This is a genomic window from Chitinophaga hostae, assembly GCF_018224885.1.
GTDB classification, from domain to species: Bacteria; Bacteroidota; Bacteroidia; order Chitinophagales; family Chitinophagaceae; genus Chitinophaga; species Chitinophaga hostae.
In genome coordinates this window covers 1-115343 of the sequence record NZ_JAGTXB010000009.1, presented here as the reverse complement: position 1 = coordinate 115343, position 115343 = coordinate 1, and the positions used below count along the sequence as shown (strand labels likewise).

102 protein-coding genes and 1 tRNA gene (1 of these 103 running past the window's edge) are annotated in these 115343 nt (G+C 45.6%); 40 read left to right on the top strand and 63 right to left on the bottom strand.

The window, feature by feature from the left end; genetic code table 11:
• The 8 genes from KE626_RS18955 to KE626_RS18920 form a co-directional block, all read left to right on the top strand.
• On the top strand, positions 1-2613 hold the 3' portion of the coding sequence (locus KE626_RS18955; protein WP_211974504.1) for a T9SS-dependent choice-of-anchor J family protein. 669 nt of this gene lie to the left of the window's left edge; only the last 2613 of its 3282 coding nucleotides appear in the window; its start codon lies off the left edge, out of view; it ends in the stop codon at positions 2611-2613.
• 202 nt (positions 2614-2815) lie between these two features.
• The gene (rpsF, locus tag KE626_RS18950; RefSeq protein ID WP_249207562.1) at positions 2816-3166 is read left to right on the top strand and encodes a 30S ribosomal protein S6; all 351 of its coding nucleotides are present in this window, start codon (positions 2816-2818) and stop codon (positions 3164-3166) included.
• 4 nt (positions 3167-3170) lie between these two features.
• On the top strand, positions 3171-3443 hold the full coding sequence (rpsR, locus tag KE626_RS18945) for a 30S ribosomal protein S18 (protein ID WP_133806446.1): 273 nt from the start codon (positions 3171-3173) through the stop codon (positions 3441-3443).
• 6 nt (positions 3444-3449) lie between these two features.
• Positions 3450-3896, top strand: coding sequence for a 50S ribosomal protein L9 (gene rplI / locus KE626_RS18940; protein ID WP_079469410.1), 447 nt, complete (start codon positions 3450-3452; stop codon positions 3894-3896).
• A 180-nt stretch (positions 3897-4076) separates the two neighbouring features.
• Positions 4077-4952, top strand: coding sequence for a hypothetical protein (locus KE626_RS18935; protein ID WP_211974503.1), 876 nt, complete (start codon positions 4077-4079; stop codon positions 4950-4952).
• Between the two features lie 37 nt (positions 4953-4989).
• Positions 4990-5613, top strand: coding sequence for a rhomboid family intramembrane serine protease (locus KE626_RS18930; protein WP_211974502.1), 624 nt, complete (start codon positions 4990-4992; stop codon positions 5611-5613).
• A 53-nt stretch (positions 5614-5666) separates the two neighbouring features.
• On the top strand, positions 5667-6392 hold the full coding sequence (locus KE626_RS18925) for a hypothetical protein (RefSeq protein WP_211974501.1): 726 nt from the start codon (positions 5667-5669) through the stop codon (positions 6390-6392).
• Between the two features lie 49 nt (positions 6393-6441).
• Positions 6442-6849: a hypothetical protein gene (locus KE626_RS18920; RefSeq protein WP_211974500.1), complete on the top strand. Its 408-nt coding sequence runs from the start codon at positions 6442-6444 to the stop codon at positions 6847-6849.
• 119 nt (positions 6850-6968) lie between these two features.
• Here the strand turns inward: KE626_RS18920 and KE626_RS18915 are convergent, their stop codons facing one another.
• The 21 genes from KE626_RS18915 to KE626_RS18815 all read right to left on the bottom strand — a co-directional run bounded on the left by KE626_RS18915 (position 6969) and on the right by KE626_RS18815 (position 27663).
• A complete protein-coding gene (locus tag KE626_RS18915; RefSeq protein WP_211974499.1) occupies positions 6969-8072 on the bottom strand; it encodes a D-TA family PLP-dependent enzyme in 1104 nt (367 codons plus the stop codon).
• Positions 8073-8154: 82 nt separating this feature from the next.
• A complete protein-coding gene (locus KE626_RS18910) occupies positions 8155-9468 on the bottom strand; it encodes a gluconate:H+ symporter (protein ID WP_211974498.1) in 1314 nt (437 codons plus the stop codon).
• Between the two features lie 49 nt (positions 9469-9517).
• A complete protein-coding gene (locus KE626_RS18905; protein WP_211974497.1) occupies positions 9518-10795 on the bottom strand; it encodes an ABC transporter permease in 1278 nt (425 codons plus the stop codon).
• Positions 10796-10982: 187 nt separating this feature from the next.
• Positions 10983-12356: an NADH-quinone oxidoreductase subunit N gene (locus KE626_RS18900; RefSeq protein ID WP_211974496.1), complete on the bottom strand. Its 1374-nt coding sequence runs from the start codon at positions 12354-12356 to the stop codon at positions 10983-10985.
• A gap of 68 nt (positions 12357-12424) precedes the next feature.
• A complete protein-coding gene (locus KE626_RS18895; protein WP_211974495.1) occupies positions 12425-13861 on the bottom strand; it encodes a complex I subunit 4 family protein in 1437 nt (478 codons plus the stop codon).
• A gap of 33 nt (positions 13862-13894) precedes the next feature.
• Positions 13895-15793 (bottom strand): NADH-quinone oxidoreductase subunit L, encoded by a 1899-nt coding sequence (gene nuoL, locus KE626_RS18890; protein ID WP_211974494.1) that lies wholly within the window; start codon positions 15791-15793, stop codon positions 13895-13897.
• A 54-nt stretch (positions 15794-15847) separates the two neighbouring features.
• On the bottom strand, positions 15848-16165 hold the full coding sequence (gene nuoK / locus KE626_RS18885; protein ID WP_079469422.1) for an NADH-quinone oxidoreductase subunit NuoK: 318 nt from the start codon (positions 16163-16165) through the stop codon (positions 15848-15850).
• A 59-nt stretch (positions 16166-16224) separates the two neighbouring features.
• Entirely contained in the window at positions 16225-16725 is a 501-nt protein-coding gene (locus KE626_RS18880; RefSeq protein WP_249207561.1) for an NADH-quinone oxidoreductase subunit J family protein, read from the bottom strand.
• 54 nt (positions 16726-16779) lie between these two features.
• Positions 16780-17283, bottom strand: coding sequence for an NADH-quinone oxidoreductase subunit NuoI (gene nuoI / locus KE626_RS18875; protein WP_211974493.1), 504 nt, complete (start codon positions 17281-17283; stop codon positions 16780-16782).
• Positions 17284-17335: 52 nt separating this feature from the next.
• The gene (gene nuoH, locus KE626_RS18870) at positions 17336-18379 is read right to left on the bottom strand and encodes an NADH-quinone oxidoreductase subunit NuoH (protein ID WP_211974492.1); all 1044 of its coding nucleotides are present in this window, start codon (positions 18377-18379) and stop codon (positions 17336-17338) included.
• Between the two features lie 21 nt (positions 18380-18400).
• Positions 18401-19489 carry an NADH-quinone oxidoreductase subunit G gene (locus tag KE626_RS18865; protein WP_211974491.1) on the bottom strand — a complete coding sequence of 363 codons (1089 nt, stop codon included), beginning with the start codon at positions 19487-19489 and terminating at the stop codon, positions 18401-18403.
• 75 nt (positions 19490-19564) lie between these two features.
• Positions 19565-20929, bottom strand: a complete 1365-nt coding sequence (gene nuoF, locus KE626_RS18860) for an NADH-quinone oxidoreductase subunit NuoF (protein ID WP_211974490.1) — start codon at positions 20927-20929, stop codon at positions 19565-19567.
• 65 nt (positions 20930-20994) lie between these two features.
• A complete protein-coding gene (locus KE626_RS18855; RefSeq protein WP_211974489.1) occupies positions 20995-21183 on the bottom strand; it encodes a hypothetical protein in 189 nt (62 codons plus the stop codon).
• A gap of 23 nt (positions 21184-21206) precedes the next feature.
• Positions 21207-21710, bottom strand: coding sequence for an NADH-quinone oxidoreductase subunit NuoE family protein (locus KE626_RS18850; protein WP_249207560.1), 504 nt, complete (start codon positions 21708-21710; stop codon positions 21207-21209).
• Between the two features lie 47 nt (positions 21711-21757).
• Complete coding sequence (locus KE626_RS18845; protein ID WP_211974487.1) at positions 21758-22978, bottom strand: NADH-quinone oxidoreductase subunit D; 1221 nt, start codon at positions 22976-22978, stop codon at positions 21758-21760.
• Positions 22979-22990: 12 nt separating this feature from the next.
• Entirely contained in the window at positions 22991-23506 is a 516-nt protein-coding gene (locus KE626_RS18840) for an NADH-quinone oxidoreductase subunit C (RefSeq protein ID WP_211974486.1), read from the bottom strand.
• A 43-nt stretch (positions 23507-23549) separates the two neighbouring features.
• Complete coding sequence (locus KE626_RS18835) at positions 23550-24113, bottom strand: NADH-quinone oxidoreductase subunit B (protein ID WP_211974485.1); 564 nt, start codon at positions 24111-24113, stop codon at positions 23550-23552.
• 24 nt (positions 24114-24137) lie between these two features.
• Positions 24138-24533 (bottom strand): NADH-quinone oxidoreductase subunit A, encoded by a 396-nt coding sequence (locus KE626_RS18830; protein ID WP_211974484.1) that lies wholly within the window; start codon positions 24531-24533, stop codon positions 24138-24140.
• Positions 24534-24695: 162 nt separating this feature from the next.
• Positions 24696-26459, bottom strand: coding sequence for a tetratricopeptide repeat protein (locus KE626_RS18825; RefSeq protein WP_211974483.1), 1764 nt, complete (start codon positions 26457-26459; stop codon positions 24696-24698).
• 35 nt (positions 26460-26494) lie between these two features.
• On the bottom strand, positions 26495-27409 hold the full coding sequence (locus tag KE626_RS18820) for a substrate-binding domain-containing protein (RefSeq protein ID WP_211974482.1): 915 nt from the start codon (positions 27407-27409) through the stop codon (positions 26495-26497).
• Positions 27410-27420: 11 nt separating this feature from the next.
• Complete coding sequence (locus tag KE626_RS18815) at positions 27421-27663, bottom strand: hypothetical protein (protein WP_211974481.1); 243 nt, start codon at positions 27661-27663, stop codon at positions 27421-27423.
• Positions 27664-27975: 312 nt separating this feature from the next.
• Here KE626_RS18815 and KE626_RS18810 point away from each other — a divergent pair, with 312 nt between their 5' ends.
• Positions 27976-28413, top strand: coding sequence for a low molecular weight protein-tyrosine-phosphatase (locus tag KE626_RS18810; RefSeq protein WP_249207559.1), 438 nt, complete (start codon positions 27976-27978; stop codon positions 28411-28413).
• Positions 28414-28434: 21 nt separating this feature from the next.
• Entirely contained in the window at positions 28435-29784 is a 1350-nt protein-coding gene (gene hisS, locus KE626_RS18805; RefSeq protein ID WP_211974480.1) for a histidine--tRNA ligase, read from the top strand.
• 72 nt (positions 29785-29856) lie between these two features.
• Here the strand turns inward: hisS and KE626_RS18800 are convergent, their stop codons facing one another.
• The 5 genes from KE626_RS18800 to KE626_RS18780 all read right to left on the bottom strand — a co-directional run bounded on the left by KE626_RS18800 (position 29857) and on the right by KE626_RS18780 (position 35860).
• Positions 29857-31860 (bottom strand): protein-disulfide reductase DsbD family protein, encoded by a 2004-nt coding sequence (locus tag KE626_RS18800; RefSeq protein ID WP_211974479.1) that lies wholly within the window; start codon positions 31858-31860, stop codon positions 29857-29859.
• 104 nt (positions 31861-31964) lie between these two features.
• A complete protein-coding gene (locus KE626_RS18795; RefSeq protein WP_211974478.1) occupies positions 31965-32420 on the bottom strand; it encodes a protein-disulfide reductase DsbD domain-containing protein in 456 nt (151 codons plus the stop codon).
• Positions 32421-32463: 43 nt separating this feature from the next.
• On the bottom strand, positions 32464-33156 hold the full coding sequence (gene purQ, locus KE626_RS18790; RefSeq protein WP_211974477.1) for a phosphoribosylformylglycinamidine synthase subunit PurQ: 693 nt from the start codon (positions 33154-33156) through the stop codon (positions 32464-32466).
• A 190-nt stretch (positions 33157-33346) separates the two neighbouring features.
• Entirely contained in the window at positions 33347-34324 is a 978-nt protein-coding gene (locus KE626_RS18785) for a hypothetical protein (RefSeq protein ID WP_211974476.1), read from the bottom strand.
• A gap of 15 nt (positions 34325-34339) precedes the next feature.
• The gene (locus tag KE626_RS18780; protein WP_211974475.1) at positions 34340-35860 is read right to left on the bottom strand and encodes a hypothetical protein; all 1521 of its coding nucleotides are present in this window, start codon (positions 35858-35860) and stop codon (positions 34340-34342) included.
• 193 nt (positions 35861-36053) lie between these two features.
• Between KE626_RS18780 and KE626_RS18775 the strand changes: the two genes are divergently transcribed.
• Positions 36054-36968, top strand: coding sequence for a TIGR01777 family oxidoreductase (locus KE626_RS18775; RefSeq protein WP_211974474.1), 915 nt, complete (start codon positions 36054-36056; stop codon positions 36966-36968).
• On the opposite strand, the gene KE626_RS18770 is transcribed toward KE626_RS18775, so the two are convergent.
• The 7 genes from KE626_RS18770 to KE626_RS18740 all read right to left on the bottom strand — a co-directional run bounded on the left by KE626_RS18770 (position 36958) and on the right by KE626_RS18740 (position 47619).
• On the bottom strand, positions 36958-38202 hold the full coding sequence (locus KE626_RS18770) for an anthranilate synthase component I family protein (protein WP_211974473.1): 1245 nt from the start codon (positions 38200-38202) through the stop codon (positions 36958-36960). The two genes, KE626_RS18775 and KE626_RS18770, sit on opposite strands and share 11 nt — an antisense overlap.
• 73 nt (positions 38203-38275) lie before the next feature.
• Positions 38276-38731 carry a hypothetical protein gene (locus KE626_RS18765; protein ID WP_211974472.1) on the bottom strand — a complete coding sequence of 152 codons (456 nt, stop codon included), beginning with the start codon at positions 38729-38731 and terminating at the stop codon, positions 38276-38278.
• 93 nt (positions 38732-38824) lie between these two features.
• The gene (locus KE626_RS18760) at positions 38825-40096 is read right to left on the bottom strand and encodes an adenylosuccinate synthase (protein ID WP_211974471.1); all 1272 of its coding nucleotides are present in this window, start codon (positions 40094-40096) and stop codon (positions 38825-38827) included.
• A gap of 228 nt (positions 40097-40324) precedes the next feature.
• Positions 40325-42571, bottom strand: a complete 2247-nt coding sequence (locus KE626_RS18755) for a RelA/SpoT family protein (RefSeq protein WP_211974470.1) — start codon at positions 42569-42571, stop codon at positions 40325-40327.
• Positions 42572-42715: 144 nt separating this feature from the next.
• The gene (locus tag KE626_RS18750) at positions 42716-43456 is read right to left on the bottom strand and encodes a response regulator transcription factor (protein ID WP_211974469.1); all 741 of its coding nucleotides are present in this window, start codon (positions 43454-43456) and stop codon (positions 42716-42718) included.
• Between the two features lie 141 nt (positions 43457-43597).
• Positions 43598-45037: an alpha-L-fucosidase gene (locus KE626_RS18745; RefSeq protein ID WP_211974468.1), complete on the bottom strand. Its 1440-nt coding sequence runs from the start codon at positions 45035-45037 to the stop codon at positions 43598-43600.
• A gap of 2 nt (positions 45038-45039) precedes the next feature.
• Complete coding sequence (locus KE626_RS18740) at positions 45040-47619, bottom strand: beta-mannosidase (RefSeq protein ID WP_249207557.1); 2580 nt, start codon at positions 47617-47619, stop codon at positions 45040-45042.
• A 54-nt stretch (positions 47620-47673) separates the two neighbouring features.
• Here KE626_RS18740 and KE626_RS35080 point away from each other — a divergent pair, with 54 nt between their 5' ends.
• On the top strand, positions 47674-47844 hold the full coding sequence (locus tag KE626_RS35080) for a DUF6728 family protein (protein ID WP_346344427.1): 171 nt from the start codon (positions 47674-47676) through the stop codon (positions 47842-47844).
• A 6-nt stretch (positions 47845-47850) separates the two neighbouring features.
• Here KE626_RS35080 and lpxB read toward each other — a convergent pair whose 3' ends face one another.
• From lpxB to metG, 8 genes are all read right to left on the bottom strand, one after another.
• Positions 47851-48954 carry a lipid-A-disaccharide synthase gene (lpxB, locus tag KE626_RS18735; RefSeq protein WP_211974467.1) on the bottom strand — a complete coding sequence of 368 codons (1104 nt, stop codon included), beginning with the start codon at positions 48952-48954 and terminating at the stop codon, positions 47851-47853.
• A gap of 18 nt (positions 48955-48972) precedes the next feature.
• Entirely contained in the window at positions 48973-49278 is a 306-nt protein-coding gene (locus KE626_RS18730) for a hypothetical protein (protein WP_211974466.1), read from the bottom strand.
• Between the two features lie 80 nt (positions 49279-49358).
• Complete coding sequence (surE, locus tag KE626_RS18725; RefSeq protein WP_211974465.1) at positions 49359-50150, bottom strand: 5'/3'-nucleotidase SurE; 792 nt, start codon at positions 50148-50150, stop codon at positions 49359-49361.
• Between the two features lie 84 nt (positions 50151-50234).
• Positions 50235-51017: an ABC transporter permease gene (locus tag KE626_RS18720; RefSeq protein ID WP_211974464.1), complete on the bottom strand. Its 783-nt coding sequence runs from the start codon at positions 51015-51017 to the stop codon at positions 50235-50237.
• Positions 51014-51907: an ABC transporter ATP-binding protein gene (locus tag KE626_RS18715; RefSeq protein ID WP_211974463.1), complete on the bottom strand. Its 894-nt coding sequence runs from the start codon at positions 51905-51907 to the stop codon at positions 51014-51016. The genes KE626_RS18720 and KE626_RS18715 overlap by 4 nt, the downstream gene beginning before the upstream one ends.
• Positions 51908-52005: 98 nt before the next feature.
• Positions 52006-54408, bottom strand: a complete 2403-nt coding sequence (locus KE626_RS18710; protein WP_211974462.1) for a 3-hydroxyacyl-CoA dehydrogenase/enoyl-CoA hydratase family protein — start codon at positions 54406-54408, stop codon at positions 52006-52008.
• Positions 54409-54434: 26 nt separating this feature from the next.
• A complete protein-coding gene (locus KE626_RS18705) occupies positions 54435-54812 on the bottom strand; it encodes a four helix bundle protein (protein ID WP_211974461.1) in 378 nt (125 codons plus the stop codon).
• Between the two features lie 187 nt (positions 54813-54999).
• Positions 55000-57138, bottom strand: a complete 2139-nt coding sequence (gene metG / locus KE626_RS18700; RefSeq protein WP_211974460.1) for a methionine--tRNA ligase — start codon at positions 57136-57138, stop codon at positions 55000-55002.
• A gap of 157 nt (positions 57139-57295) precedes the next feature.
• Between metG and KE626_RS18695 the strand changes: the two genes are divergently transcribed.
• Positions 57296-58180: a S66 peptidase family protein gene (locus tag KE626_RS18695; protein ID WP_249207555.1), complete on the top strand. Its 885-nt coding sequence runs from the start codon at positions 57296-57298 to the stop codon at positions 58178-58180.
• 230 nt (positions 58181-58410) lie between these two features.
• On the opposite strand, the gene KE626_RS18690 is transcribed toward KE626_RS18695, so the two are convergent.
• Together KE626_RS18690 and KE626_RS18685 are read right to left on the bottom strand one after the other, a co-directional pair.
• Positions 58411-59223: a HesA/MoeB/ThiF family protein gene (locus KE626_RS18690; protein WP_211974458.1), complete on the bottom strand. Its 813-nt coding sequence runs from the start codon at positions 59221-59223 to the stop codon at positions 58411-58413.
• A gap of 16 nt (positions 59224-59239) precedes the next feature.
• Positions 59240-60604 carry a sensor histidine kinase gene (locus tag KE626_RS18685; RefSeq protein WP_249207553.1) on the bottom strand — a complete coding sequence of 455 codons (1365 nt, stop codon included), beginning with the start codon at positions 60602-60604 and terminating at the stop codon, positions 59240-59242.
• A 444-nt stretch (positions 60605-61048) separates the two neighbouring features.
• Between KE626_RS18685 and KE626_RS18680 the strand changes: the two genes are divergently transcribed.
• Positions 61049-61600: a YqgE/AlgH family protein gene (locus tag KE626_RS18680; protein WP_211974457.1), complete on the top strand. Its 552-nt coding sequence runs from the start codon at positions 61049-61051 to the stop codon at positions 61598-61600.
• 504 nt (positions 61601-62104) lie between these two features.
• Here KE626_RS18680 and atpC read toward each other — a convergent pair.
• Together atpC and atpD are read right to left on the bottom strand one after the other, a co-directional pair.
• The gene (gene atpC / locus KE626_RS18675; protein WP_211974456.1) at positions 62105-62362 is read right to left on the bottom strand and encodes an ATP synthase F1 subunit epsilon; all 258 of its coding nucleotides are present in this window, start codon (positions 62360-62362) and stop codon (positions 62105-62107) included.
• A 59-nt stretch (positions 62363-62421) separates the two neighbouring features.
• Complete coding sequence (gene atpD / locus KE626_RS18670) at positions 62422-63924, bottom strand: F0F1 ATP synthase subunit beta (RefSeq protein WP_211974455.1); 1503 nt, start codon at positions 63922-63924, stop codon at positions 62422-62424.
• Between the two features lie 342 nt (positions 63925-64266).
• Here atpD and KE626_RS18665 point away from each other — a divergent pair, with 342 nt between their 5' ends.
• Positions 64267-65493, top strand: a complete 1227-nt coding sequence (locus tag KE626_RS18665) for a purple acid phosphatase family protein (RefSeq protein WP_211974454.1) — start codon at positions 64267-64269, stop codon at positions 65491-65493.
• 34 nt (positions 65494-65527) lie between these two features.
• Here the strand turns inward: KE626_RS18665 and KE626_RS18660 are convergent, their stop codons facing one another.
• Positions 65528-66397 carry a DUF4349 domain-containing protein gene (locus tag KE626_RS18660; RefSeq protein WP_211974453.1) on the bottom strand — a complete coding sequence of 290 codons (870 nt, stop codon included), beginning with the start codon at positions 66395-66397 and terminating at the stop codon, positions 65528-65530.
• 39 nt (positions 66398-66436) lie between these two features.
• Positions 66437-67087 (bottom strand): nicotinamide riboside transporter PnuC, encoded by a 651-nt coding sequence (gene pnuC, locus KE626_RS18655; protein WP_211974452.1) that lies wholly within the window; start codon positions 67085-67087, stop codon positions 66437-66439.
• A 328-nt stretch (positions 67088-67415) separates the two neighbouring features.
• Between pnuC and KE626_RS18650 the strand changes: the two genes are divergently transcribed.
• Positions 67416-68993 carry a DUF6600 domain-containing protein gene (locus KE626_RS18650; protein ID WP_211974451.1) on the top strand — a complete coding sequence of 526 codons (1578 nt, stop codon included), beginning with the start codon at positions 67416-67418 and terminating at the stop codon, positions 68991-68993.
• Between the two features lie 134 nt (positions 68994-69127).
• Here the strand turns inward: KE626_RS18650 and KE626_RS18645 are convergent, their stop codons facing one another.
• Positions 69128-69637, bottom strand: coding sequence for a GNAT family N-acetyltransferase (locus KE626_RS18645; protein ID WP_211974450.1), 510 nt, complete (start codon positions 69635-69637; stop codon positions 69128-69130).
• 9 nt (positions 69638-69646) lie between these two features.
• On the bottom strand, positions 69647-70264 hold the full coding sequence (locus KE626_RS18640) for a hypothetical protein (protein WP_211974449.1): 618 nt from the start codon (positions 70262-70264) through the stop codon (positions 69647-69649).
• A 63-nt stretch (positions 70265-70327) separates the two neighbouring features.
• On the opposite strand from KE626_RS18640, the gene KE626_RS18635 reads away from it, so the two are divergent.
• The 11 genes from KE626_RS18635 (at position 70328) to KE626_RS18585 (ending at position 82201) form a co-directional block, all read left to right on the top strand.
• Positions 70328-71494, top strand: coding sequence for a hypothetical protein (locus KE626_RS18635; protein ID WP_211974448.1), 1167 nt, complete (start codon positions 70328-70330; stop codon positions 71492-71494).
• A gap of 425 nt (positions 71495-71919) precedes the next feature.
• On the top strand, positions 71920-74037 hold the full coding sequence (locus tag KE626_RS18630) for a M48 family metallopeptidase (RefSeq protein WP_211974447.1): 2118 nt from the start codon (positions 71920-71922) through the stop codon (positions 74035-74037).
• Between the two features lie 89 nt (positions 74038-74126).
• Positions 74127-76103, top strand: a complete 1977-nt coding sequence (locus KE626_RS18625) for a DNA polymerase III subunit gamma/tau (RefSeq protein WP_211974446.1) — start codon at positions 74127-74129, stop codon at positions 76101-76103.
• A gap of 118 nt (positions 76104-76221) precedes the next feature.
• Positions 76222-77886, top strand: coding sequence for a pyruvate dehydrogenase complex dihydrolipoamide acetyltransferase (locus KE626_RS18620; protein ID WP_211974445.1), 1665 nt, complete (start codon positions 76222-76224; stop codon positions 77884-77886).
• Between the two features lie 188 nt (positions 77887-78074).
• Entirely contained in the window at positions 78075-78581 is a 507-nt protein-coding gene (locus tag KE626_RS18615) for a GbsR/MarR family transcriptional regulator (protein ID WP_211974444.1), read from the top strand.
• Between the two features lie 58 nt (positions 78582-78639).
• Positions 78640-79044, top strand: a complete 405-nt coding sequence (locus KE626_RS18610) for a hypothetical protein (RefSeq protein WP_211974443.1) — start codon at positions 78640-78642, stop codon at positions 79042-79044.
• Positions 79045-79095: 51 nt separating this feature from the next.
• Positions 79096-80085 carry a TIGR01777 family oxidoreductase gene (locus KE626_RS18605; protein WP_249207551.1) on the top strand — a complete coding sequence of 330 codons (990 nt, stop codon included), beginning with the start codon at positions 79096-79098 and terminating at the stop codon, positions 80083-80085.
• An 18-nt stretch (positions 80086-80103) separates the two neighbouring features.
• Positions 80104-80481 carry a CoA-binding protein gene (locus tag KE626_RS18600; protein ID WP_211974442.1) on the top strand — a complete coding sequence of 126 codons (378 nt, stop codon included), beginning with the start codon at positions 80104-80106 and terminating at the stop codon, positions 80479-80481.
• A gap of 207 nt (positions 80482-80688) precedes the next feature.
• Positions 80689-81162 (top strand): ribonuclease H-like YkuK family protein, encoded by a 474-nt coding sequence (locus KE626_RS18595; RefSeq protein ID WP_168761809.1) that lies wholly within the window; start codon positions 80689-80691, stop codon positions 81160-81162.
• A 151-nt stretch (positions 81163-81313) separates the two neighbouring features.
• Positions 81314-81799, top strand: coding sequence for a hypothetical protein (locus tag KE626_RS18590; protein WP_211974441.1), 486 nt, complete (start codon positions 81314-81316; stop codon positions 81797-81799).
• A 12-nt stretch (positions 81800-81811) separates the two neighbouring features.
• Positions 81812-82201 (top strand): hypothetical protein, encoded by a 390-nt coding sequence (locus tag KE626_RS18585; protein ID WP_211974440.1) that lies wholly within the window; start codon positions 81812-81814, stop codon positions 82199-82201.
• Between the two features lie 68 nt (positions 82202-82269).
• Here KE626_RS18585 and KE626_RS18580 read toward each other — a convergent pair whose 3' ends face one another.
• The 5 genes from KE626_RS18580 to yihA form a co-directional block, all read right to left on the bottom strand.
• Positions 82270-83829 carry a SusD/RagB family nutrient-binding outer membrane lipoprotein gene (locus KE626_RS18580; protein ID WP_211974439.1) on the bottom strand — a complete coding sequence of 520 codons (1560 nt, stop codon included), beginning with the start codon at positions 83827-83829 and terminating at the stop codon, positions 82270-82272.
• A gap of 24 nt (positions 83830-83853) precedes the next feature.
• Entirely contained in the window at positions 83854-87204 is a 3351-nt protein-coding gene (locus tag KE626_RS18575; RefSeq protein ID WP_211974438.1) for a SusC/RagA family TonB-linked outer membrane protein, read from the bottom strand.
• Positions 87205-87223: 19 nt separating this feature from the next.
• Complete coding sequence (locus KE626_RS18570; protein WP_211974437.1) at positions 87224-88213, bottom strand: FecR family protein; 990 nt, start codon at positions 88211-88213, stop codon at positions 87224-87226.
• 70 nt (positions 88214-88283) lie between these two features.
• The gene (locus KE626_RS18565) at positions 88284-88874 is read right to left on the bottom strand and encodes an RNA polymerase sigma-70 factor (protein ID WP_211974436.1); all 591 of its coding nucleotides are present in this window, start codon (positions 88872-88874) and stop codon (positions 88284-88286) included.
• Positions 88875-88970: 96 nt separating this feature from the next.
• On the bottom strand, positions 88971-89579 hold the full coding sequence (gene yihA / locus KE626_RS18560) for a ribosome biogenesis GTP-binding protein YihA/YsxC (protein WP_211974435.1): 609 nt from the start codon (positions 89577-89579) through the stop codon (positions 88971-88973).
• A gap of 76 nt (positions 89580-89655) precedes the next feature.
• Between yihA and ubiE the strand changes: the two genes are divergently transcribed.
• From ubiE to KE626_RS18545, 3 genes are all read left to right on the top strand, one after another.
• On the top strand, positions 89656-90402 hold the full coding sequence (ubiE, locus tag KE626_RS18555) for a bifunctional demethylmenaquinone methyltransferase/2-methoxy-6-polyprenyl-1,4-benzoquinol methylase UbiE (protein WP_211974434.1): 747 nt from the start codon (positions 89656-89658) through the stop codon (positions 90400-90402).
• Complete coding sequence (gene porT / locus KE626_RS18550) at positions 90375-91076, top strand: type IX secretion/gliding motility protein PorT/SprT (protein ID WP_211974433.1); 702 nt, start codon at positions 90375-90377, stop codon at positions 91074-91076. Before ubiE ends, porT begins: the two co-directional genes overlap by 28 nt.
• Positions 91077-91398: 322 nt before the next feature.
• Entirely contained in the window at positions 91399-92742 is a 1344-nt protein-coding gene (locus tag KE626_RS18545; protein WP_211974432.1) for a dihydroorotase, read from the top strand.
• Here KE626_RS18545 and KE626_RS18540 read toward each other — a convergent pair.
• The gene (locus tag KE626_RS18540; protein WP_211974431.1) at positions 92739-92918 is read right to left on the bottom strand and encodes a hypothetical protein; all 180 of its coding nucleotides are present in this window, start codon (positions 92916-92918) and stop codon (positions 92739-92741) included. The genes KE626_RS18545 and KE626_RS18540 overlap by 4 nt on opposite strands.
• Here KE626_RS18540 and KE626_RS18535 point away from each other — a divergent pair.
• Both KE626_RS18535 and KE626_RS18530 read left to right on the top strand, forming a co-directional pair.
• Positions 92917-94245 carry a MutS-related protein gene (locus tag KE626_RS18535; RefSeq protein ID WP_211974430.1) on the top strand — a complete coding sequence of 443 codons (1329 nt, stop codon included), beginning with the start codon at positions 92917-92919 and terminating at the stop codon, positions 94243-94245. The two genes, KE626_RS18540 and KE626_RS18535, sit on opposite strands and share 2 nt — an antisense overlap.
• Before the next feature lie 147 nt (positions 94246-94392).
• On the top strand, positions 94393-95931 hold the full coding sequence (locus tag KE626_RS18530) for a YifB family Mg chelatase-like AAA ATPase (RefSeq protein WP_211974429.1): 1539 nt from the start codon (positions 94393-94395) through the stop codon (positions 95929-95931).
• 1 nt (position 95932) lies between these two features.
• On the opposite strand, the gene KE626_RS18525 is transcribed toward KE626_RS18530, so the two are convergent.
• Positions 95933-98059 (bottom strand): elongation factor G, encoded by a 2127-nt coding sequence (locus KE626_RS18525; RefSeq protein WP_211974428.1) that lies wholly within the window; start codon positions 98057-98059, stop codon positions 95933-95935.
• A 148-nt stretch (positions 98060-98207) separates the two neighbouring features.
• On the opposite strand from KE626_RS18525, the gene KE626_RS18520 reads away from it, so the two are divergent.
• The 3 genes from KE626_RS18520 (at position 98208) to KE626_RS18510 (ending at position 101577) form a co-directional block, all read left to right on the top strand.
• A complete protein-coding gene (locus KE626_RS18520; protein WP_211974427.1) occupies positions 98208-99986 on the top strand; it encodes an ABC transporter ATP-binding protein in 1779 nt (592 codons plus the stop codon).
• Positions 99987-100227: 241 nt separating this feature from the next.
• On the top strand, positions 100228-100665 hold the full coding sequence (locus tag KE626_RS18515; protein ID WP_211974426.1) for a DUF983 domain-containing protein: 438 nt from the start codon (positions 100228-100230) through the stop codon (positions 100663-100665).
• 435 nt (positions 100666-101100) lie between these two features.
• Positions 101101-101577, top strand: coding sequence for a hypothetical protein (locus KE626_RS18510; protein ID WP_211974425.1), 477 nt, complete (start codon positions 101101-101103; stop codon positions 101575-101577).
• Positions 101578-101607: 30 nt separating this feature from the next.
• On the opposite strand, the gene KE626_RS18505 is transcribed toward KE626_RS18510, so the two are convergent.
• From KE626_RS18505 to KE626_RS18490, 4 genes are all read right to left on the bottom strand, one after another.
• A complete protein-coding gene (locus KE626_RS18505; protein WP_211974424.1) occupies positions 101608-104064 on the bottom strand; it encodes a TonB-dependent receptor in 2457 nt (818 codons plus the stop codon).
• A 92-nt stretch (positions 104065-104156) separates the two neighbouring features.
• On the bottom strand, positions 104157-104489 hold the full coding sequence (locus KE626_RS18500; RefSeq protein ID WP_211974423.1) for a hypothetical protein: 333 nt from the start codon (positions 104487-104489) through the stop codon (positions 104157-104159).
• 67 nt (positions 104490-104556) lie between these two features.
• Entirely contained in the window at positions 104557-106140 is a 1584-nt protein-coding gene (locus KE626_RS18495; protein ID WP_211974422.1) for a DUF1501 domain-containing protein, read from the bottom strand.
• 18 nt (positions 106141-106158) lie between these two features.
• A complete protein-coding gene (locus KE626_RS18490) occupies positions 106159-107793 on the bottom strand; it encodes a DUF1800 domain-containing protein (protein WP_211974421.1) in 1635 nt (544 codons plus the stop codon).
• A 643-nt stretch (positions 107794-108436) separates the two neighbouring features.
• Between KE626_RS18490 and KE626_RS18485 the strand changes: the two genes are divergently transcribed.
• Positions 108437-108733, top strand: coding sequence for a helix-turn-helix domain-containing protein (locus tag KE626_RS18485; RefSeq protein WP_211974420.1), 297 nt, complete (start codon positions 108437-108439; stop codon positions 108731-108733).
• Between the two features lie 51 nt (positions 108734-108784).
• On the opposite strand, the gene KE626_RS18480 is transcribed toward KE626_RS18485, so the two are convergent.
• A complete protein-coding gene (locus tag KE626_RS18480; RefSeq protein WP_211974419.1) occupies positions 108785-109963 on the bottom strand; it encodes a thiolase family protein in 1179 nt (392 codons plus the stop codon).
• A gap of 160 nt (positions 109964-110123) precedes the next feature.
• Between KE626_RS18480 and KE626_RS18475 the strand changes: the two genes are divergently transcribed.
• Positions 110124-110197: transfer RNA gene (locus KE626_RS18475), tRNA-Lys, on the top strand.
• On the opposite strand, the gene KE626_RS18470 is transcribed toward KE626_RS18475, so the two are convergent.
• Positions 110163-111710: a recombinase family protein gene (locus KE626_RS18470; protein ID WP_211974418.1), complete on the bottom strand. Its 1548-nt coding sequence runs from the start codon at positions 111708-111710 to the stop codon at positions 110163-110165. The two genes, KE626_RS18475 and KE626_RS18470, sit on opposite strands and share 35 nt — an antisense overlap.
• A gap of 285 nt (positions 111711-111995) precedes the next feature.
• Between KE626_RS18470 and KE626_RS18465 the strand changes: the two genes are divergently transcribed.
• Positions 111996-112679 (top strand): hypothetical protein, encoded by a 684-nt coding sequence (locus tag KE626_RS18465; protein ID WP_211974417.1) that lies wholly within the window; start codon positions 111996-111998, stop codon positions 112677-112679.
• Between the two features lie 112 nt (positions 112680-112791).
• Here the strand turns inward: KE626_RS18465 and KE626_RS18460 are convergent, their stop codons facing one another.
• On the bottom strand, positions 112792-113043 hold the full coding sequence (locus tag KE626_RS18460) for a hypothetical protein (protein ID WP_211974416.1): 252 nt from the start codon (positions 113041-113043) through the stop codon (positions 112792-112794).
• Positions 113044-113448: 405 nt separating this feature from the next.
• On the opposite strand from KE626_RS18460, the gene KE626_RS18455 reads away from it, so the two are divergent.
• Both KE626_RS18455 and KE626_RS18450 read left to right on the top strand, forming a co-directional pair.
• Positions 113449-113727 (top strand): hypothetical protein, encoded by a 279-nt coding sequence (locus tag KE626_RS18455; RefSeq protein ID WP_211974415.1) that lies wholly within the window; start codon positions 113449-113451, stop codon positions 113725-113727.
• A gap of 279 nt (positions 113728-114006) precedes the next feature.
• Positions 114007-115343 (top strand): hypothetical protein (locus KE626_RS18450; RefSeq protein WP_211974414.1); only part of this gene is annotated, 1337 nt, incomplete at its 3' end.

Below are 115343 nucleotides of genomic sequence, written 5' to 3'. Positions count from 1 at the left end.
GGTTCCGGCAGAGATACTACCTTGCCTGTTATCAGCCAGCTGGTTCCGGCTAATGCTGCTGTGGGGGTTTCTCCTGTTACATCTCCCCAAATTATATTCAGTGAAAATATACAGGCGGGCAGCGGATGGATATACCTGCACAACAGCACAGGGGCAACAGATAGTTTTGCCATCGGTAATGCTGCCGTTATCATCGGCAGTAATACGCTGACGATTAAGAAAATACTCCAACCTAACCGTCATTATTATATTACAGCGGACAACGGTATTATAAAAGACCTCTCAGATAACGCCTTTGCCGGTATCAGTGATACTACACAATGGGGCTTTATCACCGGTGACCAGGAACTCAATTACAACTTCAATGACTGCAGTCCCAACGGCAGCAGCCAGCTGAGCGGCGGGTTTACACAGTATAGCATAAGCGGTGCACAGCTTTGGGGTTGTACTACTTTTGGACAAAATAACAGCAATGGCATACAGATAAACGGCTACAGCGGAGGCGCCGTTGAAAATGAAGACTGGCTGATTTCCCCGGCCTTTGACCTGACAGGTTTACATTTTCCGCTGCTGCAGTTTAGCAGTCGCACTGCCTTTGCCGGTCCGTCTCTTAGTCTGCGGGTTTCTACCGATTATAACGGCAGCGGCGATCCGCGGCTGGCGACCTGGACCACCGTCAACGGGCGTTTTCCGGATGCCGGCAGCGATGTATGGAAATTATCTTCCGGTATTAATCTGACATCCTTTAAACAGGCCAACGTGTATGTTGCCTTTGTGTATACTTCAGGTCCCGCCGTACAGGCAGCCCGCTGGACTATCGACGATTTCGGAATAAAAGATACTACCGCGGCACCGGCGCCTACGCTGAACAGCAGTCCGGCTGCACTGGATTTCGATTATGTAAAATCCGGTCAGACATCAGAGGCGCAAAGCGTTCGTTTTTGGGCCAATGATTTTAGCGGCGACCTGCAAATCAGTGCACCGGCGGGTTTCAAGGTGTCGCTCGACAGCAGCAATTACAGCAGCCAGGTGACCTTTACGCAGGCTGTTATCCAGTCGGGCCCCCGTGAAGTATATGTAAAATTTGCTCCGGCGGCGGCCAACCAGGCGTATAACGGCAATCTGACCTTTACTGCTGCCGGGTTTACGGATCATCACATTACATTATCCGGCACTTCGCTCCGGTCTTTAAAAGTGGTGAACTGGAACATAGAATGGTTTGGCAGCCCTGTGCAAAACCCGGCAAACGACAGCTTACAACAGGCAAACGTAACAACGGTGCTTAAAAAGCTGGATGCAGATATTTTTGCGCTGGCAGAAGTGGTGGATACCGCACGTTTCAGGGCAGTGGTTCAGCAATTGCCCGGCTACAGCTATGTATTATCAGATTATGGATCTTATGCCGACAGTTTACAGGATGTGGATTATGTAAGTGCTCAGAAGCTGGCATTTGTGTATAAAACTGCCGTGATCCGGAAGATCCGCACCTATGGCGTATTACGACAGGGTGGCAGCAGCAATGCCTATTACAATTGGTCATCCGGCCGTTTCCCTTACCTGATGGAGGCTACTGCCAAACTGGATAACGATTCCGCGAGGATACAGTTCATTTTGCTGCATGCCAAAGCCAACACCGGTACCAAGCCGGAAAAGATCGCTTCCTGGAACAGGCGGAGAGATGGTTTGAAGGAATTGAAAGATACACTGGATGGGCAGTATACTTACAAGAATATTATTATGTTGGGAGATTTTAATGATGACCTGTCCAAAACCATTACTACGGAACTGTTACCGGATACCACCACTTCCTATATTGACTTTATGAACGACAGCATCGACTACCGGCCGCTGACGCTTCCACTGAGTTTATCGGGACAGCGGTCCACCGTGAGCTATCCATCCGTGATTGACAACGTCATTGCCTCCAATGAAGTGGGGGTAGCCTATGTGCCTGGTTCGGCACGAGTGCAAACCCAGGTGGAAAAACTGGTAAGCAGCTATGGTTCCACTACCACAGACCATTACCCGGTATTGAGCCGTTATCGCCTGCAGGTTTTGGCTAATCCATTGCCGGTGACCGGGTTTGATGCAAAGATGGATGGTAATAAAGTGCTGGTAAGCTGGAATACGCCGTATGAGATTAACAGTAAACACTTTGTGGTAGAGCGTTCCAGGAATTTCCAAACCTTTGAGCCGGTGGATACGGTGGTAGCACATGGCAGTACTACTGATGCGTCTGCTTATATCAGCTATGATGAAAAGCCCTGGTCCGGATTTTCGTTGTACCGTTTAAAAACGGTAGGACTGGACAGTACGGTGAAATACAGCCCCGTGAAAACGGTATTTGTGATAGATAAAGATCTGTGGTTAAAGCTCTTATGGTGTATCTTTGGCCACCAGCTGCAGTATTGGATGGATTGGCCGCGAGAAGGACAGGCGAGCGTGCAGTTGATCGATGTACAGGGGCATATCCGTTACCAGGAACGCACGGTACTGATCAAGGGAAGAAACTATAAGACAATAGATATAAACCAGCTTCCAACAGGTATTTATTTCCTGCGGGTACAGTCGGGTAACCAGGTACAGGTTAGCAAAATCCTCGTTAACCACTGATCTTTTTGAAAAAACCATGCAATAAGACGCCGCTCCGGACCACCGGGGCGGTTTTTTTATGTCTTAGATCACTGATTTTCAGCAAAATATACATACGCGGTAAGATATTTGGGGAATAGGGGACTAATCGTGTGGAAATAACGAATAGTTCAGTATCTTTGCGGTCCTAATTTTTTAATTAAACCATTTAAAACAGGGAATTATGAACTACGAATTGATGGTGATCTTTACCCCTGTGCTTTCTGAGGACGACTACAAAGCCGCCCAAAAGAAGTTCGCTGATGTCATTAAAGACAACGGCGGCGAAATCACGCACGAAAATCCCTGGGGATTAAGATCACTGGCGTATCCTATCCGGAAAAAAACTACAGGAATGTATGTTGTTCTGGAGTACAATGCGCCATCCGACCTCAATGAGAAGCTGAAAATCCAGCTGAATCGCGATGAAAATGTATTACGTCACATGATTACTGCACTGGACAAGCACGCTGTTGCTTACAACGGTCGCAAAAGACATGGCGTAAATGCTGAATCTAAAACCACTGAAGCTTAAAATTATGGCAGTTAAACCGAAACAAGAAATCAAGTACTTAACGGCCGTAAAAACCGAGAAACGTCAGAAGAAATACTGCCGTTTCAAGAAGTTGGGCATCAGGTACGTAGATTACAAAGACGCGGAGTTTTTGAAGAAATTTTTGAACGATCAAGGCAAAATGTTGCCACGTCGTATTACGGGTAACTCCCTGAAATTTCAGCGTAAAGTAGCCCAGGCTATTAAGAAAGCTCGTCAAATGGCTTTATTGCCTTATGTTACTGACCTTTTAAAGTAAGAAGTTATGCAAATTATCTTAATACAAGACGTAGATAACCTGGGTCAGAAGAATGAACTGGTTAGCGTAAAAAATGGTTACGCCAGGAACTTCCTGATTCCTCAGAAATTTGCGGTGGAAGCAAGCCCTTCTAACATGAAGCAACTGCAGGAACGCCTGAAGGTGCAGAAAGTGAAAGAAGAGAAACTGCTGGCTGAAATTGCGAAAGTAGTGGAAGTTCTGAAAGCTTCTCCTGTTAAAATTGGCGCTAAAACCGGTACTTCCGGTAAAATATTCGGTAGCGTAACTGGTGTTCAGATTGCCCGTGCAATTAAAGAACAGAAAGGTTATGAAATTGACCGTCGCCGCATCCACATCCTGGATGATGTTAAAGAACTGGGTACATACAAAGCACGCCTCGATTTCGGTAAAGGCAATGAAACCGAACTGGAATTTGAAGTAGTGGCTGAGTAATATTCCAACTTGTTGGAAAAAGAAACTTCCCGGGCTTATTCAGCCCGGGATTTTTTTATGCCGGGATCATCCTGCCTGGTTTTCATGAACAAATGGCAGCTCGCAGCCCTCTTCCCATAATAAATCACCACCTGAAAACTCAGATCTTATTAGTATTTTCATACCCTATTCGCCATGGGTATGAGAAATGTAATCTATTGTTTATTTATCGTTATCACCGTTTCGGCCTGCAGTACCAATAAATACAAGGCAAACCTGCCCCGTTTAACCACTATCGGTATCCGTGGAGAAAACATCCCGCAGTATACTTTTCATTACGATGATGCCGGCAACCTCCGGGAACTGGTGCATCATGAACAGTTTAACGATACCAATGTCAGCACATTTTTTTATGACAGCTCCCATCGCATTACCGGCATGGTATTGTCTGACCGCGATACCTCCTTCAATAAGGTAAAGGAACGCGCCAAAGTAACTTCCTGGGATACTGACGGCAATGTAACGGGGATACAATATTTTGATGCGCAGGAGCACCCCTTACGCACAGCCACCATCCGATGGAAAAAGGGACTGCCGGAAGCGATGAAATATTCAGACTCCACCCAGGCTATCAGCTGGAATTACAAAGAGGGTAATCCTGAAAGAAAAGATATTTGCATTGATACCTTCGCGGGAAAAACGAAAGATACGCTTATCACCCTACGTACAGCGCACTATGAATGGGATGATTCCGTGAACCCGCTTCATCCGCTTTTAAATCAACTGGTCATTAGTCATGCGGTAGCGCCGGTGATCTATCTTACACCAACCGGCGACCTGTCAAATGCCTTTCTGCATCTCAGCAGCAATAATCCCTCCCTGGTGAAGATCTCAGAAAAGGAAAAATCCATTTACCAGCAACATTTCCAGGAATATGAACGTTCTACCACTGTTCAATATACCTATTCGTATAATGGTAACGGCTATCCCAAAGGCGCCTGGGTGCATCTGCGCAGTGAAGGATTTACCAAACTGGGCACCGACACGCAATTCATACTGGAATATCGTTACGAGTAAAGTGTGTTATTGATGATTTTTCATTAACTTTTAGGGGATGAAAATCACGGACCGACTCAAAATAATGCCGGTTACGCTGGTGCTGATTGCAATAAATACGGTAGTATTCCTGTTTACTATATTAAAGGGAATGGACATCTGGTGGGGAGATGGAACACTGCTGCTGCACACCGGTGGTAATTACTGGCCATTGACCGTATCGCAGCAGCAATACTGGCGGCTTGTAAGCAGTATGTTTTTGCATGCCGGATTATGGCACCTGCTCACTAACATGCTGGGATTATTCATCGGAGGCTTTTTCCTGGAACCGGTATTGCGCAGCATAAGATATAGTGTGGCCTATCTTTTTACAGGTCTCTTATCCGACTATGTGAGTATCTGGTATCATAAAGGCGCTATAGGAGTGGGAGCTTCGGGAGCCATTTTTGGGATTTACGGTGTGTTCCTGGCGTTGCTTACTACCTCCCTCTTCTCCTGGGAAATGCGTAAAGCTTTCCTCGCTTATATCGGTTTATTTATATCATTAAACGTAATAGCGGCAGCTATCTCACAGGGAGTAGATAATGCCGCGCACCTGGCAGGCTTTTTAAGTGGCACCGTGATGGGATATATTTTCTTCTTTACTTTAAAAAAAGCAGATGGAGAAAGACTATATCCCTGACCATCTCCCATGGTTCTAAATACTTACATTTGTACACTTAAATGCGACAAAAGATGATGAATAAGTTATGGTCCCTGCTCTGTGCCGCCACAATACTGGCGCTGGGCTGCAAAAATAAACAGACAGGCAATACGGCTAATTCCAGTAACGATTCCACCCCTCCTGCCATTAACAGCATCCCGGATGATACCGTTCAATTGGGTAATAAAACATTTCTTGTCTATTTTATTGAGAAAGCAGATTTCGACAAGTACCCGCTGCCTCCGGTTGATTCCAGCGAAGCGGATGTACTGGCAAAAGATACACTGGTAAAACGCAGCAGTAACAAACTAACTATACAACTGCAAAATGGCAAACAAAGAGTGATGGCTAACAACAGCAGTGAAGGAGAAGATTATATCGGGTATACCTACGCTGCCAACTACCCGGCTATTAACAGAAAAGGTTTCTTCGTTACTTATTATGAAGGCAGCGGCTTTGAGCTGGTAAATGCCCTCAACGGAGATTCGATGATGACCTGGTCCGCCCCTTATTTATCGCCCGACAAGAAGTATATCCTGACCGCTTCCATGGACCTCGTAGCCGCCTTTGATCCCAATGGATTTCAACTGTTTTCGGTAAATAATAACGAAATAAAAGCAGTGGGAGAAGCGAACCTCGACGACTGGGGCCCCGGCATGGTGCAGTGGATAAATAATAAAACAATCCTCTCTGAATACATTACCATCAACGACGATGGAAATACGCAGATACGGTATATAAAAATGGTGATGCAATAAACACTATTTAGTATCTTTAAACAGGCATCATCATCAATCCACGCTATACATGAAAAAGCTGATCACCTCAGGACTGTTGCTTGTATTTACCTGTTCCTATACGGCATTTGCATTTGCTGCAAACACACCCGTAAATACACTGTTACAGGCCCCTACTATGAATATAGAAGGCACCGCCAGTTCCATAGTAAGTAAGCTGGATAAATCATTGTCACTCACAGATGTGCAAAAGCCAAAGTTACTCAACATCGTTACCAACTATTTAAGACAGAAAGTAGCGATTCAGCCACTGCAGCAAAGTAACGTTAAAGCCTATACGACAAAAATGAACAGTATGCAAAACGGTCTGCATGCAAAATTAAAGCCATTGCTCACCCTTACACAATACACGTCTTTCCAGGCCCTGAAGCCGGCGTCTTACGACGAAACCAACGTTTTATCGCAACTGTTTTACTAAGCGGAAAGTGTAAGGCATAAAGCCAAAAGCTATTGAAGCGAACGATTAATGCGGAATTTTCGTGTCCGTCCTGTTCACTCGCTTCAATAGCTTTTGGCTTTATGCCTTACGCTTTCTGCTTATACAATAATTTGCCTGTCGCGGGCCACGATCCGCCAATTAGCCACTACCGCATTTTTTTCCGCGACATAAGCTTTTTCATATAACGCTACTGTAGGACAAATATGTAATGGCACACCGTAAAACACGGTACCAACAGGATATTGCGTGGCATCTGCCACTTGGAGCACCAGGTGCTCCTCACTTTGTGATACAGGCGAGGCTGCAGGCGCATTCAGAAAATGTACCCTTGGCTGCGGATTTTCGGCGGCCACCGATTTATGTCCCAGATCCAGGCAGATATGTGTATTATCAATCACGGAAATAACCCTGCTAAGTACCAGCGCAGCCCATTTAAATGGCTGCTCCGGTAAATTCTTTCCGTATCCCCAATCCCAGAAAATAAAGGTACCCGGACTGCATTGAATGGCGTCCCTCCCTGCATGAATGGGGAAAGTAGGACTTCCGCCGGCAACAATTACGGTTTGTGGCAACCCGCTATCTGCTATCTGCGCGGCCAGCGCCGCTACCGGCGCATAGGCGGCATCACATTTTTCTTTTCGTACAGCCATATCCGTATCATGGATATGACCATCGTAGACATGAAGCCCTGCCGGTTCAATTCCCGGTAATGTATGCAGGTATTGATACAATTCCAGCGCAGCTTTGCCTGGCCTTATCCCCGTGCGGTTCATTCCTACATTCAGATCCAGGTACACCGGTAAACGACGTCCCTGCGAGGAAAATGTATCACTGATAGCCAATGCTGCATCACGGCTGTCCACTGTGCAGGAGTAAACTGTTTGCGGATATTTCTGTACAAGCTCCAGTAACCGCACAATTTTAGGGCCTACCGGCTGATAAGCCATCAGTACATCAGGGGCATTTACCATACCGAGCATTTCCGCCTCCGCAATGGTGGCACACTTAAACTTCTGTATGCCCTCTGCAAGCATCAACTGTACTACCTCCGCGATCTTATTTGTTTTTACGTGGGGTCGTAACCGTTGCACATCGTCGATCATTGTTTTCAACAACGAAATATTTTCCGCTATCCTGTCTTTATAAACTATTACCGCCGGAGAATCAATCTGCGCGGCATTGGTAAGCTGATACCATTCCATGAAAAGAAATTTAGCATATTATTTTGTTGCACCTATCCTTCTCCGCTGCATTCACTAACAGCTAAAAGCTAATGCCTAAAAGCTAGACCACCATACTTAACAGCAAACAGCCGATCAGTCCCGTTACCGAAACAATTGTTTCCATCACCGACCATGTTTTTATAGTGTCCTTTACTGACAAGTTAAAGTATTCCTTGAACATCCAGAAACCACCGTCATTAACATGCGAAAACATCAGGCTGCCCGCGCCGGTAGCCAGTACCATCAGGTTGGGATTTACACCGGAAGCTGCTATCATGGGCGCTACAATACCCGCGGTTGTTAGCCCGGCTACAGTAGCAGATCCTATACAAACCCGTATGATAGCGGCAATACCCCAGGCCAGCAACAACGGGTGCAGGTGCATACCCTGCAATGTTTCCGCGATATAACTGCTCACTTTACTATCATGCAATAACTGCGTAAGCGCACCGGAACCACCTATCACCAGTATAATCACCGCCACATCGCGCACGGCGTCGTCCATGATACCCATCACTTTTTTTGCCGGCATTCCCCTTCTCAGTCCCAACAGGTACATACTGTTTAATACCGCCAGCAGCATCACTATCAAGGGTTCTCCCAGCCAGTTAGCCACCTGGTAAAGCGGATCATCTGTTTTTACGGATAATTTTACCAGCGCTGTAACTGCCAGTAAAAATACGGGGAGCAATGCGGAAAATAAACTGGTAAACATGCCCGGCAGTTCATTTTCCGGGATAGGCGCCGCTACAAACATTTTTCCCGGGGCACTGGTATAATGCCGCAGAAAACGGGAGAATACGGGCCCTGCCAATATAATGGCCGGTATCGCTACAATCACTCCAAATAACAAGGTAATCCCCATATTGGCGTGGAACTGCTGTACTAATGCAGTAGGCGACGGATGCGGCGGTAAATAACCATGTGTAACCGATAAAGAGGCCAGCATAGGAATACCCAGGTATACCACCGGCAGCTTTGTTCGGGCGGCCACCGTAAAAATGAGCGGTACCATCAACACAAACCCAATATTATAAAAGAGAGGAATGCCTACAATAAAACCGGTGAGCATCAGCGACCACTGCACATACTTTGGACCAAAAAGGTTCATTAATCCGCCAGCTATTTTTTGCCCAGCCCCGCTTTCCGCCACCAGCTTACCTAACATGCTGCCAAAAACAATCACTACGATCAGTGAACCCAGTGTTTTGCCAATACCCGTTTGAATGGATTGTGTGATGTCCGTTACATTCATATGCAACGCCAATCCCATTAGTAAAGACACGATCAGGAAAGAAAGGAAGGTGTTTAACCGCAGCCAGGTGACCAGTAGGACCAGCAAAATAATAGCTGCAATAACGATTAATAAGGGCATATCGCTTACTGTTTTACATGAACATGGAAAACAACAAGATAATAAAATATTATTCGTATCTCAACGCAATAATAGGATCAAGTTTAGAAGCCTTATAAGCAGGATAAATACCCGATACCAACCCCACCGCAGCGCAAAGGGATACGCCAATAAGGATCCACAACCAGGGTATGATAAAGGAAGATTTTAATAGTACCGATACAATATTTCCCAGCAGCATTCCCATAATCACACCTATTACGCCACCCATTACACTAATGATAATGGCTTCGTACAGGAACTGGGTACGTACTACGTGACTGGTAGCTCCCAATGCTTTGGTAACGCCTATTTCACGGGTACGCTCTGCTACCGATACCAGCATAATATTCATCAGCCCGATGGCTGATCCAAAAAGCGTAATAAACGCAATAACGATGGCAAACAAATTCACTTTACCTAAACTGGCAAACAGCATTTCAGCAATGCTGTCGCTTTTACTCAACTCAAAATTATCTTCTTCATTGATAGCCAGTCCCCGGATAATACGGAAAAGCCCCGTCGCTTCTCCCTGTGCTGCATCCATTTGTTTGATGTCCTTTACATTCACTGCAATCTGGTAGCTGGCATTAGGACGGCTAAAAACCCTGCGCGTATTATTCACCGTGGTGATGATCACGTTATCCGCACTCATCATTTTGCTGCTGCCTTTTGTGGCCATCACACCAATTACCCGGTACCTGATATCCCCTACCCTGATAGTGCTGTTCACCACATTTTTTAACTGCTTTCCAAAAAGCTTTTGCGCCACATCATTACCCAGTATGGCTACGTTCCTGCCAGACGCTACATCCAGCTGGTTAAAATCCCGTCCCTGCGCAATTTCATAATTGGAAATCTTCAGGTAGTTTTCATCTCCCCCTATTACCTGTACATTCGGGTTAGTTTTCTTTTCATCCTTGTAGATGGTGGCAATCCCGGTTGCCTGGAACGACACACTGACGATAGCCGGGAAATGATACCGGTCCCGGAAAGCAATCGCTTCCTGGTAGCGGATGATCTTATTACTGTTGGATTTCTTTACTTTCTTGATATTTTTATTGCCCTTGGAAGCCTTATCATTGTCATCCCCGATTCGTACCTGCATACCCCGGTTACGGATAGAAAAGCTGTTGGCTCCCATACTGGCAAAGCTGCTGTAGATATTGTTCTTCATACTGTCGATAGCAGTAAGAATACCTACCAGTACTGTTATTCCCAATGCAATAATGGATACAGTAAGGCCTGTGCGCAATTTATTGCCAGTTACAGAACGATAAGCCAGGGAAAAAATATCTCTTGATTGCATAATGACGGGTTACCTATAAAGTTACTGTAATATAGCTATTAAATCCATTCATTTTGGGATGAACGGCGGAAAGCGTAAAGCAGAAAGCAGAAAGCAAAAAGCTATTAAAGCGAATGACCAGAGCGGAATTAGATCTTTTGCTCTGGTCATTCGCTTTAATAGCTTTTTGCTTTCTGCTTTACGCTTTCTACAGCCAGCACAACAGCAGGTTAGGGAACAGACCTAATACCAGTACCAGTGCTATTGCCAGCACCAGGGCAGCCTTAAAGCCGCCTGAAGTTTGCTCAACTTCGGGTTCACCGGTTTTGAAATACATGGCAATGATCACGCGGAAATAGTAGTACACGCTGATGGCGGCACAAAGCACCGCAAGCACCACCAGCCATAGTAAACGGCCATTTAGTATGGCGGCAGACAATACAAAATATTTTGCAAAGAAACCGGCCGTAACAGGAATACCCGCCAGTGAAAACAGGAATACCGCTACCGCACCAGCCAGCAATGGCTCTTTACGGGCCAACCCGTTGAATCCTTCAAAAGTATAATCCTTCAGTTTCATCAGCACCGCAAACACCCCAATGGTAGCAATGCTGTATGCTGCGGAATACAGGATAATTCCCTGAGATCCCATACTGTTTAAGGATACTACTGCAAAGAGCATAAAGCCCGCCTGTGCAATACTGGAATATGCCAGCATACGTTTTACACTCTGCTGGAATACCGCGCTGAAGTTACCAAGTACCAGGGTACCGGCTGTAATAAGAGACAATATCAGTGTCCAATGGTGGCTGATGCTGCCACCAGCGAAACTGGTATGGAACATACGCAGGAAAGCTACAAATCCACCGGCTTTTACCACGGTAGACATGAAAGCGGTGAATACAGTCGGCGAGCCATCATATACATCCGGTGTCCAGAAGTGGAAAGGAACTGCCGATACTTTAAACGCCAGGGCAAATACCATCAGGATGATACCGCATAACGCTAACGGATGAACGCTTTCTGCACCTAAACCCAACGCAGCAATTTCAAAAGAACCAGCCGCACCATAAATCAGGGTAATACCCATGAGCAGGATACCTGTAGAGAAAGATCCCATGAGGAAATATTTCAGGGATGCTTCGTTGCTCTTCAGGCTTTTCTTATCTGCCCCCGCCAGGATGTACTGCGGAATAGACATGATTTCAATAGCCAGGAACAGCATCAGCAGGTTGCTGAAAGAAGCCGCCAGCGAAATACCTGCCAGGATAAAGAAGATCAGGGCGAAATAGTCCGCCACATGTTCTCCCATCTTTTCAAACTCACTGCCCGATAACAGGAAATATAACAAGGTGGTACCCAACGCCACTGCATTGAATAACACACCAAATTTGGTCACTTCAATCATGCCATACATTACATATCCGCCCAGCTGCACAGATGGATACTGTGCCAGGTTAGCAATAAATGCTATAATGATGGCCGCGATGGCAAAAAATTTAATATGCTGCTTATTGCGTACAAATAAACCAACAAACATCAGTACAACGCCCGATAAAGCAGTAGAAATTAGTGCATTCATATTTTTGCGTTACAAAACCCCGTTACAAATTATTCCCTTCTGAAATTCCGTTTTCATACTCCCGGATATCAAAATACTTTATTGAATACCTCAGTGGTGCTGCTCACCAGATCCAGCATCGGTTTGGGATATACACCCAGCACAAGGATCATGATCACTATCAGGCTCAGCGCCAGCGCTTCTCCCGGTTGCAGATCTGTAGTAGTTTCAGTTAGCTCATTGCTCTCACCGAATATTACTTTCTGGATCATACCCAGGGTATATACAGCAGAAAGAATGATTCCCAATCCGGCAAATGCCATGAACCAGTGATTATACTCAAACAATCCGCTGAGCATCAGGAACTCGCCGATGAAACCATTGGTAAGCGGCAACCCGATGTTAGCAAGACTGATAATAACGAAGAAGATAGCCATCCGCGGCGCTTTCCGGGCCATACCGCCCAACTGATCCATATTCTTTACACCAAGGCGTTGCTGAATCACATCTACGATTATCCACAGGCCAATGATATTGATACCGTGGTTAAACATCTGTATCAGTACTCCCTGCAAGCTTTGCTCATTATCTGCGAATATAGCAGCGCACATCAAACCAATGTGGGCGATGGAGGAATAGGCAATCAAACGCTTGATATCATTTTGCACCATCGCAATCGCAGATGCGTAAATAATACCGATAATACATAACACGATCGCCACATCAGACCACATACCCACTCCCTGAGGCACCAGCAGCAGGCACCAGCGAATCAATCCGAACAATCCCATTTTCACCATCAAACCAGACAGGATCATTGTTACCGGCGTGGGAGACTGCTCATAAGTATCCGGCTGCCATGTGTGAAACGGAAATACCGGCATTTTGATAGCAAATGCAACAAAGAAGAGCCAGAACAACCATTTCTGTTTTTCCGGACCCAGCGGCAGGCTACTGAAAGCTGCCCAGCTGAAGCTATGATCCTGCGTCTGGAAATAGAGGTAGATAATACCTACCATCATCAACAGAGAACCCAGGAAAGTATAAATGAAGAATTTGAAGGTAACAGCGATACGTTTCTCTCCACCCCATAATGAGCACAGAAAATATACGGGTATCAATGCCAGTTCCCAGAAGATATAAAACAGTAAGGCATCATATGCGGTAAACACGCCCATCAAACCCGCTTGTGCCAGTAACATCAAGCCATAGAAAGAGCCTGGCTTTTCATAGTCACGGCTGTAAATAGTAATGAAAATCAACAGAAAAGCTACTGCTGTAAGTAAGCAAAGCATTACTCCCATTCCATCTAACCCTACCCGGAACTGACTTCCAAGCTGTGGGATCCAATCCGCAACAAAGTCCAGACTGTCAGGAGTAGTACGAAAGGTACACCACGTTCCAATTGCTATCACCACTGTTGCCAGCGATGAAATGATGCCCAGTACCTTTGGCCCGGACCCCTTCAGACCAAATGAGATAAGGCCCGCTATGAAAGGAATCAATATTAATAAAACTGTCAACATAATTTATCTGCGCTTGTAACTTCTGCTATTGGTTTATAATAAGAATCCGATCACAAATAATACGATCATACCGATCACCATGGCAAAGATGTAGAACCCTACCTGCCCGCTTTGTAACAGCCGGACACGTTGTCCGCCCAGTTGTACACCACGGCCTATACCATTTACCAGTCTGTCGATACCTGCCTTTTCCACCGTATCACGGAAGAAACGGCCTAATTCATAGAGTGGTTTTACGATAATAGTATCATACAGTTCGTCTATATACCATTTGTTTTCGAGCACTTTTGCAAAACCGGTGCTTTCGGTACCAGCATCCTGATAGTTCGCAAATTTCTGACGTGCAAAGAGGATGAATGCGATGACCAGTGCACTGCTCACACCCATCAGTAACCATTCTGTATTATGCGACAAGTGATGCGCTACCGCAAACGGGGCAGAAGGTGCAAAAACCGGCGCCAGGTATTCTGCCAGCAGATTTTTTGTACCAAATACTTCCGGCAAACCAACATAACCACCAAAGATAGACAGGACTGCCAGTATCATCAGTGGAATGGTGATCGGAGAAGGGCTTTCGTGCAGGTGGTGTTCCTGTTCGTGCGTTCCGCGGAATTTACCGGTGAAAGTAATGTAGTATAAGCGGAACATATAAAAGGCTGTCATCAGTGCACCTGCCAGGCCCAGCACATATAGTACGGGGTTATTGGCATATGCCTGCGCCAGGATTTCATCTTTGGAGAAGAAGCCGGAGAATCCGGGAATCCCTGCAATTGCCAGACAGCCTACCAGGAATGTCCAGTTGGTAACAGGCATGAATTTTTTGAGTCCGCCCATTTTCCGGATATCCTGTTCACCACCCATGGCATGGATAACGGAACCGGAACCGAGGAACAGCAGGGCTTTGAAGAAAGCGTGTGTCATTACGTGAAACACTGCCGCTCCGTAAGCGCCCACACCCAGGGCCAGGAACATATAACCCAACTGACTCACCGTAGAATAAGCCAGTACTTTCTTGATATCGTTTTGTTTTAAAGCAATAGATGCTGCGAACAGGGCGGTAGCCAGACCAATCACTGCAACCACAGTTTGAATATGCGGCGCCAGTGTATAAAGCACATTGCTGCGCGCAATCATGTATATACCGGCTGTAACCATGGTAGCCGCGTGGATCAGGGCAGACACAGGAGTAGGACCCGCCATCGCATCCGGCAACCAGGTATATAATGGTATCTGTGCAGATTTACCCATAGCGCCTACAAACAGCAGCATGGCAATAGCCGTAATGATGCTGTTGTTCATTCCCAGCGGCGCTGCTTTTGCAAATACTTCCGGGAAAGTAACGGTGCCAAATTGGGTGATCATAAAGAAGATGGCAATCAGGAAACCCAGATCACCAATACGGTTCATCACAAATGCTTTCTTGGCGGCATTGTTGTAGCTGGTATTGTTAAACCAGAACCCAATCAGGAGGTAAGAGCAAAGTCCTACCCCTTCCCAGCCAATAAACATCATGACATAGTTGGCGCCCAGCACCAGGATCAGCATAGAGAAAACGAAGAGGTTCAGATAGGCAAAATACCTGGCGAAGCTTTCATCGCTTTCATCATGCATGTAAGAAGTAGAATAGATATGTATCAGGGTGCCTACGCCGGTGATCACCAACAGGAACAAGGCACTCAGCTGGTCTACCTGGAATGCGAAAGGAATGTGCAGGGCACCTACAGCAATAAAATCAAACAGGGTAACCACCTGTGCAGTAAATCCCGGGGTTTTAACATCCAGGAATATTAATAAGCTAATCACAAAGGACGCCAGTACAGCGCCGCTCCCAACAAATCCAACCAGGGACTTGGATAAAAATCTGCGTCCCAATCCATTCACCAGGAAACCTAATAATGGTAAAAATGGTACCAGCCAAACTAGATTAATCATTTATCAATTCTATTTACGACGTCGAAAAATTTAATAATTACAAAAACAGCATTATTAATTTTTCAGCCTGTTAAGAATGTTAATATCTACTGAGTGTGTGTTTCTGTAGACCATAGTAATTATAGCCAGCCCTACTGCTACTTCCGCAGCCGCAACCACCATAATAAAGAATACAAACAGCTGTGCCGATCCGGCATCTACCCTGCCTGCGTCTGCCCACATTTTGGAAAATGAAACCATCAACAGGTTCACCGCATTCAGCATCAGCTCTATGCACATAAAAATAATGATCGCATTTCTGCGCATCAGTACACCCATCACACCTATGCAAAACAAGGCGATACTCAGGAATATGTAATATTGAACAGGCATAAAATAAATTACGAATTACGAATTACGAGTTACGGAGAAGCCCGTACACCCGTGTATTGCTAGTCTTTTTTACCAATTACGACCGCGCCTACCATTGCGCTGAGAAACAGGATACTGCTCACCTCAAATGGCACCACATATTGTTTGAACAACAGCTGACCCAGGTTCTTGATTAACCCGATATCAGTTGGCTGTGAGCTCAGTGCCGGCATGCTGGCATCGCGTAATGCGGCCACCAATACCACCATCAAAGCACCGCCGCTGATAGCGCCGGCATATTTCAACCAGTTGCGTTTCTGCGGCTCCAGTTCAGCATTCAGATTCATCAGCATCATCACGTACAGGAACAATACCATGATAGCACCGGCATATACAATGATATGCACTACTGCCAGGAACTGGGCATTCATCATAATATAATGCCCTGCTATGGTAAAGAATGTTACGATCAGGCACAACACGCTTGTTACAGGATTCTTACTCAATACCACGCCCAACGCTGAAACCAGCGATATGACCGACAGCACCATGAAAATTATTTGTTGTATACTCATTCCCATCTCTGCTATGTTTGACTATTGTATTTTTTAGCTAAATGTGCGCTGTGAATAATATTATTTACCCTCTTTAGGATGAGGAATCAACAGATCATCTTTTCCATAGATGAAGCCTTTACGCTGATAGTTCGCCGGGGCAAAGGTTTCAGACATATATACCGCATCTTTAGGACAGGCCTCTTCACAAAAACCACAGAAAATGCAACGCAGCATATTGATTTCATATTTCGCGGCATACTTTTCTTCCCTGTACAGGTTTTCTTCTCCCGGTTTTCTTTCTGCCGCTTCCATGGTAATGGCTTCAGCAGGACAGGCTACTGCACACAATCCGCAGGCGGTACATCTTTCACGACCTTCTTCATCCCGGTTTAATACGTGTAACCCACGGAATACCGGGCTGAAATCGCGCTTTTTTTCCGGAAAACTTACTGTTGCCTTCCGTTGAAAAAGGTGTTTGAAAGTAATACCCATACCCTTTGCAATAGCAGGGATGTACAACTTCTCTGCGAAGGTCATCGGCCGGCGATCTACTGCTTTTGCCCTGTTTGTTAATGCTTGCATAATGAATGCTTTATTTAATCCACACGATCCGTGTGTATTTAATTAGATGATATTAGTGTTGACGTGCCAGTATTAAAGCTCCGGTGATCAGCATATTCGCCAATGCCAGCGGAATCATTACTTTCCAGCCCAAACGCATCAGCTGATCATAACGGAACCTTGGAACCGTCCAGCGTACCCACATAAAGAAGAATATAAAGCACAGTGTTTTAATAAACAGTGCCACAAACCCGAGGATAGTCACCACATTTGGATCCAGGCCCAGGCTATCCATGTACGGGAAAGCATAACCGCCGAAATACATGGTAGCTATCAGTGCGGAACTGATAAACATGTTGATATATTCTGCGAACAGGAAGAAACCGAGTTTCATGGAAGAATATTCCAGGTGATAACCACCATTCAGCTCATTTTCTGCTTCCGGTAAGTCGAAAGGAGCACGGTTACATTCAGCAAAGGCACATACCAGGAAGATGAAAAAGCCCAGTGGCTGATAACATACATTCCATAAGCTGTGACGTTGTTGTTCTACGATATCTTTTAAGCTCAGGGAACCGGTGAGCATCAACAGGGCTATCAGCGCGAGCCCCATCGGCAATTCGTAGGAAATGATCTGGGAGGCCGCACGTACAGAGGCCAGCAGGGAGAACTTGTTATTGGAAGCCCATCCGCCGATCATAATTCCGTATACGCCCATGCTCACTACGCCGAATATGAAGAGAATACCGATGTTTACGTCTGCTATCTGCAGGGAAACCGGCCGGCCGGCAATTACCAGGGTATCGCCCCAGGGAATAACAGCGCTGGTCATACACGCCACCATCATAGCGATGGAAGGACCGAGAATAAAGAGGAAACGGCTGGAATTGGTGGGGATAATTTCTTCTTTGAAGAAGAGCTTACCACCATCGGCCAGCGGCTGCAACAATCCCATCGGACCCGCACGGTTAGGACCCAGACGGTCCTGTATCCATGCAGCCACTTTTCTTTCCCCCCAGGTAGAATACATGGCCACTACCAATGAAAGTACCAGTACCACTGAAATCAGGAGTACTTTTTCAATTATAAAAAACCAATCTATGCTTAATAAGGTCATACTTACACGTAATTACGATTGTTACTTCTTAAAATCATCAGAGTGAGCCGGGCCGTTGATCTGCGACAGATCAATATCCGGTCTGTTTACCTGGCTTTCAGAGTGAATATTAAACACCAGTCTCGGTTGTCTTCCGTCCAATACTTCCACCAGCGGATCTTTAGGCTTTACGGTATTTACGTAGTGACCCTGTGAAATAACGCTGTTACGTTCTATTTTGCGCGGACCTTCAATGATCCAGTCTTTCGCTTCTTTTTTATCAAAACGGCAGGTATCGCAGATAAAGGCTTCCACTTCTCCGTATTTGTCTTTGCGGGCTGTTACGCGGAATACCTCATCACCGCGCATCCAGAGTACTGTTTTACCACAGCATTTAGGGTTTTCGCAGTTGCGGTGAGCGTCAACCGGTTTCAGGAACCATACACGGTTTTTGAAGCGGAATGTCTGATCTGTTAAAGCGCCTACCGGGCAAACATCGATGACGTTGCCGATAAAGTCGTTATCCAGTGACTGGGAAATGTAGGTGCTGATTTCAGAGGCATCTCCACGGCCCAGGATACCATGTTCACGTTTTTCTGTAAGCTGATCGGCGGTATATACACAGCGGTAGCAGAGGATGCAGCGCGTCATGTGCAATTTAATATGATCGCCGAGGTCTACCTTGTCAAAGGTTCTGCGTTTGAATTCGTAGCGGGTGCTGTCTGCTCCGTGTTCATAGCTCAGGTCCTGCAGATGGCATTCTCCGGCCTGATCACATACAGGGCAATCCAGCGGATGATTGAGTAATAGGAATTCTACCACACCTTTACGCGCATCCAGTACTTCCGGGGAAGTGATGTTGGCTACTTCCATACCATCCATTACGGTAGTACGGCAGCTGGCTACCAGTTTAGGCATAGGGCGCGGATCGGCGTCGGAGCCTTTGGAAACCTTTACCAGGCAGGTACGGCACTTCCCACCGCTTCCCTGCAGTTTGGAATAGTAACACATGGCCGGCGGCACTACTTCTCCTCCTATCTTCCTGGCCGCATTCAGTATGGTTGTACCGGGTTCCACCTCTACGGAGATGTTATCGATCTTAACCTTAAATAATTTTATTTCCTCCGCCATCTTAATATCTTTTGTGCTCGCGGGGAGCAACGTTTATTTATATATTGATTCTCTGTTTCAGTATATGCATGCCCGTTATACAGCAGCCGGTGCCGGCGCAGGTAACGGATCCGCGTAATGAGCCAGCCCGAAGTTGCGGGTCTGTGATTCCTGGGGATTTGCCACGTGCCATTCAAATTCATCGCGGAAGTGGCGTATAGCGGCTGCCACCGGCCATGCAGCTGCATCACCGAGCGGACAGATGGTATTTCCTTCTATTTTGCGTTGAATATCCCACAGTAAATCGATATCGCTCATTTTGCCTTTACCGTACTCTATGTTCTGCAGTACTTTTTTCATCCAGCCGGTTCCTTCACGGCAGGGGCTGCACTGACCGCAGCTTTCATGGTGGTAGAAACGGGCGAAGGTGAGGGTATTGCGTACAATACACTGGTCTTCATCCATTACAATAAACCCGCCGGAGCCCAGCATAGAACCGGTAGCGAATCCGCCATCGGCCAAACTTTCATAGGTCATCATACGGGTTTCGCCTTTCGCTGTTTTCAGCAGCAGGTTAGCAGGCAGCACCGGAACGGAAGATCCGCCGGGGATACAGGCTTTCAGGCGTTTATTATTTTTGATACCACCGCAGTATTCGTCGGAGTAAATAAATTCTTCTACAGAGATATTCATTTCGATCTCGTACACACCGGGTTTGTTGATATTACCGCAGGCAGAGATCAGTTTGGTACCGGTAGATTTACCCGTGCCGAATTTAATATATTCATCGCCGCCGATATTGATGATAGGCACCACAGCTGCGAGGGTTTCCACGTTGTTTACCACAGTTGGAGACTGCCATAATCCTTTTACTGCCGGGAATGGAGGTTTGATACGGGGATTACCGCGTTTACCTTCCAGGGATTCTATCAGGGCGGTTTCTTCGCCACAGATATAGGCGCCTGCACCGCGCTGAACGTATATTTCGAGATCAAAGCCGGTTCCCTGGATATTTTTACCCAGCCAGCCTTTATTTTTTGCCTCTGCAATGGCCTGTTCCAGGATATCCGGAATCCAGGCGTATTCACCGCGGATATAAATGTAACAACTGTTAGCTCCTAATGCAAAGCTGGAGATGAGTAATCCTTCAATGAGGAGATGAGGGATAAACTCCATCAGGTAGCGATCTTTAAACGTACCTGGTTCTGATTCATCAGCATTACAAACCAGGTAACGGGGAACGCCTTCCGGTTTAGCGATGAAACTCCATTTTAAACCGGTAGGAAAACCTGCGCCACCCCGACCTCTCAGGCCGCTCTTTTTCACTTCTTCCAGTACGCCATCCGGTCCCAGCGTTTTCAGCGCCTTTTCAGCGGCAGCATAACCGCCGTTGCTCCGGTAGGTATCATAATACCGGATGCCTTCTATATGTGCTTTATCTAACAGTAATTTGCGTCCCATTTTCTTCCTTATGGTGTAATGGTTCCGGGAATCCCGGTCCCATCTACAGATTTTGTGTATATCTTTTATGCCTTACGTATGCCGTGTTGCGAAATGCGTTCTGCCAGTCTGTAAAAGAGCAGGCCGGCGCTAACACCACAAACAAAAGAAACAAACCAGTTATCGATTCGCCATAATGCGGTGAGTAATCCCATCAGCAACAATGCCTCTACAAACTGCAGCTTGTGACGCTGATACATTTCCTTTAACCGCATAAATGTGTTGTTTTTTGGATGCATCAGTTTGCGTTTGCTTTAGCCCTGCATTCTGAAATGATTTCATCAACCTTGGCTGGTGTCAGATGCTCACGGTAGTGTTTACCAAGTTGCATCATAGGTGCGTATCCGCAAGCTCCCAGGCATTCTACCGTTTTAAGGGTAAACAACCCGTCGGCCGTTGTTTCGCCAACACCAATTCCCAGTTTATTTTTAATGTAATCAATGATCTGATCGGAACCGCTTACCATGCAGGGGCCTGTCTGGCATACCTCAAAAAGATAGGTACCTACCGGTTTCAGGTTAAACATGCTATAGAAAGTAGCCACCTCGTATACTTCAATCGGCTCCAGTTGCAGCAAAGTAGCAACGTAGTCCATTGTTTCTGCACTCAACCATCCACCAAATGCTTCCTGAGCCAGGTGCAGCACCGGTATCAAAGCACTTTTCTGCTTCCCTGCCGGGTAGCGTGCAATGATTTCTTTTACTTTATTCAGTTTCTCTTCCGAAAATTGAACCACAGCCATTATTTTATTCAGCTTTAATCTTCAAAATATTCTTTACCGGGTTTGCACTAGGCATCCAGCTCACCTGCAATCAGGTTGAGGCTACTCATACAAACGATCGCATCGCTCAGCATGCCGCCCTGCACCAGTTCTGCATAGGCCTGGTAGTAGATAAAGCAGGGACGACGGAAGTGCAGTCTGTAAGGGCTACGGCCACCATCACTGATCAGGTAAAAACCAAGTTCACCATTGGCGCCTTCCACTGCGTTGTATACTTCTCCCGGTAACATATCTGCCTCTCCCATCACAATTTTAAAGTGATAGATGAGCGCTTCCATTTTTGTGTATACCTCTTTTTTCTCAGGCAGGTAGTAAGCAGGTACATCTGCGTGATATACATCATCCGGCAGTGTTTTCAGTTTATCCATCGCCTGACGGATAATACTGATACTTTCCCACATTTCTGCGTTACGCACGAGGAAACGGTCATAGCTATCGCCGGTAGTACCTACAGGCACAGAGAAGTCGAAGTCCTGGTAAGAGCTGTAAGGATTGGCTATACGTACATCATAATCAACACCGGCTGCACGCAGGTTAGGGCCTGTGAAGCCGTAGCTGAGCGCTCTTTCCGCACTGATGCCACCTACGCCCTGTGTACGTTCCATGAAGATACGGTTGCGGGTAAGCAGGGTTTCAAATTCTTTCAGTACAGCAGGATATTCTGCGAGGAAACGTTCAATTTTGGCAAAGGCAGCGGGTGTGAAATTTCTTTCAAAACCGCCGATACGACCAATATTGGTGGTCAAACGGGAACCGCATATTTCCTCGTATATTTCGTATATGAGTTCACGGTAGGTCATCACGTATACAAAACCGGTTAATGCACCGGTATCTACCCCCATTACAGAGCTACAGATCAGGTGATCTGCAATACGTGCCAGCTCCATGATGATCACGCGCATATAGTCTACTCTTTTGGGCATTTCAAGACCCAGGAGCTTCTCTACGGTGAGTATCCAGCCCATATTATTAATAGGGGCGGAGCAATAGTTCAAACGATCTGTGAGTGGTGTAATCTGGTAGTAAGGACGACGTTCTGCGATCTTTTCAAAAGCACGGTGAATATACCCTACGGTAGAAACAGCGCTTACAATACGTTCGCCATCGATTTCCAGAATGTTCTGAAATACGCCATGCGTGGCCGGGTGAGTAGGACCCAGGTTAAGCGTCTGCGTATCTTTTTCTATAGAGCCTTCCGGCAATTTTATATGTTGCTTCTGATCTAACATAACCTGGTTGTATTAAATAGTTCCTCCCCTTCCAAACATCTCATCATCCTTATCAATACGCATGGAGTCTTCCAGCGGAAATTCCTTTCTCATAGGGAAATAGGTCATTTCATCCACATTCAGTACGCGTATCAGGTTAGGATGCCCAACAAAGTTGATCCCGAAGAAATCGTAGGTTTCGCGCTCCATCCAGTTCGCTGATTCATACAATTTGGTAGCGGTGAAAACATCCGGTTGTGCAACAGGTGCAAATACTTTCAGGCGCAGCCTGATATTGTCCTGCAGGTTGTGCAGATGATATACTACCGCCAGTTCTTCATTTTTTCTTTCGGGATAATGCACCGCAGTGATATCTGTTAAAAAACGAAAACGCAACTCCTCATCATCAAACAGGAATTGCATTACTTTCAGGTTATAATCTTTCTGTGCGGTGAAGGTTAGCAGCCCAAACGGCTCTTCAAAGCCGGTAAGCACATCTCCAAACTTCTCCGTCAGGCGTTGCTGTATGCGTTCGTTTGTTAAAGACATTAACAATTTGAAATTTACGATTTACAATTAACCATTCCCCTCCTTACTTGATACCGTAGGCCTCCATCAGCTCTTTATATCTGTCGGAGTTACGACGACGCAGGCTTTCCTGACCTACCAGGTCCTGTATTTTCATAAAGCCATCGATAATCCCTTCCGGTCTTGGAGGGCATCCGGGCACATATACATCTACCGGAATTACCTGGTCAATTCCCTGTAATACAGAATAGGTATCGAAGATACCGCCACTGCAGGCGCAGGCGCCAACAGCCATTACCCAGCGTGGTTCAGCCATTTGCAGGTATACCTGGCGTACAATAGGTCCCATTTTTTTGGAAATGGTACCCATTACCATCAGCAAATCACATTGACGGGGTGTAAAAGCCATACGTTCTGCTCCGAAACGGGCCATATCGTATGTGGCCGCCATGGTAGCCATAAATTCGATACCACAGCAGGAGGTGGCAAATGGTAAAGGCCAGATGGAGTTCTTACGTGCCAGGCCAATTACCTTGTCAAAAGATGTGGCATAAAATCCCTCTCCGGAATATCCCTCAGGGATTTCCACCGTCTTCACCTTGTTATTATATTGAACCGGACGAGCCATTTGATTTAATTTAGCGTTTTAAAATTAGTCTTCCCACTTCAGTGCGCCTTTCTTTGTGATGTAGATAAATCCACACAAAAAGAAGCCCACAAACATCAGCACAGCCACAAAGCCTTCCCATCCCAGCTCCCGGAAATTGACAGCATAAGGGTAGAAAAAGATGACTTCCACGTCAAATAACACGAAAAGAATAGCGGTCAGAAAGTATTTGATGGCCACCGGCTGCCGGGCGTTACCCTTTTGCTCGATCCCACTCTCAAAGTTAATAAGCTTATCGCTGGTTTTACGTTTGGGACCCAAAAAGTGAGTAGCTAACATCGTGATCCCTACGAAACCTAAAGCTGCAACCAGTTGCAATACAATAGGGAAATAGCTAAAAGGAGTAGTCGTTGCTGACAAAAATACAGTGTCTGTATACATAAGCTTCCCGATAAAAACATTGTCCGAATGCGCAAAAATACTGTAAGTTGACCAATAATCAAATCTATTAGCAGGTAAAATATTATCTTTTTTCACCAACCGGAAACTAAAAAACCTCCTGTGGGTACAGGAGGTTTTCTAATTATTATATATAATTAATACTTATTTCTTGTTCTGACCTTGTTTGGCAGCTGGTTTAACCGCTGGCTTGTTAGCAGCTTTTTCACGGGCAGCCATGTTTTCTGTAATTTGTTTGGCTGTTTCGTTGTTCGGGTCTAATGCAGTCAGCTTATCTGAATATACCTTCACATTGGCTTTATCTTCCTTGTAATAGTAGTACAGCATTTCATAGCTGTAAGCTTTTATCAGCGTACTCTTATTTTTACCAGGGTCACCTTCAGACATTTCTATGTATTTGTCGTAGTATGGCTTAGCTATACCAGTCTGCGCCTGCTGATCTTTCGCGTTGTTGGTATAACCTCTCCAGTAATAACCGGTACCCAGATCAGGTTTTACTTCGATTACTTTCTGGAAGGCCATATCTGCTTTATTCAGCAGGGTAGTGTCATACGGAGTCACCCCTACACCACCATAGAAATAGTTCAGACCTACGTTGAAGTAGTCAATGGCTTGCAGTTGTACTTTGTTAGCCACGGATAATTCGTTAGCTTTTTCGTACCATTCAGCCGCAGCGGTATAATTCTTAGCTCCTTTCAGCTGTTCTGCAATCTGGATAAAGGTTTCCGGATCTTTCGCTGTGATAGAATTAGCATATTTTTCCAGGTAAGCCAGTCCTTTTGTGGTGTACTGGTTCTGTGCAGCAGAATCGCTGGATTTCAGACGCATGTAAATGGTGCTCAACAGTTTGTAGTCATTGGAATCCAGTTTGGCATCACCCACTTTCGTTGCATATTCATCCATTACTTTCTTTGCGTTCAGGGAGTCACCTTTCTGGAGGTAAGCATCACCGATCAGTAAGCTCAGCTTGTTCTGATAAAACGCATCCGCGCTAGGCATGGTAGCCTGGCCTTTGCTGATAGCGGCATCATAATCTTTCTTGAAGAAAGAGATATAAGCAGCCAGGTATTCATTCTTTGTTTTATCTGCCGGGTCTGCTACTGCCATGTACTGTTCCAGGTACTTAGCAGCATTTTCCCAGGATAACTGGTCTTTCTTAGGTGTAATGTAGAAGTTAAACAGCTCATAGAAAGCAGGACCATATTTAGGGTCCATGTTGGTAGCTTTCGTGTACTCAGCCACTGCTTCCGCCTTCAGCCGGGCGTTGTAGTTCACCAGCCCTTCTTTCATTACAGCTTCAGCATTGTTTGGATCTACTTCCAGTGCTTTTTCATAAGTAGTAATGGCTTTACCACCATTTTCACCACCCAGGAAGCGGTAAGCATCACCCAGTTCAATATAGTCAGCTGCAGTAGCAGTGTATTGGTCTTTCTTTTTACGGCCTTCGTTGTTCAGGAGCTTTTCCATTACAGTGAGGGCATAAGCGCGGTCACCACCTTTAATTTCTGAGTTGGCATCAGCTATAGCGCGGGCAACATCACCATCGCGGCCCTGTGTAGCAGCGCTGGCAGCTTCAAATTTTGTTTTTGCAGCAGCAGCATCTCCTTTCAGCAAATCAATACGGCCCATACCTGCCTGCAGTAAAGCAGAAGTAGGTACCGCCTGTAAACCTTTCTGGAAGGTAGCTGTAGCACCTGCTACATCTTCCTGTCCGAGCTGTGCTATACCGAGATAATAATAGGCTTTGTCCTCCGTAGGCTTTGCCGCAATCACTTTCTCAAAATTCTGCTTGGCAGACAGATACTTACCATAATACAGGTCTTTCAATCCATCCTCCACAGATTGGGCCATTGCGCTGCTGGAGGCAACGCAAAGCAATGCTACGATTAAACTGTTCCGTTTGTTCATGCAATCTGGTTTTTTAGTTTTAGTTGTGTTTTTTTCTACTTAAGATTGGCTTCTCTGAAAACTACATTCAATCTGGCCGGGAATAAACGGAACTGCTTGATAACAAGTTGTCCTTCATAACTGCCGAGAAAGGTGGCGAATCCAGTACCCAGTCCATGATAAGGTTCTTTCAGACAATAAAAGAAACCACGCTTTAATGGATAGGTGCCGATACCAATGTACGCCTGGTATGGTTTAACAAAATCCGAACCATTGTCTGCTCTTAACCTCACTACAGATACTTGTTTTGTAAAAGCCATCGACAGGGAATCGGCGGGATCAGAGATCCAGCTTACGCCTATCACACCAATCGCGTCTTTATTTTTTGACACATAGTCCACCACTTCCGGGTTGGTTTTAGCAGCCATCGTATTCGTTGGCAGAGGCTTACCCATATTAATGGAATCCATGATATACCGCACAGTGCTTGAGTTGGCATTATCAAACACCAGTTGCCATTTCCTATCCTTGTTGGTGCCGTTCATGATGCCGCGAACCTGTTCCATATTGAGTATAGAATCAGGATTGCTTTTGTTCACCACCAGGGCGAGTGCATCCCAGGCAAGTAAAAGGCTGTTAGGCCTGATTTTAAGTTGCTTGAAATACTCCAGTTCCTGCTGGTTAAAATCGCGTGTCACGATCACCATCCTGGCGCTGTCATTTAAAAGATCTCTAAAGCAATCAGCCTCCGGTTTATATGAAGGAATGATATGCGCTTTGGGATACAGTGATTCAAAAACTTTTATTTCAGAATCTATCAGTGGCTTATAGGTTTCATCCACGCTGATGCGGATGGTGCCTTCTGTGGCTGTATCTAATTTTTTCGCATTTGGATTGGGCCCACAAGCGGTCATCACCAAAGTAGTTGCCGCTAAATATACAGCATTCATCTTTCTTAAGCTGAAAAACATATCACACCTCTTTAGTTCCTGTTAAAAAAAAGTTTCCTGACTCCATTATAAACCCTAAAGAGGCCGTAGATTAGTAATACCACACCTCCGGCAGTCATTGCTGAAGGAGAAATACGGAATTGCGCCATTCCCAGTTTTTCTGCAAAAATTGCGAACAAACCAAAGAGTATAAAAAATAACCCCCTGATCAGCTCTCCCATTGGCCGATACCTGTTTTCCTGTCGTCTGCCTGTTTGTTCTTCGTGTGTTTCCATGTTGCGAATTACAATTATACAAAAAAAAATTTTTTAATCGGGTATAGAGAATTTTAGAAGAATGTTAAAAAATTGCAACAAAACCGCATTCCATTGCTTATCCGGCCGCAATTTGAGGCATTTTTTCAACATGTTGTAATTTTTTGATTTAAAATCCCATCATTTCCTGTGTTTTATGGTTTGTATCAAATAATGCTTTATAACCGGGAAATTCCCACTTTTTGTGCTTGTTTGCATTATAAGGATGCAAATGAATGCACATTTCCATAATATCTTGTAGGTTTGCGGCCTGATATTGAAATATTCGTCTGTATGAAGATATTGATGGTTTGCCTGGGTAATATTTGCCGTTCTCCCCTGGCAGAAGGGATTATGAGACAGCTGGTCCATGCAAAAGGACTGGATTGGGAAATTGACTCCGCCGGCACCGGCAACTGGCATATCGGCCATTCGCCGGACCACCGGTCTGTAAAAGAAGCCAGGCAACATGGTGTAGATATTTCCGGTTTGCGGGGCCGGCAGTTCCAGGCAACCGACTTTGACGCATTTGACCTCATCTTCGTGATGGACAAAAGCAACTATACCGATGTACTGCGCCAAGCCCGCAATGAAGCCGACAAGGCAAAGGTACATTTCCTGCTGCCGGAACAACAGGATGTACCCGATCCCTGGTTTGATGACGCATTATTTGCTCCGGTATATAAAATGATTTATGCGGCCTGCGAACAGATCGTGGACCAACAACAATAAAACTTCTAATAATTTTTTGAGATGATAAAACCCGGTATTCCTAAAGGCACCCGTGATTTTGGCCCGGTGGTAGTAAGAAAACGTAATTACATTTTTCAAACCATCAGGGAAACTTTTGAGGTATTTGGTTTCCAGCCGCTGGAAACGCCTGCCATGGAGAATTTATCGACACTGACAGGGAAGTATGGAGAAGAAGGTGATAAACTGATGTTCAAAGTATTGAATAACGGAGATATATATACGACCGCGCAACATGCTAAAGACAACAAAGAACTGGTCGCTGCCGTAACAGAAAAAGCCCTGCGCTATGACCTTACCATTCCATTTGCACGCTATGTAGTCATGAATCAGCATGAACTGGCATTGCCATTCAAACGTTACCAGATGCAACCCGTATGGCGCGCAGACAAACCCCAAAAGGGCCGCTATCGCGAGTTTTACCAATGCGATGCGGATGTGGTGGGAAGCAATTCCTTACTGAATGAAGTAGAGTTATTGCTGATATACGATACTGTATTGACGCAATTGGGCATGCAGGGTTATGAACTACGCATCAATAACCGCAAAATCCTTTTTGGCCTTGCAGAAGTGATTGGCAAAACTGATTTACTCACAGATATCACCATTTCCATCGACAAGCTCGATAAAATAGGCGCTGACGGGGTAAGGAAAGAGCTGCAGGAGCGGGGTTTAACAGATAGCGATATTGCTACGATTGAAAAATTCCTGGCTATTGACGGCAGCAGTGATGAAAAACTGTCACAATTAAAAGACCTGTTACAATCATCCGAAACTGCATTAAAAGGGATAGAAGAATTGTCGTTTGTTATCAATTCAGGCTATACCAGCTTTAACACTGCACCAATTATCGATGTAACCCTGGCACGCGGCCTGAACTACTATACCGGGATGATCGTTGAAGTGAAAGCTCCTGCCAGCGTAAAAATGGGAAGCATCGGCGGCGGCGGGCGGTACGATGATCTGACTGGTTTGTTTGGCCTGAAAGGCATTTCGGGTGTAGGTATTTCTTTTGGTGTTGATCGCATTTATGATGTGCTGGAAGAACTGCAACTATTCCCTGAAGCGGCGCAGCAATCTACCAAAGTGCTTTTCCTTAATCTTGGAGAAGCCAGTGCCCGTACAGCTTTCGGATATATGATGCAGTTACGGGAGAAAGGCATTGCTGCAGAGATATTCCATGAAAATGCCAAGATGGATAAACAGATGAAGTATGCCGATAAAAGAAGTATTCCGTATGTTATCATTCTCGGAGAATCAGAACTGCAAGAGAATACTATGAGTATAAAGAACCTGACTAATCGCCGGCAGGATAAAATCGGCGCCGCAGAATTGCTGAATTATGATTTCTAATAACAATATTTAAATAAACAATAATGGCTGCACAAATTGTGCAGCCATTATTGTTTTAGAAAAGTTTTCTATTTACTTAACGCTTTTGTAAGCTTCTAAACCACATTTCAACCAATCGGCATATGCCTTTGGATCTGGTGTATAACCTACCGGGTGCGTCAACAGCTTTTCATCAGGGCTGATCAGCACATAGAACGGTTGCGAGTTATTAGTAAAGTTCTCTGTTTGCATAGTTGCAAACTTATCACCAATGGTCTTGATTTCCTTTTTAAAGCCATTACTGGTCGTGAAAAGGAATTGCTGATCCTCCGGTAACATTTTTCTGTCATCCACATACAGCGAAACCAATATATAGTCTTTCTCTATCAACACCTTCACCTCATCTTTTGGCCATACGTTTTCTTCCATTTTACGGCAGTTAACACATGCCCAACCAGTGAAATCGAGTAACAATGGTTTATTCTGCTCTTTGGCCAGTTTCAACGCCTTCTCATAGTCATTAAGCACATTGGGTTCTACTCCCTTGGCTGCATCCGCACCATAAATACTGTAACTCAATGGTGGCGGGAATCCGCTGATTAATGAACGATTCGCGTACCTGGTATTAGTAACCCCAGGAACCAGGTAAAGTGTAAACGCCAGGAAAACCAATGCCAGCGCAATTCTGCCTTTACTTAATTTCTTTATTGGCGAGTCGTGCGGAAAGCGGATCTTACCGAAGAGATATAAGACGATGCATATCCCGATAATAATCCAGATAGCAAAAAACACCTCACGTTTCAGAATTCCCCAATGCTTTACCAGATCCGCATTTGACAAGAATTTGATAGCCATCGCCAATTCAAGAAACCCTAATACCACTTTAACGGAAGTAAGCCAGCCGCCAGATTTTGGTAAAGAGTTAAGCCATCCCGGGAATAAGGCAAATAATGCAAAAGGTAATGCCAATGCAAATCCAAAACCAGCCATCCCAACAGTTAACTGAATAGCGCCTCCGTCTGTTGATAAGGAACCTGCCAGCAAGGACCCTAAAATAGGACCAGTACAGGAGAACGATACCAGCGCAAGCGTTAATGCCATGAAGAAAATACCCACCATGCCACCAACACTGCTTTTGGCATCTACTTTATTGGCAAGGCTACTTGGCATTTGGATTTCAAAATATCCAAAGAATGAGATAGCAAATACGATGAATATGACGAAAAATGCAAGATTTAACCAAATGTTGGTAGAAATGTTATTCAGAATTTCCGGGTTCAATGAGTCCAGGAAATGGAAGGGTAAACTTAGCAATACATATATCAGGAATATGAAAAACCCGTATATAATGGCATTCATTACACCTTTTTTCCTATCCTTCGATTGTTTCGTGAAGAAAGAGACTGTCAAAGGTATCATTGGAAATACACAAGGGGTAAACAAGGCAATAAAACCGCCTAACATCCCTAGTATAAAGAGTCCCATCAGGCTCTTCTTCGCGCCTCCCTCCTGTCCGGTACCACCGCACTCCTTTACAGGATGCTGTAAATCAATGGCAGTACGCTTAAGTGTTTGGGCATTATCGGAAGATTCCTGTAAACCCGCAGCCACATTGGTCAGATTTCCGGACGCATCTTTGTTAAATTTAAATGCTTCCTCTTCGGGACCAATCGCTTCTTCTCCTTTCAATGCCATGTAGTTGACACTGCCTTTAAAAGAAGCAGGTACAGCTCCGGTAAATTTTACAGTTGTTTCCAGGTCAACTGTATTTTCAAAATATTTGATCTCTAAATTGTCGAAGAGCGGTTCTTTACGGGTATTTAATTTACCATTCTCCTTAAGCGTTGTAATACTGGCAACAGCCGCCGAAGCGCTATCCAGCACCACCCGCGTATTAGGATCATCATTTCCCATGGTAGTGGAAAAAAGCAGCCAGCCTTTTTCTATGGTGCCCTTCAGGTGCAGCACATATTCCTGGTCATTTTTCTTTTCTGCTGAAAACTGCCATTTAACAGGCTTCGGGCTTGAGTCCTGCGCACTTGCGCTGAGCGCAAAAATGGCAAAGACAGGTATCAAAAATGAAAGCAGATGCTTCATAAAGTCAATAGGCTTTAAATAATATAGATCTGAGAAAAACAAGAAACGAGTTCCTGTTGAGAGGAACTCGTTCTACGAGTATGTTGTCAGTTACCGGATGCAAATTATTTTCCTCCAACACTCACGGCAAATTCTACTTCCTTGGGAGGTAAACACTGGTGGTCATCGCACACCATGTATTCTACGGAACCTTTTACTTTGGTAGCAGCTTTACCCTTTACCGTTACTTTCTGAACAAAATCTACTGTGCTTTCATAGAATTTCAACTCAGAGTTAAAGTTTTTGTCAAATGATTTGTGCAGCTTACCTACTTCCACCACTTTACCTGCGGGTGTAGCCAGCGGATTTTTTGCGAACTTAAAGGAGGTAGGTACAGGGCCTTCTCCTGCTTCCTGCGCATATACGTGCCAGCCGCCATCAATAGTGGCAGTAGCGTGTACTTCATAGGTAGTGGCATTCACCTTCTTGGCTGTAAAGCTCCATTTCACCGGATTCTCTATCTGAGCGCTTGCCAGAATGGGCAAGGCGAACAAAGCCAGTGCTGTTAATAATTTTTTCATGCTTTTCTTTTTAATTGGTTGGTTGGTTGATTGATTTAATCTATTAATTGTTGTTGATCAGACTCTGTAAAATCAGCTGCCCGTCTGTATTACCCAGGGCCAGGCTGGTTGCCCTTTCCGGGTGAGGCATCATACCAAAAACATTTCTGCCTTTGTTACAGATACCTGCTATGTTACGGATGGCGCCGTTATGGTTAGCAGATTCAATAATGTTGCCAAACTCATCGCAGTAGCGGAACAGTACCTGGTTGTTCTTAAACAGCTCATCCAGGGTGGCATCGTCGGCATAGTAACGGCCTTCTCCGTGTGCAATAGGGATCATCAGCGGTCGGCCAGCCACATCTTTGGTAAAGGAGGCAGTGGTATTTTCGCTTTTCAGGTATACATTTTTACAGATGAATTGCTGATGCTGGTTCTGTAATAATACGCCCGGCAACAGACCTGCTTCACATAATACCTGGAAGCCATTACAAATACCAACCACACGGCCACCTTTATTGGCAAATTCAATCACACTCTGCATCATTGGACTAAATCTCGCGATAGCGCCGCAACGCAGGTAGTCACCATAGGAAAAACCACCCGGTAATACGATACAATCTTCCGTGCTGAATGCACTCAGATCCTTATCCTTATGCCACAGTTCTATAACTTCCTGACCCAGATCGTTACGCAGGGAATCAATCATATCATGATCACAATTAGAACCGGGAAAGGTGACAACGCCAAATTTCATCTGAAAATGTTTTGTGTTTATGTGTAAATAATGCTTTTAAAAACTGTTTTTCCCCAACGTTTTTATCATCATTTTCACTGACGACAAATCTACTGGGAAAGGACAAAATTACTTCGCCGTTCGCAATTTTCCATTGCCGTTTGTCCCGATTTAACAAATTACTGGTAATCAGCCGCTTAAAATGGAGAAATCACGAGAAATATTGCATTACGATTACATATGCCAGTGTAATGAAGTGGATGATGTTGGCAAAAGTGTCGTTGGTTACCGACCAGAAAACGTTACCTGCAAACATGGAAATCGGCAAAATAGCCAATACCCAGTAAGCGGCGGTGAAGTTGACATTGAAAAAAGGTACCAGGGTGGCTACCACCACATATATGATTAATGCCGCCCATATCTTGCGGCCCTGAATTAACATTTTCTTCAGCGGACGCTGTAACAGCAACCACCCGATCACAAAAAACAGCAAACTGGCCACCATTGCTCCCCATACCTTGTAGTCCGTGATCATAGGCAACGATGCACCGATGTTCGGGATCTTCCGCAGCAACGTCATCTGCCCCGTGAGAAACAGGTAGGTTCCCATCAGGTAAAGCGGGCAAATGAGCCCCAGCAGGGCAATGATCCACTCCGCCAACCGGAAAGCCCGCATAATCAGCATACTGGCCAGCAAAAGGAAACAAAAAATCACCGACGGGAAGTAAAACAGTCCACTCACTCCCAGCGCAAACCCTATATTAAATACCACATCCCGGGCAGAAGTACGTGTATACAGCTCCGTTATACTGGTAAATACCCACAACATAATCAGGTTCACCAGCAAAGCAGGCGAAAATACGTTCCAGCTCTGCAACATGGAGGTAAATAACAGGAAACACATGGCCGGCAAATACGTAGGCCGCGGAAATAACCGGTGATGGTTAATGATACGGGTAAACAGGAGCGACTGCAGGAATAGCAACAGCACTGCCAGAGAAGTAAAGAACAGGGGACTATCGCCCGCGAAACTATGCATCCATCTCACCAGCAGGTGATACAAAAGCCCCTCCGATCCGTCTGCCATAAAGGTAGATGGATGAAGCAGATAGTAAAACTTAACGACCAGTGTATATATCAGCAGCAGCAATACCGTAAGCGGATTGCCTGAACGGAAAAATCTTATCACAGTGCAAAGGTGTGATTAAAAGTCAATTTTAGCAAAGCAAATATAATTCCTGTAGATACATGGTATCACAACAGTACGACCGCTGATTTGTTTTCCGTAACGGGGCATCCAGGTAAAACCCTTATCCAGGTTACGCAGGGTAGGCATGCGGTTCACTTTACCTCCCGGGGCAAGACTTACATCCGTCAGCATATAACTTCTTCTGTCCAGCTCATTATACAGGAAACGCAGTTCACTGCCCACGTTTACCATCAGGTAAGACAAATACAGATCGGCATTATCGTCATACTGGCTCTTATGCACAAAGTTATTCCACTGCATATTACCCTCATCATCGAAAGACAATACCACTACGTTGTCGTAGTGATAACGCAGTCCCTGGGAATTGTTCCAGTAGTAAGGGTTATAATACATGGAAGAGTAAGGCGAGTAATAATAAGGGGCATACATACCGCTATACGGGCTGCCGTACATATAGTTCCACCGGTTCCAGGGCTGGTAGCGGGAAGAAGTAGAGAACGATTCTGCTGTGAGCAGGAAGCCGCCATTAGCGGTATTAATGATTTTACGGATAAAATAGTCATTAAAGGCAGCGTTGGTGCTGGACTCTCCGCGGGCATTCACTTTCAGGTCGTCCGGAAATACCTGCGACCGCTCGTATAAGGCTTTATAATTACCATAGTCGTATTTATAGAGATATAAGCCTTCTACGTTCCCTCTTTTCTGCTTATAATAAAACGCGGTGATCAGCGCCGTATGCTTATTGTTATCAAGCTTCATTTTCACCTCATCCAGCAGCTGGGCTTTGAATCCCAGCTGGGCGGTCTCAAAGCTATCGACCAGCGAACGTTTGACCACCATACTGCCGCTCACTACATAGTCCCTGTTGGACGTACGCTCCAGCTTATTAAAAATAAAGTCGCCGGTATTAGTGAGATTGAAGTTACTCAGGAACTGTCGTTTCTGCATCGGAAGCGCCAGGCGGCTGTTATTCACCAGGCTCATAGCGCTGTCGTAGAGGAAAGTATAAAACACGTTGTTGTCTTCCCGGTCCTGGTTGATTTTATACACCATGATGCGGTTCTTATCTTCCGACACTTCAACAGAATATACTTTATTCTCTTTAGAGTACATACCGATGCGGGTAGAGTCGATCAAAAGAGGGGGTTCACTAAAGGTGGCCTCCGGCGACATGGTAGCGCAAAAGCTGTACACCGCATCTTTACGCTGGAACTGGTAGATCATGAGCACCTTATCCGGATAGGCTACAAAGTCCATACTGATGACCTTACGGGGCAGAAAGTCCAGTTTCACCCTGTTCTTCAGCTCCATCGCATTATCGTACACCGATACAACATAGTCACCCCGGTCGGTTTTATACACGAGGATATTGCCGGCCACCTTACCTATGATCTCAAACTCCGTACTCTTATAGTCATCCTTCTCGGGTTCTGAATAGGTGATTTTCTGGGCCATCGCTGCTGTGCCGGCGAAAAGCAGCAACAATACTAACTGTAGGCGGTATAGCGTATGCATGCGGTAATATAGATTTCAGAAAATATTTGATAAAGCAGATAGCACTCTTACGGGTACTATTTTCAAACTTACACTAAAATTCAGAAATTAAGTTGTCAATTTAACGCTGGTAAGTCCTGTCTCTACATAAATTCCAAAAGGCCCGATTTATTGTGTATTTTTATAAAATATTTTTAAAAGTAGCTATTTCTGAATGGAGACCGTTATTATAACCGGTGGAACAGGACTCGTTGGTACGGCATTGACGCAGCTGTTGCTGGAGCGCGGCTACAAGGTAATTATCCTTAGCAGGCGCCCTGAAGCGGGCAGCAACAAGGCAGTAACATACGCTCACTGGAACGTTGATACACAAACGATAGATAAAGAAGCTGTTCAACAGGCAGATTATATCGTACATCTTGCGGGCGCCAATGTAGGTGAAAAACGCTGGACAGCGGCCCGTAAGGAAGAAATTGCCGGCAGTCGTACCAAAAGCAGCGAACTTATTTTTACCGCGCTCCAATCCACTCCTAATAAGGTCAGAAAAGTGATCAGTGCCTCCGCTACCGGTTATTACGGAGAGTATAAGGATCATGCTTTTACAGAAACCGATCCGCCTTATACCGATTTCCTGGCTACCACTACCCTTGCCTGGGAACAAAGTATCTCAAAAGTTACATCGCTGAATAAAAAGCTGGTTATATTCCGTACCGGTATTATACTGAGCCGGGACGGCGGCGCCCTGAAGGAATTTTACAAACCGCTCCGTTTCGGGTTTGCCACTATATTGGGCTCTGGCGAACAGTATGTGCCCTGGATCCATATTCACGATATCGTAAGATTGTACTTCAACGCTATTGTCAATGATAAACTCGAAGGCGTGTATAATGCGGTAAGCCCTAATCCGGTCAACAACCGGGAGCTGGTGCTCAGTATGGCCAGAATCGCGAAAGGACGCAGTTTCATGACCACTTATGTACCTGCTTTTGCGCTGAAAATGGCAATGGGGGAAATGAGTGTGGAAGTGTTAAAAAGCGTACAAGCTTCTTCGGCAAAAATACAGCAAACGGGTTTCCTGTTTTCCTATCCCACCATTAATGAGGCCATGGAGCAGCTATTCAGCCGATAATGGTTTTTTCCATCACCGCTGCTTTCAATAAACATTCCTCCCATTCCTTTTCGGGATCACTGTAAAAAGTGATGGCTGATCCGGTTTGAAAAGAGAGGTATTGATTACCGGCATTATACAACATGCTGCGGATAACCACATTAAAATCAAAATCTCCTGCGGGGGTAATATAACCAACCGCTCCTGAATACAGCCCACGGCGGGTTTGCTCATATTGTTCTATAAGCTGCATCACTCTTATTTTCGGGGCGCCTGTCATGGAGCCCATGGGGAAGGCTGTGTGCAGCACTTCGGTAAAAGGCAGCTGTGGCGGTAGTTGCGCGGCCACGGTGGAAATCATGTGGTGTACGTTGGCAAAGGAATAGATCCCGAAAAGTTCCGTTACTTTCACGGTTCCCTGCAAAGCGGTATGTGACAGGTCGTTACGTACCAGGTCTACCACCATCACGTTCTCAGCACGCTCTTTTGCGCTGTGGAACAGCTGTTGCTGCAGCTGCCGGTCAATAGCCGGATCCGGATCTTTGCGGCTGGTGCCTTTAATTGGTTGTGAAATAACCGTATCTCCTGTTTTCTGCATAAAACGCTCGGGGCTGGAACAAGCCATATAGCGCTGATCCAGGCGGTAATATGCCGCAAATGGTGCGGGCGACAATGCATTCAGCTGTGCGAATAACGCTGGCGGATGTACGCTGATCTGCTCCATATAATTTTCCCGGCAGAAGTTAACCTCATAGCAATCTCCCTGCAAAATGTGCTGTTGTAATGCTTTTACTGCGGTAATATAGCGCTGATGATCAAGACGGCTCTGCAACGGCTGCAACGGGGAGTTGCGCACCCGGGCTACGTGAACGGGCATACGTAAGCAAGCGGTATACACTGCGAATGCATCCTGTTCGCTGAACGATTCACCACCGATATGTACCTGTCCTTTTTGCAGTTGTATCACTACGCGGGGGAGAAAGAAACACATATCAGGAAAGCCGATGCCATCGTAGTGTTGCGACTGCAGCCCCGGTACGGTCTCATTCTTGAGATCGTAGGCGAGGTGTCCAAAAAGCCAGTCCTGGTGGGTATTATGAAACGCCTGTAAGGCCGGGAAAGCGTTTCCGGCGGTTACTTCGAGGGTTTGCAAAGCGTCAGCGGCCAGTATTGCTTCGTATTGATGCCAGGGAGAATCGTAGCTATTATTGTCTAAAAAACAACAAATGTTGAACTGGTTTCCCCAATCCAACATTTGTTGTTTAAATATTTGCTGATTATCTACCGGAAAAGTGTGGAATATCCTGATAACAATCGCGTTTTAGTGCTTAAAAATCATCATCGTCATCATCAAAGCGATCATTGAACAGATCCATGTCTTTGAATTCATCATCGATGCCCAGATCGTCGTCATCGTCCGCTTTTTTACCACCGGTACTTGGACGACCGCGTTTACCTTTTGACTTAGGCATGTCAAATTCTTCAAAATCAGGATCATAATCATCATCCTCACCTTTTTCCCAGGCATCATCGACGTCTTCGCCGTCATCGTCTCCGTCATCATCGCCATCCTCATCATCGTCTTTACGTCTTGATTTAGACGCGGACTTATCTGATTTCTTTGAGGCAGATTTGGAAGGTTTCACATCTTCATCATCATCTTCCTCATCATCATCATCATCCACCTCTTTCTTAGGCTTGGCCGCAGCTTTAGGAGCGTCTTTTGCAGTCTTAGGAGAAGTAGTTTTTTTGGTCTCTTTCTCTTTATCAGATTTTGATTTCATAATAGGTTGCCTTATTTCTTTGCCGTAAAGTTTTAATAGTTTTTTTTATTCGCCAAATTTTTTTTGCCGTTTTTTTTCCTTACTTTTTTCCTTCTACTTTTCGAGGATCTGATCACGTCCCGGTCCGTTGGAAACGTATTTCACAGGCACGCCCAGGTAGCTGTCTACTACTGCAACAAATGCTTTCATTTCGGCTGGTAACTCATTGAACTGCTTGCAGGTAGATGTTTTATCACTCCAACCTTTGAACGTTTCCAGTACAGGCTTAATGTCCAGACCGGTTAACTGGAAAGGCAGTTGTTTCGTTTGCTGACCATTAATTTCGTAGGCAGTACAAGCTAACACTTCATCGAATTCATCCAATACATCGCTTTTTGTCATAACGAGCTGGGTTACACCGCTGATCATACAGGTATAGTTCAGTGCTACCAGGTCAATCCAGCCACAGCGGCGTGGACGGCCGGTAACGGCACCGAATTCATGGCCGGCAGCACGCAGGTGTTCACCGGTGGCATCGTGTAGTTCGGTAGGGAAAGGTCCGCTACCAACGCGGGTACAATAAGCTTTGGTAACACCAATCACTTCTTTGATCCACTGCGGCGCGATACCTAAACCAGTGCAAACGCCGGCAGAAATGGTATTGGAAGAAGTAACAAACGGATAGGTACCAAAGTCAACGTCCAGCATACTTCCCTGCGCACCTTCCGCCAGTACTTTTTTGCCGGCTTTCAGTTTTTCATTCAGGAAGTATTCGCCGCTTACCACGTTCATTTTCTGCAGGAAAGGAATCGCTTCGAAAAACTCTTTTTCCCAGTTGGCAATATCTTCCGTAAACTCGTTGATATCGTATTGAGACAACAGCTGCAGATGTTTATGCTTCAGTTTCTCATACAGTTGCTTAAAATCAGGGGATAATACATCGCCCACGCGTAAACCGTTTCTGCCGGTTTTATCCATATAAGCCGGCCCTATGCCTTTCAAAGTAGAACCGATCTTATCGTTTCCCTTCGCTATTTCAGACGCTTTGTCCAGCGCACGGTGCGTAGGAACGATAATATGCGTTTTTTCTGCTATAAACAGATTTTTTGTCAGATCTACACCTAATGCTGAAATATCTTCGCTTTCTTTTTTGAAAGCTACCGGATCCAGCACTACCCCGTTGCCGATAAGATTAATGGTCTTATCATGGAATACACCGGAAGGAATGGTACGCAGTACCACTTTTTGTCCGTTAACATAAAGTGTATGCCCGGCATTCGGGCCACCCTGGAAACGGGCAATCACGTCGTACCTGCCGGCAAAATAGTCCACAATCTTACCCTTGCCTTCGTCGCCCCATTGCAGGCCTAACAAAACGTCTACCATAATGATTTAATTAAATATCGGAGGTTGTTGCTTTAAAAGAAGTCGCAAAATTAAGGCGAATATTAACAAATACAAATTTTACCAGCTTTTAGCTGTTAGCCATTAGCTGTTAGCAAATGCAGAGAAGACTAACATAGCATCATCTACACAGCATTTACTAATGGCTAACAGCTAAAAGCCGGTTCGCTATATTTCCTAATAGCTAAAAGCTAATGGCTAAAAGCTTGATCACGATTCCTCGAGCCGTTGTATAGATTGAATTCCTTCCAGCTTTTTAAGCCGTTCTACGAGTTCGTCCAGTTCTTCCTTATCATGCACGTATACTTTAATTAACCCCTCAAATAAGCCTTCTTTTGACTCAATACTGAGGGCCGAGATATTTATCTTTAACTCGCCGGAAATGATATTGGTAATTTTGTGGATCACTCCCACATCGTCCATACCAATGATACGTAAGCCTGTCAGGAAAGAAATTTCGCGGTTCTTTACCCATTTGGTTTTCACCACCCTGTGGCCATAATTGGCCAGCAGCTGGGCCGCATTGGGGCAATTTGTGCGGTGTATTTTGAGTCCTTCGCTGGCGGTTATAAAACCAAATACATCGTCTCCCGGGATCGGGCGGCAACAGTTGGCCAGTTTGTAGGCAATCTTATCTGAGCTTTCTCCGAAAATTATCAGTTCCGCATCTTTTTTAGACGGCAGCTGATGCTTTACATGTTCTTCCGGTACGTGATCAGGCACTTTTACCGGTTTTGGGGGTTCCAGTTTATCACCCAGCACATTGAACTGTTTCAGCTCTTTCAGGTCGATGTTTTTCACGGCTACCTGGTAGTACAGATCCAGCGGGGAGGGCTGTTTGTAAAACTGTACCAGTTCATTCACGTTATGCTGATTAACTGAAATATTCATATGAGACAACTTACGCTCCAGCGCAGCTTTCCCATCCATGGCCACTTTCCGCTTTTCTTCCTTCAGCGCATCCTTAATCTTGGATTTGGCTTTGGCGGTAAGCACAAAATTGAGCCAGTCTTCAGACGGTTTCTGCTTGTTGGAGGTAATGATCTCTACCTGGTCGCCACTGCGCAGCTTATGGCTGAGCGGCACCAGTTTATAATTCACTTTGGCGCCAATACACTTGTTTCCCACCGCACTATGGATGGAATAGGCAAAATCAAGCGCAGTGGAGTTTACCGGCAATATTTTCAGGTCCCCTTTGGGGGTATATACATAGATTTCCTCTGTGAACAGGTTGCTTTTGAAATCGGCCAGGAAGTCGAGGGTATTGGAGTCCGGGTTGTTCAGAATTTCCCGGATCTGGGTAAACCACTGATCGAACTTGGACTCCTGCTGCGGGGAGGCATTGCTGCCTTCCTTATAGCGCCAGTGCGCCGCCACGCCTTTTTCCGCATAGTCGTTCATACGCTTGGAGCGTATCTGTACTTCCACCCATTTACCATTGGGGCCCATTACCGTTACGTGTAAGGCCTCATATCCATTGGATTTGGGGTTGCTGAGCCAGTCGCGGGTCCTTTCCGGGCTGGGGTGATAGAAGTCGGTAATGATGGAATATACCTTCCAGCAATCCGCCTTTTCCTTATCCAGGGAAGAGTCGAGGATAATACGGATGGCAAAAAGATCGTATACTTCTTCAAAGGCAACGCCTTTGGTTTTGATCTTATTGTGAATGGAATGGATCGACTTCGGCCGGCCATAGATCTCGAACTGGAAGCCTTCTTCCTGCAATACCTCTTTAATAGGCTTGATGAATTCGTTGATATAGCGGGTACGCTCACGTTTGGTTTCCTTGAGGCGCTTGGCTATTTCGCGGTAGGTTTGCTGCTCGGTATACTTCATGGCCAGGTCTTCCATCTCGGACTTGATATTATACAAACCAAGACGGTGCGCCAGCGGCGCATAAATAAACACGGTTTCTGAAGCGATCTTCAGCTGTTTTTCCCGGCTCATGCTGTCGAGGGTCCGCATGTTGTGTAAACGGTCGGCCAGCTTGATCAATATTACCCTGGGATCGTCTGCCAGGGTCAGTAATATTTTCTTGAAATTTTCAGCCTGTGCGGTACTCGTGCTGGAATCGATGACGGTTGAGATTTTTGTCAACCCATCTACGATATGCGCAATTTCGTTACCAAACTCACGGGATACATCTTCCAGGGTTACCTCGGTATCTTCTACCGTATCATGCAGCAATGCGCAGATGGCAGAGCGTACGCCCAACCCGATTTCTTCCACGCATATCTGTGCCACTGCCAGAGGATGCAGGATATAAGGCTCCCCGGATTTTCGCCGCATTTCCTTGTGTGCATCTGCTGCCATTTCAAAAGCAGTACGTACCAGCTCCCTGTCGCCTTTCTTTAAACGGGGTTTTAAGGCCCTCAATAAAGCACGGTAGTGCCGAACGATCTCTTTCTTTTCCTGCTCTTCGTCTAAATTATATTTTTGTGCTACCACTGTTTCCATTGGGAATAAAGTTACGATTTAATATAATCTAAAGAAAAGCAGCACGCGAAAAAGCGGAGGTTGGTATAAATGTCCTGCCCTTTCCGGTATCATAACCAGGAAAGGGCAGGAACGGTGATTGTTTAGGTTAGCGGCGACCCGCGGTCACGTAAGTGGAACACATATTTTAACAGGCAGTAATGTTTCAGGGACATTAAGCCGCAGGCCTACATTGTAGACCGTTTCCAGCTCCACCCGGGGTTCCAGCTTCAGCTGCTTCCGGATGCGGCCAATAAAAACGTCCATGCTGCGACTGGCATAAAAATCCTCTTTTCCCCATACCCGCAACAGCACTTCATCTTTCTGCACAATGATATTGGGCCTGCTCAGGAAATAACGCAGCATTTTGGCTTCAATCGGTGATAGCTTGCTTTTTACCAGCTTACTTTCCGTTTCATAGATCTTCAGTTTCCGGTAATGGTAGGTATAGGTACCCAGGCTATGTCCTATCAGCAACTCTGTGCGGTTGGGACGGGTCCATTTCAGGATAACACGTATCCTTTTTACCAGCTCTTCAAAACTGAATGGTTTTATCATGTAACCATCGCCTCCCAGCTGGAAACCGCTGATGCGATCCTCATCCCGGGTTTTTTCGGAGGAGAGGAAAAAAATCGGCGTCAGCATGCTGCTGTTACGGATTTCTTTCGCCAGCTCAAAGCCATTCATTTTGGGAATGACAATATCGATCAGGCAAATATCATAACGGTTTCTGAGGTAAAGGTTCCAGGCGTTAACACCGTCAAAACAGTGCTCCACCGTATAGCCGGCCTGCTCGAGGTGCTGTTTCACGATACCGCCGAAGGCCTTATCATCTTCCACCAGTAAGACTTTTGGGTTTCTGTTCATAAAACTACCATTTGTGATTATCCTGGCTATGAACGACCCAAGACGAATGGGGTCCACCTTCCGTCTATAAAACAAAAAAGAGAGCGCCGCGGGTAAGCGGCGCTCTCTTTTTTTTAATTATCAACACTAATTCACATCAATTCACAGCTTTTCCACACCCGGTATTTTTATGGCCACCGCATGCTGAAATCCTTTCTGGCGAATGGCTTCAGGCACCTGGACAGCAACACCGTCTGTCGTAGTTTTCCACACCAGCTTATTGCTGGTTCCCAACATTTGCAAGCGTGCTCCTTTAGCAGGAGTCAGACCTTTAAAAGTAATAACAGCAGGTAATTTTTCATTTTCATCCAGCAGGTAGATGGCATACACGCTACCGTCTTTCTTACGTGTAAAACATACCTTCCCATCCTTATAAGGCGCAACTGCGCGGGTACCGTAAATGGCGTCCCCGTTGACATGCATCCAAGCACCCATACTCTTCATAGTGGCATAGGCGGCTTCGTGCAATTCACCATCAGGACCCGGCGCCACATTCAGCAGGTAGTTACCGCCTTTGGCTACAATGTCCACCAGGTTATGGATCAGCGTATTCACCGATTTGTATTTATCGTCCGGAACATATGACCAGGAACTGCCCATGGTCATACAGGTTTCCCAGGGATAGCTCAGCGGCTTCGCAGGGATTTCCTGTTCCGGTGTACGGTAATTTTCATACGGACCGTGAACGCTGCGATCTACCACAATCAATCCCGGCTGATGACTGCGCGCCATGGTCGTAATTTTCCCCATATCGATATCCTGATCCTGGGGTGCTGTTTGGTTCCAGGAAAGCGATTCCTTGGTCTGCTGTTTTAACGGACGCACCCAGCCACCGTCGAGCCAGAGGATTTCCAGTTTACCGTAACCCGTCATCAGTTCTTCGATCTGGTTGTAGGTATACTGTTTGAACTGGTTCCATCTCTCCGGATATTTTTTCACGTCATAATTCACATTTCTATCCTTGGGCGGGAAATAGCTCCACCAGTAGTATTCGGTATGCCAGTCGGGCTTGGAGAAATAAGCCCCTGCATGTATGCCTTCTTCACGGAAAGCCTGGAAAACCTCCTTTGCGAGGTTGGCGCGGGGATTTTTGCTGAATGCGCCATCAGCCGTCGTGATCTTGTAGTCGGTTTGTTTGGTATCAAACATACAGAAGCCATCATGGTGCTTGGTGGTAAACACCAGGTATTTCATTCCGGCATCTTTTGCCGCTTTTGCCCATTTTTCCGGGTTGAAATGAACCGGGTTAAAGGACTTACCCAGCGCTTCATACTTTTTCAGGTAGTCATAATAGGGAATGCCTGCCGGCTTACGCTGTGTCCAGCCTTCATCTTCCGGGCAAATGCTCCAGGACTCCACCACCCCCCACTGGGAATAAGGCCCCCAGTGCATAATCATACCGAATTTCCAGTCCTGCCATTCATCCAGTTTTTTTACAACTGCCTGATCTGTTTCAGGGACATACGGCGGTTCTCCGCTTTGTGCACTGGCGGCATTGAAGCCCATCCATGCACAACCTAATACGATCCAGAATTTTTTCATTATCAATGTTTATAAGAAGATTCCAAAGTGGTTACTTTCAATGCCTGCTGAATGATTTCGGGCAACTGCCTGGTCTGCAACCTGATAGTCCGGGTTTCTCCGGGCAATAGGTCAAAATAATTCTCTTCGAAATGTTCAGTTGCCTGTGCGTTGTCGAGCGAGAGGTAAATGTTCCGGGCCAGTTTATCGGTTTTCAGCCGGATATACACCACCCCTCTGTCATTTGCAACTTTGCTGGTAGCGATGTCGAGATGCGGTACCTCCAGGTTCATTTCCTTCGCAGCAACAAAGTAAAAGATATTCCGCTCCATATCCTTATTGTCAATTCGCAGTTGCGCATAGAATATTACCGTTGCGGGGTTTTTTCCCTTCAAAATAGCCGCCGTATCAACCGAATGCACCTTAACGCTGGTATTTTGCTGCAATTTTATATCAGATAGCTCCTCCCGCCAGATCACCTTACCATTCAGATCAACCGCGGTAAGCTGTAACGCCGCTGTTCCCTGGTATTCGTCGGTAACAATATAGGTAGCCAGCTGCCCGTTTTCAATAGTACTGGATACCAACCGGGGCTTAAACGCATTTTTCACATAGTACTGCAGCGCTTTCCAGCGGCCATCGTAATCCCTTCCCGACCAGGACGCGCCTGGCCAACAGTCGTTCAGCTGCCAGTAAAGTGTACCCATACAATACGGCATAGCCCTGCGATGCGCTTCTATGGCCATCTTCATACCCTCTGCCTGCAATACCTGGCTCAAATACACAAACGAAGGAAAGTCTTTGGGCTCCCGGTAGTAATGCAGCATATAGGTTTTTATCGCTGTATTTCCTTTAGCAGGGCTCTTTTGATGCGCCTGCATCACATTGGAAAAAATGTCGTAATCGTCCTTTGTAGCAAAAGTGCGGATACTTTCCATTGATGGGAAGGACTGAAAACCATATTCACTCATAAAACGGGGGATATGTGTATTAAACGCTTCAAACCACTCCATGCCATGCCATACGCCCCAGTAGTGATTGTCGCCCTTTGTAAAATCATCCGGCTTACCCCAGTTGCTGATGGGAGAAGAGTGAAAATAGAAAGCGCCGGGTTGATAAGCTGCTACCTGTTGGGGCAGCACTTCTTTAAATAACTGGTCGTAGCCTTTCAATAAACTTTCCCATTGTTTGTTCGTATAGGCATAACCGCTTTGCCAGCCCCAGTTTTTGATAGCCACCGCTACCTCGTTATTACCACACCATAGCGCCATGGCAGGGTGATTGCGCAGACGTTTAATATTATCTGCTGCTTCCTGTTTTACGTTCTCCAGGAAGGCCGGATCAGCAGGATACAAGGTACAGGCAAACATAAAATCCTGCCAGACCAGTATCCCCTTTTCATCTGCCAGGTTGTAAAAAATATCATCTTCATAAATACCTCCGCCCCATACGCGTACCATATTAAAGTTGGATTCTACCATGTCCTGGAACAGTTTTTCCTGCCTGGCTGCAGTTACTCTTGGCAGGAAATTATCCTGTGGAATATAGTTGGCGCCTTTCATGAAAACCGGGCGCCCGTTCACTTTCACATAAAACGATTCCCCGAGGCTATCCGGTTTATTCACTACCTCAATGGTGCGTAATCCAACCCGGTTCTTTTGGGTGGCAATGGCCTTTTTTCCGCTTAGCACATTGGCCTGCAGCTCATACCTGAACTGATTGCCCATCCCGGCGGGCCACCACAGTACCGGTTTTTTAATGCCAAACGGGATCTTTATTACATTCATGCCTGCCTGCAAACTCACCGTTTGTTTGGCCAGTTCCGGCATCTTGCCGGTCACATTTTTTTCCTGCAGCTGCAGTGTATATTCGCCTGCTTGTGCCGCTTCCACTGTAACATCCGCCTGCATGACTGCTTCGACAGAATCCAGTTTCAGCTGTTGCCAGTATACATCACGGATGATCGCCCTGTTCCAGCTATGCAGGTATACCGGCCGCCAGATACCGGAAGTAACCAAACGCGGTCCCCAATCCCATCCATAGTGATAAGGCGCCTTACGGGCGTAAATACTCAAGGGAATATCACTGGCGTCGTTACCGGCAGGATAGATAATACTGTCCTGCAAAAATTTCGGCATATCTGTTTTAATCGGACTTTTAAACAGGATACGCAGTTCGTTGTCGCCCGCTACCAGCCATTCTTTCACATTTACGATCTGTGAAACAAACATGTTGGCCGATTGCAGTATTAAATGATTGTTGAGGTATACATCTGCATAAGTATCCAAACCCTTGAACTCCAGTTCCACCACATCAAAATTCAGGTCCTGTTTTTTGAGTTTCCATTTTTTGCGGTATATCCAATCCTTTTTATCGACCCACTGTACAGCCTTTTCGTTGGTGCCAACAAAAGGATCAGGGATTAATTTTAATGCCATCAGATCGGTATGTACGGTGCCCGGCACGATGGCTGGGCGCCAGATGCCTTCGTCAGCGCGGGAAAACTCCCAGCCGGTTAACATGGGATTTGGGGTATTGTCCTGTGCCTTCACCTGGAAAAAAACGGCCAGCAACATGCTCACCGTTAACAGCATATATTTCATGTTCTTATTTTTTCAGAAGAACCAAAAATAGTACTGATTTCCGATCTTTGAGAAATGAAAAGTATCTGGCAACAAATATTGAGGTATCTCTACATAGGTAAGAAGGATCCCAATGCACCAAAAACGCGCTACGTGGCTATGATGCACGGGATGAACAGAATATCGCTTTTACTTTTTTTAATCGCGGTGATTATTATGGTGATCAAACTGATCAGGAGGCATTAACCGTTATCAGGCAATTGCATATTCATAGATCACTTCTGCTGCACGGCGGGAAGCATCCTTTTCTCCCAGCTTGTGCCACAGCTCTGCATAATCTTTCATCACGCGGCTTCTGGCGTCTTCGTCTTTCAACAGGGCTGTCAGCTCTTTCAGTAAATTTTCTTCTGTAAGGTCATGCTGGATTAATTCTTTTACTACCAGCTTATCCATCACCAGGTTTACCAGGGAGATATATTTAACCTTGATCAGTTTTTTTGCGAAGAAATAGGAGATTGGATTTCCTTTATAGCATACTACTTCAGGCACGCCAAACAAAGCAGTTTCCAATGTGGCGGTACCGGATGTAACCAGCGCGGCTTTCGCCTGGCGTAGTAAATTATACGTTTGGCCTTTCACCATTGATACATTGGGATGCTGGCCGGTTAAGCCTTCGAGGAAATGGTCGTCGAGACTGGGCGCCTGTGCCACTACAAACTGGTAATCCGGAAAATGTTTGGCCATGGTGAGCATAATCGGCAATTTCACGCTTACCTCCTGTTTGCGGCTGCCTGGCAGCACGGCAATCACCGGTTTATCAGACAGCGGCGCATCTGCCGGTTGTTCCTTTGCTGCCTTGATCACTTCTACCAGGGGGTGTCCGACATACTCTACTTCATAATTCCATTTATGGTAAAACCCCTGCTCAAAAGGGAGAATACACAGCATTTTGTCCACGCTCTGCTTAATCTTTTTCACCCTGTTTTCTTTCCAGGCCCATACCTGCGGGGAAATATAGTATACTATTTTATAGCCCTGCTGCTTGCCCCATTCGGCAATGCGCATGTTAAACCCGGGATAGTCCACCAGCACTAAAACATCCGGTTTAAATCCGGTAATATCTTTTTTACAAATATCTATGTTACGTAAAATAGTCCGCAGGTTCATCAGCACTTCCACGAAACCCATAAACGCCAGTTCCTTGTAATGCTTTACCACATGGGCGCCGGCAGCTTCCATCAGATCACCGCCCCAACTGCGTATATCCGCAGACGTATCAATTTGCCTTAACTGTTTCACAAGATTACTGCCATGCAAATCACCTGACGCCTCTCCTGCAATAATGTAATATTTCAAATTTGTGAAGATTAAAAATTATCTGATCAGTTTGAGCAATAAAATGCCGATCGCATACAGCATGGTCATCAGGAAAATACCTTTAGCTGTAATATCCATCCGTTTCCTGGTATACAGGAAAAACACCAGTCCATTCAACAACAGGCAGATACTGGTAAGCTTTGGAATCATCTGCCGGTTATCTTTTAAGATACCCAGAAATTGTCCAAGCCCCACATCATTATGCTGCATTCTGATCACAAAAAAATAGTACAGAAAAAATGCGGCTACAGGAGTTAAAAACCCCAGTAAAATTCCTAATGGAAGATTGTCTTTTTTTAACATGGCGATAATAGCATTTAGCTGTTAGCTTGCAGCTTTTAGTTTGGTAATGAGAATAGCTTTTTGCTTTTTGCTTTCAGCCTTTAGTTGGAGCTTAGCCCCGTTTCTTTCCAATCCTCTTCCAGCCTCTTTTTCAGCGAATAGTTAGTCAGATCAAACTGCACCGGCACCACAGACGCATAGTTGTTTTCCAATGCCCACACATCCGTATCCTCCCCGGTATCCCTGTTTTTAAATTCGCCGGTGAGCCAGTAATATTTTTTGCCGTGCGGGTCGCGGCGTTCGTCGAATTCCTCCACCCACTTGGCATCTGCCTGCCGGCTGATTTTCAGCCCCTTAAAATCCTTCTCCTCAACAATCGGAATATTCACATTAAACAGCGCACCCGGCGGTAAATCTGATGCCAGCATACGTTTGGTTACTTCGTATGCCACTTTCTTCGGTAAAGAAAAATCTGCATCATAACTATATTCCAGGAACGAAAACCCTACGGAAGGAATACCCTCAATAGCAGCTTCCATGGCGGCCGACATAGTACCTGAATAGATCACATTGATAGAATGATTGGCGCCGTGGTTAATCCCGCTCACGCAAATGTCTGGTTTACCATGCAGGATTTTATCACGCGCCAGTTTCACGCAATCTACCGGCGTACCTGAACATTGCCATGCTTCAATTCCTTCAAAAATATCAACCTGGTTTAAGCGCAAAGGAATCCCGATCGTAATAGCATGCCCTTTGCCCGACTGGGGGCTATCCGGAGCTACCACCACCACCTTACCCAACGGTTTTACTGCCTCAATCAGTGCACGGATACCCGGTGCAGTAATTCCATCGTCGTTCGTTACCAATATTACCCGTTCCTGTTTTACCATAATTCACCATTTAGCTTTGCCCAACAAATTTAAGCTCTCTGTTAAACATTTCGCTTTAAAAGAATGTAAAATATATAGATATTTCTACAGATCCGATTTTAATACTTTTCTGAAAACCAGGTAGATACCTGCTGCAATATAAACCAGCATAGCCGTTACATACACATAAGTATCATATTGTGTATCAGTAGTTACCATTTTACCCACCAGCGGGAAAGGCAGCAGTTCATCCCCGCTCTGCAGCGGTAATAAGCCACCAATAGGCCCTACGCTTCTTTTCAGGAAAAACGACAACAGCTGATCCAGCATCATATTATAGGCTATAAACAATACAATTCCCAGTCCGGCCCGTTTTACCAGTACGCCGATCAACAGTGCAATGGTGAGCATTACATTCAGCTGCAGGAAATAATACAGCAGATACTGGTATCCTTCCAGGCTGAAGGGCTTATCCCCATATATTAATCCTATCAAGGCCCCGCTAACGGTAGCCACTATCAGGGTAAGCAGCGAAATAGTGACCAGCCAGAACAGCTTGGCATATACAAACTGACTTCTTTCCCAACCATCAATAACGTTTTGCCGGTTGGTACGGTAAGTATATTCGTTGGTAACGAGGATAATCAGCAACAGGCCGAATAACAGCGACATATAGCTGTTCATCGAGGCTACGGTGAGCCATACCTCCGGAAAACTGAATGGGTTACCAAATATTTTTCCTACCTGCTTAAAATTGTTACTGGTAGCCCTATCCGCCAACATAAAATTGCTGGCCGGAATAATGATCAGCGCCAGGATGAACATTACCCAGAAAGTGCGGTAGTTCTTTACTTTCAGCCATTCGGTATATATGATTTGTTTCATCATGCAGGGATATTAGTGATTTCCAGGAATGCGGTTTCAAGACTTTTCTTACGTACATGCAGATGGCTCAGCCAGATCCCACGCTTTGCGCAGAAACTATTGATGGCTGCCGCATCGGGGGCAACGGCAAACAACGCTTTTACAATAGTACCCTGTATTTCCGCCCCGGTACAACCCGGATATTCCAACAGCAGCGTGCGCAGTGCGTTGGTATCTTCTGCCGATACTTCTACATAATCACTCCTGCTGATCACCTCATTTACTGCGCCGGAAAGCAGCAGTTTCCCTGACCGTATAATGGCCACATGCGTACATACCTTTTCTACTTCATCCAGCAGATGACTGGCGAGGATAATTGTTTTACCCGAATCGGCCAGTTTCCGCACCAGTTCCCTTACTTCCGCGATACCGGAAGGGTCCAGGCCGTTGGTAGGTTCGTCGAGGATCAATACATCCGGATCTCCCAGCAATACGGCCGCTATGGCCAAACGCTGCTTCATCCCCAGCGAATAGGTTTTAAAAGGGGAATGCTGTCGTTGCGTAAGACCACAAATCTCCAGTACCCTGGCGATATCATCTTTTCCCCGTTGCTTGATAGCAGCGGAGATTTCCAGGTTTTTATACCCGCTGAGATAATGATAGAAGTTGGGGGTTTCCAGCAAAGTACCTATTTGACGGCGCTCCCCGGCAGTAGGTGTTCTATCAAATAACGTAAAGCTGCCGGTATCTGCTTTCAGCACGTCGGTAACAATACCCAGCAAAGTGGTTTTACCGCTGCCGTTAGGCCCCAGCACACCGAACACGCTGCCTGCGGGCACTTCAAAGGAAACGCCGGATAAGGCCTGTACAGATCCGTAGCTTTTGGAGATGTTTTGTAAGGATAGAATTGGCACAGAAAAACAATATGAATGTGGAAAATAAAAAGGGAAATGCAGCGAATGATCTTATGGCTAATCTTCACTACATTTCCCATAAATTAAAATAACAGTTTTTAGTTTCGTACCGGCTTGCCCGTTTTGATCACACTCTGTAAACGTTCCAATGTTTTGCGTTCACCACAAAGACTCAGGAAAGCTTCGCGTTCCAGGTCCAGCAGGTATTGTTCGCTTACATAGGACATCTCTGTGAGATCGCCACCGCACATCACATATGCCAGTTTATTGGCTACTTTTTGGTCGTGCTCTGAGATATAGTTGCCGAACTTCATGGCATAAACGCCTGCCAGCAAGGCTCCCAGGGCGCCGCGACCCAATACTTTAATATCTGTTCTTTCGATCGGACGGGTGTATCCTTCATCTGCCATCACAATCACGCTGCGTTTGGCATCTGCAATAAGGCGGCTCTGGTTCATGGTGATCTCATCGTGCCCTTTGCGTAAAACGCCCATATCAAATCCTTCAAAACCGGAGGTCGCTACTTTTGCGGTGGCTACCGTCATAAAGTAATCTTTCAGCGGTTCTTCCTCAATCCGTCCTTCTTTGTATTCGAGACTGGCACGGAGTGCCATTTCCTTGGTGCCGCCACCGCCGGGAATCAGCCCCACACCCAGTTCCACCAACCCAATATAGGTTTCGGCGGCCGCCTGTACCTTATCCGCATGTAAACACATTTCGCAACCACCACCCAGGGTGAGGGCATGTGGCGCCACCACCACCGGTATCGATGAATAACGTAAACGCATAGTGCTTCGCTGGAACAGCCGTACAGCCATATCCAGCTCATCAAATTCCTGTTCCGCTGCCAGCATAAAAATCATCCCCACGTTGGCGCCGGCAGAAAAGTTGGTGCCCTCATTACCCACCACCAGGCCACGGAAGTCTTTCTCCGCGCGGTCTACCGCTTTATTTAATCCCTCCAGCACTTCGCCTCCAATAGTATTCATCTTGGTTTTCCAGTCAAAACAAACCACGCCATCACCAATATCAATCAGGCTGCAGGCGCTGTTTTTCCATACCACATTATTGGAAAAGTTCTCGAGGATGATGAACTGTCCTTCACCAGGTACTGTTTTATACGCCTGAGAAGTAACATCATAATAAAACTTCTTACCATTCTCCACTTTATAGAAAGTCTTGATACCCTTTGCCAGCATATCTTTCACCCAACCGGCAACAGTCAGACCTTTTTCCTCTATCAGTTTCACGGATGCTTCCACCCCCAGCAGGTCCCAGCTTTCGAAAGGACCTATTTCCCAGCCAAAGCCGGCTTTCATGGCATCATCTACTTTATAAAGATCATCTGCTATTTCCGGAATGCGGTGCGATACATAGGAAAACAGGTAAGCATGAAACAGCTTGTAGAACTCTCCTGCCTTATCTGTGGCCGATGTCAGCATTTTAATACGTTGCTTCAGATCTTCCACAGGTTTGGCGGCATCGATGCTGCCAAACTTAGCTTTTTGCTTAGGCCCGTACTCCATGGTTTGCAGGTTCAGTGTCAGTATTTCCTTACTGCCACCTTCTCCTTTGGTTTTCTTGTAGAAACCCTGGCCGGTCTTATCTCCCAACCAGTTATTTTCCACCACCTTCTGAAGGAATGGCGGTATCTGGAAAATGCCGATAGCTTCATCCTGCGGACAATTATCCATTACGCCTTTGGCCACCTTCACCAGCGTATCAATTCCCACTACATCGGCAGTGCGGAAGGTAGCGGATTTAGGACGGCCTATTACCGGTCCGGTGAGTGCATCTATTTCATCAATGCCTAATCCCATTTCCTGCATGATGTGGAAAATAGCCATGATAGAAAACACTCCTACCCTGTTGGCGATAAACGCCGGGGTATCTTTACACAATACGGTGGTTTTACCAAGGTAAAGATCGCCGTAGTGCATCAGGAAATCTATCACTGCAGGATCGGTATGCGGAGTAGGTATTACTTCAAGCAAACGAAGATAACGGGGTGGATTAAAGAAGTGGCTACCGCAGAAATGTTTTTTAAAATCTTCACTGCGGCCTTCTGTCATCAGGTGAATAGGAATACCGGAGGTATTGGAGGTGATGAGCGTACCCGGCTTCCTGAATTGCTCCACCTGGTCAAAAACGATTTTCTTTATCGCCAGGTTTTCCACTACCACTTCGATGATCCAGTCTACCTCCGCTACAAGCTTCATATCATCTGTAAAGTTGCCCGTTTTAATGCGTTTGATTACATCCTTGGTGAAAACAGGTGATGGATTCGATTTAATAGCAGCCTGCAGTGCGTCATTCACAATCCGGTTCTTCACAGCAGGACTGTCGAGCGGCAGATTCTTCTTCTTCTCCGCATCATTCAATTCCTTGGGCGCTATATCCAGCAGCAAGACCTGTACGCCAATGCCCGCAAAAAGACAGGCAATCCTTGATCCCATTACTCCCGAGCCTAAAACGGCTACCTTTTTGATATGTGTCGTCATAGCTTTTAGCTTTTAGCTGTTAGCAGTTAGTCTTTAGCGGAGCTTACAGCGGTTGTCAGTTTACTGATCATTGAATTTAGCATTTTTTGGACTTCAATCAGCAAGGGAAGGATGATTTCTGAAATACTTTTTTGTAGCGGTGGGTAAATCTGGTGGGAGATTAATAATTGGGTTTCCATTTCAAAGGATGAACCAATGGCCACTTCGAGAAATTTTTTGAAATGAGCATCTGTAAATTTGGCGGCCCCTTCTGCTATGTTGCTGGGAATAGAAACAGCGGCCCTTCTTAGTTGGCTCACCAACCCGAACTTCTCTTCAGACGGGAATGATTTTGTCAGGTCATAGATTTTTGTACAAAGGTCGAATGACTTCTGCCACACAATCATGGTACGAAAGTTTCTCATTGGGGTTAAATTTTATTAGGTTAACATTCTACAAGATAAATATAAAAACAAAGCCGGCACAAAATGTACCGGCTCATTATAATACTTCATTAAAATAATACTTCCTTAAAATCCGTCTTCTTCAAAAACAAACTATAGCGTCCTTCTTCGCCTGCTAAAAGCTAATAGCTAATAGCTAAAAGCTATCTCAGCTTACCCCGCTGCCTGGTTTTACTGCTTCGGCAGGGTTTACAAAAATCAGTTTGCCATTGTCTTCCGCCATGAGGATCATACCCTGGCTTTCGATACCGCGCATTTTGCGGGGAGCCAGGTTGGCTACCAGGGTTACCTGTTTGCCTATAATGTCTTCGGGCGTGAAGTGCATCGCAATACCGGATACTACAGTGCGTTGCTCTGTTCCGATGTCTACCAGCAGTTTCAACAGTTTATCTGCCTTTGCTACTTTCTCCGCCTGCAGGATAGTGCCTACACGCAGGTCCAGTTTGGCGAAATCATCGTATTGTATTTCGGGTTTGGCAGGAGCCGGTATTGTTTCTTCCGCAGGAGGCGCGGCTGCCGCAGCAGCTTCCTGTGCCTGTTTTAATCCTGCATGGAGCTTCTGTACCTGTGCGGTTACCTGCTCGTCTTCTATTTTCTTGAATAACAACTCAGGCGCCCGTAATGAGTAACCAACACTCAGCAGTTTGTCGCTGCCGGCATTATCCCATTCCAGCATACGGTCTACCACCTTTAACAAGTGACAGATCTTCCTGGATGTGAAAGGCAGGAACGGGTGCGAGAAGATGGCCAGGTTAGCAGTCATCTGCAATGCAATATGCAGACTGATGTCGATACGTGCACGCAAATATTCTTCTGTTTTCCCTTTATACTTGTCATGCTTTTCGTTCCATGTTCCGTTGTTCAGGTTTTCAATGACACTAGCCAGTATCCACGGTTCATTCTGCTGCAGATAAATATTCCCCTTCCTGGAGAATTCGATCACTTCTGCCAATGCTTCCCTGAAGCGATAGTTTTCGAGACTGTTTTCTATTTTTTCTTTCGCCAGTCCGAATTCTTTCAGCATCTCGCGATCGGTATCTTCTATAAATGCTTCATGCAATGATGGTACTTTTCCTCCGCATAATTTATGCATCAGCACCATCGCCCGGTTTACAAAGTTACCGAACACCGCTACCAGCTCATTGTTATTACGATCCTGGAAATCTTTCCAGGTAAAGTCGTTGTCCTTGGTTTCGGGTGCGGTAGCGCAAAGCACGTAACGCAATACATCCTGCTGATCAGGGAAGTCTTCGATATAATCATTCACCCAAACCGCCCAATTGCGGGAGGTGGAAACTTTTTCACCTTCGATATTCAGGAATTCGTTGGCAGGCACGTTGTCGGGTAATACGAAACCGCCATGTGCCTTCAGCATGGCCGGGAAAATAATACAGTGGAATACGATGTTATCCTTACCGATAAAGTGTACCAGTTTGGTATCATCTTTACACCAGTAGTCTGCCCAGTTTTCCGTCAGCTCTTTGGTGGCGGAAATATAGCCAATGGGCGCATCAAACCATACATACAGTACTTTGCCTTCTGCATCCGGCAACGGCACTTTGATACCCCAGTTGCTGTCGCGCGTCATGGCGCGGCTTTGCAAACCGCTGTCCAGCCAGCTTTTACACTGTCCGTATACGTTGTTTTTCCACTCCTTATGACCATCAACAATGTATTCCTTCAGCCATGGTTCATAGTTCTGCAGCGGCATGTACCAGTGTTTGGTTTTCTTTTTCACCAATGGCGCATTGCTCAGGGCAGAGTGTGGGTTTATGAGTTCGTCGGGACTCAGGGTTCTGCCACAGCGTTCACACTGATCACCATAGGCTTTATCGTTACCACAGTTAGGGCAGGTGCCTACAATGTACCTGTCTGCCAGGAACATTTCTTTTTCCGGATCAAAAAACTGTTCACTTTCCTTTTCTTCAAACAGGCCGTCGTTATACATTTTCAGGAAAAAATCCTGGGAGGTCTGATGATGAATAGGTGCGCTGGTACGGGCAAATATGTCGAAGGAGATACCCATAGCGGCAAAACTATCTCCGATGATCTTATGATATTTGTCTACAACATCCTGCGGGCTTACGTTTTCCTTCATGGCTTTGATGGTAATAGGTACGCCGTGTTCATCGGTTCCGCAAACGAACTTTACATCTGCTTTTTTTGAGCGTAAATAACGCACATAAATATCCGCAGGCAGATAGCAGCCGGCAAGATGTCCTATATGCACCGGGCCATTGGCATACGGTAGTGCCGCAGTTATTAAATATCTATTAAATTTTCCCATATTCTCTTAACAAATGCTTAAATAAACTTTAAATCGGATGATTGTTTTTGGAATCACCATTACAATTTATCACCTTAGTCAGCGAATAAAGATTGAATTTACGCTAACTAATCTGCAAAGGTAAACAAAAGGTACAATGGTAAAAATTCCGCCATATTTGAAAAAAGGTGATCTGATCGGAATTACCTGCTCCAGCAGCAAAATGGACCTGCAGGCAGCAGAGTATGCAAGGGGCGTACTCACTTCCTGGGGATACCGTGTACACCTCGGTATTACGGTAGGCACCAGTTTTCATAATTTCTCTGCTCCGGACGAACTGAGACTGGAAGAACTGCAGGATATGCTGGACGATCCGGAAATAAAGGCGGTTATATTTGGCCGTGGTGGCTATGGCATGGTGTGCATCATCGACAAGCTTGATTTTACCCGTTTCCGCAAACAACCCAAATGGCTGTGCGGTTACAGCGATATTACCACCCTGCATTCCCATATCAACCGGCAATTTGGTATTGCCACGCTGCATGCTATGATGTGCAGCGGTATTACACCCGATACGCTGGACGATGAATATGTACGCAGTTTGGCTACCGCGCTGAAAGGCAAGCCATACCGCTATTCTACTGCAGCGCATCCGCTGAACCGGGAAGGCAAAACCACCGGTATACTGGTGGGCGGCAATTTATCTATGCTGGCTAATCTTTCCGGTACGCCTTCGCAGGTAAATACCAAAGGAAAGATCCTGCTCCTCGAAGATATCGGCGAATACCGGTATAACGTTGACCGCATGATGTATAACCTGAAGCGCGCCGGCTGGCTGGATAAACTGGCAGGGCTGGTAGTAGGGGCTTTTACAGACGGCAAAGAAACAGATACTCCTTTTGGTCAAACAGAATACGAAATCATCAGCAACCTTGTAAAAGACTATGATTACCCGGTATGTTTTGGTTTCCCCAGCGGGCATCAGCCGGCTAACTATGCGCTAAAACTGGGAGTGAAGCATGAATTGAAGATCGGGGCTAAAACAATTCTATCGGAAGTTTGATTTTGTCTTTGCCCAGGATTTTTTCTTGCCCAGGATTAAACTGATTTTGATGATTTACAGGATTTTTTTATTGTGGTTATAATTTGATTTTAAAAGATTAGGGAAGATGTAAGCCAATTTGCTTATATCTTCCCTAATCTTTTAAAATCAAAAAAGGAAAAATCTTGTAAATCATCAAAATCAGTTTAATCCTGGGCAAGAAAAAATCCTGGGCAAAGACAAATTCCGCACTAGTCTTCCACATCCGGAACAATCTCCAGTCCATACGCTTCTGCGGTAAGCACGCCGGCAGCCCTGGTACTTTCGATCAACGCTGTATCCGGCTGTAGTTCATGTACCTGTGTTTGGTTATGGAGATAATCGACACCATATAATTTTCCGGCGATACCGGCCGGAACGTCCATCAGGTACTTTATTACTTCGCATACGATCTGCATGCCCAATGCACCATGGGTAGCACCGATAGCACCTGCGTCGAAATTGCGGTAATCTTCCGTGAGCGGCAGCGCGCAACGGTAGGATGCCGAGGTAGAACCATCCGGCAGGGGCATGTTAAACCCGGCAAACCAGGCCATCCAGTTATGAACTTCCCCGGTAATAAACGGCTTATTATGTACCAGGCAGGCATCGTTGATAACCAGGTGGGTAGGCAGGTGTTGGGTACAGTCGATCACCAGGTCAAATCCGACCAGCATCATTCCTATTGTTTCAGGTTTTACCTGTACCAGTATCGGGTAATGTTTCGTATACGGGTTCACTGCCCAAAGCCGGCTGGCGGCCATTTTCGCCTTATGTTTACGAATGTCCTGCATCTGGTATACCGGCTGGCGATGCATATCTTCATCATTGATAACGCCATAATCGGCGATGCCCAGCACGCCTATACCACTGGCACTGAGGTATTGTATCACCGGGCTGCCCAAACCACCGGCGCCCACTACTAATACGCGGGCTTCCTTTAGCTTTTCCTGCATACCGATGCCTATCCCCGGAACGGCGATGGGGTATTTAAAATGGTGTATTTCTTTTTCACTAAGTATCATATGCTTTGTCCTTTATCTAGTCCTGTGGAAACTCCAGGGTAAATTTACTGCCTTTGCCCACGGTGCTTTCCACTTTAATTTTTCCTTTATGGGCATCTACAATCGCCTTCACATAGGTAAGTCCCAGACCGAAACCTTTTACGTTATGCACATTCCCTGTGTGGGCGCGGTAGAACTTCTCAAAGATACGCGAAATAGTGTCGCGGCTCATGCCGATACCGTTGTCGCTGATTACGATGAACAGGCTTTTGCGGGTATTATAGGTTTGTATTTTTATCTCCAGCTGGTCGTTGGAGTATTTGATGGCATTATCCATCAGGTTAAAGATGAGGTTGGAGAAGTGTACATCATCGGCCATAATCACGGGGTTGATGGCATCCAGCTGGAGATCTACCACCCCATTTTTGGCCGCCAGCTGCAGTTGCAGGTTATCGGCCGTATGTTGGATAACGTTATGCACATCGGTAGCCTGGAGTTTGAGTCCTATTTCGTCTTTCTCCAGCAGGGCCGATTGCAGGATGCTCTCCACCTGCTTGTTCATTCTTTTGTTTTCTTCCTTGATGATACCGGAGAAATACTGGATTTTTTCCGGTTTTGACATTACTTTCTCATTACGGATCGCATCAATGGCCAGGGAAATGGTAGCCAGCGGTGTTTTCAATTCATGCGTCATGTTATTGATAAAATCCGATTTTATTTCAGAGAGTTTCTTCTGGTTCAGCAGGGTGCGGATGGTGAGGGCAAAGGCCATGATGATGATCATGGTAAACAGTACGCCACCGGTGATCATTACGCCTAACTGTTTGGCCACTGTATCATCAGACGGCATAATGATGATCAGTTTCTCTCCCCTCGCATTAAAATCGTTAGGTTCTGTAAGGAATACCACGTGCACCGTATATTTTTTCCGGTCGTTGTCGGCCTCATTTTCCCGGTACATTTTTTCAAATCCCGCCGATTGCATCTTCAGTGTTCCTATTTCCGATCCCGGAGTGGTGTTGATAATGGCGAATTCAAAGCTGGTAGAATCGAGGTGATTTTTCCTCATATTGTTCTGGATACACCGTTTCACTTCCTGTACATTAAAGAAATCGCTGACAGAAAGGGGGGAATAAGCCCCGCGGGTAACATCCAGGTTAAAGCCTTTAACGGCGCCGGACGGGTCTTTTGGATTATCCAGCTTAAACATCACAGCAGCCTGGCGACGGTACATCATGTCGTTGTATACATCATTGGACATACTGACACCGCGTTGAAAAAGCTGTTCCTGCTTAATCAGCACCGCGCTTTTAATCCAGCTCACCTGGATATAGATAATGCCGAGGAGGGACAAGGTGATCAGTACAACGATAACGGGGAAAATCTTCTTCAGTGGTATCATGTATAATTTGTCAGGCTTTTAAATTCCATCAAAGATAAGCGCATAGCAATATTAAAATATGTTAAAATAGATGTTTGCTATAGCAACTATGATACAAAATTCCAGGCTGGATATTGCCTGCAGGCGTATTAACAGCAATACAACATTACTTTAACGTAATTTTAACTGGGCACTGCTGAATTTATTATTGCTTCTTTCCTTACCTTTGCTTCAGAATCTTGGTACTAAATTTGATTAGTTCAAGATCATAACAAAGTAATTAAACTTTCTACATACATCGATGTGGATTCGTTCCATAAGCGATTTAGATTTTGGTTGATAAAATGGTAAGGAGGTTTTCTAGCCTCCTTTTTTTATTTTTCCTATCTCCCGGTTCTCTTTCTTTTTTTCCTTTACTATTCAATCATTTAGTTAAATTTGAACAGGCTATAAAATTGTATGTCTATGGTAACATTGTCACCCGGCATTTTGCTGATAGCTGATCCATTTTTGAAAGATCCAAATTTTGCGCGCACGGTAGTACTTCTTTGTGAATACCAGGAAAAAGGCAGTTTTGGTTTTGTAATCAACAAGTTATTCGATCAATCGCTCAGCGACCTGGTCCCTGAAGTGCTGATTGGCAACATACCCGTATACTATGGAGGGCCCGTGCAAATGGACACGGTGCATTTTATCCACCGACAGCCGGAGCTGATTCCGGGCGGACTGGAAATATTACCCGGTCTTTACTGGGGCGGTAAATTTGAGCATGTGGTAGACGCGCTGAACAGCGGCTTGCTGGAACCGGATAAGGTTAAGTTCTTCATTGGTTATTCGGGGTGGACAGAGGGGCAGCTGGAGGAAGAGGTAAAGGATAAATCCTGGATACTCTCTCAAACAGATGCAAAGCTGGTATTTGATCCCAAAGAACAGCAAATCTGGCAGCAATCGCTGAAAAACCTTGGCAGCACCTTTGCCATGATGGCAAATTACCCAATAGATCCTTCCCTAAATTAATGGTAATATTCTGAAAAAGAGGGACATCGGTGGAGCCCGTTTTTTAATGTGAAAAATGAACAGGATGAATGCTGTTTATTTAAAACAAATTAAATATCTTGCTAAAGTAATTGCTAAAATAAACCAGTTACATAACCCGTTTTCAGGTAAGTAAAATAACCGATAAGAATACACCTATGAAGGCAAAACCTATGAAAAATATTTTGCTCCTTCCATAGAACGAAACCAGAGTTGTACCTGAATACCAAATAATTTATCATCAAAGGCATATTCATTAGGTAATATACACAACCCTTGATAAGGGTTGTTTATGAATGTACAGTATGTGACTGCGGGTATCTCGTATAGCCGTGCAGGTAACGTATTGTATGTAATGAATAGAGAGGAAATCCCGGTGAGCAATCCTGTTCCCAGCCGGGCCATCTAAGATTGGAATAGTTAGGACAAAAACGAAGGCCGGGTAATCTTACCCGGCCTGGTTATTATAATTTCTTGCTGGTATGCTTATTTTCCCACTGCTACAGCGCCTTCTACGAGTACGGTAGCCTTATTGCGCAATACTTCCACAAATCCGCCGCTGATAGTAAAAAACTCAGCATGCGTTTTATCTGTCAGTACTTTCATTTTACCATTTCCGAGGGCTGCAATTAATGGCGCATGTTTATCCAGTATCTCAAAAGAACCGTCAATGCCCGGCAGTTGTACTCCGTACACTTCTCCGGCATATAATTTTCTTTCTGGTGTTAATACTTCTAATAGCATGTTATGATCGTAAATGGTGAAGGGTAATGATCCCGGCAAAACCGGGATCATTGACTTAATTAGTTATTCGCTGCTTCCAGTAATTTTTTACCTTTTTCAATAGCTGCTTCGATGTTACCTACAAGGTTGAAAGCTGCTTCAGGATACTCATCTACTTCGCCGTCCATGATCATGTTAAAGCCACGGATAGTTTCTTCGATTGGTACGAGTACACCTTTCAGACCGGTAAACTGTTCTGCCACGTGGAAAGGCTGTGACAGGAAACGTTGTACACGACGTGCACGGGATACAGTGAGTTTATCTTCGTCGCTCAGTTCATCCAGACCGAGGATAGCGATGATATCCTGCAGTTCCTTATAGCGTTGCAGGATCATTTTCACGCGCTGTGCACAGTTATAGTGAGCTTCACCCACTACAGCCGGTGTCAGGATACGTGAAGTAGAGTCCAGCGGGCTCACAGCCGGGTAGATACCAAGATCGGAAATTTTACGATCCAATACGGTGGTAGCATCCAGGTGGGAGAAGGTAGTTGCAGGAGCCGGATCCGTCAAGTCATCCGCAGGTACGTAAACCGCCTGTACGGAAGTGATGGAACCATTTTTAGTAGAAGTGATACGTTCCTGCATCAGACCCATTTCAGTAGCCAGTGTTGGCTGGTAACCCACCGCAGAAGGCATACGACCTAACAGTGCGGATACTTCAGAACCTGCCTGGGTGAAACGGAAGATGTTATCTACGAAGAACAGGATATCACGGCCGCTGCCTGCAGAGCCATCTCCATCACGGAAATATTCTGCCAGTGTTAAACCGGACAATGCCACACGGGCACGGGCGCCAGGAGGCTCGTTCATCTGACCAAACACAAACGTAGCCTGTGATTGTTTCAGCAATTCTTTATCTACAGCGGTAACATTCCAGTCACCGTGCTCCATTGATTCTTTAAATTTATCACCGTATTTTACGATGTTTGCCTCGATCATTTCACGCATCAGATCGTTCCCTTCACGGGTACGCTCACCTACACCAGCAAATACAGACAACCCTTCGTAACCTTTCGCAATGTTATTGATCAATTCCTGAATCAATACCGTTTTACCCACACCGGCACCACCAAACAAACCAATTTTACCACCCTTTGCGTATGGCTCAATCAGGTCAATTACTTTAATACCAGTAAACAGTACTTCTGTTTCAGTAGCGAGATCCTCAAACTTAGGCGGATCACGGTGAATAGGATAACCGTTTGAAGTATCGATGTCACCCAAACCGTCAATCGCCTCACCTACCACATTGAACAAACGTCCTTTAACCTGGTCGCCAATCGGCATTTTAATAGGCGCGCCCTTATCAACTACAGCCATACCACGAACCATACCATCTGTAGAATCCATAGCTACTGTACGTACGCTGTCTTCACCCAGGTGCTGCTGTACTTCCAATACTACCTTCTGACCATTTTCGCGGGTAATTTCCAATGCGCTGTAGATTTCGGGCAATTTGTCATCAAAATGCACGTCCACCACGGGACCGATAATTTGTTTGATCTTACCTGTGTTAGGCATATTTTTAAAGAGGTTTATAAAAATACTAAAATGTTACTGTTCCAAAAACGGCAGCAATTCGTTGCGTACAGTTTCCAAAATTTGCCGCAAAGGTAAGAGTTAATGGGTGAATATCAAAACCATAACGACGAAAAAAATCCTTTTCCCGCCGCATTTTTCACCGTTTTTCTCCTTAGCAAAGTTTTATATCCCTGCAATGCAAAGCGGAGTCTATCAAATTATAAATAATCAATATTTATAAATAACCATTACAGGGAAGCTGCCATCCATATAAAAATAACTTCCTTTTCTTAATTCCTTTACTATTTTTAGGCACTATCCTGATATATATAATATTAACATATGAAGAAAACAAACAGTGAACAATCCCGGCGGTCATTCCTCGGTAACATCTCCAAAGCAGGATTATTAGGCATCACCGGTATAGTGCCCGCTATTGCCAAAGCTGGCATACAGCCCGATAACGGCAAAACTAACGCACCAGAACACGCCTTCCTTTGCAAACCCTACCTGCAATATCCCGGACCCAATACCATTTCCGTGATGTGGCTCACCGCCCGTCCTTGCTATAGCTGGGTGGAATACGGTACCGACGGAGAGCTGAACCAGAAAGCACACCGTGTGACCAACGGACTGGTAGACGCTAACAACCGCCTGCACCGTATTGAACTCGATCAGCTGAAACCCGGGAAAAAATACAGCTACAAAGTTTACTCAAAAGATATCCTGTCGTTCGAACCTTATAAACTCACCTACGGAGAAACGATCAGCAGCGAAACATACACGTTTACGGCGCCGGATCCGCAGGCAAAAGAAGTATCCTGGCTGATCATCAACGATATTCACGACCGCCCCGCCTCTATCCCACATCTCGTGGGACTGAACAAACAGGATCCCTATGATTTTGTTTTCTTTAACGGAGATGTATTCGACTACCAGGCCGATGAACAACAGATCATTGATCATATGCTGACACCCTGTGGTGATACCTTTTCCACACAAACGCCTTTTATGTACGTGCGCGGTAACCACGAAACCCGCGGTAAATATGCCAGGGAATGGCATCAATACTTTGATAACCCGGGACATAACAACTACTTCACCTTTACCATTGGTCCTGTGTCGGCCATTGTACTGGATACAGGAGAAGATAAAGAAGATGAACACCCCGTATATGCCGGCATCGTTGACTTTGACGCCTATCGCGAACAACAGGCCAGGTGGCTGGAACAACAACTGCAAAATCCGGCCTTTAAAAAAGCTAAACACAAAGTAGTGATGATGCACATTCCCCACTACCATTCCGGCGAGTGGCACGGCGTAAAGCACTGCCGTGAAATGTTTGGCGGGCTATTCAACAAACACAAAATAGATATCCTCATATGCGGACACACCCATCAGTATGGCGTATACGCACCATCAAAAGGACAGCACGAATTCCCGCTGATCATTGGTGGCGGCCCTAAAGATGGCTTCCGCACCCTGATAAAGATAAAAGCCGATCAGCAGCGACTCGTATTAACCATGCTGAAAGACGATGGCTCTAAAGTGGGTGAATACACGGTGTAAGTACCGGATGCCGGAGCAATAGCTCCGGCATTTTTTATTCTCTTTTAGCGATCAACGCATTCACCAGCAATAATACTTTCAATAATATCCAGGCGGCCGCAGCTGCCAGGAAAATACTGCCTGCCAGTACCGCATAGTACTTAATCGTCCACTCCAGCGCCACTTTTAACCGGGTAACCATTCCAATTGATCTTTCCGCAGCTCCTTCATACATGGAGAACTGTACCGTACAAAATTCATTCTCCGAATCAAAGTTGCCGAGCTCCACCCCCAGGCCCTGCAGCTCCGTTTCCACCTCGTAAATCCGGCTGTGCAAACTGATAAAATCTTCAATTTTCCCCTCCTTTGTTTTAAGCTCATTCAGCGACGCCAGCGACTTTTCCAACGACACTTTCTTCGCATTGAGTTTGCGGTACTCATTGGTCATATCCGTTTTGGTGATAGAGGTAGACTTAATCACCCCAATCTCCTGCGCAGCATGGTAAAAAGAATCAAACTTCTCCGGCATTACTCCTATCAGCAATTGTATTTCGCGGTTGCCTTTATTCCCCGACTCCTGCTGATATTGCACAATCGCATCAAACCGCTTAACAGTACCCTGCAACAGCTTTTCATCATCTGCAAAATGAGATGATTTTGATCGTACATTGGCAACTTTTTCATACTTCTGATTTCCGGAAATACCGGGTACGCCTGCATCTGACGGCGTATAGGATTTTACTTTTTCAGACGCATAATTCTTCCTTTGTTTTACGATGCCGGATAAAAAATCGCTGCCGCCTGTTTCTTCTCCCTGAACTCCCTTATAGGTATATCCATAAAGGATCCTGAAAAAATACATCACCAGGAAAAGGGCTATAAACGCAAGGGCTATACGACGGAATTTTTGCTTTACAGTAAGCATAGGTTAATGGTGTTATGTTATTTAGTGTTAAAAGCGGGGTCATTTAGCGGTAAGAGATTGCTGCTGGTATGATTTCACCCATTTAACCAGCCCCATCGCTGCAATGATCAATAAAATAAAATACTCTATTCCCAGGAACTTCACGCCTTTCTGGAAGTAAATAGCGGTGGCCACCACATCTACAATCACCCACAGCAACCAGTTCTCCCAGATCCTTTTTGCCAGCAGGATATTGGCAATAACGCTCAGTACCGCAACCAGTGAATCGGTATACGGATACGCCGCAGGATGCTCAAATACACCCGGCCACCAGGTATGTAAACGGCTGATGATAAAACCGGTGATAGCCGTAAGCACCGTTGCAGCCCCTCCGAGCAGCCATCGCTGACGGTTTTCAAGCGCATATACCGGTTCATTTTCGGGCTGCTTTCTAAACCAGAAAATCCAGCCATATACCCCTGTTGCAAAGAAGTATATCTGAAGAAACATATCTGCATACAACTGCAGTTGCCAGAAAAGAATAAAGAAACAACTCACATTTATCAACCCTACAGGCCAGGTAAAAATATGATCCCGCGCGGCCAGCCAGATACAGATGAGGCCAGTTACGGTGCCAATAAACTCCACATAACTGACGGAATATCCCATCGCGGTAAAGAAGGTGTGATGAATGCTGAAGAATGAGGTCATTTTTTAAATTAATCAACTGCTGCAATATTACAGGAATGTTTTATTATTTGCGCAACTGCTTTGTTAAACCCTGTACAACAAGCTATTACAGCCGATATCAAATTGGAACACTATTTGCCTTATAGTGTTTGTAGCGCCTGAACTGCAGCCATAGCGTTATAAAAATTTTAACACAATCCTTTAACAATTCAAAATGATTCCGCCTTCTATACATTCAAAACACCATTAAAAAATGCTTGTGACATAAAATAATTTTTACGCACAACAATACCATTTACATCTCCAGGGTCTACATACTAATACCTATCAGGACTAAAAAACAGGAGTTATGAACACACTAATGAAACACGCAGGATTATCACTGTTATTTATATCATTCTTTCTTGGCAGCTGTGCATCTACTTATGCGCCTGCCTACAATGACCAATATGGAGGTCAGTATGACGATCAATACGGATCATCATATGGCTCCGGCCCGCAGGTACAGGTGAGCGGCTCTATTTCATTTTACGATGAGCTGAGTCCTTACGGCCGCTGGGTAAGCTATCCGGGATATGACCAGGTTTGGATTCCAAATGCAGGTCGCGACTTCAGACCATACTATACAAACGGTCACTGGGTTTATACCGACTACGGATGGACCTGGATGTCGGATTATTCATGGGGTTGGGCTGCCTTCCACTATGGCCGTTGGTTATACGACGATTTCCAGGGCTGGATGTGGGTACCCGGTAATGACTGGGGACCGGCATGGGTAAGCTGGAGAACCGGCGGTGACTATTATGGATGGGCGCCAATGGGACCTCAGTATTCATATAATGCACCTTCTTCCTATTGGGCTTTTGTACCAAGACAGTACATTAACAGTCCGCATATCAACAATTACTACGTGAATAACAGCAGGAATGTTACCATCATTAACAATACCACGATTATCAACAACAGTAATAACTATCGTGGTCGCAGGGTATACACAGGCCCTGATGCCCGTGACGTGCAACGTTATTCAGGAGAAACAGTAAGGCCGGTAAGAGTGGATAACATGAGCAGACCAGGTACCGGAAGAGTGGAAGCAAACCGTGTTCAGATGTATCGCCCGGATGCTGCCGCTATAGCAAGAGGTCGTGAAGCAGATCGTAACAGAGTGGTACAACCGGTAGACAATAATCGTCCTAATCGTATAACACCCGGTGGCAATACCGGTAACAACAATGGCAACACGCCACCTAATAACAACGGAGGACGGGTTAGACCAGGCAATACAGTTCAACCTGATAACAATGGGAATTTCCCGGGCAACAACAATGGAGCCGGCAGAATCAATCCGAATCGTGGTAGCACACAGCCGGTAAATAACGGAAACAACCCTGCCAATAACAATGGCAGCTACAACAGGCCTAACAGAGTTACGAACGACAGAACAGCAGCGGAACAACAGCAACAGATACAACAGCAGCAACGTATTCAACAGCAACAACAGCAGCAGATACAGCAACAACAACGTGTCCAGCAGCAGCAACAAGAACAACAGCGTATACAAAGAGTACAACAGGAACAACAGCAAAGGCAGCAGCAACAACAAAGACAACAGGAACAACAGCAGAGACAGCAACAACAACAGGAGCAACAGCGGGTACAACGGGTACAACAGCAACAGCAGCAGCAACAACAAAGGCAACAGGAACAACAGCAGAGACAACAACAACAGGAACAGCAGCGTGTACAACAGCAGCAGCAGCAACAACAACAAAGACAGCAGGAACAACAGCAGAGACAACAACAACAGGAACAGCAACGTATACAAAGAGTACAACAACAACAACAGCAGCAACAGAGACAGGAACAACCACAACGTCAGCAGGAACAACAGCAGGGAGGATCCGGAAGGGTACAAAGAGGAGGATGATAAAATAATCAGGGCTTAATGTGACAATGTTACATTAAGCCCTTCCCGGATAAAGAAAGTACGAATGATAACCAGTAATAATGATGTTTTTGTGAGATGATATCATTTACACTCGGTGATTCATCCGTACTTTTTTATTGTTTATACACGTACCGGTACAATTGATGCCGTACATAATTAAAGTTCAGTGCCGACGGCAAGCCTTTGTACATAAGGCGCAATGCCAGCGGCGGGAATTCAGGATAATAAGATGGCTGTTGATATGTATCAGGGAAGGTAGTATAACCCAACCGTTCATAAAATTTTACTCTACGTATAGCCTGTTCCGTTATGGGCGGCTCCACTTCCAGGATAATAGTTCCCAGTTCTTTTTCCAATAATTCCATCACCCGGGTGCCGGCGCCACCTCCTCGCGCATCGGGATGGACAGCAAAATGTTCTATAAAGGCGAAGGCAGGTAATTGCCAATAAAAGACAAAGCCGGCAAAAAGTCCGTCGCGGGCGATACGCAATACCCGTAGTTCACCAGTAGCTATTAATGCCAGCTGCCAGTCCCATGGCCTTCTTTCTTCTTTGGGAAAAGCATCTTCATATAAGCGTTTTATTACTTCATCTGCGATGGAAACAGGTACCAGGTCAATCATACCGCTAAGTTAATGATTATCCTTTGCTGACGGCACGCACTCAAAGGGATCCGGGTTTCCGGCAGGAGCGGGTTTATTCACTGACCAGCAGAAATTCATCGGCTGACTGGTGATGCTCAATAGTTTTACAGTGACCTTGCTTCCTTTGCGGCTATTGGAAGCAGGAATACTACGGGTTCCTTTCTCCGGAATATTACTGATGGTATATCGTTCAGTTTTAAAGACTTCGTTATTATTGCGCATGTATGCTACCTGCACCACCACATTATCGAGTGCATATTCTGTTTGGTTGTTTACCGTTATATTCAGGTCTTTGATACCACCCAGCAGCCCCGTGCGGTATTCCCCGGCAGATGCGGCGATAAACTGCTGCCAGTTACGGCGGTAGTAGGCTCTTCGTTCAACGAATTGCCCCGCTAAGCGTTGTTGTACTTCCTGGTGATTGGTAATTTGCCGGCTTACCGCCCCGGACTCCTCAAGGCTTTTGCGCAAATCGCGGTTTTCGTTCCACAGGCGCTGGTTTTCAGACAGTACCTTTCGTACATGTCGTTGCTGCTGGCAATATCCCAGGCCAAATACGACTATCAACACCAATAGTATAACGGGATAAACGTAAGTTCTTTTCATATAGTGGCAGAGAGAAAAAATAATGCCAATGCAGTTTTTATTACATTTGTACAAATGGTCGCAATGCAACTGATTATTGTAAACGATGAACTAACAGCCCGGCAGTTTCTCGATGTACACGTAATACTGAATAAAAATGTACCAGGGTGGATAAGGCCGCTGGATAAGGATATTAACACGGTATTTGATGCGGGTCAAAACAAGGCATTCCGTCATGGTGAACTGATAAGGTGGATATTGAAAGATGAACAGGGAAAATTAATCGGCAGGATTGCCGCTTTCGTCAACAAAAAGTATAAAACCAAAGGAGATGAATGCCTGGTGGGAGGCGTTGGTTTCTTTGACTGTATAGATAACCAGGAAGCAGCCAACCTGCTTTTTGATACCAGCAAACATTGGCTGCAGGAAAGGGGTATGGGGGCGATGGATGGTCCTATCAACTTCGGAGAGCGTAATAACTGGTGGGGATTGCTCACAGAAGGTTACCATGAGCCATTATACTGTATGAACTTTAATCCGCCCTACTATATCCGGTTGTTTGAGCAGTACGGCTTTCAGCTTTTCTTTAACCAGATCTGCTATGGTATGAAAGTCAGTGATCAGCTGCAACCTAAATTCTTTGAACGCCATGCAGCGATTGAAGCGGATCCGGCCTACAAGGCTGTACACATAAAAAAGAGTGAACTCCCCAGGTTTGCTGAAGCATTCAGTATCGTATACAATAAAGCCTGGGCGCAGCACGCCGGTGGAAAGGAAATGGGGAAAACGCAGGTACTGGCGCTTTTCAAGCAAATGAAGCCTTTACTGGATGAAAAGATAGCGTGGTTTGTTTATTACAACGACGAACCCATTGCCATCTGGCTTAACCTTCCTGACCTGAATCAGTACATCAAACATATGGATGGAAAATTCGGATGGTGGCAAAAACTGAAATTCCTGTGGATGAAACAAACAGGATACTGTAAAAAAATGGTGGGGATCATTTTTGGCATTGTGCCTGAGTTCCAGGGCAAAGGGGTGGACGCATTTATGATCGTGGAAGGGGCTAAATTAATCCAGAGTGGTATGTCGCACTACACCGATTATGAAATGCAGTGGATCGGCGACTTCAATCCCAGGATGATGAACGTTGCAGAAAGCCTTGGCGCCGCTCCCTCCAGGCAGCTGACTACCTACCGTTACCTGTTTGACCGGAATATCCCTTATAAAAGACATCCGCTGGTTGGCTAATATGTCCGTATGCAGTAGTTGCTGCATACGGATTCAACAATATACACCTGGAAACTGGAAATCACCGGCCGCTGTTTATCAGTCAATTAGGTTACCCTTCCTTTACATTTCCACTGGCATCAAACTGCGTTATTGCTTTCCTGCCGGCATGCTTGTCATCGCGACAATTTTTCCCGTTCCAGACGCGTTACGACAATAACAACGTTACACATCATTTCTCCCGGAAAAATAAGTTAAGCATGTTGCGCCTGATAAATAACGATAAAAAATATGCATCCGATAAATCAGCCGGAATGTACTTCGGCAGGGAAACACAACAACTCATATAAATATCTGATTCCCTGGCGGCACTAATTAGTTACTGAATATTATATACTTTTAAATCCCTTTTGGAGTTACGATCGTATCTAACCTGATGTTTCGTTATGACCAACTTATATCCCGAGTGCCCTGAAAACGCGGATCTGGCGCTTATTCAGCCCACGTTATTATTTAGGCAACAGATAATGAAAGCCATCAGCTGCGTTGTCTTGTTCTTTATTTTTTACGTGGTATTACTACTGACAGCTGTTGCTTTTGCAATGGTGTGTATATCAGGAGGGATCATGTTATTCCGCGCTTATCCTACCTGGACTTCCGGCGCCATAGGACTTAGTCTTATATTGCTGGGCGGGATGGTATTGTTTTTTCTTGCAAAATTTCTTTTCAACAAACGTCAGGCTGCTAATCCTTACCGCATGCAGGTTTTTGCAGACCATCATCCCCGTTTATTTGATTTTATTACGCAGCTGGTAAAAGACACGCGTATCCGTTTTCCGAAAAAGGTATTTGTAGTGCCCGATATGAACGCCACCATATTTTATAATTCGAGTTTCCTGAGCCTGTTCTGGCCGGCCCGGAAAAACCTGGAAATCGGGTTAGGACTTATTAACAGCGTTAATGTCAGCGAGCTGAAAATGTTACTGGTGCATGAATTCGCTCATTTTTCCCAGCGGAGTATGAAGCTGGGCAGCTATATATATACCTTGAATAAAATGTTATATAACATGCTGTACGAAAATGAGCGATGGGAAGAACTGGAGCTGCGATGGAGCAGTGGCGGCAGCCTGTTGAGTTTCTTTGCGCATATTACCACCAGGATACTCAATGCCATGCAGCTGCTGCTGAGAAAGATATATTTCCTGATCAACCGCCAGTACCTGGAGTTAAGCAAGGAAATGGAATTTTATGCAGATACGGTAGCAGTAGGCCTTACCAGTACTGCAACAGCGGTGAGCGGTTTACGCCGGCAGGAAATGGGGAGCTATTGCCTGGATCACTGTTTTCACAAATTGCCTGACCTGGCAGACAGGACCGTGCAGTTTTCCAATATTTTCAGTGTTCAGCGCGCCCTTGTTAATTATTATGCGGGGCAGCATCACCTCACACTTGATGTAGCGGGACTACCTATCATTACCGACAATTATTTTCAAACGTTTCTTAAAAGCCGGGTTCAATTACGGGAACAGTGGACTTCTCATCTTAGCCGGGAAGCGCGGGAAGCGCACTACATAGCCGCCGACATTACCTGTAACACGATCGACCACAGTGCCTGGAAATTGTTTAATGAGCCGGAAAACCTGCAGGAGCATATGACAGCGCTCGTATACCGGTTTACTGCGCCTGCTTCAGCGCTTCCCTTTGCGGAGATGACACCAGCCGATTATATTGCAGAACTTTCCCAACGGCACCGGCTATATGAATATCCTAAAGCCTTTAATGAGTATTATGATAACCGGCCATTTAATGAGACCAATGAAGCATATACGCAGCTTTTGACAGCAGAGGAAATGATGAGCACCAGTCTTATTAAGATGTACCATCCGGATGTTATCATGAGGATGCGGTCATTTTACCGGGACCGCCAGGATGCGGAAACCCTGCAAGCCATCAGCAGCGGGCAGTTTCTTACCCGGTACTTTGAATTTGACGGACAAAGATACAGCGCCCCCCGGGCCAAACAGCTGGCGCGGATGCTGCATGCCAGGGTATCGGAAGAACAGGAATGGCTGCAAGCGCACGACCAACAGGCTTTCCGGTACCACTATACGGTTGCGTTACAGCAAAGCACAGCCGCCGCAGCTTTGCTGAAAGAAAAATACCAGCAGATATTGCAGTACCAGCAAACAGGGCAACAACTGAATGACCAGGTAATTCGGATCATACATTGTATCAGTTTACTGTTTAACAGTCATGAACAGGATATAGCATCCATGCCGGCATTGTTCGACGAGTTATCTGCCGAATGCTGGAGTTTCCGTATGATGACGGAAAACATCAGCAGTTCACCTTTATATAGTTCCTTCCCGGCGGAGATGGAAGAAAAACTGAAAAAATTCCGACAGCAGGACTGTACTTTTATACAGGATATGACACCCGACTATGTGGCCATCCAGGAGCTGCATGAAATCAGCTCTGCTATGATGGAGCATTACAACAATGGCGTCATATTATTAAAAAAGGCATACCTGGAATTTATTTTAACATTGGAACCGGGAGCATAAAAACCGCTCCGGGGCGCCGTTCCTGCCGTGCATTTTTCTCTTACTGAATTTGTGCGTATTTTCGGCGCTCGCGAAAGCGTAGCAGTCATATGGAGAATTTTATCGTTTCAGCCCGTAAATACCGTCCACAGAATTTTTCAACGGTTGTAGGACAAGCACATATTACCACCACTCTCAAAAATGCCATCCGCAACAACCAGCTGGCACATGCCTTCCTGTTTTGCGGACCTCGCGGAGTAGGAAAAACCACCTGTGCGCGTATCCTGGCTAAAACCATTAACTGCGAAAACCTGCAGCCGGATGGGGAAGCCTGTAATGAATGTCATTCCTGTAAATCCTTTAATGAAGGCAGTTCTTTCAACATTCATGAACTGGATGCCGCCTCCAACAACTCGGTGGACGATATCCGTACCCTGGTAGAGCAGGTGCGGTTTGCGCCACAGGCAGGGAAATACAAGATCTATATTATAGATGAGGTACACATGCTCAGTTCCTCGGCTTTCAATGCTTTCCTGAAAACCCTGGAAGAACCGCCATCATACGCGATCTTCATCCTGGCTACCACGGAGAAGCATAAAATACTGCCGACGATCCTGAGCCGTTGCCAGATATTCGATTTCAAACGTATTACCATACAGGATACGGTGGACCATCTGCAGGAAATATGTACCAAAGAGCATATTGAGGCGGAACCTGACGCTCTGCACCTGGTAGCGCAGAAAACGGATGGCTGTATGCGTGATTCCCTGAGTACGCTCGATAAAATTGTCAGCTTTACCAGCGGTCATCTTACCTACCAGAATACCCTGGAGCACCTCAATATCCTGGACTACGATTATTTTTTCAGGGTAATGGGCTGCGTATTGCAACAGGACATTGCCAATGCCCTGCTTTTATTTGATGAAATTTTGCAAAAAGGGTTTGAAGGGGACAACTTCCTGAACGGCTGGGCGGAATTTTTACGCAACCTGCTACTGTGCAAGGAAGAGAAAGCGCTTCACCTGGTTGAAGTGTCGGGTAACCTGAAAGAGCGGTACCGGCAGTTGTCCGGCCAGGTGAGCCCTGCTTACCTGATCACCGCCCTCCACCTGCTCAACGAAACCGAGATCAATTACCGCATGGCGCGTAATAAGCGTTTACATGTGGAAATGGCGCTCATAAAGTTATGCTACCTCCAACAGGCGGTAACACTGGTAAGTGACGACAGCACCGGAGAGGTGTCAAAAAAAAAATTAGTCCCTGATGGATCCGTACCACAAAAGCTGCGTGCACCTGCTGCCCAGCCGGTAACGGCCAAAACCATCACAGATAAGCCTGCCACCACAGAAAATATTCAAACAACGGCGCCGGCTGCCCGTTTAACGGTCGATACCGGGGCTGGCAACCCGCCAGTGCAAAGTATTCCGGCCCCACCGGTAACTGCGCCTGTGCAGGCTCCTCCCGGCTACCCGGTAGCAACACCCGCTGCTCCTGCAGTGGTAACACCGCCAGTACAAACGGCTCCTGTACAAACTGCCACAGCTGCTCCTGTTCAGCATAACATGCCGGCGGCAACGTCAACGGCTCCCGGGGCTGCTAACAGCGGTACTCCCTCCGCTACTGCACCAGCCAGCAAACTGACCGGCCTGGCTGCCATGAAAGAAGCCATGGCAGCTAAACAGCAGGGGACTGCCCCAGCACAGATCATTGCCATCACCATGGGAGCAATCCATGTGTACTGGGAAGAATTTATTGATCTGTACCGGCAGGCCAACAAAATGACCGTGGTTAGTAACTTACAGCTGGCGCAGCTAAAGCTGCTCGGGGCTACGGAAGTTGGGATTGTAAGCCGGAATATTGTGCAATTCCGGTTTATGGAAGAAGAGAAACTGGTGATTGCAGAATTCCTCAAGAAGAAATTTAACAACCCCACCATTGTACTTACCCTGCAGCTGGACGAAAGTCAGCAGGTACAGGATATCGGCCCTGCGCCTTTATCCAGCAGGGAACAATTCCAGCAGATGTCCGAAAAATATCCGTTGGTAAAAGAGCTGAAAGACAGACTTAATATGGAGCTGGATTTCTAATCCGGCGTCTGTAATTAAATATTAACGATAGATAGACATTTTTAAACAGTTTACAATTCCTTCTTTGCGTTTTTGCGCAAAAACATGTAGGTTTGAACAAAATTTTGAATAAAACACTATGGCAGAAGTTATCAGAATGCCCCTTTTGAGTGATACGATGACGGAAGGGGTGATTGCGGAATGGCATAAAAAGGTGGGCGATACAGTAAAGGCAGACGATGTAATAGCTGAAGTGGAAACGGATAAGGCGACCATGGAAGTGATGGGTTACGTAGAAGGAACCCTCCTGTATATTGGTGTGGAAAAGGGAAAAGCAGCTAAGGTTAACGGAATTATTGCCATTGTAGGTAAACCGGGAGAAGATTATACTTCTTTGCTGGAAGATAAAAAAGAGGCTACTGCTGCTCCTGCTCCAGCGGCGGCTGCACCGGCACCAGCTCCTGCTCCACAGGCCGCTCCTGCTGCAACTGCTGCACCGGCTGATGATGCTGCATTAAAAGAAGCGCTGAAAAATGCTACTGTTATCCGTATGCCGCTCCTGAGCGATACTATGACAGAAGGTAAAATCGTTGCCTGGAATAAGAAAGTAGGCGATGTTGTAAAGAACGATGATGTACTGGCTGAAGTGGAAACGGATAAAGCGACCATGGAAGTAATGGGTTATGCCGACGGTACCTTATTATATATAGGTGTGAAAGAAGGGGATGCTGCCAAAGTAAATGGTATCATTGCCATCGTTGGTAAGGCTGGCACCAGCGTAGATGCGATACTGGCTGCTGAAGGCGCTGCTCCTGCTCCACAGGCCGCCGCTGCTCCTTCGCAGAATGGTACTGCACCTGCTGCTACCCCTGCCACAGCTCCGGCTACTGCCGCTGCAACTGCTGCCGGTAACGCAGATGGTCGTATAAAGGCTTCTCCACTGGCTAAGAAAGTGGCGGAAGAAAAAGGCATCGACATCAGCCAGGTGGCTGGTTCCGGTGACGGCGGCCGTATTATCAAGAAAGACGTAGATAGCTTTGTTCCTGCTGCCAAAGCAGCTGCACCAGCTGCGGGCGCAAGCACTGCAGCACCTGCTGCTCCTGCTTTTGTACCGGCCGGCCAGGAAGGCTTTACCGATATTCCGCTGACCAAAATGCGCCAGGTTATTGCCAGACGCCTCAGCGAAAGCAAATTTACGGCTCCTCACTTCTACCTGAAAATAGATGTGAACATGGATAAGGCCATGGAAGCACGTAAATCCATCAACGAAATTTCCCCTGTAAAGATTTCCTTCAACGACATGGTGATCAAGGCTTCTGCTATGGCACTGCGTCTGCATCCTGATGTAAACAGCAGCTGGATGGGCGACTTTATCCGTCAGAACCAGCATGTACACATCGGTTCTGCGGTAGCCATTGAAGATGGATTGATTGTACCGGTGATCCGCTTTGCTGATCAGAAAACACTGAGCCAGATCGCCAGTGATGCAAAAGGCCTGTACGACAAAGCCAAGAACAAAAAACTGCAGCCACAGGAATTCAGCGGTAATACCTTCAGCATCTCCAACCTCGGTATGCTGGGTATCGACGAATTCACTGCTATCATCAACCCGCCGGATTCAGCCATCCTGGCCGTAGGTAATATCAGGGAAACTGCAGTAGTGGAAAAAGGACAGGTTAAAATTGCCAATATCATGAAATTGACCCTCAGCTGCGACCACAGAAGCGTAGACGGAGCTGTAGGCGCACGTTTCCTGGCTACCCTTAAAGGGTTCCTGGAAAACCCGGTTACCATGCTGGTATAAACTGACTATAATAGCTATACGAAAGGCGGAGTGTATGCTCCGCCTTTTTTTTTGTGTAAAAAATAAAGCTTACCGCGCTCCACCCGTCATTCAGGCGTAAAAATGTTTCATTAGCTTTTGAAAGTTCAAAAACTTGGTATACATTTGGCCATATAAATCGTTCAAACGCTATATAAATTACAACCTACATGAACTTAGTGGAAGCAAAAGCACAGTTTATCCAAACCTGGGGATCTTTAGGCGCCCAGTGGGGTATTAACCGTACAATGGCTCAGATTCATGCATTGCTGCTGGTGATGCCCGATCCGTTGAGTGCAGATGATATCATGGAGGAGCTGAATATTTCCCGCGGTAATACCAACATGAATGTACGGGAACTAATCAACTGGGGCCTGGTAGAGCGTATCCTGATCCCCGGCGAAAGAAAAGAGTTTTTTGTGGCAGAAAAAGACATCTGGAAAGTGGCCACCTATATTGCCCGTGAAAGAAAGAAACGTGAACTGGATCCGATCATGAAAGTACTGCAGCAGTTACAACAGGCAGAAGGCGATCCTAAAGATAAAGAAATGAAAGCCTTCAAGGACTCTATTTCCAATATCACCAAGTTTGCCCAGCAAACGGATAAAACCATCAGCGCCTTTATTAAATCAGAAGAAAACTGGTTTTATAGCAGCCTGCTGAAGCTGATCAAATAATTTTTTTTGTCCCGATATTTCATTTTTTTCTGAAAATTCCGAACTAACAAAAATAAAAATGAAAAGATTTATCATTGCAGATGGGATTATCCAAAGCGTGCTTGCTATTGGTATTATCACCGGGATGCTGGTTGTCTATCTCTCCGGCAGCGGGCACGATTCATCTATCCTTTACAGTATTTATGTGTTATTGGGCTGGCAATTAGCCAGCAGTTTAATACACGTGGCAGAAAGACGGAAATTGCTGTTGCACAAATGGTTCTATTACCTGCAGCTAATGTTATTGGGTTATTGCCTGTTTATCGGCGTAACACTTGTTGCCACCCGGTGGGTTGTATTTCCTGATGTACTGGCAGACATCCTCGCCTATCTTTTCTTTGGCGGTATGTTAACCCTGCTGCCCGCGCTGATGCTCAGTATTGCCTTTTTTAGCACGAGAAGAATGTTTATGCTGTTGCGGTAAGCAATCGTTTTTTTGCCTTTACATTTCATTATTTACTGAATATTCTGAAACATGGAAAAAGAAGAAAGAGCTTCATGGCGTATTGACATGAACCTGGAAAATAAACGTATCGTTATTGCCGCCGGTACCGGTTTTATCGGTAAAAGCCTGGTCGCGCATTTTGGTGATAAAAACGATATCGTAATACTCACCCGTCGTCCGCAGGCGGCCTCCGGGCGTACCAGTTATGTGAAATGGGATGGCGAACACCCGGGTGACTGGGTTGCCGCACTGGAAAATGCGGATCTGTTGATTAACCTTACCGGTAAAAGTGTGAACTGCCGTTATACGCCTCAAAATAAGGCAGCCATCATGAGCAGCAGGGTAAATGCCACCCGGGTTTTGGGAGCAGCGATAGGCACGTTAAAAGTTCCGCCAAAGGTGTGGATCAACGCCGGCAGCGCTACCATATACCGGCATGCGGAAGATCGCCCCCAGGACGAGTTTAACGGGGAAATAGCCGATGATTTCTCTGTGCAGGTATGTAAATTATGGGAGCAGACATTTAACGATATTACCTTACCGCATACACGAAAAATCGTACTGCGTATAGGCGTTACTTTAGGCTGGCAGCCAGGTGGTGTTATGCAGCCCTACCTGCACCTGTTAAAGTTGGGCCTGGGAGGCCGGCAGGGTAATGGCAGGCAGATGTATACCTGGATACATATTACAGATGTGTGCCGGATGGTGGCGTGGCTATACGAAAATAATGCGCAACAGGGAGTTTATAACTGTACTGCGCCTCATCCTGTTACCAATGAAGTGTTTATGCGTACTTTGAGGAAGGCTGCCGGTCACCTGTTTGGCCTGCCGGCACCGGCGCCGCTTTTAAAAATCGGTGCAGCCATGATCGGTACCGAAACGGAGCTACTGCTGAAAAGCAGGTGGGTACTACCTTCCAGGGTACTGCGGGCAGGTTTTACGTTTGCATTTCCACAGTTGAAAGATGCCTTCGATGATATACTAACGCACGTGCCCCGGAGCGCTTATCACTTGTGCTGAATTCCGTAAATTAGTGGTATGGAAACCAACAACGATAAAAAACTTACAGTGGTACTGGGCGCATCGCCCAACCCGGAAAGATACAGCAACATGGCCGTTGGCAGACTTACCGCTAAAGGACATCCGGTAGTGGCTATTGGAAAACGCGCGGCCGTTATTGGCGATACACCAGTTATTACAGAACACCCGGCACTTGAAAATGTAGATACCGTTACCATGTATCTGAACCCTGTAGCGCAGAAGGAGTATTACGACTATATCCTGCAGTTGCAGCCGCGCCGCATCATCTTTAATCCGGGCGCGGAAAACGAGGAACTGTCGTCTCTTGCCAGGCAACATCATATACAACCGGTGGAAGCCTGTACACTGGTGTTGCTGAGTACTGGCCAGTTTTAGCCACATCTCCCGTATATCTTCTTATTTTTTTAACATGAAGCTGTTAGTGTTTGCTAGCAGCTTTTTCGTATATTCGTATATATTGCTGTTATCCCCCAATGAAATGCATCCCATATTGTTGACCCAATAAACGCATGGTATTACTTCAACAGGCAGGCATTATAGCATAACCCAGATTTGCATGTTCACCCTTTAACTATACATTTTATGCAATGGAGAAGATTTAATGGAGAGGTCATCCACCTTCCGGTCAAGGAAGAAGTACGGCAGGCCATTGTTCGCGAAACCGCCAGGGGGTTTCGTTTGAAAGTATGCATTGGCACCGATTCCCAGGTAAAAGGACTGGATACAGAATTTGCGACGGTGATTGTTTTCCTCCGGGAAGGCCACGGCGGATTTATGTTTATCCACAACGAAAAAACCAAAGATCGCTATTCTATCAAGGAACGTATGCTGGTAGAAGTAGCAAAGAGTATTGAGATTGCCTATGAGCTGTGCGACCTGTTTACAGAATATGATGTAGACATGGAAGTACACGCTGATATCAATACCAATCCTCAGTTCAAAAGTAACCTGGCGCTGCGCGAAGCAATGGGATATATCCTGGGTATGGGCTTTGCTTTTAAAGCCAAACCGGAAGCCTTTGCCAGTAGCAGCTGCGCTAATAAGATCGTGAATTAAGGCGCCCCGTTTTTTGTACCTCTCTCAAATATTTTTCTGACGTGATACCACGTCAGGTGGCTTTTTCTCCCCTTATCAAGCTACCTAAATATCAATCGCCATTGTAACTTTCTCCCCGCTCCCAACGCTTAATATACAAACAACCCTTAGTATGACGCCGGCCCAATCACTGTTAGCAGTTTTGCTATCTGCATCTATCAGCATCGTTGCCTGTAACCATAAAAATGAGGTTCCTGTTATTACGCCTGAAGCGAACGCCCTTTTTATCAGTTTTGGCGGCGGTAGTATGCCACGCGCAAACACGAAAAAACTGCAGATCACACCGGAGGCCAGCTACGAAATTACCATTACCGCACAAGGAAGCACCAGCACCAGGCTTGCAGATAATATTCACGACAGCCTGAAACAATACCTCAGCAGCTTCCCCATAGCCAGTATCAAAGCAGATTCTCAGATAGCCAGTTATAGCCAGCTTGGCACTGCCGACAATGCATTTCAGACATTTACCAGCATACAAAAAGCACCGGCGGATACCACCAACATTTCGATAGACTACGGCATTCACGTACCTTATATGGATGATTTTCAGAAGAAAATAAATCAAACCATCGCCAATTGTAAGTTATTGGGCGATTAAAAATTCCCTGATATGAAAATTAATTACCGGATTATCACACTTTTATTATTGATCATTTTTTCCGGTTGCCGGAAAAAAGAGGATAACAGCCCTCTTGTTCAAATTGAAGGAAAATGGGTACTGGTAAAGATTACCGGTGGCATCAGCGGCCAAGGCAGCCCCGTTACCAATAAACAGGAAATCATCTTCCATCATGGCACCTACCGGTTGTTTGTAAATGATGCAGAACAACTTTCGGCGTCATATACACTCAAACAAACAGATACACCGGATGGGAAGATGTGGTTGCTTGAAACAGGCAGTCAGTTTAAAAATTACATTGAAATAAAAAACAACCTGCTCACAATGATGCCTGCAGAAATTATAGATGCCAATGGCGCAGTTTACGCAAGAGTATATTAGCCTTACTATATAAAAGCACATGGCCGGCATTTATAAATGCCGGCCATGTGCTTTTATATGATAACCCGTTAGTCTTTTAATAACCACATCACACTGTTCACATTATCACTTCCTCCAAACTGGCGTTGCAATGCTTTATCCATATTGGCATTGTTGTAACTCAATTCATTGGCGGGATACAGCCATCTCACCGGAAACTGTGTACCCGGTGTATTAAGATTGGTAGATGAATTGAGCACAAATGCAGGATAACCGGTGCGCCGGTGCTCATACCATGCATTGTAGTTGCAGCCTTGCAGGAAACCTGCCAGGTACTTTTGTAATATGATCTGCGACAGCTGATTTTCCATATTGCCGGTAAGCGCTACGGACGTAACATAGCCCTGAATGTAGGTGTCATCCATTTTCATGTTGTGATGAAAGTCGGCCTGATCAGGTGTGTACGCTGCGGTAAACTTCATGGCGTTGGTAATCCCATTTGCGTAATAAATTTGCGCCGGCGTAGCAGCAATCCATCCACGGATAGTAGCTTCCGCCAACACGAATTGCAATTCAGCGTAGCTGAATACGCTTACCGGTTCTGCATTTACAAGGTTTACATAGCGGTTGTTCAGATCTGAATAATCTTTGGATACCCGCATCGTTTGCAGCGCGGAAAATGCATTGGAGGGTTCTGCTCCTACATATGCATCCCAATCGTTGGCCAGTTTACCGGCAGCAATTTTTACGGGAGATGGTTTTGCATAATAGAAAAGGCGGCGGTCCTGTAACGCTTTCAGCGGATTTATCAGCGTTGCGGAAAGCATGGTATAATTCGATTTTACAAATGAATTACCGGAACCGGCGGGAACATCTGACCAGGGATAATTTTGTCCGGCTGCCGGAGTATAAGTGAGCGCAAAATTATCTGTATAGGAACGCATCAATGGCCTGTTGGCAACTATATCTTTAAAGCGAGTAATGACCTTCAGATCGGCATCACCCGTTTTCCGGTAAAGATTCATCAACACATGCAATTCAAAGCTGTTGGTAAGACGTTGCCAATTATCTATTTTACCGCCATAGACAGGATCGCCGGTAAAGTCTTTACCGCCTGCGAATAAAATATTGGCGCTGTCGAGTTCATTCAAGATGCCAAGGAACACCTCTTTCTGCGTATCATATGCCGGTTGAATGATATCATTGGCCTCCCCTTTTCCTGCCTGGGAATAAGGGATATCACCTACCTGCATTGTGGTCTGGAAAAACTGCCAGGCCCTGATAAAATGCCCCAGTGCGCTGTATGATTTTCTCAACTCTTCGTCCAGCGCATAGTTGATCATCGGGGGAATGTTCCGCAGCTGTAACAGCCTGTCGAAATTACTTCTCCCGAATTTATTATACTGTAAATTCTCCTGTCCTTCTCCCCAGGTAAGGTATTTACCCAGCAGGTATGGCTGCATAAACCCTTTTGTAGTGCTGATACTGGTACGGGTAACATTCAGGATCATGTTGGTGGCCAGCAGATCTGAACCTACCTGTGCGGTTTGATTAGGATTGGAATTGATCTTATCAAATTTGGAACATCCCGCCATCATAGTTACCGCGAACGGTATTGCCAATATATACTTCAGTGAATTATTTTTCATTTGATTTGCTTTGAGGATGAAAGACTAGAACCCTACTTTAAAATTAACCCCTATCATCCGCTGTGACGGAGAGTTCAGGTTTTCGTCGTCCACATCGGGATCTGAAAATTTGAATTTTGTAAAGAGGAACAGGTTCTGTGCGGTAACGGAAACAGATGCATTTTTGATGCCGGTACGTGCCAGTGTATTCGCCGGGAAACGATACCCTACAGAGAGTTCACGGACTTTCACAAAAGATTTTTTCTGAATACCGCGATCACCGCCTCTGAAATTCTGTGCATAGTCCTGGTAAGAAACTTTGGTATCGTTGGCTGCATATTGACGGTTATCACTTACGATCTTACCAAAGTTATCATAGGCGACGCTGCCTGAAGTTACCTTTACGCCTTTACCCACATAGTTAGTTCCCCCATTTACCACTTCATCATAACGGAACTCGTTATCTGACTCAGGGTTAGTACCTGAATCCCACATCTTATCATAGATATAATTGTACATCCATCCGCCGATACGACCGTCTATATTGAGTCCTACCGTAAAGTTGCCGATGTAGAACGTATTGATAAAACCGAAACTGAAAGCAGGATCTGTATAACCATACAGTTTTTCATAGTCACTTTCTACCGGGATACCATTGTTATGAATGATGTTACCATTGGGATCTCTTAACCAGTAGTAATCTGTCATGGCATCGAGCCTTTCCTTTGTTTTCACCCAGGGCTTTTTGGCAGAATAGACAGAATCGAGGTTTACATAATAGCGGTGTTGATTAGACCAGTTGATGGTAGATACCCATTGGAAATTTTTCTTTTTGATGACGGTGCCGCCGATGGTAATTTCCACGCCTTTTCTCACATAGGTTTCCCCGGTGTTTACCAGTGTGGAATCAAACCCGCTGGCGCCGGAGATAGGCACAAGGTCCTGTTGGTTATAATAATATTTATTAAAATAGGCAACGTCTACATTCAGGCGTTTTTTAAACAGGTAGGCGGCAGTACCAATTTCCCAGGTACGTTGTGAGCTGGGCAGGATATTGGCGCCCAGCAGGCGATTGGGATACCTGGCCGAGTTTGCGCCATTCCATACACCGGTACTGGTGCTATAGAGACGGTTGATATCATATGGATCTGCCGGTGTTTTAAAAGTAGCCCAGGAGCCACGGATCTTCCACATATCGGTAAATGCGGGCATTTTGAATAACTCGGATAATACCACACTTGATCCAACAGAAGGATAAAAGTAAGCCCTGTTAGCTTTAGGTTGCGCAGAGTTCCAGTCGTTACGGCCTGTTGCATCCACAAAAACCGTATTCTTCCAGCTCACTGCCAGTCTTCCGTACAAGCTGTTTACCTGGTTACTGATATAGGAAGGATTAAAAGTCGGTGCTTCTACAGAGCCATTCAAGGAAAAATAAGTAGGCGATACCAATCCGTTTTTAGTAGAGGCGAGCAGTCCTTCTTTCTGATAATAGTAGATGGTGCCACCTGCCATGGCGTCAAAATTCCAGTTGCCTGCTTTTTTGGTGTAACTCAGGATCGCGTCGTTGTTGGTGCTCCAGCCCCAGGAGCTGTTAATGCTGTATAATCCTTTTGCGTTCCAGCCACCCCTGGTAGAGTAAATATTGGCCATAGGATTAGTTTGTGTTGATTTATTGCTGTACACGTCATAACCCAGGCGTACCAGGAGGGTGAGGTCGGAATTAAATTTATAGTTAGCCGTTAAACTTGCATTGGTGGTATTCTGTTGTATGCCATATAGTTTTTCGTTGGCAATCAGGTAAGGATTATCGTACCAGTTGGTATACATCCAGTTTTGTGTTTTGTTTGGTACTTTCCAGTAGTCGCGATACTGGCGGATATCATACTCAGGGCCTGTCCACATGGTGAGCTGATAGATATAGCCCTGGTTACCGTAGCCGGTACCCCATGTTTGCGGCGCTATTCTTTTACTTACGCCCATGTGACCTTCGAGGGTAAATTTCTCTGTTGCTTTCAATTCACCGCCGAGGGTAAAATTGTACATATTCATTTTAGCATTGGGGAATTGCCCTTTGTTGCAAATATGGTTCATGGATGCGCGGAAGCTTCCATATTTTCCGCTTTGGGATACGTTGATATTGTTGTTGGTGATGAGGCCCAGCTCCATGAAATTTTTCAGGTTATTTTTCCCTACTGAGTTCAACGGGCGGTTATCTTCAAACTGTTTTGTTTGCGGATTCCAGTCTCTCGCGGTATTTCCCACATCCAGTTTTGGTCCCCATACATAGTCGTTGTCTATTTCGCCGTATTGTCCGCGGCCGTAAGACGATTGTGTTTTAGGGATGGCCAGGAAACCGCTTTGCAGCATGGTGTTGCTGTTGATGTTAACAGCGAGGCCGGTGCCTGATCCTTTTTTGGTGGTGATCAGGAGTACGCCACCGGCTGCCCGGGAGCCGTATAATGCAGAAGCGGTAGGGCCTTTGAGCACATCGAGGCTTTCGATATCATCTGCGGGAACATCGCGCAGGGTCATGTTGGCATAGGGTACCCCATCTATTACCAGCAATGCTTCCTCGCCTCTGAGCTCAATAGTAGGTTTGGCGAAAAACTCGGTAGAATTTTTTACTACCAGTCCTGATACCTGGCCGGTGAGGGAAGTGGCCATATCTACCCCTTTTACCGTTTGTACCGCCTCGCCTTTTACCTTTTGTACGGCATATCCCAGGGCTTTCTCTGCGCGTTTGATACCGAGAGCGGTTACCACTACCTGGTCGATGTTAATAGCCTGATCATTCAGTACTATGCTGATGGGTTGATTTCCATTTACGATATATTCTTTTGGCGTATAGCCCAGCAGGTTAAAAAGCAGTACATCGCCATCGTTTACATTGTCAAGGGAGAACTCACCGTTTGTGTTGGTTACGGTGGCCCTGGAAGTACCCTTTACCTGTACAATCACGCCTGGTAAGGCATTTCCGAGAGAGTCCTTTACTGCACCTTTAACGGTTTGTTTTTGTGCCACCACCTCATCTACGGTGAGTTTTGTTTGGGCGGGGTTGGTTTCGGTTGTTTTTACCACGTATAGTTTACCATCTATTTTTTTGCAGATGAGACCGAGTGGTGCAATGTATTTATTCAGGTTACTTTCGATGTTGTCTGCTTCAAATACGTTGGTGCTTTGCAGTACAATATTTTTTCCCTTCAGCAGGTTGGTATTGTAGCTAAACCGGACATCGAACCGGGCTTCCAGTTGGTTGATGACGGTAATAAGCGGTACTGCCGCGGTATGATTTTCGCGGGCGGCGCCTTTTGCTGTTTGTGCTTTGGACCATTGCAAACAGCATAGCAAAGCGGTAACCATTATCAGCCGGAAGCTGATTGATTTAATTTTTTTCATAACTAAATTTTGGCTGTGTCTAAAGGATTTTTTTGTTGTTCACGTGAATAATGTTGTGCTGTAAAATGAATTTCAAGTTAAACGACTGTTCTATTGTAAGGATCGCCTGTTGGAGATTGTTGGTCGGAAGATATCCGGTAAAAAGCAACTGCTCCATGTCTTTTTCTTCGAATGCTACTTTATAATCATATTGTTCTGCCAGTTTTTGCATCACTATTTTCAACGGTTCGCTTTTAAATGCCAGCAGGTTATATTTCCAGGAGGTCTGGAAAAGTGTGTCTACTTTTTGTCGCGACAGCACCTGTGTTTTGGCGTCAAAGCTGGCTTTTTCCCCTGGTTTCAGCAGCAGTGATACCGGTTGTGCTGGGGTGCCTGCATTTACTTTTACGCTGCCTTCATTCAGTACTACTGCGGCGGTGCCATTAGCGGTATTGACGTTGAAGGCGGTGCCCAGTACATTAACATCTACCAGGTTGGCAGCGTGTACTATAAAGGGTTTCGTGGCCTGATGGTGTACCGTAAAAAAAGCTTCTCCGCTGAGCCATACTTCACGGCGGTTGCCGGCCGTGAAAGACTTGTTCAGGGACAGGCGGCTGTGCTGATTGAGCCGGATGACCGTACCATCTTCCAGCTGAATGGTTTGTACCTGTTTTGTATTGTTGACAAAAACGCGGCGGTCGTTCTTCTCTCTATAGTAAAATACAGCGAGGGAAGCCAGGCCAATTAACGGGATCAGGGCGGCAGCCACTCTAAATCCGGACTTTTTCCACCACGGGATAACGATAGCTTCCGGGGACGCCTCCATAATAGTGTTCCATACTGCTGCGGCATCCGGAGCAGGCATTACGGAACCAGTTCCGGGTATCCATACATCTTCCACTTCGGGCAAAGCATCCGGTGCAGGCTCATTTAGCAGCCAGGCGAGGAGCTGTTCCTGCTCTTCTGCTGTGGCTTTGCCTTGCGCCTGTTTGATAAAAAGGGCTTTGATCCGGTCCTTATTTTCTTCCATTGTTCCTCGTTGACATGATAGTAATACGATCGGGATGATCTAAAAGACGATCGGGGGGAAAAATATTTTTTTATTGATGGCAGATGTGACAAAAAACGGCCATCACTACGGTGATATCAGCGTGGTGGCAAAGGTAATGCCGTACAAAGCGGGAAGCCTTTACCAGCTGGTCTCTGACGGTATTAACGGAAATACCCAGGTGGTCGGCGATTTCCTGGTTGGAAAGTCCCTGCATTTTACTCATCCTGAAAATCCGTTGCCGTTGGGCGGGCAGTTGGGCGATAGCAGTCATTTTGATAGTCTCCAGCTGGCGGGTGTAGAGGATATCCTCCATAGCACCGGTATCTTCTGTGTACAGTTGCAGAAAATGTTCGCGGAAATTTTTATCGTGTACTGCCTTTTTCAGGTAATCGAATACGTAATGGCGGGTGCTGGTAAAGAGGTAGGCTTTGAGCGACAATGCGGGATTCAGGTGTTCCCGTTTCAGCCATATCTTCATAAATACTTCCTGTACTGCATCGGATGCCACATCGGGCAGGCCGCAAAGCTTAAGTGTATAGCCGTATATGGGATCCCGGTATTTTTCATACAATTCGCGGAAGGCCGTCTCATCTCTCTCCATTATCCTTTTACACAGTATTTCATCTGTTGCATCCTGCATGCCAACAAGTATTTGGGTAAAAAAATGCCATCATTTAACAACAAGCACCAAATATAAAAAAATATCAGAGAGAGAGCGGAGGATAGGTGGCTATCGTCAGGCGATGGCCCTGAATTGTGCATTTAGTTCATCGATATAGGTGAGTATAGCATCTCTGCCTGATTTCTTTACAGTAGAGGTAACGAAGTTGGCCGGGAGAAACTGCCATGTTTCCTTCATTTTGTTCAGGAATGCCTTTACGTTGCGGCTTACTTCTGCCTGGGTGCTTTTATCGGCCTTGGTAAATACTAGGCTGAAAGGAATATTCCATTCACCGAGCTGGTTTACGAAGTCCAGGTCTATTTTCTGAGGCTGGTGGCGGCTGTCGATCAATACAAATACGCTGACCAGGTTCGGGCGTTTGCGCAGGTAGTTTTCGATCATTTGCTGCCATTGGCGGCGCTGCGACAAGCTTCTTTTGGCGAAGCCATAGCCGGGCAGATCCACCAGGTACCATGCGTTATTGATGGCAAAATGGTTGATCATCTGTGTTTTACCGGGGGTGCCGGAGGTTTTGGCTAACTTTTCATTGTTTGCCAATATATTGATCAAAGAAGACTTACCGACGTTAGAACGGCCTATAAACGCGTATTCCGGCCATATCGGGCTGGGACATTTTTCCCAACCGGGACTACTGATAAGATATTCTGCTGACTTAATTACCATGATGATATTTGCTTTGTTCCATTAAAAAAGGCGGATCCCCGTATTTGCTTACTACATTTCTTTAACTTTGCGGACTATGTCAGGAAATGCAAATATTCAGAAGATCGTTCCCTTTGAAGGGTCAAAATTAAGCAAGAAGGAGCAGATAGCGACCATGTTTGATGATATTGCTCATCGTTATGACTTTCTCAACCACTTTATGTCGCTCGGAATCGACATTATCTGGCGTAAAAAGGCATTGGGATATTTAACGTCGCTTCAGCCGAAACTTATGCTGGACGTGGCTACTGGCACCGGGGACTTTGCAATTATGGCGGAACGCCGGCTCCGGCCCGATAAAATTGTGGGGATTGACATTTCCGAGGGAATGCTGGCGCATGGACGGGAAAAGATCGAAAAACTGGGGTTAGGTAATAAAATTACGCTGCAAAGCGGCGATAGTGAAACAATAAGTTTTCCGGACAAGACGTTTGATGCCATAACGGTAGCTTTCGGTGTGCGGAATTTTGAGCACCTGGAAAAGGGGCTTTCTGACATGCGTCGTGTGTTGAAACCAGGTGGTAAGTTGGTGATCCTTGAATTTTCGAATCCGACAGTTTTTCCCATTAAACAATTATATAATCTGTATTTTCGTTATATTACACCGCTGCTCGGGAAATGGATAGCAAAAAGCCAGGCGGCCTACAGCTATCTGCCAGAATCTGTGAAAGCGTTTCCGCAGGGTGAAGCAATGCGAACTATTTTAACTAACACAGGTTTCCAGGCCGTTACATGCAAAACGCTTACATTCGGCATATGTTCTATTTACTGCGCTACGCGCTGATATTCATTTTACTGGCCGGCACCCTTCCTTCGAGGGCCCAGACCAATATGAATATGATAGAACACGATGCAAAACCCTATTACTTTGGTATTACGCTGGCTGCAAACCAGTCGTATTTCAAGCTCGAACATGCTCCTGCTTTTCTGGCGAGCGACTCTATCATGGTGGCGGAGCCGCTGAAAACGATGGGGTTCAACCTGGGATTGCTGGCAAATGCCAGGCTCACAGAGCATTTCGATCTTCGTTTTAACCCCCAGCTCATTTTTGCCTCTAAAAACCTGTATTACCGGGACACCTACCCCAAGCCCCAGGATACAGAAAAGAAGATAGAATCCATTTTATTGAGCTTTCCGCTGCAGATCAAGTTTAAATCGGACCGTATCGGCAATATGCGTGTATATACCATTGCCGGTTTGAAATACGATTACGACCTGGCCTCTAATGCACGTTTGCGCCGGGCCGACGACCTGGTAAAGATCAGGAAAAGCGACTACGGCTATGAAGTAGGCGCCGGGTTTGAATTCTACTTTGAAAGTTTCATTTTTGCGCCGGAGTTTAAGATCAGCAATGGCTTCGGGAATGTACATGTACAGGATCCCAACCTGCGCTACTCTAATGTGGTAGAGAAGCTGCAATCCCGGATGATTGTGTTTTCCATTCACCTGGAAGGGTAAGGCGGAGGGGATCGCCTTCGGCGATTGTCTTTGGGCAGGATGAAGATGATTAAAATGATTTTTCTGATTTTACCTTTTTTTGATAGTGGTTGTTTCCTTTTGGGACAAGCATTTTGGAAAAGAGAATTATATAATTTAGAAAAAAACAAAAGGCAATAAAATCATCATCATCCGGCCTAAATAAAGCTCCTGTAAAAGATGTAAGCATCTCGCTAAAAAAGAAATAAAATCAGAAAAATCACCTTAATCATCTTCATCCTGCCCAAAGACAATCGCCGAAGGCGATCCTCCGCTTCTTCACTAATTTTTCTACCTTTGCGCCATGCAAAATTACCTCATCAGGAATATAGCCGTGGTAAACGAAGGGCGCACCACGGTACAGGATGTATGGATCAGGAACAGCCGCATTGAAAAAATAGCGCCCAATATCACTGTCAGCGGCCAATACACAGAAATCAACGGAGAGGGAAAACACCTGCTGCCAGGCGTTATCGACGACCAGGTGCATTTCCGCGAGCCAGGACTTACCCAAAAAGCGACCATTTATACGGAAGCACGCGCTGCCGTGGCCGGGGGCACTACCAGCTTTATGGAAATGCCCAATACCAAGCCCGCCGCACTTACCCAGGAGCTGCTGGAAGATAAATATACCATTGCCCGGCATCATTCATTGGCCAACTACTCCTTTTTTATGGGAGCGGCCAACGATAATGTGGAGGAGATCCTGAAAACAAACGCCAAAAAAGAAAGTGTTTGCGGTGTAAAAATATTCATGGGCTCTTCTACCGGCAATATGCTGGTAGATAACTACCTTACCCTGGAAACTGTTTTTTCCAACAGCGAACTACTGATCGCTACCCATTGCGAAGATGAGAAAATCATCCGTGCCAACATGGAAGCTTTCCAACGTGAAAAAGGCGACCAGCTCACAGCAGCCGACCATCCGCTGATACGCAATGTGGAAGCCTGTTTCGAATCATCGCTGGTGGCAATACAGTTTGCACAAAAACACAATGCCCGGTTGCATATCCTCCATATTTCCACGGCCAGGGAACTGCAGTTGTTCAGCAATATGCTGCCGCTGGAAGAAAAGCGTATCACCGCAGAAGTATGTGTACATCACCTGCATTTCACTGCCGATGATTATGCACAATATGGCAACCTGATCAAATGTAACCCCGCCATTAAAGCGGCGGAGAATAGAACTGCGCTGTGGCAGGGACTCCTGGACAATCGCCTGGATATTATTGCTACCGATCACGCCCCGCATACCTGGGAAGAAAAACAACAGCCCTACCTGCAGGCTCCGTCCGGCGTACCGTTGGTTCAACACAGCCTGTTACTAATGCTGGAATATGTCCGCAAAGGAGATATCACGATAGAGAAAGTAGTGGAGAAAATGAGCCATGCACCCGCTGTTTGCTTCCAGATAAAGGAAAGAGGATTTTTGAGAGAAGGCTACTTTGCTGATTGCGTAATCGTAGATCTCCATGGCAATACCAACGTACATAAAGAGAACATCTATTATAAATGCGGCTGGAGCCCATTTGAGGACCATACCTTCCCGGCAGCCGTTACCCATACTTTTGTAAGTGGCCACCTGGCCTACAGCGAAGGCGTGTTCAACGAAAACACGCTGGGGCAGCGGCTGGCATTCAGCCGCTAGTGGGAGCGGAAGGCAGAAAGCAGAAAGCCATTAAAGCGGATGATATAAGCGATAACCGGCTTATCATCCGCTTCAATGGCTTTTTGCTTTGGGCGTTGAGCCTTCCGCTTTTCTTTCTTATGGAATTTTTCTATCCTTGCATCTTCCACCGTATATTCACTAAAAAGATGCTGCATGCAACTGGACAAAACATCCTACTACGACCTGTCTATTTTTAACCGCGACGAAGAATTTTCTTTATTTCACCGGCTTGACTTTACCACTACCTCCGGTGGTCGTGAATACCTGCGCCAGTTATTCAGCAATCCATTATCCGACATTACATCGATCCAGCACCGGCAACAGGCATTACAATACATCCTCGAGCGGGAAAGCAACTGGCCATCCATTATTTCCAACGGCACGGTGGTAGTGGTGGAAAACTATATGGAGGCCCAGATTGAACCCATCTCCAATACCGAGGGACTGGGATTATATATACAGGCAGTGATCAATAAAACATTGTATGCACCGGATTTTGGGTTCATTAAATTTTCATTTACCCAACTGGTAAACCTCCTAAAGGGATTCCGTTCATTCATCAACGCATTTCAGTCGGACAACACCCCCAAGGTGCTGAAAGTAATGCTGGACAGGGCGCAGCAGCTGCTCAGCAAAAAAGATTTTTATGATATCCTGAAAGCCGATGAAGATGGTAAACTGAATTACATAGAAATTTTGCGGTATGATAATTATATCAGGAAAAGACATACAAAAGTAATTACAGAGCTGGTAACCCTGTACCAGCAACTGGACGCCTACTACGCCATGGCCAAAGCCATCAAGCATTACAACCTTATATTCCCCAGCTTTTCCGGTAGCAGCAGGCCGGTCATAAAAGCGGAGCAGCTATACCACATCATACTTCCGGAACCCGTAGCCTACGATGTGAAGCTGGATGAACAATCACATTTTATGTTCCTCACCGGCGCTAATATGGCGGGTAAAACCACTTTTATCAAAGCGGTAGGCGTAGCCGTATTCCTGGCGCACATCGGGATGGGCGTACCGGCACAAAAAATGGAGCTGAGTTTCTTCCATGGCATCTTTAGTAACATCCAGGTGCAGGATAATATTTTCAAAGGAGAAAGTTATTTCTACAGTGAAGTATTACGCATCAAAAATACCATCCTGCAGATCAACAACGGAAAAAACTGGCTGGTATTGATTGATGAGATGTTCAAAGGCACCAATGTGGAGGATGCCAGGAACTGTTCCCTGGCTGTTATCAGGGGATTATTACAAAGCACTAACTGTTTATTTATACTGTCGACCCACCTGTATGAAATAGCTGAAGACCTGAGCGGGGAACAACGAATTCAATTCAAATATTTTGAATCGACCGTTATTGACGACGACCTGCACTTTACTTACCTGCTGAAAGATGGTATTGCAAAAGAAAAGATCGGCTACCTGATCCTGAAAAGGGAGAAGGTGTTGGATTTGCTGAGGCAAATCCGATAAGGGGAAAGCAGAAGGCAGAAAGCAAAAAGCTATTGAGGCGAATAATAAAGGTGGAATACCATCTATCAGGATAATTCGCCCCGATAGCTTTTTGCTTTTTGCTTTCTGCTTTTTGCTTACATTAGCATTAGTTAACCCAATATCCATATGATTGTTAAAACCTTCGGCAGCGCCATACAGGGCGTTAATGCCATTACGATTACCATAGAGGTAAATGTATCTTCCCAGGGAAACAGGTTATTTATTGTTGGACTGCCGGACAATGCTGTAAAGGAAAGCGAGCGGCGTATTGAATCCACTATCCAGTGTATGGGGCTGCGTATGCCCAGGACCCGGACGGTGGTAAACATGGCCCCTGCTGATATCCGTAAGGCCGGCGCGGCTTACGACCTCCCTATTGCAACGGGTGTTATGGCGGCTTCCGGGCAAATACCCGCCATACACCTGGAGCATTACCTGATGATGGGCGAGCTTTCGCTCGACGGTACCATACAGCCTATAAAAGGTGCATTGCCTATGGCTATGCAGGCGCAAAAAGACGGCTTCCGCGGCTGCATACTGCCTAAACAAAATGCCCGGGAAGCCGCAATGGTGAAAGGATTAAAGGTGTATGGCATTTCGCACATTTCTGAAGCGGTAAATTTTCTAACGGATCCGGATACACTGGAACCGGTTGCGCCGGCACCGGATGAATTCTATATCACGCAGGACCAGTTCGAGGTAGACTTCAGCGAAGTAAAAGGGCAGCAGCAGATAAAGCGTGCGCTGGAAATCGCTGCTGCGGGAGGACACAATGCGATATTAATTGGTCCGCCCGGAGCAGGAAAAACCATGTTGGCCAAACGTCTGCCCACTATCCTGCCACCGCTTACGCTGCAGGAAGCGCTGGAAACCACCAAAATACATTCTGTGGCAGGGAAGCTGCCGGCGCATGCCCCGCTGATCATACACCGCCCGTTCCGGTCGCCGCATCATACCATCAGCGACGCTGCGCTGGTGGGCGGTGGCAGCTTTCCGCAGCCCGGAGAAATTTCCCTGGCGCATAATGGCGTATTGTTCCTGGATGAACTGCCGGAATTTAAACGCAAGGTGCTGGAAGTGATGCGGCAGCCGGTAGAAGAAAGAAAGGTGACGATTTCCAGGGCCAGAACAGCTATCGACTTCCCTGCGAGCTTCATGTTACTGGCGTCCATGAATCCTTGTCCCTGTGGCTATTTTAACCATCCGGAAAAGGAATGTACCTGTGCGCCGGGGCAGGTGCAGGATTATCTTAACAAAGTATCCGGACCACTGCTGGATCGTATTGATTTACATGTGGAGGTAACGCCGGTTAAGTTTGCGGATCTGTCGTCGGTGCATGCGGCGGAAAATAGTACGTATATACGTGACCGTGTGATTGCCGCCCGCAGTGTACAGGCAGAGCGGTTTGCCGGTTATGCGGGTATCTACTGTAATGCGCAGATGCATAGTAAATTGCTGGCATCCGTATGTGTGATCAGTGATCGTTGCCGGGAACAGCTGGGAAAGGCGATGCAGAAATTAAAGCTATCGGCGCGAGCGTACGACAGGATATTGAAAGTCAGCAGAACGATTGCCGACCTGGAAGGCAGCAGCAGCGTGGAGCCTGTACATATGGCCGAAGCCATACAATTCAGGAGTCTCGACCGGGAAGGCTGGGGCAATTAGGCTAAATGCTCAGCTCTTCCTTATAGCTTTCGCTCAGTTTCTTCTGCAGTTCTGAGGGCACCGGTGCGTATTCTGCAAACTGTGATTTAAGTTTTGCCTTGCCTTGCGTAACATTGCGCAGGGCGGCAAAGAGCTTATCTATTTCTGCCTGTGGTGTACGTGCTTTGATAACCTGGTAGCCATTTAGTGTATCCATCCCCGTTATGATGCTGCGGTGACTTTGCAATTCGCTCATAATGTCGCCCATCATTACATCGGGGGCAACGGCTTCCAGGTCAAAAACCGGTTCCAGCAGCTGGGGAGCAGCCTGGTGGAAGGCCTCGCGGAAAGCCATCATACCGGCTATTTTGAAAGAGATATCGTTACTGTCTACCGGGTGCATTTTGCCATCGTATACGCTTACCCGTATATCGCGTACATACGATCCCGTTAGCGGGCCTTCCTGCATTTTTTCCATTACGCCTTTGAGTATGGAAGGCAGGAAGCGGCTGTCGATGGCGCCGCCTACGATACAATTGTTGAACACCAGTTTACCGCCCCAGTTGAGTGCAATTTCTTCTGATTCGCGGACGGTGTGTTCTTTGTAAGGCGGCATTCCCTCATACCAGGGCTCAATTTTCATAAACACCTCTCCGAACTGGCCGGCGCCACCTGATTGCTTTTTATGGCGATAGGAAGCCTGGGCCGATTTCTGGATGGTTTCGCGGTAGGGTATTTTAGCGGTATGAAAAGCGATCGGCATTTTGTAGATGTTTTCCAGCCGCCATTTGGTAACCAGCAAATGTAATTCTCCCTGTCCGTGGAGGATCACCTGTTTTAGTTCCCGGTTGAACTCTATCAGCAGGGTGGGATCTTCCATATGAATTTCAGCTAATACTTCGCTGAGCTTTTCGTCGTCGCTTTTATTTTTTGCTTCGATGGCCACCCTTACTTTAGGAGAGGGGAAGTCGATGGCAACGATATCACCGGGGAAATTTTTTTCGGCCAGGGTATGATTGGTGAAGGTATTTTTCATTTTAAGGGTACAACCAATATCCCCCGCCTGCAGCCGCTCCACGCTGTTACGGTTTTTACCGTCGGCAATAAACAGCTGGCTGATACGCTCGGTGGTGTTGCCCTGTGTATTGATGAGCTCCATACCGCTTTTCACTTCTCCCGATATCACCTTAAAATAGGTAAGTCGCCCAATATGCGGTTCCTGTAATGTTTTGAATACAAACAGCGCGGCGGGTCCTGCCGGGTCGCAGGGAACGGATTTACCATTAACAGTGGTTTCGGGCGGCATTTCCACGGCGGAGGGGGCTACATTGTCGATAAAGCCCATCAGGCGGCCGCTGCCCATATTTTTCTTTGCAGACAAACAGAATACGGGGAATACCTGGTGGTTAAGCATCCCGATTTTAATGCCCTGGCGCAGTTCATCTTCATCGAGGCTCCCTTTCTCAAAGTACAGCTCCATTAGTTTGTCGTCGTTTTCGGCGGCTTTTTCCACCAATTCGTTGTGGAGCTGATCGGCGCGTTCCTTTTCGTTGTCGGGAATGGGCAATTTTTCCGGTTTTCCGCCATTTTCGGGGAAACGGTACATGGTCATTTTCAGGAGATCGATGATGGCATTGAACCCGGGCCCCTGGTTAACGGGGTATTGCATCAGGGTAATGGGGTGGCCGAAGACCCGTACCGCGTCTTCCACGGTTTTGTTAAAATTGGCCAGTTCGGCATCCAGTTGGTTAACGGCCAGGATGGTAGGTTTCCGGTACTTATCCACATAATCCCATATCATTTCAGTGCCTACTTCCACGCCATACTGGGCGTTGAGCAACAGTACGGCGGTATCGGATACACGAATGGCGGCAATCACTTCCCCTATAAAATCTTCCAGTCCGGGGGTATCAATAATATTTATCTTATAATCTTTCCATTCTGTGTGCATCAGGGTCGCATATACGGAATTACCGCGTTCCTGTTCAATTTCATGATAGTCTGAAATTGTATTGTTTTCCTCTATGGTACCGCGTTTACTGATGATGCCGGCTTCGAAGAGCATAGTTTCGGAGAGTGTAGTTTTGCCGCTTTTGGGTGCACCTAACAGTACGATGTTTTTAATGTGTTTTTCATCATACGTCTTCATATGTGGAGATTTATATGGATAATCGTTATCACCTGTGCCTTTAAAAGAACTTACTATTAAGTTAACGTTTTTTGACTAAAATAGGCGGTACTTTTCCCTGCAATATGTTGCAACATGCAGTAACTTTGCACCTCAGGAAATCGGACATATGAAACTATTACTGCATTATTTAAAGAGATATAAATGGTTGGTCGTATTAGCAATGGCTTTGGCCAGTATTAACCAGCTTTTCTCACTGATGGACCCGATGATCTTTGGATGGATCATTGACAGGTTTGCATCTCATCCCAAATTAACCGAAAAGGGGGGATCTGTTTTCAGGCCGGAAAACGACTATTTATGGGGCGTACTGCTATTGGTTGGCGCTGCCATAGGCGTGGCCATGGTATCCCGGATAGCCAAGGCTTTCCAGGACTATTTTGTAAACGTGATCGTACAGAAATTCGGCGCCCAGGTATATACAGACGGGCTTAAACATTCCCTGCGACTGCCTTATCAGCAGTTCGAGGATCAGCGCAGTGGTGAAACACTGGCTATTCTGCAGAAGGTAAGGGTAGACTGCGAAAAGTTTATTACTGCTTTTGTGAATGTGTTGTTTGTATCGCTGATAGGCGTTGTGTTTGTGATGGTGTATGCCACTACTGTACACTGGACATTGCCTTTCGTATACCTGACAGGGTGTATTTTACTGACTATCCTGATGAGTGTACTGAGCAGGAAAATTAAGGTGATACAGAAGACGATTGTAAAAGAAACCACTGCGCTGGCAGGATCTACTACTGAATCGCTCCGTAACATTGAGCTGGTAAAGAGTTTGGGATTAACCAACCAGGAAATACGGCGGTTAAATTCCACTACGCTGAAAATTTTAATGCTGGAACTGAGAAAAGTGCGGAGCATCCGCAGTATCAGTTTTGTGCAGGGTACTTTTGTGAACCTGATGCGTTCCAGTATCCTGTTTCTCCTGTTGTTTTATATTTACCGGGATACCGTGAGTATAGGGCAACTGATGACATTACAGCTGTATTCCTTCTTCATTTTCGGACCGTTACAGGAGCTTGGTAACATCATCCTGAACTACCGTGAGGCGCAGGTATCGCTGTTAAATTTCCAGGGCATCCTGAGTACACCGGTAGAAGAAATGCCGGTTAACCCGGTGAAAGTGAACCATATCAATGAGCTGATGTTTAAGCAGGTAGGATTTAAGCACCTGACTGCGGCGACCAAAGCGCTTGACAAGGTAAACTTCTCCGTAAAAGTTGGTGAAACCATTGCCTTTGTAGGACCATCCGGATCCGGTAAAACCACGCTGGTAAAGATGCTGGTAGGTTTATACAAGGCTGCGGAGGGACACATTTATTACAACGGTGTTGACGCCAATGAAGTAGATATGGAAGAACTGCGTCACCAGGTGGGCTTTGTAACGCAGGATACACAACTGTTTGCGGGTACTATCAAAGAAAACCTGTTGTTTGTGAATCCAGGCGCTACAGATGCCGAAGTGATGGAAGCACTGAACAAAGCTTCCTGTTATAGTTTGCTGGCGAGGGCCGACAAAGGCCTTGAAACGGTGATCGGTGAAGGCGGTATAAAGATTTCCGGTGGAGAAAAGCAACGTTTATCCATTGCGAGAGCATTGCTGCGCAAACCGCGCCTGCTTGTATTTGACGAAGCTACATCTGCGCTGGATTCCATTACAGAAGAAGAAATTACCACTACTGTCCGCGAAGTAACGGCGACCAAACAGCATATTACGGTGATGATTGCGCATCGTTTGAGTACCATTATGCATGCCGATCGTATTTACGTACTGGAAAAAGGCCATATCGTAGAAATGGGTAAGCATGAGGACCTGGTAGCTGAAAAGGGCTTGTATTATGCGATGTGGAGACAACAGATCGGTGAGCGTAAGGTAGAAGTGGTGTAATGCGAAGGGGATCGCCTCCGGCGATTGTCTTTGACCAGGATTAAAATGATGATGATGATTTTCCTGATTTTATTTTTTTTAGAAAGATGATTATTTCTTTTCTAAAGATTTTCGAAACAGGATAGGGATGATTTTTAGAAAAAGCTTAAAATCATCATAATCATTTTAATCATTTTAATCCTGGTCAAAGACAATCGCCGAAGGCGATCACTTCCTAAGGGTAATTAATTAAATTTGCAGCATGAGTACACAACAGCCCAGTCGCCCTAACTATTTCGTCAGCATGCTGACGATGAAATGTCCGAGATGCAGGAAAGGAGATATGTTTAAAGATCAAAATCCATTTCATGTAAAGTTTTCGAAGATCTTTAACATGTATGAAAACTGCCCGGTATGCGGACAAAAATACGAATTGGAAACTGGCTTCTGGTTTGGAACGGGTTATGTGAGTTATGCTTTATCTGTAGCTTTCAGCGTATTTAACCTGATCTGGTTCTGGTTATTTTTTGGACTTACCTGGAGAGATAACAGCATCTTTATCTGGTTAGGTGTAAACGGTGTTTTACTGGTGCTTATCCAGCCCTGGCTGATGCGTTTATCAAGGGCAATTTATCTTTACTTCTTTGTGTATTACGACGAAGACACGGCGAAGCTGGAAAGGCCGGCGCATCGTCATTAGCAATAATTTAAAAAAGTATGGGGCTGTAAAAACAGCCCCTTTCTTTTTCAACCAAAATCTGAACCAATGGTGGTCAGAAAAATCTTAATGCAAAAAACCAATTTTTGAAAAGTTGAGGGAAACTGTTTTCTTTCGTGGCAGGACATTCAGTCATACACTTTCATAACGATCCTCTAAACTACAAAATCTATAATTATTTCATCCAATTTTTTATATCAATGGCAAATAGCTGCCAGGTTTGTACTACAAAAACGATTTTACTTATCAAGCCCGTCTGACGTGGATCTTACCTTGCTGCTGCAAATCTATATAAATAATAAAATATTATAATGTTAAATAAATAAACAATATATAACTAAGCATTATATAAGAATGTGAGCCCAACAACAGATCCGTAAAAAATCAATAGCTTTATCTTTTAAATTTAAACTTATCGTGTACAGAACTATACTATTGATACCTGTTTTTTTATTAGGCTGTCAGCCAACCTCACAACAGCAGGCCGCCAAAACCAGTAATAATCCGGCTGATGCGGCTTCCCACCCGCCGGTCCCTTTCAAACTTATTGGCGGAGATGCAAACGGCGACAGCGCCGTATTTGAGGCGGGCGGTATTACTGCTACTATCGTTAACTCACCCGCGGCCATGCAAACCATTCATATTACGCAGCGTGGCAAGCGGCTGATCAATTATATGCGGGCAACAGATTCCTGCGCAGCGGTGATACCGGTACCGGCACTGATTATAACGGAAACGGATACTGTGGTAGGCTTTAACCTGCAGGCGCCATCTGCCCGGAAATTTTTCTTCAACATAAAAAATAACAAGGCCACTTATACGAAAATGGCTGATCCGCAGCAAACAGCCAGCGACTCCATAAAAAAGGCCCCTGCAGACGCAGGAGCCTTTTAAAGAGAGCAACCTATTTTAACACTACATCATTTATTTAAAGTCGATTGGAATAGCCAGTTTCACACTGAAATTTCGTCCTACATTATATACCCCCGATCTGCCGGTTACTTCATTGATGGGCGCATATTTCAGCCTGCTCAGGTGATTCTGGTAGGCTACATCCGTAAAGTTGTTGACTGCAAAATGAAGAGAGAACAACGTTTTGTTTTTCTTATTCACGAAATCAGATCCAAATCCGGCGTTAAACAAAGTATAACCGGAGGTAGGCGTTTCCGTTTCATAAGCGGAGAACACATCATTCTGAGCAAAATTCATATCCATCTGCACGCCGATGTAGGCATTCTGCAAGGGGCTTTTACCGACCTTTTTAAACTTGCCCTTTAATTCAGACAGCCAGCGACCAGCCGGGATATTGGGCAGATATTTCGTAGAGTCGGTACCGTTAGCAGCAGTAGCCTTTACGTAGGAAACCGTGTTTTCAAAATGGAGCCAGTCGATAGGATGCGGATGTATATCCAGCATCAGTTCTCCTCCATACAGATTTGCATCTGTTTGCTGGTATTTAAAGGCGGAAAATCCTTCATCGTTATCCACAGCGGGGATAGAATCGGAACCAGCCTGGTTAAACAGTTTGCGGGAGAAGATAAAGTTGTTGATATGATTATAGAAAAGACTGGCTGTTAATGACACATGCTGTGTATTAAAGTCGACGCCTGCATCCACCTGGGTACTTACTTCCGGCTTCAGATCCTGGTTACCGTATTCGTATTTGATAGTACCTTCATGTACGCCGTTCGCAGAAAGTTCTGCAATATTCGGTGCACGGAAACCTCTGGCAGCATTGAGTTTTAGCACCACCTGTTCACTTGCTTCGTAACTGAGGCCTACGCTTCCGGAAACATTGGAGAAGTTGCGTTTAAAAGCATCAAACTTAGCATCACCGGAGCCTGCGGGTTTACCGTTACCGTCGAGGAACAAAGCTTTTGAATTCATGGAGCGGTTATCAAATCTCAGGCCGCCACTCAACGTGAGCTTATTAAAAGTTTTGCTGGTTACTGCAAACGCGCCAAAGTCGAACAGGTCATATGCCGGGATGAGGAACTCTTCTCCTTTGTTCTGGTTCTTTTGCTGCATACCGTTTACGCCTACCGTTGTTTGCCAGCCGTTCATTTCCGGCAGGTAATATTTGAGGGCGTAGTTAAATGTTTGCAGGTGCAGGTACAGTCCGGGGGTATTGGGATTCAGTACTTCACCAAACTCGCGGCGCTGGTTCAGCTGGTAGCCCAACGTAAGCCCTAAACGGCCACCATTATTAAGGTACAGGCTATTATCCCATACTATTTTCTGGTGGTTGATTTGTTGTTTAGGTACCGTCATGCTGTATGAAGTATGATCGCTGCCGGTTACCGGTGCTTCTCCTTCTTCCCCGTTATTGTTGATCAGTTTTACAAAGTTACCGGTACTGTCGCGGTCTCCTTCTACTAAACCAAGGTGCTGGTTAAAAGAAGAGAAGCTCAGGTGGGAATATCCCCACTGCTTATTGATACCGATGGTAGCACCGTAGTTGGTATTATTAAAACGTGAATTAAAAACGTAGTTATCGTATTTGTTTTTGTAATCGTGTGCTTGTTTTTGTGTAATGTAGGCGCCCCAGCTAAAGCCATTGTTATTACCGGCAATATCTGCGTGATAGGCCATCATACCGTTATTGGTCTGATAGTTTGCTTCCACGTTACCTTTGATTTTTCCCATGGGCAATGGTGCGGGCGGCACAATATTTACTACACCTGCCAATGCATCAGAACCATAAATAAGGGAAGCAGGGCCCTTTAATACTTCTATCCTGCTTACATTGTAATCATCGATTTCAATACCGTGTTCGTCGCCCCATTGCTGGCCTTCCTGGCGGATACCGTCGCCCACAACCACTACCCGGTTGTAACCGAGACCGCGGATAAAGGGTTTGGAAATAGCCGGACCGGTGGAGAGTTGAGTTACGCCAGGCACTTTTGAAATAGCATCAATGATGTTGGTAGAAATATTATCATCGAGGTAATCGCGGCGGATAACGCTGATAGGCGTAGGTGTTTTTTTCACGGACGTAGCCAGGTTGGCGCCGGTGATCACTACTTCATTTTTCTCGATCAGGGTTTCAGCCAATACAAAATCTTTGTTAGTAGCGCCTGCAATAACGACAGACTCTGTATAAGCTGCGTAACCTATATAGTGAACATCCACCAGGTATTTTCCTTTAGGAAGATTTTTGATCGTGTAATTACCATTGGCATCGGCGGCAGCGCCTACGCGAAGATCCGGCAGGTAAACGGTGGCGCCGGGTAAGGGCGACTGTGTAAGCTTATCTACCACTTTACCGGATAATGAGTTCGAATATACCCCTTCTTCAGGGTTCACGCCGGCATAGGCGGCAGGTAACGCCAGTAATATTACACTCCATAGCATGAGCATAAATACACGCAAATAATGCATATCTGAAAATATATAGAATCAGTAAAGATTGGTCTGTTGCCAATAATGAATAAGAAACGTGCGCGGTTTATTCCCGTGCAATAAAAGAAGCATTATACGATGGCAACCGGAGGCGCTCTGGGGCTGAGGTTATAAAGCGCAACATAGGTGGTTTCCTGGATGGATAGCGGGTAAAATACCCAGATCACTTTTTGAACCGGTGCTATATAACAGGAAGCAAACGGCTCGTATGGTTCAACGCCGATCTGCAGGAAATCGCAGTGGCGGTGTTGTTCAGAAATGGTTACACCATCATGCTGATGTACCATATCCACGGTATCGTGGTGGCCTGCAAATTCGTGTATAAACTCTCTTGGGGTGGTATTTATAGTAAATACACCCAGGAGAATAATCGCTAATATTTTATGCAGGTAGCTTTTATACACGGAAGCAAAGGTAGCAAAAATCAGCTATTTGCAACACCGTTGCATCATTATTAATGAAATTATAAGGTCACCGTACTTTCAGCATAGGCCAAACCTGTTGTACAGGGCCGTTTTGAAACCGGGCGTAGTAAATGCCACTGGGGAGCAGCCGGGCATCGAACGTAATTTTGTAGGTACCGGGTGTATGTATTTTATTGACCGGCACGCTGATCAGGCGACCGGTGGTATCAAAGATCTGGATCATGGTGTTGCCACTTCCCGTGATATAAGTGATATAGGTATAATCGTTAAAGGGATTGGGGGCGTTAAAAATGAGCTTTTTATCGTCTGTATTGAGATCCGGCAAACCGGTAATGGTACCGCAGGCTACGCCGCTGACAAGGGGCAACCGTTGGTAATCTTTTCCCATAATATTTTGCAGGGTTGTTTGGTCCACGCAAAACCATTGTTCCAGGATGGATGCATAAATGGATCTGAAATCGTACTGCATGGGGATGTTATCGATCACCGAGGTAGTATCCGGTAACGCGGGTGAATTACCCAGCACGCCCTGGTTTACATAATCGCCAAAAATGATCATGGGCGCCGCTGCGCCGTGATCTGTTCCCATACTGTAGTTGGATTTAATACGACGGCCAAATTCGGAGAAGGTCATGCCTACTACTCTACGGGAGGCGTGCAGCCCTTTGAGGTCATCCATAAAGGCTTTGATGGCGTCGGAAACGCCGCCCAGCAGTTTGGCGTGGCCTCCTTTGCTGGTATCGCCTCCTTCGGTTTGGTTGGCATGGGTATCAAAACCACCGGTGCTAACCATATAGAGCCGTGTTTTCAATCCGCCGGCTACCAGGCGGGCTACGATCTTCAGCTGTTCCGCGAGTCCGTTATTTGCCGGATAAGCGCCCTGGGAAGTCACTTTTTTCGCTGCCGCTGTGATGGCCTGTTCGTAGCTATTGGTTTGTTTGGCGATCAGGCGTATATATTCGAGTTCTTTTCCCCATTTGGTATTGGGAACGGGATCGATAACACCATCGATCAGGTTATAAAAATCGTCGGCGCTGGTGATGGCGATGCCCATGCTGGCGCTGGGTCCCTGGAAAGCGGGCGATACGATAGAGCCTATCTGTATGGCCAGCGGATCCGGTGCTTCCGCATTGGGAAAGCCATCGGGGAAGCCGGGATATTGCGTATCGAGATATCGTCCGCCCCAGCCGGTAGTGAGTACCTCGTTGGAATCGGAGCCGGTGAGCCATATATCGGTGGCGCGGAAATGCGAGTAATTGGGTGAAGGGTATCCAACGCTTTGTACAATGCTGACTTTTCCATCATTGTAGAGCTGTTGAATTCCCGTCATAGCAGGGTGCAGCCCTGATTTAAGATAGTTATCCAGGCGGAGTACTTTACTTTCCTGGATAGCGATATTGGTACGGGCGGCCTGGTATTTTCCGTATACATCGAGCGGAATGACCATGTTGAGGCCATCGTTTCCGCCGGTGAGCTGTATCATGACCAGTACGTGATCGTTGTCGCCGGCAGCATTGCTCAGCGCATTCAGCATAGGTGAGGATGCGAAGGCTTTAATAGAAAAGCCGTTGATTAAAGTAGGCAGGATAGCAGCTGGCGCTGTATATTTAAGGAAGTCTCTTCTTTTCATAAAAAGGTTTTTCAGCTATCAGGATAATTGATATTCTGACAGGTCCATGATGTATTTATACAGTGCTTTCAGGCGGCTTTCCACGTTATCTTTTGCGGCGGCATTTCCGGGACTTGCTTTATAGGTATTCCATGCGTCGGTCCAGTAAAAATTACTGGTGGGATCTTGTCCGAACAGGATGATGGAGTTTTTCAGGAAAGCTTTTACTTTATCGGAAACGCCTACACGATATAGTATATCCAGCGAATCGCTGACGAGTGCTATCGGATCTTCGGGATGCGGGAGCTGGCTGGCAAAGGCGATGGTATCGATATGCAGTCCTGCGAACCCTCCGGTGCTGACGAGGCTGTCGCTCAGTTTATTTCTCTTGGGCAGGGTATCGGTATTGATCCATAGTTCGTGATAGGAGGGCGCCTGGTAGTAGGCGTCCCAGCCGGCTACCAGGGGGGGATCTCCGAAGTCCTGCAACATAGCAGCGGCGCTGTTGTGTATAGCGGTCCAGGCGTTGTAGCGGCTTGGATAATCGGAAGGGAAGGCGATGCCATATTCGCGGCAGATACCGATACAAAAATCTGCCGGGCTTTTGATCAGGCAGGCCATGTTCAGCGGATCAAAAAAATGTTCGCTGGTAAACAATGCGTTGAGCGTGGTTTTGATATCAAACTCGCTTGTTCTGAAAATTTCTGCGAGTGGCGCTATAACATTGGTTTCTGTAGCCTGGTCGATATCATAATAAACGAAGAAGCGGTATAATTTCCGGCAGATAAATTTGGCGACTTCCGGTTGTGCAAAAATTATATCGAGCAGGTTATCCAGCTCGGTGGCGCCATCCTGGCCTGTTTTGCCGGATATTACTTTATTGAGATAGAAACCTGAGAATTGTTTATTGGTGAGATCATGCTGCGTGGTATCGAACAGGCTCACGATATTTGTTCTGTCGACCCGGAACCCGGTGAGTACGCGTGCGGTGGCCCTTACGTCATCTTCCGTATAATGAGAATCCGGTCCTTTACCTACGGTAAAAAGTTCATGTAATTCGCGGGCATAGTTTTCATCGGCTGCGCCTTTTGAGTTGAGATACCCGTTAAGATATACCAGCATGGCGGGATCGAGGGTGATAGCCTTTGTGAGTGCCTTAAAATTACCGAGTGCATGTTTGCGCAGCGTAAGGTTATATTGGTAAATAAACCTGCTATCATTTACCATGCTGGTTTCCGTTACAAAATGATTATGCCAGAACAGCACCATTTTTTCGTGTATGCTTGTGGGTTGGTTAATCATTTGTCCTGTCCACCAGGCTTTATAGGAATCGATTCTTTTTCTTTCGAGCATTTCGCTGCCGAGCGGAGCTCTTACCCAGGTGGCGCCGGGAGTAACGCCGGTATCGTCCACGCCGTAGTTATTAACGGGTGGTGCGGGATCCGGCTGTGCGGTGAGCAGGGTATCTACTGCCTGTTGCATCGTCATGCTTTTAAAGGCATTGATGTTAGCAGGTGTAACGCCAAAGAGCGTACGTTTCAGCAGGTGTATCCACTGTTGTGATTCCCAGTTACCGGTATAGGGACCGAGTCCTGTGTCGGTACGGGCAAAAGAGGCAGCATTCCGCGATTGGTTGCGGTCAGGCGATAAGGTTAGGAATTGTCTGCGATCCATAAATATGATATGGTTGATGGCTAGGGGCCGATTATAGCGCCAAATTAACAAAAACTTTAATCTAATTAAAGCGAAAGGCAGATTATATTATTAAGAAATGAAAATATGATACTGCAAAGATCATTTTGCCGTTTCCAATATCGAATTGAAACTGATCATATCATTTTGATATTCAGTAAGTTATGAATATTTTTATTTGGGTACGCATTCGAAAATACATAACTTTGGTTATTGTCTGTCGATATACAGACATGCCAAAAGGGAGCTGCCGGTTCCTGGAAAGAAAGACAGTCCCTTTGGCTTTTTTTGTTTGCACAAAAAAGAGATGGCGATGATTAATCAACATGCGGCGATACGCCGGTTTGTAACTCAGTTAAATTATTTTACAACTTCCCACCCTCACAAACCTCCCGATTTTTTCAACAGTTGTTAGTAACTGAAGGCAGTAGCTGATGTTTCCCTGTTTTTACCGGTATTAACGGTAACGGGTAACCCATGCTCAAAATGAAAATATTTTATCCAAAAAACAAGCTATTGTATCAATTTAATTCTATTAATATCAACAACTTACATATTACAATACAAAGATAGTTAATAATTGTTACAGTGGTGCAATTTTGTTACAATTTTAATAACTTAACCCATGTTTGCTTACAATAAACGTTTCATCAAACTGATACGCAAAGAGCTGCAGTTAACCCAGCAGGAAATGAGTGATATATTAGGCATACCGCGAGGCTGCTTTGTTACTTACGAATCCGGCCGATCGAAGGGCAGCCGTTTTTTCCATGAACGAATGAAGGCCGTATTTGGCATTGATCTTCTTCAACCTGCACAGCTGCACAAAATTGTATTTGAGGATCCGGGGAAATTAAAGTCCATCAATTACCAGCGCCTTAGCCAGCTGGAGATCTACGATACGCCGGAACAAGCGGAATAAAAAAAGGAGCCCATGGCTCCTTTTCCCGTTATAGACTTGAGTTGACCGGTATTAACTGATATTTTCTATGATACCTGCAATGCCTTGTCCGCCGCCTACACAGGCGGTTACGATACCATACTTTTTATTCAATCGTTTTAAATCACCCAATATTTGTACGGTTAGTTTTGCACCGGTACATCCCAGCGGATGTCCCAGCGCAATAGCGCCGCCATTAATATTCACGATATCGGGATTGATGCCCAGCTCACGGATCACGGCAATAGACTGGGAAGCAAATGCCTCATTCAGTTCTACCAGGTCGATATCTGACAGGGTTTTGCCGGTACGCTGCAGCACCTTGGGGATAGCGGCCACCGGGCCTACCCCCATTATACGCGGATGTACCCCTGCCGACACACATCCCACCAAACGACCGATAGGCTTGAGTCCCAGCTCGTTTACCATACGTTCGCTCATCACCACCACGAAAGCGGCGCCGTCTGATGTTTGGGAGGAGTTACCTGCCGTAACAGACCCCCCCGCCGCAAAAACAGGTTTCAGTTTGCCCAGTGCTTCCATAGAAGTGTCTGCGCGCGGCCCTTCGTCCGTATCAACGGTATAAGAGCGCTTTTGTTTCTTTCCGTTACCATCTACATATACTTCCTCCACTGTAACCGGAAGAATGCCTGGCTTAAAATAGCCGTTCTGAATGGCATTCAGCGCCTTCTGATGTGATTTAAATGAGAACTCATCCTGGTCCTGGCGGCTTACCTTGAATTCATTAGCCACTGCTTCAGCGGTGAGTCCCATGCCAATATAATAATCCGGATTTGTACTGGCAACTGTATAGTTCGGTACGGTTTTCCATCCTGCTACCGGCACCAGGCTCATACTTTCCGTACCACCGGCAATGATGCAATCTGCCATACCGGTTTGTATTTTAGCCGTAGCAATAGCAATGGTTTCCAGTCCGGATGCGCAATAACGATTAACCGTCATGCCCGGCACATCGATCCCCAATGCCCTCACAGAAATCATACGGCCGATCTGTAAACCCTGTTCTGCTTCCGGCACCGCATTTCCTACAATCAGGTCGTCGACCCGCTTAGGATCCAGCTGTGGCAAGGATTGCAACAACCCCGTGATGACATCTACAGCCAGGTCATCGGGTCTGTAAAAGCGAAATCCCCCTCTTTTGGACTTACCCACCGCAGTGCGGTATCCGGCAACGATATAAGCATCTTGCATGAAAAAATATTTTATAATGAGCTAACGGTTAGATTATCAACATAATGGATATTTATCCACATTTCATCCCTCTATCCAAATTTAATTAAATAAAGTACACAAATATTCAGAAGAACCGTTAAATTTGCGCTCACGTTTTTTTTACAAGGGCGTGAGGAATGACTCCCTAGCTCAGTTGGTTAGAGCTACTGACTCTTAATCAGTAGGTCCTGGGTTCGAGCCCCAGGGGGGTCACCTTGAAGGACATTTCGGTTTTATGACTGGAATGTCCTTTTTTTATTTCTCCGAAAGCCTCGTCCAGCGTACATATCAGACGAACGGCTTCGTTGATGCGGGGAGTTCGATAATTAACACCGTCAAAAATCAATTTTTCCGGATAGATCGAACTCACGATCATGCGCTTTTCTGTCACCGTTCCATTTTCAAACAGGCAATCCATTCGGGAAACGTTATCCACGGCCTTGTTAATCAGGTCGTCAATCTTATTGGAGGTTGTTGGATAGCTCGATACTTGTGCCTCCAAGGAATTTATTTCGGGTTGATATTCTGCTTTTATTTCGCGGTACTCCGCTGCGGTAATTTCTTCCTTTAGCATTAAACGCCTTGCCTTCGCTAACTGTTTGTTTAGTTCTTCCAGTCGTTCGAGTAACAACCGGCGGCCATTCATGTGGTCTTTAGTCTGGCTGTTATACTCGCTGATAATAGCAGATTTGTATATCTCCAACATACCCGGATGCGGAACTAGTTTCTTCAACTCTACTACAAATAGCTTATTAACGGCATCCGTTCTAAACCGGCTACCGCAAGACGAGGAACAATGATAGTAATGATAGTACCTGTATTTTCCTTTAGATGCGCTGCCGGTTAACACCCTTCCGCAACGAGGGCAGACAAGGAAACCGCGAAGCGGCAGATTTTCGTCTACCTCAATTTGTAATCGCTGTTTCTTCTTTCTTCCGTCTAATACATCTTGTACTTCGTAAAAAAGTGCTTCGGATATAACTGGCTCATGTTGCCCTTTCACGAAATGCGCTTCTTCCTCTTTGTACTTTGGAATGAAAATCTGCCCACAATAAACGGGGTTACGCACCAGCACCCAAAAGCCGTTCTTGCAAATACCTAGTCCTTTGGCTTTCGCTTGCTTCCAAACCTGTTCCGTGGTAAATATACCTTTCGCCAATGTATCAAATACCCATTGAATAATTCCAGCGTGTGGCTTCTTAGGGGAGATATATTTGTTGCCGACTTCCGTAACCTTATTGGCATAACCAAAGGGCGCTGTTCCCATCCATCGACCTTCCTTCTTTGCACGGCGCATACCTGAAAAGGTATTTAAAGCCCTGCGATCATTCTCTACCTCTGGTGCTGCGAGATAAAACGCCAGCATCATTTTGTTTTCCGGGACAGACAAATCTAAAGGCTGCTCAATCGCCTGCGGTTCAACCCCCGTGTTTCTTAACAAGCTAATCATCTGGTAGGCATCACCGGCGTTCCTACTGAATCTATCCCATTTTGTAAATAGGATTAGGTCCGTTTGTCCTCTATGTTTACGTAAGTCAGCCAGCAGCTTTTGCCACTCAGGACGGTTAAAAGTTTTGGCAGAATGATCTTCGTATACAATCCTACGTATCTGGATAGTATTCAATTCGCAATACTTGCGAAGCATTTCTTCCTGATTACGCTGGCTATAGCCCTTCTCTGCCTGTTCGTCTGTACTCACCCGAATGTATAAGTCTGCTATCTTCATCACGTAAACATTGAGCTACAGCGATTTCCGCCATAGTGTAAACAAATTCTAAGATCAATGCGGCCTGTTCCCTGCTTACCTGTAAACCATGCCTTTGCAGTATCTCTACTGCCGTGTCCGGCTTCATTCTTTCCATAACCCATTTTCATTTTCACGTTACTAACCACCACAATTTCCCCATAGAGCAGGGCTATGAATACTAATATACGAAAGTTTTGATGAAAATATAGTTTTGGTAAAACTTTTTTTCTTAAATTCGTGTAAGAAGGTAAAATGAAGTAAACATTGGCAAAGACATATAAAGTCACTTACAAACCGTATTTCAATGAACGGATTAAGCCGGTCCGTTTCCATGGCAAAGATGTTCATCCCTTGTACATGCAGGTGACCTTTGACCGCAAGTCTATCTTCTTTAAAAGCTACTACTTTGATCTATTTAGCCGTCCCAAATACGCGGAACTGGAAACAAGCATAGAACAGATCAAAGAACAGGAAAGCCGCCTGATTGAGTATATTGTCGATAAACACACGGATACGTTCTCCCTTGAACAGTTTGCCCAGGAGTATAAGTATTTAGCTACTGACCTATTAGAACCAATGGACGAACGTTTTAAAGACTACCTTGTAGACTTCTTTATGGATGAGGGCATTTCCAGTTATGCAGGAATGGTAAGGGCGATATATGAGAGCTTAACAGCGATGCATATCATTGGAACTTTTAAAAAAAGCTTCAAACCTGAACTCTATGATAAAATGATTGAAAACGCTATCTACTTGGCTCCTCCTTATATTCCCTTAGTTGCTTTCATCCAACAACAGCATCCTACAGGCTTAATCAGCTTTCCCGTTTTCGAATGGAGGCAGCCAGGAACAGCAGCAGCGCTGGAAAAATTCCTATCCACCTCCTTCCCTGAATATAAAATTACAGAGGTAAAGAAGAGTATCGAACGATATATAGAACGCATATAGTCCTTTCCTACGGAGGCCCACTCCGCAGGTATCCTATTCTCAATATGTCAAAGAACTCCCACTACTCCTCTTTATGGGAATAGAGCTACTACCAATAATCTAGTTTGGGAAATCACCAATTAGGGCGGCGATACTTATTACGGCTTTCTGCAATGCTGTCAATCACATCGTCGAATACTTCCGCGATCTTCTCTTTTTCAGCATTGCTTAAACCTGTAATTAGCCTTTGTTTGCGGTAAAAGGTTGGCGTACTCCATCCACACTCCTCCTCCACCTTCTCACGAAAGGTATGGGACAGTGCAATTAGCTTTGAATAAATTTCACTCAGAATATTATCCCGTTGTGGTCCTATCATCCGTTGCATAAAGAGAGTGGTTGATGGTTAGGCAATAGTTGACCACTGCGCAAAAAAAATTAGCGCAGAACTCAACTTGCGGTACCTGTACGCCTTCGGAAGCCCAGGTAACCAACAAGCGAGCCTGCGCCAATATGGTGCAGGCACCGCCCTACTCGATTCCCTGGCTTCCGAAGGCGTAAGAGAATGAGAACGATGGCAATGCGGATATTCTTTAAGAAGCCCCGCAAAGCTAATATTTTTATCAGTTATGCCTAAAACGGTGTTTCAGGCGCTATAACAGAACAAAGATAGGGAAGATTTCAAATGAAATGCGACTAATGATAATCATTTTGATAATTAAAATTAAACAAATTAATTACTATTAATAACCAAATCATTATGCTTTAGGATATTTTTTGCTACTTTAAATGTATGGCGAAAGATAAACGATATAATGCGATCAAGGAATTGATAGAACGCGGTGGCATCACGGATTTCAACAAAATCTTTGATATTATGCCGCCGTCGACGATGGCCAGGCACCTGGGGATTAATTATAACAATTTTACGAAAAGGCAGGCGGATTGTGGAAGGTTTACGGTGAAGGAGATCATGAAGATGGCGGAGTTGATTGGGGTGGAGGACCTGGTAGTAGCAGCATTGATAATCAAGGCTAGCAGAAATCAAAACAAAAAACATGTCAAGCAGTAATCCATATAATTCCCTGCTTATCCGAAATTTCATTTGACATCATAATTTACCAGCTAAACTCAAACTGAGAAAAAAATCGTTGGGCTAACGGATAGTTAGGATTTTATAAATAGTGTGGTGTGACATTCCCATCAATTTATTTGTTAATAATATTATTACACATTATTAAAAATTAAACAATAACAGGTTTTTTTAACTATTCCAGGACAGTTTTATAAGGCAAAAACAGCTCAAAATTCCATAATGGTGCCCTTTCTCGCCAATAACAAATGATACACTATGAAATCAATAGCCTCATACCTTGAAGAACATGGCCCTACTCTATCAAGTGACTTAATTATTCACATTGTGAGCTCTTCTAAAGTTTCAGAAAGTGCGGCGAGAAAAAAAATAGAGAGACTAACAAGCCCTGTTCATAAACTCAACGGTTACTTTGCAGACAGGCAATCGCTACTTTATCATCAAAGCGACTTTAACAATGAAAATTATTTTGAAGGTTTAGCAAGGGCATTTGAAAAGGCCGGGAAAAGGTATTCCGCAATCATAACAGCAATGAACTATCACCATGGGATTATTGCCAAAAAAGACCTCGCCAATTATTCATTTAGTCCTATTACAGATAAAAAAGGGCATTTAACTTTTCATTCATTGATTGAGAACCTAATGAAACTAGGTGTCATCTATGAATACGACAATGACCACTACCAATTAAACTCATCTCTGTTTCAAAAAGAAGAAATAAATTATAGATACTACAAAGCAATCGAATTTACAAAAAACCTCTTGCTAAATAACTTTAACGCTTGGAGTAGAAATCTAGGCTTAGTTTCTTATGCAAAAGGAGAGTACAACAACCAAGTTTCTGGTTTTCAATTTTCTTATACCGCTCCCTCCTATATTAGTGGTCTAGTCCAAAGTAAGGATGGAATACTTAAACCTGGATTTTTAACTGCTGATGTACTTATTGGCAATAATACCGGCATTAACGAAACATCCTTTTTCATAAAAAAAATCGATATCATTAAAGCCTCAAGCCCAGGGATTAGATTATTCCCAGTATTGATTATGGATGGCGTTGAGGTTAATGCTCTTAATAAGCTAAAGCAAAACGGAGTCTTTATAGCTAACATAAGAGAAATATTTGGGGCCGAATATAATGAACTGCTAAAATCATTGATTAACACCATCACAAATGCAGGCACAATACTAAAAAAGGAACCAGAGAAGTACATTGATTTAATGGTGCAGCTTTCTAAGCTTGTTGACGGGAAAACCAATAATCTAAGGGGGGATTTATTCGAACTCGCTGTTGGCTACTACTATGGACAGATGTGCCAATTCCTGGAAATAGGGAAAAAACTAAGAATAGAAGGAGAGCCGAGGCCAAGGGAAATAGATGTATTCGCAGTCTACCATAACGAAATTAAATTAGTTGAGTGCAAAGGCTATAATTATGCGGTTGACGATACCTTCGTTGCCAAATACCTTAGTGACAAAATACCTACAGCGAAAAAATGGTTAGACAACGGCACCTATCGAGAGCATGCTTATACATTTGAAATATGGTCAACCGGCGGGTTTACTCCAGAGGCAATTCTTCTTTTAGAAAAAGCGAA

Coding starts and splice junctions, on each gene's coding strand:
- rpsF (WP_249207562.1), top strand. CDS start 2,816: ATGAACTACGAATTGATGGTGATCTTTACCCCTGTGCTTTCTGAGGAC.
- rpsR (WP_133806446.1), top strand. CDS start 3,171: ATGGCAGTTAAACCGAAACAAGAAATCAAGTACTTAACGGCCGTAAAA.
- rplI (WP_079469410.1), top strand. CDS start 3,450: ATGCAAATTATCTTAATACAAGACGTAGATAACCTGGGTCAGAAGAAT.
- KE626_RS18935 (WP_211974503.1), top strand. CDS start 4,077: ATGAGAAATGTAATCTATTGTTTATTTATCGTTATCACCGTTTCGGCC.
- KE626_RS18930 (WP_211974502.1), top strand. CDS start 4,990: ATGAAAATCACGGACCGACTCAAAATAATGCCGGTTACGCTGGTGCTG.
- KE626_RS18925 (WP_211974501.1), top strand. CDS start 5,667: ATGATGAATAAGTTATGGTCCCTGCTCTGTGCCGCCACAATACTGGCG.
- KE626_RS18920 (WP_211974500.1), top strand. CDS start 6,442: ATGAAAAAGCTGATCACCTCAGGACTGTTGCTTGTATTTACCTGTTCC.
- KE626_RS18915 (WP_211974499.1), bottom strand. CDS start 8,072: ATGGAATGGTATCAGCTTACCAATGCCGCGCAGATTGATTCTCCGGCG.
- KE626_RS18910 (WP_211974498.1), bottom strand. CDS start 9,468: ATGCCCTTATTAATCGTTATTGCAGCTATTATTTTGCTGGTCCTACTG.
- KE626_RS18905 (WP_211974497.1), bottom strand. CDS start 10,795: ATGCAATCAAGAGATATTTTTTCCCTGGCTTATCGTTCTGTAACTGGC.
- KE626_RS18900 (WP_211974496.1), bottom strand. CDS start 12,356: ATGAATGCACTAATTTCTACTGCTTTATCGGGCGTTGTACTGATGTTT.
- KE626_RS18895 (WP_211974495.1), bottom strand. CDS start 13,861: ATGTTGACAGTTTTATTAATATTGATTCCTTTCATAGCGGGCCTTATC.
- nuoL (WP_211974494.1), bottom strand. CDS start 15,793: ATGATTAATCTAGTTTGGCTGGTACCATTTTTACCATTATTAGGTTTC.
- nuoK (WP_079469422.1), bottom strand. CDS start 16,165: ATGCCTGTTCAATATTACATATTCCTGAGTATCGCCTTGTTTTGCATA.
- KE626_RS18880 (WP_249207561.1), bottom strand. CDS start 16,725: ATGGGAATGAGTATACAACAAATAATTTTCATGGTGCTGTCGGTCATA.
- nuoI (WP_211974493.1), bottom strand. CDS start 17,283: ATGCAAGCATTAACAAACAGGGCAAAAGCAGTAGATCGCCGGCCGATG.
- nuoH (WP_211974492.1), bottom strand. CDS start 18,379: ATGACCTTATTAAGCATAGATTGGTTTTTTATAATTGAAAAAGTACTC.
- KE626_RS18865 (WP_211974491.1), bottom strand. CDS start 19,489: ATGGCGGAGGAAATAAAATTATTTAAGGTTAAGATCGATAACATCTCC.
- nuoF (WP_211974490.1), bottom strand. CDS start 20,929: ATGGGACGCAAATTACTGTTAGATAAAGCACATATAGAAGGCATCCGG.
- KE626_RS18855 (WP_211974489.1), bottom strand. CDS start 21,183: ATGCGGTTAAAGGAAATGTATCAGCGTCACAAGCTGCAGTTTGTAGAG.
- KE626_RS18850 (WP_249207560.1), bottom strand. CDS start 21,710: ATGGCTGTGGTTCAATTTTCGGAAGAGAAACTGAATAAAGTAAAAGAA.
- KE626_RS18845 (WP_211974487.1), bottom strand. CDS start 22,978: ATGTTAGATCAGAAGCAACATATAAAATTGCCGGAAGGCTCTATAGAA.
- KE626_RS18840 (WP_211974486.1), bottom strand. CDS start 23,506: ATGTCTTTAACAAACGAACGCATACAGCAACGCCTGACGGAGAAGTTT.
- KE626_RS18835 (WP_211974485.1), bottom strand. CDS start 24,113: ATGGCTCGTCCGGTTCAATATAATAACAAGGTGAAGACGGTGGAAATC.
- KE626_RS18830 (WP_211974484.1), bottom strand. CDS start 24,533: ATGTATACAGACACTGTATTTTTGTCAGCAACGACTACTCCTTTTAGC.
- KE626_RS18825 (WP_211974483.1), bottom strand. CDS start 26,459: ATGAACAAACGGAACAGTTTAATCGTAGCATTGCTTTGCGTTGCCTCC.
- KE626_RS18820 (WP_211974482.1), bottom strand. CDS start 27,409: ATGTTTTTCAGCTTAAGAAAGATGAATGCTGTATATTTAGCGGCAACT.
- KE626_RS18815 (WP_211974481.1), bottom strand. CDS start 27,663: ATGGAAACACACGAAGAACAAACAGGCAGACGACAGGAAAACAGGTAT.
- KE626_RS18810 (WP_249207559.1), top strand. CDS start 27,976: ATGAAGATATTGATGGTTTGCCTGGGTAATATTTGCCGTTCTCCCCTG.
- hisS (WP_211974480.1), top strand. CDS start 28,435: ATGATAAAACCCGGTATTCCTAAAGGCACCCGTGATTTTGGCCCGGTG.
- KE626_RS18800 (WP_211974479.1), bottom strand. CDS start 31,860: ATGAAGCATCTGCTTTCATTTTTGATACCTGTCTTTGCCATTTTTGCG.
- KE626_RS18795 (WP_211974478.1), bottom strand. CDS start 32,420: ATGAAAAAATTATTAACAGCACTGGCTTTGTTCGCCTTGCCCATTCTG.
- purQ (WP_211974477.1), bottom strand. CDS start 33,156: ATGAAATTTGGCGTTGTCACCTTTCCCGGTTCTAATTGTGATCATGAT.
- KE626_RS18780 (WP_211974475.1), bottom strand. CDS start 35,860: ATGCATACGCTATACCGCCTACAGTTAGTATTGTTGCTGCTTTTCGCC.
- KE626_RS18775 (WP_211974474.1), top strand. CDS start 36,054: ATGGAGACCGTTATTATAACCGGTGGAACAGGACTCGTTGGTACGGCA.
- KE626_RS18770 (WP_211974473.1), bottom strand. CDS start 38,202: ATGTTGGATTGGGGAAACCAGTTCAACATTTGTTGTTTTTTAGACAAT.
- KE626_RS18765 (WP_211974472.1), bottom strand. CDS start 38,731: ATGAAATCAAAATCTGATAAAGAGAAAGAGACCAAAAAAACTACTTCT.
- KE626_RS18760 (WP_211974471.1), bottom strand. CDS start 40,096: ATGGTAGACGTTTTGTTAGGCCTGCAATGGGGCGACGAAGGCAAGGGT.
- KE626_RS18755 (WP_211974470.1), bottom strand. CDS start 42,571: ATGGAAACAGTGGTAGCACAAAAATATAATTTAGACGAAGAGCAGGAA.
- KE626_RS18750 (WP_211974469.1), bottom strand. CDS start 43,456: ATGAACAGAAACCCAAAAGTCTTACTGGTGGAAGATGATAAGGCCTTC.
- KE626_RS18745 (WP_211974468.1), bottom strand. CDS start 45,037: ATGAAAAAATTCTGGATCGTATTAGGTTGTGCATGGATGGGCTTCAAT.
- KE626_RS18740 (WP_249207557.1), bottom strand. CDS start 47,619: ATGAAATATATGCTGTTAACGGTGAGCATGTTGCTGGCCGTTTTTTTC.
- KE626_RS35080 (WP_346344427.1), top strand. CDS start 47,674: ATGAAAAGTATCTGGCAACAAATATTGAGGTATCTCTACATAGGTAAG.
- KE626_RS18730 (WP_211974466.1), bottom strand. CDS start 49,278: ATGTTAAAAAAAGACAATCTTCCATTAGGAATTTTACTGGGGTTTTTA.
- surE (WP_211974465.1), bottom strand. CDS start 50,150: ATGGTAAAACAGGAACGGGTAATATTGGTAACGAACGACGATGGAATT.
- KE626_RS18720 (WP_211974464.1), bottom strand. CDS start 51,017: ATGATGAAACAAATCATATATACCGAATGGCTGAAAGTAAAGAACTAC.
- KE626_RS18710 (WP_211974462.1), bottom strand. CDS start 54,408: ATGACGACACATATCAAAAAGGTAGCCGTTTTAGGCTCGGGAGTAATG.
- KE626_RS18705 (WP_211974461.1), bottom strand. CDS start 54,812: ATGAGAAACTTTCGTACCATGATTGTGTGGCAGAAGTCATTCGACCTT.
- metG (WP_211974460.1), bottom strand. CDS start 57,138: ATGGGAAAATTTAATAGATATTTAATAACTGCGGCACTACCGTATGCC.
- KE626_RS18690 (WP_211974458.1), bottom strand. CDS start 59,223: ATGATACTTAGTGAAAAAGAAATACACCATTTTAAATACCCCATCGCC.
- KE626_RS18685 (WP_249207553.1), bottom strand. CDS start 60,604: ATGATACCACTGAAGAAGATTTTCCCCGTTATCGTTGTACTGATCACC.
- KE626_RS18680 (WP_211974457.1), top strand. CDS start 61,049: ATGGTAACATTGTCACCCGGCATTTTGCTGATAGCTGATCCATTTTTG.
- atpC (WP_211974456.1), bottom strand. CDS start 62,362: ATGCTATTAGAAGTATTAACACCAGAAAGAAAATTATATGCCGGAGAA.
- atpD (WP_211974455.1), bottom strand. CDS start 63,924: ATGCCTAACACAGGTAAGATCAAACAAATTATCGGTCCCGTGGTGGAC.
- KE626_RS18665 (WP_211974454.1), top strand. CDS start 64,267: ATGAAGAAAACAAACAGTGAACAATCCCGGCGGTCATTCCTCGGTAAC.
- KE626_RS18660 (WP_211974453.1), bottom strand. CDS start 66,397: ATGCTTACTGTAAAGCAAAAATTCCGTCGTATAGCCCTTGCGTTTATA.
- pnuC (WP_211974452.1), bottom strand. CDS start 67,087: ATGACCTCATTCTTCAGCATTCATCACACCTTCTTTACCGCGATGGGA.
- KE626_RS18650 (WP_211974451.1), top strand. CDS start 67,416: ATGAACACACTAATGAAACACGCAGGATTATCACTGTTATTTATATCA.
- KE626_RS18645 (WP_211974450.1), bottom strand. CDS start 69,637: ATGATTGACCTGGTACCTGTTTCCATCGCAGATGAAGTAATAAAACGC.
- KE626_RS18640 (WP_211974449.1), bottom strand. CDS start 70,264: ATGAAAAGAACTTACGTTTATCCCGTTATACTATTGGTGTTGATAGTC.
- KE626_RS18635 (WP_211974448.1), top strand. CDS start 70,328: ATGCAACTGATTATTGTAAACGATGAACTAACAGCCCGGCAGTTTCTC.
- KE626_RS18630 (WP_211974447.1), top strand. CDS start 71,920: ATGACCAACTTATATCCCGAGTGCCCTGAAAACGCGGATCTGGCGCTT.
- KE626_RS18625 (WP_211974446.1), top strand. CDS start 74,127: ATGGAGAATTTTATCGTTTCAGCCCGTAAATACCGTCCACAGAATTTT.
- KE626_RS18620 (WP_211974445.1), top strand. CDS start 76,222: ATGGCAGAAGTTATCAGAATGCCCCTTTTGAGTGATACGATGACGGAA.
- KE626_RS18615 (WP_211974444.1), top strand. CDS start 78,075: ATGAACTTAGTGGAAGCAAAAGCACAGTTTATCCAAACCTGGGGATCT.
- KE626_RS18610 (WP_211974443.1), top strand. CDS start 78,640: ATGAAAAGATTTATCATTGCAGATGGGATTATCCAAAGCGTGCTTGCT.
- KE626_RS18605 (WP_249207551.1), top strand. CDS start 79,096: ATGGAAAAAGAAGAAAGAGCTTCATGGCGTATTGACATGAACCTGGAA.
- KE626_RS18600 (WP_211974442.1), top strand. CDS start 80,104: ATGGAAACCAACAACGATAAAAAACTTACAGTGGTACTGGGCGCATCG.
- KE626_RS18595 (WP_168761809.1), top strand. CDS start 80,689: ATGCAATGGAGAAGATTTAATGGAGAGGTCATCCACCTTCCGGTCAAG.
- KE626_RS18590 (WP_211974441.1), top strand. CDS start 81,314: ATGACGCCGGCCCAATCACTGTTAGCAGTTTTGCTATCTGCATCTATC.
- KE626_RS18585 (WP_211974440.1), top strand. CDS start 81,812: ATGAAAATTAATTACCGGATTATCACACTTTTATTATTGATCATTTTT.
- KE626_RS18580 (WP_211974439.1), bottom strand. CDS start 83,829: ATGAAAAATAATTCACTGAAGTATATATTGGCAATACCGTTCGCGGTA.
- KE626_RS18575 (WP_211974438.1), bottom strand. CDS start 87,204: ATGAAAAAAATTAAATCAATCAGCTTCCGGCTGATAATGGTTACCGCT.
- KE626_RS18570 (WP_211974437.1), bottom strand. CDS start 88,213: ATGGAAGAAAATAAGGACCGGATCAAAGCCCTTTTTATCAAACAGGCG.
- KE626_RS18565 (WP_211974436.1), bottom strand. CDS start 88,874: ATGCAGGATGCAACAGATGAAATACTGTGTAAAAGGATAATGGAGAGA.
- yihA (WP_211974435.1), bottom strand. CDS start 89,579: ATGGTAATTAAGTCAGCAGAATATCTTATCAGTAGTCCCGGTTGGGAA.
- ubiE (WP_211974434.1), top strand. CDS start 89,656: ATGTCAGGAAATGCAAATATTCAGAAGATCGTTCCCTTTGAAGGGTCA.
- porT (WP_211974433.1), top strand. CDS start 90,375: ATGTTCTATTTACTGCGCTACGCGCTGATATTCATTTTACTGGCCGGC.
- KE626_RS18545 (WP_211974432.1), top strand. CDS start 91,399: ATGCAAAATTACCTCATCAGGAATATAGCCGTGGTAAACGAAGGGCGC.
- KE626_RS18535 (WP_211974430.1), top strand. CDS start 92,917: ATGCAACTGGACAAAACATCCTACTACGACCTGTCTATTTTTAACCGC.
- KE626_RS18540 (WP_211974431.1), bottom strand. CDS start 92,918: ATGCAGCATCTTTTTAGTGAATATACGGTGGAAGATGCAAGGATAGAA.
- KE626_RS18530 (WP_211974429.1), top strand. CDS start 94,393: ATGATTGTTAAAACCTTCGGCAGCGCCATACAGGGCGTTAATGCCATT.
- KE626_RS18525 (WP_211974428.1), bottom strand. CDS start 98,059: ATGAAGACGTATGATGAAAAACACATTAAAAACATCGTACTGTTAGGT.
- KE626_RS18520 (WP_211974427.1), top strand. CDS start 98,208: ATGAAACTATTACTGCATTATTTAAAGAGATATAAATGGTTGGTCGTA.
- KE626_RS18515 (WP_211974426.1), top strand. CDS start 100,228: ATGAGTACACAACAGCCCAGTCGCCCTAACTATTTCGTCAGCATGCTG.
- KE626_RS18505 (WP_211974424.1), bottom strand. CDS start 104,064: ATGCATTATTTGCGTGTATTTATGCTCATGCTATGGAGTGTAATATTA.
- KE626_RS18495 (WP_211974422.1), bottom strand. CDS start 106,140: ATGAAAAGAAGAGACTTCCTTAAATATACAGCGCCAGCTGCTATCCTG.
- KE626_RS18490 (WP_211974421.1), bottom strand. CDS start 107,793: ATGGATCGCAGACAATTCCTAACCTTATCGCCTGACCGCAACCAATCG.
- KE626_RS18485 (WP_211974420.1), top strand. CDS start 108,437: ATGTTTGCTTACAATAAACGTTTCATCAAACTGATACGCAAAGAGCTG.
- KE626_RS18480 (WP_211974419.1), bottom strand. CDS start 109,963: ATGCAAGATGCTTATATCGTTGCCGGATACCGCACTGCGGTGGGTAAG.
- KE626_RS18470 (WP_211974418.1), bottom strand. CDS start 111,710: ATGAAGATAGCAGACTTATACATTCGGGTGAGTACAGACGAACAGGCA.
- KE626_RS18460 (WP_211974416.1), bottom strand. CDS start 113,043: ATGCAACGGATGATAGGACCACAACGGGATAATATTCTGAGTGAAATT.
- KE626_RS18455 (WP_211974415.1), top strand. CDS start 113,449: ATGGCGAAAGATAAACGATATAATGCGATCAAGGAATTGATAGAACGC.